This window comes from Francisella sp. Scap27, assembly GCF_013394105.1.
In the GTDB taxonomy this organism is placed as follows: domain Bacteria; phylum Pseudomonadota; class Gammaproteobacteria; order Francisellales; family Francisellaceae; genus Francisella; species Francisella adeliensis.
In genome coordinates, this window is record NZ_CP041326.1 from 576714 (window position 1) to 692056 (window position 115343).

Sequence of the window (115343 nt, forward strand, 5' to 3'; positions counted from 1 at the left end):
CATGAGCTTTAGCAGTTTCAGCTGCTTTTGTTCTATCTTTATACTCTAATAATTGCTGTATCCATGATGGGTTTTTCAATCCTAAACCAACCTTTAAAAGTGACCCAACTAAGTTTCTAATCATGTGATGTAAAAAAGCATTCCCAACAACTTCAAACACTATAAAGTTACCATAACGAACAAACTCAGCTTTTTGAATATTTCTAAATGGAGTATTTGCTTGGCACTGTGAAGACCTAAACGAACTAAAATCTTGCTCGCCGATCAGATGCTTGCAAGCTTGATTCATCTTTTCAATATCTAGTGAATTTCGTTCCCATAAGCTATGATTTGCAAATATTGGCGAACTAGTAGGAGCATTATATATAACATAATTATAAGTTCTATTAAGAGCTGAAAATCTTGCATGAAAATCTAGACTTACCTCTTTTAAAATATGCACCTTTATATCTTGTGGTAGTAAAGCATTTACACCCCTATGCCAAGCCTTTATATCCCTATTAGCAGCAGATGAGAAATTCATAACTTGAGAGGTTGCATGAACGCCAGTATCAGTACGGCCAGCACATATAACTTCAACGTGGTGATTTGCTACTTTTGATAAAGCTTTTTCTAGCTCTTCTTGAATACTTGGAGAATGGCTTTGTCTTTGCCAGCCACAATAATCTTTACCAAAATACTCAACTTGCAATAAATAATTCTTCATACCTTAAAAGAATCTAACCTCTATTAGTATTAAATATAATCTAACTTGACTTATCGTTAGTTGTAACAGATATCGTTTTACTATTTCTAAAATAAATTTTATCAAATATATAATTATATACAAAAGCATACACCAAATAGAAAACCACAAAACCAATATCTACAAGTAGCGCTGTTATAAAATCCATACTAAGCCAATATGCTATAAGTGGAATTGTAATTATAAGCAACCCAGCTTCAAACAGCAAAGCATGAAGAATTCGAAGTATGACACCCCTTGTTGATCTATGCCCATCAAATTTATCTTCTACAACATCAAACGCATAGTTATATACAAGATTCCAAACCATAGCTATCAATGAGACTACTACCGCCAAAAACCCGATATGAAATATACTTTCATTTAAAACAAACATCGCAAATGGTGTGAAAATTATCACACCAAAGACTTCAAATCCAATCATATGAACTATACGTGCAGCAAAGCTCATGTTTTTGTTATTATTCATTATTATTTCCTAATTTATACTCAACTATATAGCGTCTTCAGCAGGGGTATTCATATAGCCACCGCCATACATAAGCATATCACCACCCTGCATAAATGGACTATCTACAGCATGCCCTGTTTCTTCATAGTACTCACCTGGGGCAGTGTTTGGATTTGTTATAAATTGCTCAGTTGTCTGATGAAAATATTTATCTGACAAACCACCTGCACTATTTGGGTAGTAATACTCGTCATCATTATACCCATACATTCCTGATAGGCTACAACTTCCAGCAAAAAATATTACTAATATAGATAAAAATAGTTTCTTTATAGAAAACTTTAAGGTTTTTAAATTTTCCATTTTCAACAATAAACACCCTCTTTCCAGTGTTTTCTACAAACAGATACATACTTAGTATCTATCTCTTTAAGTGAGTCATCATCAACTACTATAGGGTTACCTTCTTTGACAGCTACACCATTTTGTACCATCATATTAAAACTAGCTTTTTTACCACAATGGCAGATAGTTTTTACCTCTTCAAGTGTATCTGCTATAGCCAATAATAACGCCGCAGTTTCAAATGGTTGTCCAAGATAGTTTGAACGCAACCCATAGCAAATAACAGGGATATTTAGATCATCAACTATATCTGATAATTGCCATATTTGTTTAGAAGTGAAAAAATGAATTTCATCTATCAGTATGCAATCTATAGCACCTTGCTTAAGCTGGCTTTTCACATAACTATAAATGTCATCTTCTGCAGTTAGAGAATAAGCATCTTGATCTATACCAATACGCGACTTGACCTTATTTGGTCCTGCTCGCTTATCTACAGCTGAAGTAAGTATAAGTGGTGTACGCCCTCTATCTTCGTAATTGTAAGCAACTTTAAGTAAGTCCAGAGTTTTACCCGCATCCATTGATGAATACCTAAAATATAATTTTGCCATAATAGTTATTTCCTACTGCCAACTGCCATACATTGGATTTGGCAATATAAAGTACTTACTACCAAACACATCAAATTGACTATCATCTGCAGTCTTCATTTTTTCTTGACTCATCGCAGGAAAATCTTGAATATTATCACCAAAATAAGCAATTATATCGTGGGCTGGAAGTTTATTGGTATAAATCATCCCATCAGAATACTTGCCTGTAATTACTGCTTTAAAGCGTGGGTTTTTATTGTTATAGCCTTTTTGAATTTTATTTGTAAAAAGTATCTGATCATAGTAAATGCCTTGCTCAGATAGATTCTCTTTTGTAGCTTTAATCAGCTTTTCATCATTACCTGTTCTATTTGTAACTAAACTTACAAAACCACCTTTTTTATGAACAAAGTTGGTAAGCATCTTAGCGCCTGGAACTGCTATAGACTTTTCCTCCTTTAAAGCTTTATCAAACTTATCAGAGTCATATTGATAATTCTTATAGTTATCGTATTCTAACCAAGAGTTATCTAATGTAGTTTCATCTACATCTAGAATCACACCCCATGTACCAGACTGTAGTTTTTCTTTCTTAATTTGCTTAGCAATTTTTATTTTAGCAAGATTATAAACCTCTAAGCTTATAGCCTTTCTTTCAACTGAATCATGGTACCACTTCACACCATCAATATTCTGTGAATCGCAACCTGTTGCAAAGCCTAAACTTACTATACTAAGTTGTCCTATAACTAATGCCAAAATAATTTTTTTGAATTTCATAATATTCCTTTTATAATTTTTTTCTAATGATATTCACACCATGGCGAATAGGTAAAACCAAACTCTCAACATCATCTCGTAGCTTAATATTTTTATTAAAATCATCAAGAGCTTTTGCACGTTTATCTTGAGGGTCTACAACCTCTCCACGCCATAAGATATCATCGACAACTATAATGCCACTATCACTAAGTTTCGGTAATAATATATCAAAATAACTTTGTGTTTGTTTTTTATCTGCATCAATAAATACTACATCTATATTATCAGGCAGTTTTGGTAAAGCTGTTATCGCATCTTCTACTATACACTCTATATTAGCGTATTTTTTCGTATAAAAATCTGCTAGCTCTTGCCCTGCTTGACTAGGTCTATCTATAGTTATCACTTTTGCATTTGGTGAAGCTTCAGCCATTGCTATAGCAGACATACCTGTATATGTACCGACATCTACGCATAGCTTCGCCTGATTAGTAAATACTAACATCTGTAAAAGCTTTGTAACTATCTTTTCTGAAAGCATTTGCGAACCATGTACGCTATCACGCGTTTTATTTGCAAGCTCTAAAAGTGTATCTGATAAATCACTAGTAGTTTCCAGGCAATAGTCCCATATTTTAGAATCTGTAAATTGATTTTGTTGCATTTTTTAAAAAATCATTAAATTAGCTATATATATTCTGCATTAGCGCGAAAGATATTGAAAGTGATTTTAAACTGTTTTTATGATAGAATTTCGGTGATTTTTTGTATGTATTTTAATAAAAAGGTTTCTAATGAAAGAAATAAAGCAAGATAAGAAAGTATTTATCAAAACAATGGGTTGTCAGATGAATGAGTATGATTCATCAAGAATGTATGAAATTCTAAACGAAAGTTACAACACATCAAAGACAGATGATTATAAAGAAGCAGATATTATAATTGTAAATACTTGCTCTATCCGTGAAAAAGCTCAAGAAAAAGTATTTCACCAGTTAGGTAGATGGAAAAAACTTAAAGATAAAAATGAAGATTTAATTATCGGTGTTGGTGGTTGTGTAGCATCTCAAGAAGGTAAAAACATTATCCGCAGAGCTCCATTTGTAGACTTAGTGTTTGGTCCGCAAACTATCCATAGATTACCCGAGCTTATCAAACAAAAAGCTGAAACTCAAAAATCTCAAGTAGATATATCTTTTCCTGAGATAGAAAAATTTGATTACCTACCAGAGCCAAAAGCTGAAGGCGCTAAAGCATTTGTATCAATTATGGAAGGTTGCGATAAATACTGCTCATATTGTGTAGTACCTTATACCCGTGGTCCTGAAGTAAATAGACCTTTTGAAGATGTATTAGCAGAATGTGCAGTATTAGCAGAACAAGGTGTGCGTGAGATCACTCTACTTGGGCAAAATGTAAATCACTACATGGGTCCAATGGAAAACGGTCAAATAGCTGACCTAGCTTTACTAATCCATTTTATAGCTGAAATTGATGGTGTTGACAGAATCAGATTCCAAACTTCACATCCAGTTGAGTTTTCTCAAAACCTAATAGATGCTTATGGTAGCGTACCAGAGCTTGCAAACCATTTACACCTACCTGTACAGCATGGTTCAGATCGTATTCTTACAAATATGAAAAGAAACCATACTATACTTGAGTTTAAGCAAAAAATTAGAAAGCTAAAAGCTCTTCGTCCAAATATTACGATATCATCTGATTTTATCGTTGGTTTCCCCGGTGAGACAGAAGAAGACTTTCAAAAACTTATGAATCTTGTCAAAGATATACAGTTTGATAACTCATTTAGCTTCATCTACAGTAAACGTCCAGGTACTCCAGCTGCAGATTTACCAGACGATACTCCTATGGAAGTTAAAAAAGAACGTCTAGCTAGACTACAAGCACTACTAAAAAGCAATGCTCAAATCATTTCAAGACAAATGGTTGGTAGCGTACAAAATATACTTGTAGAAAGTAAATCTAAAAAGTCAGATAACGTCTTAGCTGGTAGAACAGAAAACAACAGAATTGTAAACTTTATCGGTGATGAATCATTGATTGGCAAGTTCATAGATATTAAGATAATAGAAGCACACCCTAATTCTCTAAAAGGAGAGCTGATCTAACCATATGAATAGAACCAAGTTTACATTAGAACCTTACGACAACGACTCTCTTGGCATTCTTTGTGGTAATTTAGATGAAAATATCCGCGCAATAGAAAATTACTTCAATGTTGAGATTAAGCACCGTGCTGATGAATTTGAAATAGAGAGTAACTCTAGTGCAAATAACACCCAAGCCCGCAGGTTTGTGAAATCTTGTTATGCTGAGATTATCGGCGGGAGCTCTCACCTTGACTTAGAAGAGATCTCAACCATTTTAAATGCAACAGCAAAAGAACAAACAAAAGAAGCTCCTCGCCCTCAAACATCTTCAGAAAGTGAGGTTCAACTTCGTAGTAAAAAACTTAGAGCTCGTACGCCAAATCAGGCAGAATATCTTAGTAACATCAAAAACAACTTTGTAACTTTTGGTGTCGGCCCTGCTGGTACTGGTAAGACATATCTTGCGATTGCTTGTGCTGTAGCTGCTTATGAGCGTGGCGAAGTGCGTAGAATTGTACTTGTCCGTCCTGCTGTAGAAGCTGGTGAGAAACTAGGCTTTTTACCTGGAGATCTTACACAAAAGATTGATCCATATTTACGCCCAATGTACGATGCTTTGTTTGACTTCATGGGTGTTGAAAAAGTTACAAAACTTATAGAAAAACAAGCTATAGAAATTGCACCTCTAGCTTATATGCGTGGTCGAACAATTAATGACTCATTTATAGTACTTGATGAAAGCCAAAACACTACTAAAGAACAGATGAAAATGTTTTTAACAAGAATTGGTTTCAATACAACCGCCGTTATAACAGGTGATGTAACTCAAGTTGATTTACCCAAAAATGTAACATCTGGCATGAAAAATGCTCTAGAAATACTTTCAAATGTTGATGGAATTGGAATTAATTACTTAAAATCAGTAGATATTGTCCGTCATGAAATAGTTCAAAAAATTGTAAATGCTTATGATAAACATGAGAATACTAAGTAATGGCTGATTTAGACCTAAACATCATCAATGATAATGAGTACTCTATACCCTCTACAAATAAACTTCTAAAATGTTTTGAGCTAGTAACAAACCATAACAATATAAAGGTTGCTAGCGTAAATGTAAATATTGTCTCAAATGATGAAATTCAACAAATAAATAATGATTTTCGTAATAAAGATAAACCAACAAATATTATCTCTTTTGAGTTTGAGAAACCTGAAGGGCTTCCTGATGAAATAGCTGATGATTTTTTAGGTGATATAGTTATCGCTCCAGACGTTTTAAAAAAAGAAGCTTTAGAGCAAAATAAATCCCTTGATAATCATTGGTGCCATATATTTATACATGGATTGCTACATCTGTTAGGTTTTGACCATATAGAAGATAAACAAGCTGAAGAGATGGAAAGCTTAGAGATAAAGCTTTTAGCGAAATTAAATATAGCCAACCCTTATAACTACTAAAAAATAATAAAGAGAACAAAATGTCGAGCGATAATGACTTAATAAAAAAAGAAAAAAGTTCATTTATGAAAAAATTTATATCAAGTATTTTCAATATAAAAGATGAAAATGATCTTATTGATATAATCGAAAAAGCCACTGACAATGAGGTCATAGATAAATCGTCTCAAAGCATGATTCTTGGAGCTATGAAAATATCATCTCTTGACGTGGGTGATATTATGATTACTCATACGAAAATGGTTTCTATTAACATGTCGATGTCAGTCAGAGAAATGCTTGAGAAAACTATTGGTTCAACTCATACTCGTATACCTGTTTATTGTGAAAATAAAACAGAAGTTCTAGGGATTTTACACTCAAAAGACCTGTTAAAGTTAATTTTTGACATAGAAATACTTGGCGCTGTAGAGAAACAACTTCAAACTAAAAATATTCAAAATATTCTTCGCCCTGCAATATTTATCCCTGAAACTAAAAAACTTAACTCAATGCTTAAAGATTTTAAAAATAGTCAAAACCACCTAGCAATGGTAGTCGATGAATACGGTGCAATTTCTGGTTTAATAACTATAGAAGATATTTTAGAAGAAATTGTCGGTGATATAGAAGATGAGTTTGATACTATTGATGAAAATATTTCTAAAATAGCAGATGATAAGTTTTTAGTTGATGCTACAACAGCTATTGAAGATTTTAATGAGTATTTTAATACATCCATAAACGATGAGAATGATTTTGATACTATTGCTGGAATGATTATTCAAACACTTGAGTATCTCCCTGCAAAAGGAGATAGCATCGTTGTAGATGGCTTTAAATTTACTGTTCACGAGGCAGATAATCGCAAAATCATAAATGTACTAGTTGAGAAATTTAAAAAATAATGAAAAACAAACTACTTAAATCAATCTTTATAATTTTAAGTGGTGCTGTCTTAACACTCGCTTTTGCACCATTTCGTATTGATATACTTGCTATAGTTGGACTATGTATATTTTTTTATTTACTTAATAACACTACAAGCCTAAAGCAAGCTTTTTTCAACTCGTTGCTTTTTGGCATAGGCTTCTTTGGCACTAGTATTTCTTGGGTTTATGTTTCTATACACTTATTTACAGAATCAATAGCCGCAGGTACAGCAGCAGCTATAGCATTAGTCATACTCCTAAGTTTTTTACATATTATTCCTTTTGCAGTTTGTAGTTACTTACTAACAAAAAGCTCAAAGAACTATATCAAACTTATTGTATACCCTGCTCTTTGGACACTTTTTGAAATTGTAAAAGCAAACCTGCTTTGGGGTGGCTTTCCATGGGTTTCTATTGGGTATTCACAAACAGAATCTCCATTAATATGGTTTGCAAATATTGGTGGCGTTTACCTTGTAAGTTATGTAGTGGCTTTTATCTCATGTTTGATAGTATTTTATATGCTACCAATCATACAAGACAAAAAACTAAAGAAACCTCTAATTGCAATTTTCATAATTGGGTTACTATACTTATCAGGAACTATAATTTCTAGTGTACAACCTGATTACAAGACAAATAAAGAGCAGAAGGTAACTCTTGTGCAAGGAGATTTTGGTCAAGGTTTCAAATGGGAGCGAGATAATTTCATAAAAATGAAAGCATACTACAAGAAAATCGCTGAGCAACATCAAAACTCTCTGATTATTCTTTCTGAAAATGCTGTAACTTCTTTTCGCCAATATCAAGTTCCGTACTTTAATGAGCTTACAGATATAAATATCGAAAACAATAATGCTATGCTAGTTGGTTCATTAAATCTTCAAAAGGTTAGTGATAGTACTTCACACATTTATAATAGCTCTATAATTGTCGGTAATGGTCACGGAGTATACAACAAACATCACCTAGTACCATTTGGTGAATATTTCCCAATCAAATTCTTTGGCTATGTAGACAGTGCAGGTCTTAGTAATTTTAATCAAGGAAAATACATACAACCATTAATGGATGCTTTTGGTACCCCTTTAGCAAACTTCATGTGCTATGAGACAGCTTACCCTGAGCAGATCCGTGACCAATTACAAGGTGCCGGCTATATCTCAATTATAAGTGATGATTCTTGGTTCGGTGACTCTATTGCTCGTTATCAGCAGTTACAAATATCAGAGGTACGAGCGATAGAAAACTCTAAATTTGTACTGTCCACAACAAGTAACGGCATTACAGCGATTATTGCTCCTGATGGTACTATCACTCATCAGATACCTAAAGATATTCGTGCTAATCTTGAAGGTAGTATATATATAAACCATTTTACTACTATATGGACAATATTAGGAATGAGCTTAATATATCTACTTATAATCGGCTCTATCGGCTTAACTGTAATAATAAAAACAGTTGAAAGAAAATCTTAATCTTTTTTATTAACTGCTACATTTGTAAGATATACACCTAAAAACACTACACCACCAAAAAGCAAGGCTAGCATCGAGATTGTTTCCCCACAGAAAATAAAACCGATTAAAATGACTAAAAATGGCAACATATTTTGGAAAACTGCAGTCTTATAAACACCTATCTCTTCTAATGCACCTAAATACCATACATAAGCGATAACAGTAGCGAAAACTGAGATATAAAGTATGCTAGCCCAAAATGTAAAATCAGTATGATCTATTTGCGAAAAATCAGATTTAAATCCACATATCACACCAAACATTAGCATTCCTACTATAGCTCCATAAGTATTTATAGTGATCATCTGAACACCTTCTCGAACACAACACTTACCAAGAATAGCATATGATGCAAAACAACAAACGGCTAATATACTAAGAACTTCTCCAAAATTTATCTCAATACCATTAAGACATTGAGAAACATCTCCACCTGCTGAAAACATCACAACACCTACAGTCCCAAGCAATGCTACTAAAATCCCTGCTTTAGCCTGACTATTTATATATAGTTTAAACACTATACAAGATGCTACTGTAATCAGACAAGGTGAGAAAGCATATATAATTGCAACGATATTCCCAGAAATAAGTTTTTCAGCCCATAAAAATGTAAGGTTGTACAAAAACACACCAAAGAAACCTACAGCTATAACATATAACCATTGCTTTATATTTAGTTTAGGGAAAAAAGTTTTAGTATAGTGATAATGCACCAATAAAAATATAATGGATGCAAAAAGATAGCGGAAGAAGCCAACTAAGTAAAGATCCACATAACCTAATGGAATAGGAGCTATGTGATATAGACTAGCCCAAAAAGTAAGAGCAAGCATTATTTTGCTATAGCCCTTAATTAGATTTTTATTCATGTTATTATACGTGTTATTTATTTTGTATCAGATACTCTACTATATCTGGGTTCAATAGTGTAGAAATATCACCAAAATTATCATAATCAGAAGCAGCGATTTTTCTTAAAATTCTACGCATAATTTTACCTGAACGAGTTTTTGGCAGCTCTGGAGTAAACTGTATAACTTCAGGTGATGCTACTGGACCTATTTCTTGTCGTATGTATTTAGTTAAACTTTTTCTAATTTCAGCAAAATCCTCTTCTGAACACTTACTACTATCTTTTAGTATACAGTAAACATATATTGCTTCGCCTTTAATTTCGTGAGGCATACCTACAACAGCACTTTCTGCTACCTGCGGATGAGTGTTTAATGCAGATTCTATCTCAGCTGTTGCCATTCTATGACCAGAGACATTAATTACATCATCCATGCGACCTTCTATCCAGATGTAACCATCTTCATCACGTCTAGCTGCATCTCCTGAAAAATAAAATCCCTTAAAGCTACTAAAGTAAGTCTGTAAATACCTATCATGGTCACCATAAATAGTTCTGGCCATTCCCGGAGTAGCTCGCCTAATACATAAAGCTCCCTTTCCAATACCTTCTATTTCGTTACCATCAGTATCAAGTAAAGCTACATCAACACCAAAAAATGGCTTTGATGCTGACCCTGCTTTTAATTTATGAGCCCCAGGTAAAGGAGCTATCATATGGCCACCAGTCTCTGTTTGCCACCAAGTATCAACTAATGGTGCTTGATTATTACCACCTTTCTCGACGAACCAATTCCATGCCTCAGGATTTATTGGCTCACCTACAGAACCTAATACTCTAAGTGATTTTCGTGTTGTATTTTCAAGATACTGATCACCAACCTTCAATAGTGATCTAACAAGTGTTGGTGCAGTATAAAGTATGCTAACATTATGCTGATCTACTTCTTGCCATAGTCTTGAAGCATCTGGATAAGTTGGAACACCTTCAAATATAACAGATGTAGCACCATTGGCTAAAGGGCCATAAACCACATAAGTATGTCCTGTTATCCAACCAATATCTGCTGTACACCAATACACATCATGATCTTTATAGTCAAATACAAGCTTATGAGTCATGCTCGCATATACCAAATATCCACCACTAGTATGAACTAGCCCTTTAGGTGCACCTGTTGAACCCGATGTATAAAGCATAAATAATGGTGTTTCAGCCTTAAAAGACTTTGGCTCATGCTCATTAGAAACCTTTTTAAGCTCTTCTGCATAGCAAATATCTTTTTCAGCATTCCATGTAATATTCTCTGTCTCAGTATTTTGTACAACTAGTACTTTTCTGATTCCATCAACTTCCGATACTACTTTATCAACACCAGCTTTCATTGGAATTCTCTTACCAGATCTTACAGCTTCATCTACTGTTATAATAAAGTCACTTTTTGCATTAATAACTCTTTGCTTTAATGATTCTGCTGAAAAACCACCAAACACTACCGAATGTATTGCACCAATTCTTGCACAAGCTAGCATAGCGTAAATCGACTCTGGCACAAGTGGCATATATATAGTAACAACATCACCCTTTTTAACACCATTTGCTTCAAGAATATTCGCCATTTCACAAACACGATGATATAGCTCACGATATGTTATTTTACGAGATTTTTTAGGGTTATCTGCTTGCCAGATAAAAGCCACTTGGTTAGCTCTTTCAGGTAAATGTCTATCTACACAGTTATAACAAACATTTAGCTCACCATCTTCAAACCATTTTATATCGACCTTATCAAAACTGCTATTGCAAGCTTTTGTAAATGGCTTATCCCAATGCATACGATTAGCTTGCTTTGTCCAGAAATGCTCCGGATTTTCAAGAGATTCTTTATAAAGCTTCTCATAAAGATCATTATCTATATATGATTTTTCAATAAATTCTTTTGATACCTGAAATTTTGAATATGACATGTTTATTACTACAAAATAATTTGCACATGATTTCATAGTAGCATATTTATTTTGCTAACTGAAGTTAGTAATGTTAAGGATACTTATATTTTTTTCTTTAGATTTCATAGATGATTTAACCTATTTGCATTAGTGCAATAAGGCTATTGATTTGATGCAAATGTATTTACTTAAAATATAGGCTACCTATTTTCGAGGTAATCTTTAAATTTATCGCCTAATTCTTTATGTTGTAATGCAATTTCATAGTTTGCAATTAAGAAACCAAGCTTATCACCACAATCATAACGAGTGCCTTTAAAATCATGTGCTATAATTTTTTCTTCAAGATCAACAAGCTTAGCAATCGCATCCGTTAATTGTATCTCTCCACCAGCACCTTCTGATGTAGATTCAAGACACTTAAAAATCTTATTTGGCAATAAATAACGTCCAACTACAGCTGTAGTTGAAGGGGCTTTTTCTGGAGCTGGTTTTTCAACTATTGCTTTAATTATATTTTCATCATTTTTAGCAACTATACCATATGAGTCTGTTTTATTTTTAGCTACTTGTTGAGTCGCAATACAACCTCTTATATCTGTACCCTCAACAGTTTTTACCATCTGTTTTAAAGCACCAGTACCACAATTATGATTATAAATAAGATCATCAGGCAATATAACTGCAAAATCTTCTATGCCTACTAATGGTTTTGCACATAGCACTGCATGCCCCAAACCTAAGGCTTCAGGTTGACGAACAAAAAAGAAGCTAATATCTTTAGGAACAATATTTTTAACCATCTCTAATAATTCATATTTTTGCTTTTTTTCTAATGAATATTCTAACTCAAAGTTTCTATCGAAATGATCTTCTAATGACTTTTTATTTGAGCTTGTTACAAATATAAGTTCTTTACATCCTGCCTCAATAGCTTCTTCTACTGCGTACTGAATAAGAGGCTTATCTACTACTGTAAGCATTTCTTTAGGACACGACTTAGTTGCAGGTAAAAACCTAGTACCCCAACCTGCTACTGGAAATACTGCTTTTCTTATTTTCAATATTTTACTCCTTTATAATGGGCAATAAAGATTTACACTAATATTAAACCCTTTAAATTCAAAATTATCAATAATTTGTGAATACTTCTTAAGATCATTTGATCTCTTAACAAAAAGATCGATATTAATGACATCATCAAAATAATAAATTGACATATTTTTTTCTAAAATAAGGCTTTCTTCTAAACCATATTCTTCAAAAAATTCTGCTATAGCAGCATAAATTTCTTTTCTTGATGGTTCAAAATTCTCTAGTTTAATAACTCCATCTTCATGATCTGTAACATCAATATGTACTGTTATATCTTTAATATTCTCAATGTTGTGATAAATATTACTCTTAACAATTTCTGCAAAATAATGCCCCTCTGAAGCTGTACTATATTTATCTACTATTACATGAACATCAAGCATGATTTTGCCTGCCATTTTTCTAGTTCTCAGATAATGAAAATCTTCAACACCTTCAGTATTAGCTATTATTTCTCGGATTTTAGCGTTTGTTTCTTCATCAACACCCTCATCAATAAGTTCAGAAACGGCTGAATATCCCCATTTCACACCCATCTTCACAATCATATAACACACGATAAACGCAGCTAAAGCATCCATCCAAGCGTAGCCATATAATGCACCAGCAAGACCAACTAATACAACAACAGATGACCACATATCTGAACGGCTATGCCATGCATTTGCTCTGAGCATGTCTGAGTCAATTTTATTTGCAGCTCTCATTGTATACTGGTAAATAAACTCGTTTCCAAATACAGAAAATATTGCGGCATATACTGTAAACTTATCTGGTGTAGTGTATCCACCATCAATAAGAACAGACAATGAGTGATAAACTATCATAAAACCTGCAGCTATAAGTAGTGCAGATATAACTAATGTTGCTATCGTTTCAATTCTTTCATGTCCATAAGGATGATTTTCATCCTCTCCAATACTTGCATATTTAGCTGCAAATAGAACCATCACATCACTTATAAGATCTGATAGTGAATGTACGCCATCAGCAAATAATGCTGGTGATCTACCAACTATCCCTATTAACATCTTCACAAATGCTAATAATGCATTTATAAACATTCCAACTATTGTAACTTTTTTCGTAATTTTATATCTATCTTCTGACATGATTTAATTATATTCTCTTGAGTGTTTGTAAATATTTTTTTAGCTTTATTTGTGTTTTTTTTAGTCTTTAGTCATTACAGCTTTAAATAGTATAACATGAGCTACTATAGAAAAAACTATAGTTCCAACCCACCATAGCAAAGGACTAGTCAAACCATGAACTGTAACAAAATATGCAGCATATATTGAAATCAAAAATTGTAGTGTTGCCATCACCAAACCAGGATTCCAACTTTTGCGTTTAACACCTTCTGCTATATGTGTCAGGCAATTCATTATACTAAATATTATGATTAGCAAACCAAAACCTATATTTATAAAACTTAACGCTCCAAATATAGCAAATGCTAGCCATACCATCAAAATATTTATCCAGAAAATTTTCATATCAGTAAGCTTTTCTTTCCCTATAGGAAGATCCATAACTTTTTGATTCATAAAGTCTTTAAACCCACCTGGGATATAATGCTCTTCTGTCTGATGAAATAAGTATAATGGAATATTCAACAAAGCCCAAAAATGAGGATCAGTCAAAGAAAAATTTATAAATAAAAGAGTTATAAAAACTATTCCTGCCCACGGAGTTATTTTTGCCCAATTTTGATTTTTTGCTAAGAAATTAATCATATGAAATCACTGTTCTACAATTTTGGATAAATAATACATTGAAAGGTATATTTAGGCTATATATTTTTAGAGCTTAATAGAGTTTAAATATAAAAAAAATAAAAATAACTATTTACAAATACATTTAAAGAAATATAATACATGAATGAAAATACATAAATAAAAATGTATGTATTAAACCTAAATTATAGAGAGAATTATTATGTCTACCAAAAAACAAACTAACTGGACATTTTTAACAAATCATTCTCATATTCTCTATCTCATTAATAGTAATCCCAAAATTACTATTAGAGATATGGCTATCAAGGTTGGAATCACTGAAAGAGCTGTCCTAAATATTCTAGGTGACCTAACTGAGACTGCCTATCTAAAAGTTACCAAAGAAGGTAGAAATAATTGCTACAGCATAAATAAAGATAAAAACCTTCGTCATCCTATAGAAGAGCATTGCACAATTAAAGATTTTTTTGATGCTATTGGTGAATTATAATTATTTACGAGAAGTCTTTTAACGATACTGTCAATTACAAAAACTATCAATAATAAATACCTAATTTTGCTGAGAAGATACTCTTAAAAGAGTAACTATTATAAAACCTATCTTTTTTCCACTTCAATTTTTGTGATTTTTCTAAACCCTTGTGGTAGAAGAACTCCTCCACCAGAGGCTTTATCAGTTGAGTAAGTATCAATATTTTTATTATCAATACGAATAAATCTTTTGCCTGCTTTTAGGATTACTTCAGTGTTTTGCGGATCAAAGAATTTGATAAACTTAAGTTTATCTTTTTTATCTAATTTAATAATTGACTTACCTTTTCCTCTTTTCATAATAGCAAAACTAGCAAAATCACGAATTACCGCTCGACCCTGAGAACTTAGAAGAAGTACTTTTAGAGAACTATCAAATGGCTCAAATTCACTAACCTCATTAGCATCAAAAATGTTTTTCCCTGTCACTTTATTTACTATCAGATCATTAGCTGGGATAACAAAACCTTTACCCTCAGTACTTGCTAGTAAGAAATACTCAGCAGAATTTACAAATGATACACCTATAATCTCATCATCTTTATCCAATGGAATATAAGTAGTAATATGCTCTCCATAACCACGAGCTGAAGGTAATTTATCTATAAACATAGAGTATGATTTACCTAGCTTAGAGAAAAATACAACCCTAACATTACTGTTGCCTGATGCAGCTAAATAATGACTGTCTTCGGGCTTATAGTTTAAACCTGTTGGATCAATATTTTCACCTTTAGCACATCTCAACCAACCAGCCTTAGAAAGTAATACTGTAACTTTTTCATTAGGTATGAGATCTTTTTCTTCCAGAGCTTGAGCCTTTTCAACAGCAATTATCTTAGAGCGTCGTTCATCACCAAAGTCTTTTAAAATCTGCTTAAACTCTTTTTTCATTAGATTTTTGAATTTAACTTCACTATTTAAATAACCCTCTAAAAGTTGTTTTTCTTTCTCGAGTTCTTGTTGTTCTTTTCTTATTTCAAATTCTTCAATTTTAGCTAACTTTCTCAAACGAATATTTAAAATTGCTTCTGCTTGAATTTCAGATAATGAAAATCTAGTTTGTAATTCGGCACTAGCATCGTCATAATTACGGATTATCTCAATAACTTCATCAATATTTAAAAATGCTATAAGTAAACCTTCTAGGATATGAAGCCTAGCTAGAACCTTATCTAAGCTAGTTTGTAATCTTCTACGTAATGTAAGTTTACGATACTCAAGCCATTCTTGTAGAATAGCTAATAAGTTTTTAACTCTAGGACGATTATCAAGTCCTATCATATTCATATTTACACGAAAACTTTTTTCTAAATCAGTGGTTGCAAGCAAATGCCCCATTAATTTAGCGATATTTTTCTTAGTAGTGCCCGAATAAAGTACAATTTTTATAGGATCTTTATCGTCAGATTCATCTTGAATGTTTTTTATCCAACTAATTTTTTGAGCCTTTAATTGGTTTGCTATCTGCTCCATCACATTTGCACTAGCTACTTGGTGAGGAAGTTTTGAGATAACAACATTTCCATCATTATCAAAATCATAAACTGCTTGTTGCTTTATAGAGCCTGCACCAGCTTTATAAACTTCAGCAATTTCCTCTTTAGAGGAGATGATATTTGCACCACCAGGATAATCTGGAGCTGAAACTATCTCTAAAATTTCATCGATATCTGATTTTGGTTTAGAAAGTAAATGCAAACACGCATTTATAATTTCTGTGATATTATGCGGCGGAATATATGTAGACATTCCTACAGCGATTCCCATTGCACCATTAAGTAAAATATTTGGTACTTGGGCAGGTAACAACTCTGGTTCGTCCATTGTACCATCAAAGTTTTTCTTCCAGTTTACTGTGCCTTTTTTAAGCTCTTCTAAAAGCAAGGTTGCATACTTAGACAAACGCGACTCCGTATAACGCATTGCTGCAAAAGACTTAGGATCATCAACAGAACCCCAGTTACCTTGCCCATCTATAAATGGATAACGGTACGAGAACCCTTGGGCCATAAGCACCATTGCTTCATAACAAGCACTATCACCATGTGGGTGATATTTACCAAGTACATCACCCACTGTACGAGCTGATTTTTTGTACTTAGACAAGTGACTTAAACCAATCTCACTCATTGCGTAAATTATACGCCTTTGTACAGGCTTTAAACCATCTGAGATATGAGGTAGAGCTCTATCTAAGATCACATACATTGAATAATTCAGATACGCTTTCTCAGAAAATTCACCAACTGTTTGCTGATTTTCTAAACTTGAAAATAAATCCATTGATTATTTTACGAAATTTTATATATAGTTGCTGTAGATTATATATTAAGTATAGTTTCGATGCTATGAAATTTGAAACGGTGATTAGCATACCTTCTTACATAAAAGATATAATCATTGTTCTGCTTCTAGAAAAAGTTATACTTTCATTTTATTCAGCTAGCTTAACTCGCACTCTATTATTGCCAATAGTTTGGTTATTTAACTTCTTAATTGCAAACTTTGCATTTTCTGGCTTAACCATATCTACAAAACCAAAACCTTTAGATTCTTTACTAATTGAATCCATGACTAAATCACAAGATTCAACATCTCCAAAAGTACTAAATAATTTATTTAATTCTTCTTCTGTCGTTTTACGATCTAAATTACGTATCAGTATTTTCATATATATCCATTGGTTAAATATTCGTTTTATGAGATATAAGTATACTAAGTATTCTGTAACAAAAGTAATTACTTTTAATTAAAGAAACAAATCGTAATTCTGTCTTCAAAGTAAAAAATTATAAATCTACCAATAGAATTTATTTTTCACTCTAAAGAAAAGTCTTCAGGCCAAATAAAATAACCCCCATAGCGATTTTTCTTGGCTTCAGCTCCTATTTTAAGGCCTTTATCTGTTAAAGTTTGAACTTCATCCTCAGTAGTTATGTATCCTAACAAAACCATCTTATCTAAAAATTCTGGGGTTTTAAGCTTAAGCTTACTTGCTAACTTAGAAGATGTAATTTTAGCTGTCTCATTATCTTCTTCGGCTAAGTTTGAACTAACGACGACATCTTCTTGTTTGGGTTTCTCAATTTTCTGTAATGAAATTCTAACTTCATCACTAATCCTAATAATTCTTTGAGCCTCTTCGTATGTTTCACGATACATATCAGCATCATCTTCTCGTGATATATGTACACCCATTTCATTATTATTAACTTGACTAAATTCATATAGGTTTAAACTAGTAATTATGCAAGAACTTTCATTCATATAACATTTTGCATGTAAATTTTTACAAAAGCTCGTTCTGATAAATGTAAGTTCATTTAACCAGCTTATTTCAGCAGGCTGTAATTCACTTTTACCATATACTATGCGTACATCAATCTTTAACCTATTCTTATCTTCAAGCAACTCTTTAATACGATCATTTAATTCAAGTATGGGCTTATCAAAATAAGACGATCTGATGCGCCTTTTATTAATTCTTCTAAATAGTAATTAGTCGCACTTGTGTTTAAAAATTTTGCCATAAATATGTGTTTCCTATAAGAACAAGTCTATTATAAACAGTATTATTTAAGAAATTATAATAAACAATTAAAGGTATATCAAATAGAAGAATAATTTTTTACTCGGCAGAATTCTTGTTTTGATGATAGACAATAGTTTCAAGCTCTTTAGAAAATACAAATTTATTTCTCTTTAAAAAGTCTAAAGTCTTAGATATATCACTAAACTCAGATAATGCCCATGCCTGAATATTGTAATCATAGACAGCCTTTGCCTTTAAGTAGCGACTTTTACCAGACCTACACTCCTGAGTAAGAAAATCTGTAGCTGGAAATTTGATTATAATCTGACCATTTTTATCATAAACAGCTAGCTTACCATAGCTTTTTAGAGATAGTATCTGATCTTTAACTCCTTTAAAGTCTTCCCAATCAAGTAAAGCTTTCTCAGCATTTTCAATTTCGCGATATTTTGAAGCACTCTTGTTATAGTTTTGTTTAAGAGTGTAAGAATCTTCTTTTAAAGAATTATATTTCTCTAGTAGTTCTTTATAGCGTTTATTTAAAGTAAGCTGTGAAATTTCAAGACTAGCATTTTTATTAGAAACTTCAGATTCTATTTGGCGCAGTTTTTGAGTCTGCTTACTAACCTCACAAGCTATAAAGTCAGTTAATCTATTTCTTAAGCTTACAACAAGCTCTTTTTTATCAATACCAAAATCAGTAAATGACTGTTCGAGCAAGGTTAGCAATTTATCTCGTTTTGGGACTGTTTCAACAACCTGCTCATTTTTAGCAAGATCATAAGCTTTAAATCTTGATTCCTTATATACAGTAACTTTCTCAATCAAATCAATCATCGAAATATTACTACCAATAAGTTTACGAATCTTACTGACAGTTATTTCTTCATTTTGTAATCTTAATAAATCACATTTCTCATTGACCTGTTGTTGAGTTACAAGTTCAGCCATACTACTTTTCTTCTTCTCTTAGAGTTAGTACTTCATAGCCATCTTTAGTAACAAGAATTGTGTGCTCCCATTGAGCAGATAAAGATCTATCTTTTGTAACAGCTGTCCAGCCATCTTTTAAAATAGAAACTTTTCTTTTACCAATATTTATCATCGGCTCAATTGTAAAAGTCATGCCCTCTTTCATCTGGGGACCTGTGCCTGCTTTGCCATGGTGCATAACTTGTGGAGCCTCATGAAATTTTGCTCCAATACCATGACCACAAAACTCATCAACTATAGAGTAACCAAATTTCTTAGCATACTTTTCAATAACAGCGCCAATATCGCCAAACCTAGCTCCAGGCTTTACAACTTCGATACCCTTCCACATACACTCATAAGTAACTTCCACAAGCTTTTTAGCCATAAGTGTCGGCTCACCAATCATAAATGTTTTGCTAGAGTCGCCATGATAGCCATCTTTTTTCACTGTAACATCTATATTTACTATGTCACCTTTTTTAAGTTTTTTGTCAGCAGGAATACCATGGCAAACCACATGGTTTATAGAAGTACAAACAGCCTTTGGAAATGCTCTAGGGTCAGAACTATCGTAACTTGGATAAAAAAGTGGTGCTGGATATGCTTGTTGCTCATTAACGATATAATCATGGCACATTTTATCAAGAGCTTCAGTAGTTACACCTTCTTTTACATATGGTGTTATCATTTCAAGAACTTCTGCAGCAAGCTTCCCAGCTATACGCATTTTTTCTATTTCTTCAGGTGTTTTTATCGTTATATCACTCATTAAACTGCTTTTTATTCTTTTGAATTTAAGATATATATTATAAACCATAGTCCTACTGATATATACTCAAATAATGATAAAATTACCTATTCGCTAGATAAATAAGCATATAAAATGTCGATCAAACAAGCTCAAAAAACAGTTGCTGAACTTTTTAAAGATATACCTCACCCTCGCCTAGCAAGCTATATAGCTCTTACTGAAGAAGTTGGTGAACTTGCTAATGAAATAATGAAAAAAGAAATATATGAAGAAACTAACCATAATGAAAATATAAAAGCTGAGATGACTGATGTATTAGTATGTTTGCTAGAATTAGCAAATCTTTATAATGTTGATTTAGATCAAGAGTTAGATAAAAAGATAACTTCTCTAACTCCACGAGTAAAAGAATGGCAAAGTATCAAAAATTTACTAAAGGCTAAAAGAGATAAACTAGATTAATAGTCTAATATCTAAGGCTAATTTATAATCTTTATATTGATAGCTTATCAACATTAAAGTAAACTCTAGTTTTTATATTATTATATTTCTAGTTCACCTCAAATGAAAAAGCTCTTTTTACTTCCTATTTTGGTTATTATATTATTCTGTGTGGCTTTTTCTGACAAACTTATCGTACTAGGTATATTTTCACTTGTACTGTTTAGCTTTCTAGCTTATATGTTTGTTACTTCAGATAAAAACTCAACAACCAATAACAAACTAACAATAATATATGTACTTTTCAGCTTTGTACTAACTAGCTTCTCACTTTGGAAAGTTTTAAATAGTAGCTACTCGTACCATCCACTTATCACAACATTTATATTAAGCATTGTATTACCAAGTTTCTTTTTATTATGGTACAGAGTTATCATAGCCATACATTGCTTTTTTGATAGCCTTATTAGTAAAAATAAAAACATAGATGATTCTACTGATGGTAATTTGGATTTAAGTTGCTCGATTGTAATAAGTACACGAAATGAACCTTTCGATGTATGTAAGATGACTTTTGATTCAGCACATGAGATAGATTATCCAAGACATCTAAAGGAAATCATAGTTGTAGATAATAGTGACTTATCTTTTAAAGATTTTGATAAATGGCAAGACTATGTCAACTCTCATGCAGACTTTTATAATGGAAAATGTAAGTTTATACATAGAGATGGTACTGAAGGCTTTAAGCCAAGAAACTTAGATTTAGCTACAAAGCATATTAGTAATGACTATGTGCTATTTTTAGATGCAGACTCCACTGTTCCAAAAGAAATCTTACATGTTGGTTTAAAAGAGTTTAAGAAAAATGAAAAACTTGGTTTTCTTAGTTTCTTAATAGAAAGTACAAACTATGGTGTGAACTTAATAACAAAAATATCTAGTATTTTTCAAAACACTATTCGTTATTTTAATGAATTTGTTGGTAAAAATGGTTATTGCAACTATCAAGGGCATAACGGTATTTGGAGTAAGAAAGCTCTTCAAGCAATTTCAAAATGGGAAGAATATCACAAATCTCAAGTAATGGTTACCGAAGACATTGCTGCTAGTTTTCGTTGTTATGCAGCTGGATTTATCAGTAAACCGATATTTTTAAAAACTGGTGAATGGGTTCCAACATCACTTAAAGAATTTGAAAAAATGTGGCTTAGATGGTCTTTCGGAGGTATGCAGATTATGAACAAATACCTCTATAAAATCATAAGCTCACCTAAATTATGCTTTCGAGTTAAGCTAGATATGATGTATCTTTTATTTAAAGTTGTTATATCTATAATGCCTTTATTTGCATTATTACTAGTCATCTTTCCAAAAAATAACTTAGGCTTTGTTTGTATCGTTAACTTATCGCTTTTACCTCTTATAATTCTAAGTATATGGTACTACATCTATGGCGACATTAAAGGAAGTATACTAAGTAAAATTGGGCAAATTTATGCAGCAATGTTTATGCTATCATCATTTGTTTTTTGGTGCTGTATAAAGGCTGAGGTTAATTATTATCTCAACCTAAAACAGGGCTGGAAACCAACGAGTAAAACTTTTGATAAACCAGATAGCTGGTTAGTCGTTTTATACAATAATCAAGGTAAGATACTATTTTCTTTAATAGGTATTATATCTGCGGTGTTATCGATGTTTAGATACTATGATAGCCCTGACTTTTGGCTATACTTTTGGTGTATGGTGCCAAGTATGTCATTGTTTATAAATACTATACTATGTGTATTAATACTGGGAAGAAATAAATCTCAAGCCTAAATATAGCCTGGCAATAACTGATAGACTCTAAAAAATGTAGTTTTTCCTAAATAATTTCAAAGACTGTTGGCTTAATCCTTATTGTGTGATAAAAGAAGATGCTTGAGCGAATTCGAAGTCTCAGTTTTCTTTGGATTGTAACAAACATTTCGACTGTCTCAATGATCTTTTGGTATCAAATCAACAGTCTTTTCATATAGTTCAAACTGCCTTGATGAGATAAGTATACATATCTATATTAGGGGCAATATAGTTCTTACACTTAACTAAAACTAGGTAATAATTTAAACTCTGTTGCAAACTGCAAAAATATCATCAATACACCAGCTAAAATTATAAATGATAAATATAGCTTACTAACTAAAGTGTTTGTTCCCTTATCATTACGAACCTTCCACGCCATCATCGCAGGTAAACTAATAAGTAGTACTGCTACAAATATACTTGCATACCCTAAAGCCATCACAAAGCCATGAGGATAGTAAACAGCAAAAATAAATGGTGGCAAATAAGTAATTATAAATACTAATATCTTAGAGCTATGATTTGGTTTATTTAACTTATATGTATCTTGATTGAAATTAAATAACGCAAGTGTCACACCTAAAAATGATGTTGTAACAGCTATTGATGTAAATGTAGTTGCAAAAGTATCTACAGCCAATAAATTATACGAGCTATGATAAGCCTCAACTAATGCTGTAATATCATTACCATGATTTACTATATAATGAAAGCTACCATTGCTCTGTGAATGTAGGGGAATAGTCCCTAAAGTGATAACCTCCCATATAATATACACAATAAATGGCACTACAAAGCCACCAAGTATAATAGCCGTATGCAGATCTTTTTTGTTAGATTTTAAATATGATCGCATACTAGGTAAAACAGTATGATAACCAAAAGATGTTATCAATAATGGTAATGTTATCCATACAAAGTTGATATCTGTAGTCTCTGTCATTATTAGTACTTTCTGCACATATGGAGATATACACATGACTAAAGCTATAAAAGCTAAAAATTTAAATGCAATAAAAATTTTATTCAAACAGTCAACGGCAAAAGCCCCTTTATAGACAAAACTACCAAGTATAAGTATAAATATAATACTGTTAAGCCATAAAGGCATTGATATATCTATATTAGATAATAAAGATTTTAGTAGTGATGAACCTTGAGAAGTATATGCTGCTGTAAGAGCATACATTAGCAATAAAAAACTAAGCCAAGCTATAATCTGACCAAATCTACCAAGAGTTTCTCGAGCCATAGTACTAAAATTTGAACCATCAGGCATTTCTAAATTAACCTCAGCGATCAAGTAACCTGTTGCCATCATCAAAAGAGCGATTACCAATAATACTACCGATGATAATACAAACCCCAAAGATGCTGTAATTAATGGAATAACAAGCATACCCGCTCCAACACAGGTCCCTGCTATAATTAGTGCTGCACCAATTCTTCTTGTGAATGAAGCTCTTTCGATCATAAAACTTTTTTCCAAAAGTATTTTTAAAAAAATAATGTAATCAATGATTATATTGCATATTCAATGCTAATTAAAACAATTTCACATAATTACTGACCTTACTCTCGATCGCTAAAATACAAGAACTCTAAATAAGGCTAAGACATTTAGTTGATGTTTGATTCTCATATCAGTATATTTAATTAGTAGTGATAAATATAAAAACATAAAAATAACGCATGAAAAAACTTTCTACATGGTCAATAATTTTCATCTCAACTGGTGGCATGATCGGGAGTGGCTGGCTCTTTGCACCATACTATGGCTATCAAACTGCTGGTGTAGGCGTTATATTTTCATGGCTTATAACAGCGTTATTAACTTTCTTTGTCGCGTTATGTTTTGCTGAGGTTGCATCAATGCTTCCTATAGTTTCTGGAGCAATGAGGTTTCTAAAGATAACTCATTCACGCTCTTTAGGGTTCTTATTTGTAGTATTAGGGTGGGTAAGTTATTTAGTATACCTACCATTGGAAGCTCAATCTGTAGTGCAATACTTAGGTTTTTGGTTTCCTAGTCTAGTTGATGATAGCAGTAGCACTGGAGTATTACTTTCATATTTTGGTGTTAGTATCGCATTTTTTATTATGGTTGGAATTACTATTTTAAATACTTACCAACTAAAAAATGTTGCTAAAGTAAACAATGTTGTGAGTGTTTGGAAAATCTTTTTACCTATAGCTATAGCCCTTGGTATGCTAACATTTTATGGATCATTTGATAACTTCACACACAACACTTCTTCTACAAGTATAAGTTTTGAAACAATACTTTTAGCTATAACCGGCTCAGGGTTAGCATTTGCATTTTCAGGGTTTCAAAATGGTTTAGTTGTTGCAAACTCTGCAAAGAATCCCAAACTAGCTATTCCACTATCCTTATTTGCTCCGGTTGTAGTTGGCTTAACAATGTATTTATCACTCTCTTTGTTATTTATGTTTTGCTTACCAGCAAGTGCTGATCATTTAGCTGTAAATGTCGCTCCACTGTTAGGGTTATTGAGTTTGTTTGGATTACACTTTATCTATACAGTCTTATTTATAGATGCAATTGTAGCACCACTAGGTACTTCAAATGTATATGCAGCAGTAACAGGCCGTGTCTTACAAGCATTTGGCTTAGAGTTTTTTAAGACATCTATACTTACAAAGCTTAACAAACATGCTGTACCGATCTATTGTGTATGGATCAATTTCTTTATTGGTTTAATATTTCTACTTCAATTTCCAACATGGTCACAGCTAGTATCTTTCTTATCTTCTTTAGTTTTATTTAGCTGCTTGTCTGGTCCGGTTGTACTAATTATTTTTAGAGATAAATTCCCTCAAATGGATAGAAAGTTTAAATTACCATTTCATAAGTTTTTTGGGTATTTAGGTTTTATTTCATGTAGTTATTTTGTGTATTGGTCTGGTACTGATAATCTTAAATATTTATCGATTTTAGTAGTTATCATTATAGCGTTCTATTGGTTTGTATTTGAGCGCAATAATTTCATTAAGATTTTTAAACAAGTGTGGTTTGTCTGCGGCTATATCATCACTTTATGGTTTATCTCTTTTATTCATGAATTAGGATGTATTGCTTTCCCATACGATAACTTGTTAGTCGCAATTATGGGCATACTTTTTTTAAGAATATTTATATCCCATCAAGCTCCCATAGAAATTATAGATAGTAATTTAAAGCTAACTATTGATGAGATAAATAAACTTGAAAGTTGCTAAAACTATATGAATAATCAACTAATATGTTTAAAATGTCTTATATAAGATAAAATAATATAATAAGTAATCATGAAAATTTTTAATCAAACTATCATCGTTCTATTTGTAAGTCTTTTTACAATAGGTTTTGTTAGTGCTGCAGAGATAGATACAAATAATAACATATCCACTAATCCTAGTGATCAATCAAGACATCATCTGTTAGATAAAGATAAAAAGTCTCGAAAAAAAGTAGCTCCCTTCAGAGAAGAAAGACTTGATAGCAGGCATGATAGAAGATCTAAACTACATAACCAACTTGAAGGAAATAATTAGTTCCCAGATTATTAATATAATAAAAAACAATCTATTTAAAATAAAGGAATATATAATGCCAAAATTAAAACCTCAAATAGATACATCTCCATCGGTGTACGCTAAATTTGCTACAATGGCAAATGAACATAATGCTGTTAACTTTACTCAAGGAGCTCCTGATTTTGATACACCTGAGTGGCTTATTGATAGAGCTAATTTTTATATGAAAAATGGCAAAAACCAATACTCGCCTATTGCTGGAACTCCTGCCTTACGTAAAGCTATGATTCATAAAACTAAACTGTGCTATGGAGTTGATATTGAGGTTGATAATATAGCTATCACTGCTGGTGCTCAAGAAGGTCTTTTTACTACTATTTCAAGCTATATCGGAAAAGATGATGAAGTGATTATGTTTGATCCAATTTTTGACACTTATGCTGGTGTTACAAATTTTAATCAAGGAAAATGTGTAAGACTGAGCTTATTGCCAAACGGTAAAATAGATACTCAAGCTATTGCAAATGCTATTACTAATAAAACAAAAATAATAATCCTAAACTCTCCACACAACCCAATGGGAACTGTTATATCAAAAGAAGAATTTAAAGAGATTGCTAATATCATTAAAGATAAAGACATTTTAGTACTTTCTGACGAGGTGTATGAGCATATTTATGCTGGAGATAGCTTTACTAGTGCTATAGAAATTCCTGAGCTATGGGATAAGCTTATAGTGCTACAATCATTAGGCAAAACTTATAACCTAACAGGATGGCGTCTTGGTGTTGCTATTGCTCCAAGTAAAATTATTAAAGAAATATTGTCTATTAAGCAATTCTCTACATTTTCAGCTGTCCACCCAACACAGTTAGCTTTAGCTGAGGGTATAGTTGAGCATCCAGAGTACTATCAAAACCTACATAAACTTTATAAAAAACAAAATCAGTTACTTTCTGAAGGCCTAAAAAACTCAAGATTTAAAGTACTTGAGTGGCAAGGCTCACCCTTTCAAGTATTAGACTATAGCAACATAAGTAATGAAGACGATCATAAGTTTGCAACTAATCTTATCAAAGAGCATGGTGTTGGTTTAATCCCTATATCTACTCTATTTGAAAAACCTAAAAATGGTTTATTAAGATTATGCTTTGCTAAGAAAGATAAAGATATTATAGAAGGGACAAAGAAATTATCTTTGATTTAGTTATCCTGATATACAAAAATTTTAAAGAGTTTTATTTAAACCTTTTTGAATATATTGCTATAAACATTGTTATTAGGAGAAGAAATTACTTTTTCAAGCATTGGCATAAATTCTTCTATCGTCATATTCTTATAATCTAAATCAAATGATGGGCAGTCATATTTTTTACAAAATTGATCAGTATAATCATAATACGGACTATCTACATACTTATCTCTAGCGTTTTCATCTAAACCAATCTTACCCCAGAAATAATATCCTTGAAATACACCGTGATGCTCTATCATAAAGTAGTTTTTTTCTAATATATATGGTTGCAATAATTTAGCAGCAAGTTCACCGTGATTATACGGTGCCAGAGTATCCCCAATATCGTGCAGTAAAGCACAAACAACATACTCATCATCCATACCATCACGGAAAGCTCTTGTGGCAGTCTGCAAGCAATGGTCATACCTATCTATAGGAAATCCTGCAAAATCACCTTTTAACAGGTCTAAGTGAGACACAATATGCTCAATAACTTTACTTGCTGCTTTTTTTTGTTCTAGGGCAATATTCTCTAACTCTTCAGATTCTGCATTTTTTAGATTTGTAAATGACATAATAGTACCCCTTTTATTGATTAAAATAGTGACTACAAAACTATACTTTAGCTTATGCAAAACCCAGTGTCAAGTAACAAAAAATAAACTCTCCCGCCAATTATCAAAGTGAATTGAACCTAAAATTTCATCAAATATAGACTATGACTGATTTTTAACCACATGATCATTTGCAAGGTGCTTAGACCCACGAATATTTGCTTTTATTATATCAATTAAAGCCGAAGATCTTATTGTATCGCCTTGTTTACCGTACTTAATTGAGATTCTTGTCGTGTCATCTGATGTTTTTGCCATCACAACTTCAACAAAATCTGAAGGATTATTTTCACTAATAGCACCTACTACTGCCTTACTATCAGTCTTCTCATTTATTCTTAAATCATAAGCACTATTATTTGCATCATAAGTTTGCCCCTTATTTATGGCCTCTATAGTAGCAGAATACACTTCCTCAAATTTCTCATGTAAGGTAACCATCAAAAATCCACCTTTATACTCCGTACCATTATTATTTCCAAACATAGCACAGCCTGACACGAGGATTAATATAGCTGACAAAATTAATATATTAGTTTTTAATCTTAATGTTTTCATTGTTTATATAATTGTAAGCATTTAATAACTTTGATTATCTTATTAGATTATTTATTTGTCAAACAATTTTGAGGACTATTGCCTAGTTACACTATATATAGAATAACCCTTCATTTTTTACAAAAAAAAATGTTAAAATTCAGACAGTATAAAATATATAGGTAGACATTAATGAACACTTTAAAAACAGCCATCATCCAAACAGATATCATCTGGAGTAACAAAGAAGCTAACTATAAGAATTTTGAAAATAAAATAAAAGATATTAGTGATGAAACTGACTTGATTGTACTACCTGAAATGTTTAATACTGGCTTTATAATGAACCCAACAAAAGATGCTAGCAATGAGGCTGATGTTATAGACTGGATGAAAACTCAAGTTAAAGATAAAAATTGTGCTATAACGGGAAGTGCTGCAACTTTTACCGATAGTAAAGTAGTAAACCGTCTATATTTTGTCACATCTAATGGTGAAGTACATACTTATGATAAAAACCATCTTTTTCTCCATGCTGGAGAAGGTAAGAAGTATCGTGGTGGTAATGATAGAAAAATTATTTCCTATAAGGGCTTTAAAATACTTTTGACAGTTTGTTTTGATCTTCGTTTCCCTGTGTTTAATTGTAATGCTAATGAGTACGACATACTTCTAAATGTCGCTTGTTGGCCTGAGTCTCGCCGTGAGCATTGGATGGCATTACTAAAAGCTCGTGCAATTGAAAATCAAGTATATGTGATAGCATGTAATAGAGTCGGTAACGATCCTAATTTCAGCTATTCTGGAGATAGTATGATTATAGACTATAATGGTGATGTGTTAACACACCAAGAATTTATTGAAACTATACTGTATGCTGATCTAAATAAAAATACTCAAATAGAGCATCGTGAGAAATTTAACTTCTTAAAATCGCAAGATAAGTTTACTCTGCACCTCGAATAATCTTCGATAGCTTCTGCAACATTGCATTTATAAATTTAAAGCCTTCTTCTGTTCCCATACTAAAATCAATCTCTACATATTCTTTTATAATAATTTGATAAGGATTTTCTAAGCATTCGATAAGCTCAGCAATCGCAACTTGAAGCACTGCAAGATCAACGTGGTTAGTAAACTCTATTCCATCTCTTGAGTTATCAACAATGTATTGATTTATTTGTTCTTCATTTGTCTCAACAGCATCTATCAGCCTATTAAAGAAGTTCCAATCAGTTTGATGCCTTTCAGCATTATCTGCATAAAATTGTACTTTTAATTCTGAATAAGTGTTGCCTGCTACTTTTTTTTGATACAAAGCTTGCACTGCATAAAGTCTTGCATTATTTCTAGCTTTAGCGGTAGTTTTCATTGATTGCCTTTAGTGTTTTTTTTAGATGATTTGGTATATCATTATTTACAATCTCCTATTATACCTAACAATTTTAAAATATGCATAAATGGTGGCAAGAAATTAACTTAAAAGATATGTCTAGTGAGCAATGGGAATCTATTTGTGATAGATGTGGTCTTTGTTGTCTTAATAAACTCCAAGATGACGAGTCTGATGAAGTTTTCTATACAACGGTTAGTTGTAAGCTTTTAGACACTGGTAAATGTCAATGTAGCTCATACGCTAAAAGAAAACAAATTGTGCCTGACTGCATAAACCTAACTTACAAACAACTAAAAAACCATGCTCATAAATGGCTTCCAAATAGTTGTAGCTATAAGCTTCTATATGATGGTAATGATTTACCAAGTTGGCATCATCTAAACAACGATGGTTCAACTGAGCAAATGCACGCACAGAAAAAATCAGCTAAGCACTTTGCAATATCTGAATACGAACTTGGCGAAGATGACTATTTAGAAGATTTTATTATTAAGTTAGATTAATCTCATCGAGAAATATAAAGTGATTTTTTTATTTGTTATAGTCTTTTTGAAATAGTAACGCTATATATAAAACAATAGTAATAGCAAAGAATAAAGTTATTACAAGAGTACTATTAAACATTCCGTTATCATTTAGTATCCCAAAAATATAAACAAAAGTCATGTATGCAAATAAACTCCAAGAAGACATTATCGCAAGTTTTGCTTTTCCAAGATTAAACCCATAAAAGTTAAATAGATAAAGAACAAAGAAAATTACATGTAATAATAATCCCCACAACAAAGCTTTTTCTCCAGCTTCAACCAGTAGATATGTCAAAACTATAAACATAATAAAGCTTAAAATAGAACCTCCCGGCATTTTGAAAAGTCTTTTTTCTTGATCTTGTTTTGTCATTCTAAGCTTTGCAAATGCTACAGGAATAGCTACACATGAGATTATCTGAAATACAGTTACGATAATCATTATTTCTTGCCAATTCTTAAACGACATCGGAATTGCACAGGCTACTATTAAAGAAAATATTAATGCTCTTCTTGGGTTATTATTTTTTGTTACTTTTGCAAAATATTTTGGTACTTGATTGTCTTTTGCCATACCATTAAACATTCTCGCACCTGAACCAAGATACAAGATACCAGCACCAGAAGGACTCACAGCAGCATCTGCATATAAAATCATAGCCCAAACATTTATATTTAGTAAGATTAATAGCTGAGCTAATGGCGAGGTGAAATTCATATTCTCCCAGCCTTTACTAATAATATCAGTAGGTAATGCTCCAATAAATGCTGCCTGAAGTAAAAGGTATATACTCAAACTTATTACAACAGATAGTACTAGAGCGATTGGGATATTTCTTTGTGGATTTTTTATCTCACTACCAAATGTCGCTATCATACCAAAGCCATAAAAAGCATAGAAGATACCGCATACAACTACAGCACCTACAATTCTGTTAGCTCCCATCGGTGCAAAACCATAGTCTGTAAAGTTGCTAGGATTAAATGCTACATACATCAAAATCAAAGCTGTTGTTATTGGGATGATAACTTTAAAGCAAGTAATAATATTGTTGATTCTTGCAAGAGCTTTAATCCCCCAAAAGTTCACAAAACCATATATTACCATCAGTACAAACATTGCACCTAAACCGTATGCTGTAAGCTCATGACTTGAATAAAAGATATGCTCTATATTTGGAAAAGTTGCACTTAAGTATTGCACTGTTGCTGAAGCTTCAGATGGAATTATGATAACCAACCCTAGCCAGTTTGAAATTGCAATCACATAACCGAAATCTCTATTTCTATGACTTATTGTCAATAGTCTTGAAAAAAGAGCAGTTTCTTTGTACATTGTCGCAATTTCTGCAAGTAATAAAGCGAGTATAAGAGCTAAAGTAGCACCTATTATCCAAGAGATAAATGCTGAAGGCCCTGTATATTGAGCTGCGTAATATGCTGCAAAAAGCCAGCCACTTCCGATCATACAACCAAGACCAATACCTACAGCGGTAAATAGACTTGGTTGTTTATTGAGATTTGATAAATCTGCTGCCATTGTTTTAAACTCCAAATAAATTTTAATTAATTTAATACAGTCTACGATGCAATAAATAAACATCGTAAATACTCTTATGATTTCTTGATTCTAAAAAGATTAAACTTTATGAATACTTCTTAAAAGTTTAACATTATCAACTAAACTTTTAATTAACTTATGCACATCTTCATCTGTAGTAAAACATCCAAAAGATATACGTAAAGTACTAGCTGCCTGCTTTGCATCTAATCCTAAAGCAGTCAAAACATGAGAGGGTTTATCAGCTGCAGCTGTACATGCTGAGCTCATTGATAAAGCAAATTCGGGCATTAGCGTAAACAAGATATCACCCGCTACACCCTCAATAGTTACACTTAGTATCCCAACATAACTTTCATCTAAAGGTGTATTTATGATTACATTATCAAGATTTCTAAGATTTTTAATTACAGTTTCTCTATAGCTTTCTATTTTTGCTAAATCTGTTTTTTGTTCTAACAATTCTACAGCTTTTGCAAAGGCTGCTATCTGCTGAGTTGAAAGCGTACCAGAACGCATAGCATTTTGATGACCTCCGCCATGAATCTGCTCTGCTAGCTCTATCCCTTCACGCACATACAAGGCACCAACACCTTTAGGACCGTAACACTTGTGTGCAGACATAGATAATAAGTCGATATTCATCTTCTCAACATCAACCTCTACTTTACCTATACCTTGAGCAGCATCAACATGAAAAACTATATCATGTTCTCTTGTAATTCTACCAATCTGCTCTATAGGGTTTGCTGTACCAACTTCATTATTGACAGCCATAACTGACACCATAATAGTATCTTCTGTTATAAAGCTTTTTAATTGCTCAATATCCATCCTACCATGCTCATCCACATCAAGATAACTTACGGATATATTCTCATCTTTTGCAGAAAGATACTTACACACATCCAAAACAGCTTTATGCTCAATAGATGTCGTAATAATATGCTTTTTAGTTCTATCACTTGCCTCAATTAAACCTTTGATAGCAAGGTTATTTGACTCTGTTGCTCCTGATGTCCAAATGATATTACCATTTTTAGCATTTATAAAATCGCTAATATTTTTTTCAGAATCTACGATTTTTAGCTTAGCAACTCTACCTGGATAATGTGTAGAGGCTGGATTTGCAAAATATGTATCTATCTCCATATACTTACGCATTTCATCAACCACTTCAGAATATACCGGAGTAGTTGCAGCATAATTAAAAAAGGCAATTTTATCAGTATCAAAATACTCTAGCTTCTTAGGTATAACCGTTTTATAACCATTTTCTCGCCAAGAACTAATACCACCCTCTAAACAATTTGCTTTTTCAAATAAGTTCACAAAAAAATTATGTGTTTTACCAGACCTATTAGCAGTTTCACAATAAATAATTACAGAATTATAGTGCCTGTACTTATCAAAATTTATTAGAAGTTCACTAATATGAATAGCTCCCGGGATCATATCTATTAAATATTCATGATAACTACGAATATCTACAACTAAACCTCTATTTTTAAGAGTCTTCTTCAAAGACTCATGACTTATCATTGCCATATTTTACTTTATCCTTATGAAAATTAATAAATATCCAAGGTCTATAATTTACTCTTTTCTGAAGTAATACCAATTTGTATTAAGATTGATATAAAACAGGCTAACCTTAATGAGTTAGTGTATTTTTTAGTGTTTTTCTAAGTGAAAAAACAGTAAATTAAAAAAATGACCTTTATGATAAAAATACTATAAGAAAATAGATAAAGCTATATTTTATTTTTAAAAAAAATATAAAAATTTAGTTTACGAAATAAATAGTAATTCCCAGAACTACTAACATAATAGAAAATATTAATTGAAGGATTTTGTCATTTAATTTGGATTTTAGTTTGTTGGCTACAAACATTCCTATCATTCCACCAACAATAAATAGACTAGCCACATACCAGCTCATACTTGCATCATCATAGTGGGAAATAAAGCCTGATATTGAAACTACAAATATCACTAATAGCGAAGTGCTTATAGCTTTTTTAATCGGCATTGCAGTTATGAAAATAAGTGCTGGTACAATCAAGAAACCACCACCTACACCAAAGAAACCTGTTAGAGTACCAACGATAGCTCCACCAATGAGTAAAGATACTATGTATTTGATGTTTACACTGTCACTCTTAGATTCTTGAGAGTTTGGCACAAACCTTGATTTGATTAGACTCCAAACACCAATTATTACCATCAGCATAGAGAAGCTAGTCATAAGAGTTTCATCTGCTATTGATTGCGATACATAAGTACCAATAGGTGCAAATATAACACCTGTGACAATCATAACAGCCGCTGCTAAAAAGTTTATATCAAGATTTTTGTAGTTCATTGCTATACCAAAGATAGCTGTAAATCCGACTACTAGTAAAGATATTGTTACCGCACTATGAAAATCTAAACCCACACCATAAGTCAAAAGAGGCACAGCTAATATAGAACCACCTCCCCCTGTTAAGCCAAGAGCGATTCCACAGATTAGTCCGAATATTATAAGTGTCATTACTTGACAAGACCACATTTCAGATTAGCTGGTACGGCTACATCCATATACTTAGGATGTGGAAGATTTAAACCTGCCATAAGTTCAGCATACTCTTGAGCATTTTTTACCTGAAGTCTTGGGTTAAATCTTTTTTCTTCACCAATAGTACTTGTTGTAGCACCATTATAATCATGTCCTGGTAATACAATAGTATCCTCTGGTAACTTAAATAATTTATTTGTAATACTATCGTACTGAGCAAATGAATCACCATGCTGAAAATCTGTCCTACCTGTTCCTCTTATAAAAAGAGTATCTCCTGTGAAAAGCTTATCATCTAAGATAAAGCTATAAGAATCATCTGTATGACCTGGAGTATAGATAGCCTTTAGCTTCATACCATCAAAATCTACTGTTTCATCTTCTTTAATTTTTACAGAAACACATTCAGCTTTCGTATGAGCACCCATAATTGAATTACAATCAGTATCATTTCTTAGCTGACCAATTGCTGTGATGTGATCTGCATGTACATGAGTATCTATAGCAGCTATTAGCTTTATATCAAGCTCATTTAACAATTTATGATACTTTGCTATTTGAGTATCTACAGGGTCGATAATAATAGCCTCACGCCCTACGCCAGATGCTAAAATGTAAGTATATGTCCAAGTATCTTGATCGAATAATTGTCTTAAAATCATAATTTTCTCCTGTTGGATTATTGCTTATTTTCTTTTGTTGTATGGTAAAAACTCTAAGAATATTGCTAAGCCACAAGTTCCTGACAAGCCTGCAAATAAGAGTCCTGCACCAAAGAATCCACTCAATATTGCAAAATACTGAGATACTGTAAATGATAATATAACACCTAAAAGTACCATAAAGCCAACGATAATTTGTACCTGACGCATAATTGGTAACGGTTCTTTTAAATTTTTTTGAGTTGGCTGCTTATGCTGTTTCCAAGCTGAAATACCACCTTCAAGTAGATAAACGGTTTTAGCATTTAATCCTGCAACTTTACTCGCTGCTTGATTTGTTCTATTACCAGACTGACAATGTAGCACTACAACCTCATCAGCTTTTATATCTGCATCATAAATATCATCAACTAAAATATTTTCTGCACAATCTATGCATTCCCTATTATGTTCTTGAGAACTCCTAATATCGATCAACTTAACTTTTTCTTTTTTTTGTAGGTCAAGAAACTCTTTTACTGAAATATTTTTTACATTATGCATTTTTATTCTCCTTTAGTTTTCTCTAATTTAGTTTTTTCTAATATTATTTACAAATTTTTTATCCGCAATATATACTATATAAGGCTTCTAATATTTTCTTCACGGCAGGATCTTTTAAGCTATAAAAAACCGTTTGTGCTTCTTTTCTAGTCTGTACGAGACCTTCTTTACGCAATACAGATAAATGCTGTGAAAATGCTGATTGACTAAGATCAGAATACTCTGCAAGCTGACTAACAGTCATCTCTTCTCTTAAAAGCAAACACAGTATCAATAATCTTGACTCATGAGATATTGCTTTTAATAATGTTGATGCTTTACTAGCATTGTCTTTCATCTGCATCAGATCCATTTTAACGACCATTAAATCCTTCAATATAATTATATTAGCAAAAACTAATTTAGAGATCAATAATATAGGCTGCTTAATTATAGAAATACAAGAAGTCACAAAACGAAAAGAAGAGAACTTTGTATATAATAGACTATCAATTTAATACACGCTGTCGTTTTACGAAGCTGGGAATCTATCAAATAGTATGAGGATGATTAGGATTAGTAACGTTTTTTGATTTGCTTTGTAATAAACGATTAAATTAACTGTATTTTATATAGAAAAGAGAGAAAACTATGAATTTTTTAAATATTTTCAGACGAACCCTCTTCTAGAGCCAACTCAACAAGCTCAGTTTTTAGCTCTTTCTTAGGCTTGATATTAGAAACCACTTTAAGTTTTTCAACTTGACCGATTAGATTTCCATTACCTGATTTTAGTTTGCTAAAAGCGTTATCATAAGATTTGCTAGCATCACCTAAAGATTTACCAACTTTTTCTAAGTCATCAACAAAGCCCACAAACTTCTTATACAACTCTTCTGCTCTGCTATATATAACTGTTATGCTTTTGGCTTGTTTTTCATACTTCCAAGTATTTTCAATAACTTTTAATGCAAGCAGTAGTGTTGTTGGGCTAACTAATATTATTTTCTTTTGGAAAGCATACTCGTAGAGATTTTTATCTAGGTTGGGGACATTTTTACTCAATGCTAAAGTTAAGGCATTTTCAATCGGTACAAATATAAATATAAAATCTAATGAGTTCACACCTTCTAGCTTCTCATATTCCTTAAGAGATAATCCATCTATATGGTTCTTTAAAGCGTTAATATGCTCATTTGTATGCTTGGTTTTTTCAACTTCAGTATCAGCACCTATAAAGTTATCGTAAGCTATAAGTGAAGTTTTAGCATCTACTATAATATCGCGATTTTCAGGTAGTTTGATAATCACATCAGGCCTAAATTTTGTATTTTCATCAGCCTTTAGTGTAAATTCTCTAAGATATTCTTCACCCTTTCTAAGTCCTGAGCTTTCTAGTACTTTTTCAAGCACCATTTCTCCCCAGTTACCTTGCTGTTTTTTATCACCTTTGAGAGCTGTTGTAAGATTATGAGCTTCCTCAGACATTTTCTGGTTAAGCTCTTTTAGATTTTGTAGTTCATGTTTTAGCTCTACTCTTCCAGCAGTATCTTTTTCATATATAGTATCGACTCTACTTCTAAAATCTTTTAACTGTTCACGCACAGGATTAAGAACATTGCTTAGACTTTCTTGATTTTTTTGATTGAGCTTTTGGCTATTGTCTTCAAATATTTTATTAGCAAGATTTTCAAATTCTGCCTTTAATTTAGCTTCACTGTTTTGTAATAACTCAAACTTATCTTGCATTGCGATATTTTGCTCTTTAAGTTGAGTTGCTAGTGTTGAGTTTTCAGACTTATAATTTTTTATCTCTTCAATAAGATTGTCAACTTTACCTCTTGCTATAGATAACTCTTGTTTTAACTCATCTATGCGTTGAGTTTTATCTTCTTTTAAATCTATATTTTTTTGTTTTTCTTGCTCAAACAAAGCATTAAATGTCGCCTCTTTAGTGCGTAATTGCATAAGCTCATTTTGAGTTGAATTTTTATATTCATCAGATGATTTTGCTATATCTTGAACTTGTTTTGCCTTCTTTGATAATAACATAAAAAATATTACTATCATTATTGCAATTGCTAAAACCAAAGCTAAAACTATTATCATTTATCTATCCTTTAAATTTTTTATAATGATTGGCTGTATAAGTGGCTACTATAGTCCCAAGCAATGCGCCAGCAATTAGATCACTTGCAAAATGAAAGTACTGTAACAACTGAGCTGAAATAACCAAAAATGCTAATATAGCATATATCAACCTATATTTAGGAAATAAAATCCACAAAGCAACAATGAATGAAAAAATAAATGTTGCATGCCCAGAAGGAAATGACGCATAGTTACCATCAAACTTAAACCAGTTAAATCCATAAGCGTTATCATGAATTAAAGATAAATTATTATTCTTAAATGTGGCTGCCCAATACCTACCGAAAATACCTTTCAATATTTCTTTGATAAACTGTCCAATCACAACTGCATTAGCTACTAATACAAACTTTGCATCAAAATCTGAAATATTTTTTGATAGCAATTTTCCAAAATAATAAATATAAAAACCAAATATTAGAAAATTAATCAAATCAACTAAATAATCAGAGAAAACATATAATATAGAGTACTGTCTTAAATCATGCCCATAAACAAACCAAACCACTTGTCGATCAACAAAAAAATAGCATATTACTATAAAAACCAGGCTTACTAAGCTTAATAATATTAAATTTTTATTTTTCATAACTCTCCTAATGAAAACATTCCCAAATCTCTTGGGCTAACTTTTTACTTATACCTTTAACCTTAGCAATCTCATCAACCGAAGCTTGTGAAAGTTGCTGCCAACCACCAAAATACATTATAAGTGCTTTGCGTCTCTTAGGTCCAACACCTTCTATCTCTTCTAAAATAGATGATTGCCTATTTGAGCCCACTTTTTTGCGCTGTCCTTTTATCGCATGATCATGTGCTGAATCTCGTACTTGGCGTAATAGTAAAAAACCTGGGTTATGCTCATCTAAAGTATACTCAGTATCATCAAAACCTTTATAGATTTTCTCTTTACCACTTATACGCTCAACCCCTTTACCTAGGCTTACAAGCTGAATTCGCTCTTTAGCTCCTAACTGCTTAAGTACAGCTTCTGCTTGATGGATCTGCCCTTTTCCACCGTCTATTATCATTACATCCGGCAAATTATCTGCCTCTAATCCAGAGCTAACTCGGCGTGATACAGCTTGTGCAATAGCTGCATAGTCATCACCAGCTTTTACATCTTTTATATTATATCTACGATGAGATTTTCTATCTTCTCCTTCATCTGTATATACTACACACGATGCTATAGTTGCCTCACCTTGAAAATGTGAGATATCAAAACATTCTATACGCTTAATGTCCTTACCAAGATGCAAAAACTCTCGTAAAGAATCTAAGCGTTTTTGATATTGTGATTTTGAGCTTGTGTAAATATTTAGTTTTTGGCAAGCATTCACCTCAGCTAGTTTAAGCCATTTAAGATTATCGGCTGCTGGGGTTAGTATCCAGTTTACAGCATGACCTATTCGTTTTGAGATACTCTGCATCAGATCTGTAATTTCAGCAAAATCTACTTTAGAAAGTATAATGTTTTTTGGCCAAATATTGCGAATCTCATCACCTAAATAAAAATGCGACAAAAAGGCATGCATAATACTAGTTTTATCTTGGCCTTTTGCATCTATACTCCAATGTTTATCTGCAACGACATCACCATTTTGAATCTGTAACAAAGCTATACTTGCATAATTATCCTGTAGATGAATAGCAATTACATCAAATGTTTTATCAGCCTGAATATCAACGATCTGTTGTTGCTGTAACTTACGCAAAACTACTAGTTGATCTCGATAAACTTGAGCTTTCTCATACTCCATATTTTCTGAAGCATTGTGCATTTTACTAGATATATCTTCCAACACACTACTGAACTTACCCGCTAAAAATTTCTTTAAAACTACTATCTGCTCATTATACTGCTCTTGTGAAACTAAGCCAACACACGGAGCAAGACAGCGTTTTATCTGATACTGCAAACATGGTCGTATTCTTGAATTATAATAAGAGTTTTCACATTGCCTAATCGGAAATATTTTTTGAATAATATTTAGCGTAAATTTCACAGATGAAATAGACACAAAAGGCCCAAAGCATTGTCCTTTTTTATAGGCTGATTTTCCTCTATAAAATGCAACGCGTGGAAACTTATCATGAGAAATCACCAAATATGGGTAACTTTTATCATCTTTAAATAAAATATTGTACTTAGGGCGATGTTGCTTAATTAGATTATTCTCTAAAAGATATGCTTCATAATCACTTGGAGTGATAGTTATCTCTATTTTCACAACTTGTGATGCCATTAGTAAAGTTTTACTATCTTTTGCACCTTTTGAGAAGTAACTATTTACACGATTCTTGAGGTTTTTTGCTTTACCTACATAAATTATCTCTCCAGTACCATCAATCATCCGATAAACACCAGAATGAGTGGTTAGATTTGCTAAAAAACTCTTTAAATCAAAATCTTTGGACTGATTGACAATCATAGCTAAGAAAAAATCTTTTTTAATACTTATAAATATACAAAAATGATAACATAGATATAAGTTGATTTATCCTAGGTATTTTTTATATGTATGAAATAAAGACTTTCATTAACGATAAAATATGGATTATTGAATACCCCGTTAAATACTCAGGAATAAATTTTTACTCTCGGACTACAATTATTAAACTAGATGATAATAGTTTAGCTATTCATTCTCCATGTAAGATAGATGATAAACTCAAGGCAGAAATTTTAAAACTTGGCAGTATAAGCTATATTATCGCACCGGGTAATTTTCATCATCTATATGTTGAATCTGCTCAAGTAGCTTTTACAAATGCAAAGACATATATTGCAAAAGGAATAATCAAAAAAAACCCCAATATAAAATACGATGGAATTCTAACTGACGCTCCTATACTATCGGAATTTGAGCAACAGCCTGTTTTAGGATCTAGAATTATGAATGAAGTAGCTTTTTTCCATAAAGAAACTAAAACCTTAATTCTTGTTGATTTAATCGAAAATATTGGAAAAAATACCGAAGGAACAGGCATTGGTATAAAAATATGGTGGATAATTCTAAGAATGTGGAACAAACCAAAAACTGCTCCAGAGTATCAATTTGGTTGGAAGGATAAGCCCTTAGCAGCAAAAAGTTTACAAGCAATTTTAAATTGGGATTTTGATAAAATCATTCTAGCTCATGGTGACCTAATAACATCAAATGCTAAAGAAATAGCCACAAAGGCTTGGTATAAACCTTTAAAATATTCTTAACAACCCTAAAGTAACCAAAAGTCAGTTTTTATATAATAAAGTAAAACCTTCCATACAAAATATCGATAAAAATGTTAGTATAAGGTAAATAGATACTACATATTGCAAAATGCTTATATCAACACAATCTGCTTTAAACAATGCTATTGCAGATATTTCTCAAAATACTCATATCGCTGTAGATACAGAATTCTACTGGATGCGTACTTACTACCCAGAACTTTGTCTAATACAGATAGCAACTACAAACGATATTTACCTTATTGATACACTTATTAATGAGCTTGATTTTAGTGGCTTAAATATTATTTTTGAAAATAATAATATCCAAAAAATAATCCACTCAGCACCTAATGATGTACCAATCATAAAAAGATTTTTGAACTGTGAAATAAACAATATCTTTGACACACAACTTGCAGCAACTTTCTTAGGGTTTCAAAATCAACTATCGCTTAAAAACTTACTTCAAGAAATGCTAGATATTGAGATGGAGAAAGAATCACAATTTTCTGACTGGCGTAAAAGACCATTATCTACTAAACAGATAAACTATGCTAAAAAAGATGTTGAGTTCCTTATTACATTACAAAAAACACTTGAGCAAAAGCTAAATGAGATTGGCTATAAATATTTTTTTGAAGAAGAACTTATAGAAATAACACAAATAGGCTTCAATAACCTTGAAGTTATCCACACAAAAGTTGGTAACTTACAAAAGTTTAGCACCTCAACTCAAGAAAATATCTTAAAGATTGCTGTATGGCGTGAAAATTTAGCTCAGCAAAAAGATCTTCCGGTCAGATTTTTATTTGACAATAAAGTCTTATACGATTTAGCACACCTAAACCCTCGTACTCTTGATGACTTTGAAACTAGTAATTATCAAAAACTTAAGGCTTGGTTAAAAACTGGTGTTATTAGTGCTCTAAAGACGAAGACTTCATATAAACATCTTACTTTAGATAAAAAATATACTTCAAAAGTTGATAATGAAACTATTGATAAAATTATTGAATGCTTCAATACTATTCTTGATAGTTATAAGTTTGATAACTCTTCGGTAGCATCTAAAAAAGATATTCGCTCACTTACTTACAACCTAAAACTTGAAAACTCAAATATAAACAACAAACTACTTAAAGGTTGGCGTTATGAAGTAGTTGGTAAAAAGTTAAAAGAGTATATACTAGAGACTATAAAATAACTCTATTCTAAATATTTCTACAGCATGAATTATATAACTCGAGAATCTAAACTTTTTCCAATTATCTTAGCTCTGTTTGCAGCTTTACCTCCTCTTGCAATAAACACTTACGCACCGGCTATTTCACTTATCGCTAAAGACTTTGGTGTAGCTAATAGCGCAGTTTTGACAACATTTGCCACCTACTTTGTTGGCTTTTCATTTGGGATGCTATTTTGGGGAGCTATATCGGATAAATATGGTCGTAAAAAAGTAATTATAGTTGGTAGCTTGATATATATCTTAAGTACTGTGCTTTGCTCTATGAGTTTTAATTTTCAGATGCTGGAAATTCTTAGATTAATCCAAGGCTTAGCTGATTCTGTTGGAGCTGTAATATCTTTTTCAATAGCTAGAGATTGCTATAAAGGCGCTAAGCTAACTAGTATGCTTGCTACTATTATTATTATATTGCTTATCGCTCCAATGGTTGCTCCTATAATCGGTTCTGTTTTAGTTTCATTAACACATACTTGGCAAAGTACTTTTCATTTTCTAACAGCTTATGGAGTACTTATGATTATGGCTGCTTTTTTGATTGAGGAAACCCTTGAGCAAAAAGACCGACAAGAAGACTTACGCAAGGTGATACCCAGCTACTTTCACCACTTCAAAAACCCTGGGTTTATGCTAGGTACAGTTGCATCATGTACACTATTTACACCACTATTTATATATATATCATCATCAGCCTTGATATACCTTGATGAGTATAAAACTAGTATAACTCTGTATTGTGTGTACTATGCTATAACTTGTATGGCAGCGATTTTTGCGAACTTATATATCAAGAAATATTCTGAAAGTATTCAAAAACTGCATAATATATATTATACGGTTTCAGCTGTAGCTATAAGCAGTATTGTTTTAGTAATATTTAACTTCTTTCATATTGATAATGCTCTTATATACACTACTGCAATGTTTGTACTGTGTGGTTCTGTAGCCTTTAGTTCAACTATTGTTTACTCTTTTTCTTTAAATCAAGTCAATGATAATTTTGGAACTGCAAATGCTATTTCAAACTTTTCTAAAAACATGGTAGCAGCTCTTGGTAGTTTTATTGTGAGTTTTTATCATGGTAGAAACTTAATTATCGCATCTCCTATAGTACAAACAATCTTTACTATAATTACGATAGCAGTCTTAATAATCATATACAAAATGAAAATTGAAAATACTGAAAGCAAATAGTTAAAACTTTTATATATAAAATCTAATGTTCTGATTTTTTATAAATCAAACCTAAATATGTGGCAATATTGTTAAGCTCATCTATCTTATCACAGCCACCTGTATAGCTAGCACAACTACCTTCATCTCTTATATAGAGTCTATTATTGTCATTACAATTGCCAGCAATAATACAGTCTAACCCATCTGGCATAGCATATATCTGACCACTATCATCACGTAAAATTTGTGCTTTAGAATCATTCTCGGGGATATTGTTTACCAATACAGAGGTGCTATAATCAAAATCATCAACATAGATATTTGTATCTGTAACTATAAATAATGCTCCAAATTTCGGAATAAGTTTCTGTATAGTTCCTGAAACAGGTTCACTTATAATAGCTGTAGCATTTAATGAACTATTTACATTTTTAGATTCATCACTGTCTGATGTTGTACCATGAGTGTATACATGTGTATAATAATTGCTCTTATCGTAATAAATAAGATAACTTTGCAACTCATTTTTTCTAACCAGTATAGGTTCCGCTTGAACTAGAGCGCTACCATTATTGCCTAAATCCCCTAAAGATGTTATACCAGCAGACCCATGAGTGTTAAATTGAATAACCTTTGTAACACCATCATCTTGGAAAAATACTAAAGGCCTTTCATCTGTTGTCTCAACAGCAGCTGGTATTTTGGCACTATAAACATTTGTACCTATATTATGAGTAGTTCCATATATAACTAGATTAAATGTTCCTGAACCCGCTGTTCTTTCTTGTTTACGAACAACTACAAGTTTAGGTGTTGCTGTAATGCTGTTGTCTAGATCATCATTATCAGCGTCATGAATCCATTTTGTTAAAATCACACTACCACTAGGTATACTACTCCCACTTGGTAAACTTGCAACTTGACTCCAGTTATTAAGATCTGTTTGTGCCTGACCGGAATTATCCACTAAGTTTCTAAGAGTAGTTGATGATGTATATACTTTATTTGTATCATAAGTTGCTAATAATAAATTCCAGAGACCATCTTTTAGATTCCAACCTATACTAAATTTATAATCATCTTCTGATAGATCACCTGGTACACCGACTGTAGAACTAGTATTCATAGCAACTATATCAAGATTATCTCCATCTTTACTTATACTCCCTATATAACCTCTTTCATTATCGAGAATCATACTACTACCGCTACTTAATTTATATATAGCAGCATCTCCTGTAATTCCATCAACATTTACAAATGGTACATTTATAGGCTTTACACTTTCATCATAACTAGTATATGTATCTGCTGGAAGACTGTTAAATATAAGCTCTTTAGTATATTCTGTAACCCCATTATTGATAAAGTTATGAGTAGACCTATAACTCATAAGATAAGGATCTGCTTGGTATAAAGCGCCATTAGTATGTTCAAACTGAAATCCTGGAGCAATAAAATCCACAACTGTGCTAAATGTAAAATCACCGACTGTTTCTTGGATATCGCTATTGATATCGTTTGTAGCAAACATATCATTTAAATAGCCCTCATCAACATTCACATTAATTTCATCATCTACTAGTGATTCTATTGTCAGCATGCTAACTCTATAATTATATGCTAGAGCAGACATTATAACCATCAGAACAAATGAAAATAATAAAGCTGTAAATAAAGCTGAGCCTTTTTGTTTGGAAAATTTCATTTTCATATTACAAAACCACTATCTTACTAAATGATTGTCCACCAACTTCAAAAGAAACTTTTACAGCTGAAGTAAGGGAGCTATTAAGATCAGTATCTGATGTTATGTCATTCCAAGTAATCACATTACCACTTACAGTTGAGTACTGAACCTGAAAATCACTCACTCCTCTAACTAGCTCATAAGAAATTCCTCGAGCTGAAGATGATTTTATGAACACATATAGAGCAAAAATATCATTACCTTCATCATCTTGTTCGCCAGTATCTCTAACGTACATTATTTGAAAATTATACTTGCCAGCATAATCTCCTTTATAGTATATAGCGTTTTGTGGGCTCGTATCTAATGTGATAATACCACTACCAGAGTTTATTGAGACTATCTTAACTAAATTTGCATCATCTTTATTTGACAATAATAGATAATCATCTGCTTCAAGACCCGTGGTTGACTCTAACTCTAAAGAGGTTTCTAAACTATTATTTGCAATAAGACTTGTATGACTATCTTCTTTTCTTATCATTATATAGTCTGTATCAGACTGAAAACATTCGCCCGTACAATCATTCTCCAATGCTTCTGATATATGATCTGATGTTGCTATCGGAAGCGCTCCTACTCTTACTGCCGAACCACTTGGTAAGAAGAAGCTATCTAAAGAATCTCCTGTACGATCTTGGTATTGCTGGCTAGCGGAGCCAAATTTAGATGCAAATCCTGCACTAGTAACAAAGTCTTGTAATAACCTTTTTGCAGCTAATTGTTTAACTTCAAGACTAGTTCTTTCCTTTAATGAATCATACTGATCTCTAGCGTTAATATATATAGAGATAGCCATTGAAAGCACAATTATAATAATTGTTGTTGATATTAAGAGTTCAACTAATGTTAAACCTTTAATAAAATTTAAACTTTTGCTACTTTTCATAAAAAAATTATGACAACACCTTATTTATTTTTATTCTTGTTTTTATTGCCATTTCCATTGCCATTGCTGTTGCCGTTATTACCATTTTCATCATCGACATCACCAGATGGGTCAACTTCACCATTAGGGCCTCCATTTCCTTGACCTGGATTTGATGAGTCAACGCCATCAGCATTATTACCATGACCATTATTGCTGTTGCCATTGCCATTGCCATTGCCATTGCCATTGCTGTTGCTGTTGCCATTGCCATTGCTGTTGCTGTTGCTGTTGCTGTTGCTGTTGCTGTCGTTATTATCGTTGTCATTGTTACTATTCTCATCATCAACATCACCAGATGGATCAACTTCACCATTAGGACCTCCATTTCCTTGACCTGGATTTGATGAGTCAACGCCATCAGCATTATTACCATGACCATTATTGCCATTGCCATTGCCATTGCCATTGCCATTATCGTTATCGTTATCGTTATCGTTGTTTCCATCTTCTTCAACAGTGTTTGTCTCAAAAGCTCTTTTTGTTACACTTATATCAAAGTCACTATTCGTTGCACTAAACTCAACAATATTATTAGCATCTGTTTGCTTTGCAAATGTCATACCATTATTCGTAGTACTATCAAAAACTCCTGATATAACATATTCATTAATTCTGTTATCAAGCTCATCAGCCATTTCTACTTTCTTTTCAGTCAAGACAGAACCAGTTAAAACATTTCCTATAGCATAAAATACAGCAAATAATAAAAATATAACTAACATCACTGCTATCATAACCTCTAACAATGTAAACCCTTTATTTTTTTTCATAGCTATCAATCCCTCTCAAAAACCTTCTTATTGGTTGTTATATCATAATTAGAATCAGTCGCTGTAAACTTATACAAGTTATAGTCAACACCTGTAGCACTACCAGTTTCGCCCCCAGACTGGTTACCTTCTGTTGAAGAGTTGCCATTACCATTATTGCCTTCATTTGTAATATCTGTTTGAATATAGGTTCTACCACTAGAGCCACTATCATCAAAACTATGTGAAATAATGTATTCACTTACCTTATCATCTAATAAATCTACTAAATCCACTTTGTTTGTCATCAAAACTCCTTTTGATGAGCTGGTCCCTAGTAGCATTAACCCTGCATAAGACACAAAAAGAAGCACAACGATAGAGAACATCACTTCTACTATACTTACTCCTGTCATCTTTTTTTGCTTCATTTAGACGATAATCCTAAAACACCAATATAGCTATATATTAACATAATCTGAGATATAATTCTGAAAACAGGAAGGCTAAATATAAAGCAAATAAATAAAAAAATTATCAGTAACTGAATCAATCATTACTTTCATAAATTAACCCTAATATATTTGAAAGGCTATTAAGTTCTGCTACGGCATCACAGTCAAACCCTGTACAACCACTACTTATATAGATACGATTATTACTATTACAATTATCATCAATCATACACTCTAGTCCATCTGGCATTATATAAATACCACCTGAACCATCTCTTAATACCTGGTAGTTTTTATCACTAGCTATCGACAATCTACTTAAAGTTTGAGCATTATCATCCAAATTTGTCACATAACAATAATTATCTGTAAAAATAAACAATGCCCCAAACCTAACTATAACCTTACGAATATCTCCTCCTGCATAGCTGGCTAAAGGAGTTATAGCAAGTACAGGATTATTTGCTGGACTATATACATATCTGTATAAATGGTCTGTGTCATACAAGATCAAATATAAATCCGTTGAGCTTTTTCTCACCAAAAGCGGCTCAAACTCACCTGCATATTGTAGCTGAGTGTTAGTTGAACCTGTACCGTCTCCAAAACGATAGTTACCATCTCGATTAAAATCTAGTAGATTTTTATTTTCAATAACTAATGGAGGTGCTGAGCCGAGGTTTGCATCCCAGTCAGGAGACACTATAAAAACAGAGCCTGAGCTAAAATCAGTGTCTGAAGTAAAGGTGTCAAATAAACTTGCTTCATAGCTATTATTTCCACTATTATAGGCAGGACTATAAGCATCTAACTCATGATCTCCTGACCTATCTATCTTCCTTAAAATTAAAGGCTTAGGCACAGCTTGGGAGTTATCGTGATACCATTTAGTAAGAATTATACTACCACTTGCTATAGTACTACCACTAGGTATACCTGTTATCAATTCAAAATTACCAAGATCAGTAGTTGCTTGACCACCATGATTCAAAAGATTATCTAATGTGGTTGATGAAGTATATACTTTGTCGGTATTGTAAACTGCCAAAAAAAAGCTTCTCAATCCATCTACAATATCCCAACCAGCTGAAAACTTATAATCTGTATTAATGTCATTAGGTACAGCGAGACTTCCTGTATTACCAGATACATTATAATCGAGATTAGTACCATCTTTCATAAGATAGCCAATATATCCGATCTGTGACTCATTTATTTCACCATTATCTAGCTTATGAGTTGCATCTTGTGAAGATAATGCCGATCTATTTAAGTAAGGAACATTTATAGGGTAAATATCTTCTTCATATTGAGTATAAAAATTATTGTACTCAACTTCATTAATGATCATATTAACTGTGCGTTGTAACACAGTTTCATAAAAAAAGTTATGCTCTAGCTCATAGCTTGTAAAAAATGGCTCACCCTCATACAGCTTAGCACTAGAGTTAGATAAAAAAGGAAACTCTACTCGAGTGGGGGTGGTTACAAACCTAGCATCATCGATATTTTCATCTATAGTTTGAGTATAATCTTGCTCAAATAAATTGTCATGAATATAACCCTCATCAATTTGAGTATTTATATTTTGATTAGCAAGACTATTTATAGATAATGTTCCTGTTCTGAAGTTATATGCTAGACTCGAAATAACTATCATTATAACAAATGCAAATATCAGCGAAGTCAATAAAGCTGAGCCTCTATTTTTAACTGATAATTGCTTCATTTAAATACCTCGCTTTAGAGTATTATTATTTTGTTGTAACTTACTCCATCTATTTCAAATGAAATTTCTAAAGCCCTATATGTATTTTTATCGATATTTAAGTCTCCTACAACTTGATTCCAAGTTTCTCCATCTAATGAAGCTGAAACCTTCAAGTTTTCAACACCTCTTACAAGCTCGTACAAGTCATCATTTACACCATCACCAGATGCATCATCACCTTTGATATAAACATATAGTCCAAAGATCGCATTGCCTTGTAAATCTACTTCGCCTGTGTCCTTTATGTAAAATATATCTAAACTATAATCACCTACATAATCACCTGTATAATAAGGAAATCCTCCATAAGAAGAATCAAGCGTAACTGTACTAGACCCGGAGTTTATCGTTAAAGCTTTAACCAGATTAATAGCCCCAGCATTACATAATAATAAGTGATCATTAGCACTAATACTATCAACTGAATCTAGCTCTAGTGTCGTATTACTTGTATCGTTAATTAAATGATGGTGTGCTACATCATGTTTTATGAGTATATAATCACTACCAGCCTGAAAGCACTCAGAATCACAGTTTGATTCAAGTGAAATTGGAAGCGTAGAGCCCGAACTTAATGGTAAATTTCCAACTTGAATATCTGTTGAGCCTAGAAAAAAACTCTCTAACCCTTCACCTGTAGCATCACTTTGTGTTTGAAAAGAAGTACCAAAATTACATGCAAAACCTGAGTTTCTAATTGAGTTAGATATTATGTTCTTAACTATTAGTTGACTAACTTCCTGGTCTAATTTATTTCTATTATCTTCAAATTGTCTTTTTATAGTGCTGTATATATTTATAGCTATAGAAAATGCAAGTATCGCTATCAGTGACGCAACCATCAACTCCACAAGAGAAAATCCATTGTTTTTATTTTTATTAAAACAATACATTTAGTGATTTTTCCTAAACACCCTTATAAACACAGTAATTTATTATATCATAGACTACCGATAGACATTAAGCTTAGTAATTAAATTTAGTTAATCTAAAAATTACACCAACTAGGCAATAAATCACTATCAAAATTATATGGTGTACACTTCCATGTAACACCTGTAGTAGGATCGATATCTGCATTTGTCATTGGACCAACAATCACATACGGCCCATAAGAATCAAACGGTGGATCATCCATTGGCATAGTAATATTCAACTGTGTATTGCCAAGGTTCAACATCACCATTGTAGTAGATGAATGTTTCATTGTACTGTGAGATAAATACTGATCTCTAGCTGCATTAATATCATCAAGTATTTCAGCCTGATCTATCACTGTTGCTCCAGCATCTATATACAATTTATTAACTGCTTTCATATATGGGCCAAGCTCGGTAGTCATAGCCAAAGCAGCTGGTCCTAATGGTGAAAGAGTCCTTTTAAGTACACTAAGACCTGATGAAACATTGTATGCTTTAAAAACCTCTGTAGAACCAATAGTTTCTCTTGAAAATGTTATATCACCACTAGCACTTTCATCAAAATTACCTGTAAGCATGTAGTCATTTACATGAAAATCAAGAGCATTTATCAATTGTGTTTTTTTTTCAGTAAGCACAGTACCACCAAGTATATTACCTAGCGTATAAAATGCAGCAAAAAATAAAAATAATAATATACTAATAGCTATCAGCGATTCTATTATTGAGATACCTTTTATTCTTTTTAATACCATAACTTGCAATCCTAAAGTGCTATTAACACTATTAAACATTCTACCACAAGTGAAGATATAAAGAGTAATTATAGCTATTGAAATTTAATCTTCTTTAACTTTAACCCAACTTTGCATTGTGTTTATAAGCTCGGCGAAAAGATCTGCCATCAGCAACAAGTCAGTTTCATGTCCGCCATTATCATCTTTATTAAGATCGTTTATACCTTCCAAAAACTTTACAGACTTAAACTGTAGCTTTGTATTTGCCGTCATTGCTACTTGTTCATTCCAAATAATTGCAAGTTCCGTAATGTAACCACCACTTTCAATGAATGATTTGATATTATCCGTAAGCATAGTACTACCTTGACATGAAATATTTGCCACACTATCACCTATCGCACTAGTAAGCTTGCACCTTTCAGCTATTTCAACTTCTAGCGGATTTGTACCATCAACTAGCCATTCTGTAAGAATATCTGTTTCTTCTTTGATTACAGGATCAAATCTTGCTTCACATCTTTGTAGTAGATCAACAATCTCTAAAATTTGCTTTTCAGATACGCTATCCACCACTAGATAATTATTTACTAAATCTAAATAACCATAAGTTTTCTTAAACTTACTAAAAGCCATAGGAAGTAGTCTCTGCTCCATATCTTCCTTTATCTCAGCTTTTTCTTTTTTGCTAACATATCTAGTTAGTTCCAGCTCTTCGATATGTTCTTCTGCTTGTTGTTTTACAACTTGAGCAGGTAAAATCTTTTCTTCACTGAGTAGACAAAACGCTGCTAAATGATTAAATTTAAAGAGAGCATTTTCACTATCTTTAACAAAAGGGTTTACAAAGCCACGCGTTGATTTCTGCGACTTACTACACGGTATAAATGCTAACTTATTCATAGACTCTTCAAAAATATCTATATCTATATCTGTGATTTTGAAAGCTGTTAGGTTTTTAAAAAACATTGTTTAAATTCTTCTAAAATAATTAAAGTAGTAAAATAATAAAGCATCTAAGTAAAAAGTAATACTACAAATACAGAAAAAAACTTCTATTTTTTTACACAATTGGAAATAGTATAATGTTTATGTTAATCATTAATCTAAATATTTCAAGGATACTTATATGTCTCAAATAGTTGTCTGTGCTATGTATAAATTCGTTACGCTAGAAGATTTTGAAGATATGCGTCAGCCTATATTAAACACTATGATTCAAAACAAAGTCAAAGGTACTTTGCTTATAGCCAATGAAGGGATAAACGGTACTGTTGCAGGTACTCAAGAAGGTATAACTGCTTTACTTAACTATCTAAAATCTGACCCAAGACTAGCTGATATCGACTATAAAGAATCCTATCATGATGATATGCCATTTTACCGCTCAAAAGTGAAGTTAAAAAAAGAAATAGTAACTTTAGGTGTAGAAGACATCGATCCAAATAAAGTATGTGGCAAACATGTAAAACCTAAAGATTGGAATGAACTAATATCTGATCCAGATGTACTTTTAGTTGATACCCGTAATGAGTATGAAATTGAGATTGGTACATTTAAAAATGCGGTAAACCCCCATACAGATAATTTTCGTGAATTCCCAGAATATGTTGATGAAAACCTAGATCCTAAAAAACAAAAGAAAGTTGCGATGTTTTGTACTGGTGGCATTAGATGTGAGAAATCTACAGCATTAATGCTAGAAAAAGGCTTTGAAGAAGTTTATCACCTCGAAGGTGGAATCTTAAAATACTTAGAAGAAGTACCAAAAGAAGAAACTATGTGGGAAGGTGAATGCTTTGTATTTGACTCTCGTGTAGCTGTAAATCACGATCTTGAAAAAGGTAATTACGACCAGTGTTTTGCTTGTCGTATGCCGATAACAGAAGAGGACAAATCTCGCCCCGAATATGTTAAAGGAATGAGTTGTCATCATTGTCATGGTAAGATAACAGATGAGCAGAGAGCTAGATTTGCTGAACGTGAAAAGCAATCTCAACTGGCTGCTGAAAGAGGTTTTTCTCATGTTGGTGATGAAGCAAAACAACTTGCAGAATTAAATAAACTACAAAAACAAAAAATAAAAGAAGAAGCTAGAGAAAAAGCATTAGCGAAGTAGTTTGAATAAATTATAAAGGTCTCTATTTATCGTGGTCTATATTTAATCTAAAGATTAATCATTATGGTAATCACACATTGCGGCAAGCTGTTAAAGATTAAAATAAAGAGACTAACTATTTAGATATATTCCATCAGGTTTGATGACTATTTTCTTTTGCCTGAATAATCCACCAATAGCTTTTTTAAAGTTTGCTTTACTCAAGCCAAAAACTCTTTTTATCTCGACAGGGTCTGATTTATCATGAAATGGTGCAAAACCATCATTCTTTCGTAAATAATCTTCTATCTTTTGAGCATTTTTATCTAAACTTTTGTATGCCTCCAATTGTAAGGTTAAGTCTATCTTACCATCATTACGGATAGCTTTAATGTATCCTGTTATAGACTGCCCAAAGCTTAGCCTTTGAAAGACTTCATTATTATAAAGTACACCCCAGTGAGTATTATTTACAATTGCTTTATAGCCTATATCTGTAGTCCCACCAATGATTAGATTAACCTCTTGTCCTACTTTAAAATCTCCATCATCAAAGTCTGATATAAACTTATTTATTTTAGAAGATGCTGTAAGTCTACCATTTAGTTTATCAAGATATATTTTTACAAGATATGATTTACCATTCTCAAAAGGTCTATGTTGCTCTGCTAACGGTACAAGCAAATCTTTATCTAAACCCCAATCTAAAAACGCACCGATGCCAATTATAGATTTTACTGGTAGAAAAGCTATCTCGCCAACAGCTGGCACTTTTTTTGTAGTTGCCATAAGTTCAGATTTAGAGTTTTCATACAAAAGTACGCTTATTTCATCACCAATTTTTAAACTGGTTTTATCTTCTTCCGAAAGCTCTTTTTTAACTAAAGTTGCTATACCTAAATTCTTCGCATCTAAATGAATTATAAACTCACTTACATCCACTACCTGCAAGTTATAATAACTTCCTATTGTAATCAAAATAATTAACCTTTCTTATAAAATTTAATACCCAATAATTTTACCACAGTTAACTTCAATCAAGTAATCAAGCCACAGCTTTTATAAACTGAGTCCAAATAAATCTGTAAGGAAATATTTACATACAGCTTTTTAGTCGTGTACTATTTTAATAACCTAACCAGTAATTTAATATTTTCATGAAAAAAATAATTAAAACTCTAATCTTTTGTAGCTTAGCTGTTACAGTGATAAATGCAAATGCTAGTCCCAATACTACTTTACTCTCAGATACAAATACAACTCGTTTAACCCTACCCAAAAATGTAGTTGGCTTCTCAACACCTCAAGGACAAGAACTTCTAAAAACATCACCAGAGAAATATTCACAACAATACTGGAAGCTTGCTGAGTACTTTACAACAGAAAACGGAATAAGCTTTTGTGGGCCAGCTGCAGATGTTATGGTTCTTAATGCTCTAGGTCTCGAGCCAGCACTCGCTCCTGCTCATAGAGAGTTTACTATTTTTGACCAAACCAATATTTTTTACAACAAAGATCTAATTAAAGATAGTATTACTCCTGCTAGAATTTATATGCATGGGTTACCATTAGATGAAACAGCTGAAATTATCAATAAACAGGAAACAATAGGCGCAAAAGCCGAAGCTAAAGTTTATCATGCAAACAAGTTTAAAGATGAAGCTCAACTCAAAAACACTCTACTAAGCAGTATGAAGGATGGCAAATATATAATCATTAACTACAATCGAGCTGATATGGGTGCCTCTGGTGGGGGACATTTTTCTCCTTTAGCTGCCTATAATCCTAAAGCCGATATGTGGTTACTTATGGATGTTGCTAGGTATAAATATGAACCAGCTTGGATTAAAACTTCGGACCTATACAAAGCCATACAAGCTAAAGATTCAGAATCACTAAAACCTCGTGGAATTATTGTAGTTTCTAAGGTTGATGGTTAATTGAGCCTTTAAGGTTTCCAATCTAACTGTGTAAATTTCACTCAATATCGCTGCATCTTTATCTGTTAACTTATATGTACTCATTTTCATATCCCCTTTTTATTTATTACTTAATTTTGATTCTAGTATTTTTTTAACTGGCTGATAGTATTTTGTCTCCTTTATAAAAGACATATTACTTCTATTTGAATTTGTTATATTAACAAACTCAAATATATTTGAATTTGTTATAGATATGTATTTGTAATATTTTTGCGGAGAAATGTTTATGTTAAATGAATCGTTTAATGAAAAATAAAAATTGAACCTACTATCATTTAAATGCTCTTTTGAAAAATTGATTTTACCTACCAACCCACCTTTTTTTTGCATTTCTTGACTAGTTAAGTCGGTCATGTATATATAAATACCATTTATCTTATGACTAGTTGTCAAATTACGTAAATACTTATCAAGCTCATAACCAAACTTCATTGCTTTAGCTATATTTTGAGCATTTTTAGGCTGTTCGTAGATGTTTATAGAAACTGTATCAATTTGTATTTTATTTTTATATTTAGCTAACCAATCTTTTGCGCTAAGTTCCCAATTATTATCTTGATTAAATATTTCATAACTATCATTATCAATATACCCCCATCTTTTACTAGGAGGCATATTCTCAAAAGTGTTATATCCTATTTTTATACTAAAATCTATTTTAGATAAATCATAATAATCAGATATAAAATTAGTCTCTATATACTTCTTTACTTTAGGCATTAATATATTTTCACCACAAGTATCGCTATTTATATTAAACTTACCTGCTACATTTGATACTGTAGGATTTTCATTGGCAAAACCAGTATCTATTACTTTTACAAAAAACACTCTACATTCATATAATTTTTTGCTTGTAAACCAACCTGTACTCTTATAAGCTCCTAAAATAATGGACAATCCATTATCATAAATTTCTTCTACTTTGAAATCTTCATTATACTTTTTATCTGCATAGTTCTTTGCCATGTCTTGGAATTGACCTGTATAACTCCATACAAAGCTATATCCAGCTTGTATTAGTATTGTAGATACAATTATGCTTAGTAATAGTTTTTTCATTTTCTGAACCTAAATTGAGTAAAAAATAAGATACCTAGATTTATCTTAAGATTTGAAAGCTACAAATACAATAAATAATTTGAGTTATGTAAAATTTAACTTATTAAGTTGGTATAGTTATGTACTACAAGGAATATTTTTAGAAATTTATTTGATAGTTTTAATACTAAGCACATTTATTCTCAATATTTATTTTTATATAGGTTCCCATATTAATAAGGATTCGAATTTGATCAACTCATCCAAACATATCCTTCAACGCAGATAGACTTTGTTTTGAACTCTCTTTACGAGCTTCAGGGTTTTCTTTTGCACCACCAACCCAATGTAAGTCTGTATCTGGTAGCTCTTCGATAAACCTACTTGATTGGGTTTTGATCTTTTCACCAAATTTATTGCGATACTTAGTAAGTGTGATTGTGAGATTTTCTTTTGCTCTTGTAATGGCTACATAGGCAAGCCTTCGCTCATCCTCGATAGAGTCTTCTTCTATACTTTGCTGATGTGGTAAGATGCCCTCTTCCATACCCATTATATAAACTTTTTTATACTCTAATCCTTTAGATGCATGCATTGTGATTATTTGCACCTGGTTATCATTTTTATCTTCGCTGTCACGATCAAGTATATCTATAAGTAGCATTTTATTTAACACACTAGATAATGAATCTAAAGCATTATAAGACTCATCTTCAAGTTGATTTGTTATCCATTTAACTAGCTCAATCACGTTTGCATACTTAAACTCTGCTTGCTTTTCAGATGAGCTAGAATCTATCAACCAAAGTTTATAAGATATTTGCTCAATAAAATCACCTAATATCTTCTTTAGTTCGTTTATAGATATACTTGCGATTATCTCTTGTTGTATTGCTATTATTAGTTCTTTAAAACTGTTCAACCTAGACTTTGTTGAATCACGCAAATCTATCTCATCAAGATGGTATAACGAATTAAAAAAACTACAATGATGCTTGCTAGTGTATTCACCTAATTTATGAATAGTTGCACTACCTATCTCTCGCTTTGGTATATTTACAACTCGCAAAAATGCTCTATCATCATCAGGATTCACTATCAATCTCATATACGAGATCATATCTTTTATTTCAGTCTTTGAGAAAAATGAAGTTCCACCATTTACAACATAAGGTATCTTATGCATTTGCATATATCTTTCGAGTAAAAACGCCTGATAATTACTACGAATCAAAATCGCATAGTCATTATTTTTAGTATTAGTTTTTATCTTATCAAAAAATATATCACTAGCTATAAACTGTGCTTCATCTTCATCATTTAGTAGACTTATAATCTTTATCTGATCGCCATATCCCTTTGCTGACCACAGTTTTTTCTCAAATATATGACTGTTATTTTCTATAAGTTTATTTGCAACATTCAAAATCCTACCAGTCGAACGATAATTCTGCTCAAGCTTAATAACTTTTAAGCTATTAAAATCTTCTTGTAAATGGCGTAAGTTTTCTGGTCGTGAACCACGCCAAGCATAGATTGACTGATCATCATCACCCACTACTGTAAATTTGTTTTTCCCCATCGTTAGATACTTTAACAGCTGATATTGTGACTCATTTGTATCTTGATACTCATCTATCAATATATATCTAAACTTATCTGACCAAAGTTTTTGGATATTTTCATTATTTTTAAAAAGTTGCATCGGCTGAAATATCAAATCATCAAAATCAAATGCATTATATGATTTCAAATACTTTTGGTATTCCTCATATACAAACTGTGCTTTAGTATCTAAATCATTTTTTATATCTACTTGATCAGGATTTAGTAAAGATGATTTCCAGTAAGATATTTTCGATTGAATAAATTTAGTATCTTGCTTAGGCATCTGAAACCCTTCATAAGCAATATCCGCGATCAAAGTAAGTGAGTCGTTACCATCAAAAAGTGTAAAGTTTTTCTTATAACCTAGTTCAAGAAAATGCTTTTTCAAAATAGTTAAACCAAGCGAATGAAATGTCGATATAGTCAAACCTTTTGATCTATCTTTATCTAATCTAGATTTAACTCGCTCTTGCATTTCTTTAGCAGCTTTATTTGTAAATGTAACAGCTAATATACTTTTTGCCGGGTATAACAACTCTTCGATAAGATAAGATATTTTCTCAATAATAACACTGGTTTTACCACTTCCAGCCCCTGCTAGCACAAGCAATGGCGAACCAATGTATCTTACAGCATTTTGCTGCTCAGGATTTAGTCTGTCTAGCATTTAGTGATAATCTCACCAGACTCTAGCTTGTATTCGGTATCTACTGCTTCTTTATGAAAAACCACAAGCATATAACATTTATCATCAACAAATACCCTATTTACAACTACAGCTAGAGGCTTACCATCTGCATTTTTCAAATCCTGAGTCTGAATATCGCTACTAGAGCTTACTACTGCCAGCTCTTTTTTAAGCTTTGCTTTGTAGTGCATTCTAGCTATAACTTCTTGTCCCATATAGCAACCTTTTGTGTAGCACACTACATTTTCAAGATTATCTAGCTCAAGTTCTGCTGGTAGAAATTTCTCAAAATTATCAGCGTTTATAAATGCTAGCTTATTGATTATATTTCTCTTTTGAATCTCTTCAAAGCTTATATTTGATTGATCACTATCTTTGACTATATCATGATTTAAAAAACCTTCTTTACGATACATCAAACTATAATCAGTATTTACCTCAAAACTAACTTTTGAAAACATACCATACTTTTTAAGCCAAGAGATCAGACCTTCAACCACACCCTCATCAACAGATAAAAGCAAAGTATTATCATCAATAAACTTCACAAAACATAATGATATTATACGACCTTTTAAATTAGCAAACGCTGTAAAAAGAATATCTTTATTTTCGGTTAAAAGGTTTAAATCAGCGGTAGTTAAGCCTTGTAGAAATTTTTTAGTATCTATACCACTTACTTGTAATATTTGAATATTTTTATATTGATAATTAGTCATAGAGAAACCTTATAAAGTGTTTATAGATGGATATTTTTAGATAGTAGATTTTAGTATATTTATGAGTATCTTGCAAAGTTATTAATACTGCGATGGGTTACCAATCCCTCGAGGTCCTGTATTTTGAATACCTCCTTGAGCTCCATCAAGTTGCATTTGACGACTCATTCTTTGTTCTTCATCTGTTGGCATACTAAGATTTCTTTGGATATTTGGTGCAGGCTGAGAAAGGTTAGCTAAATTTGGATTCTCATCTTCGTCATCATCTGAGTCTTTAGAATTATCTTTAGTTCTATTTTTATTAAATATATTATCATTTGCAGGAGCTTTTTGTTCTTTAAATGAGTTTAATTTTTTTTCTTGCTCACCAATGTCTATTCTACTTTCTGATGAGTTTGAAACTCGAGTTTTATCATCAACTTCATAGTCTCTTTCATCTAAAGCGAAGCCACCCACCGCAAAAGATAAAGTAATCGCTGGCGCTAATATTAATTTCTTCATTCTTCTCTCCTATAAATAACCTTTTATAATCTGTTCTAATTCAACTGTATCTTTGGTAAAAGAGTTTATGCCTTCTGCTAGCTTATGATTTGCCATAATATTTTGATTCATGCTTAATCTAAATCTCTCTTCATTAAGAGATTCCTGCTTTAAATGTACATCACATGAATCATAAAGTTTAGTATCTAATGAACCATTCATATTTGCCATTTCTTCTAATAAAGCTGGAGAAATTGTAAGAGCATCGCAGCCTGCCAAAGCTAGTACTTGCCCAGCATTCCTAAAGCTTGCTCCCATAACTATAGTTTTAAAGTTATGACTTTTATAAAAACTATAAATTTCTTTAACAGATTTAACACCCTCATCATCTTCTACAGCAGGGAAACTTACAAGCTTTTGCTGTTGCATCTGCCAATCTGTAATTCTACCAACAAATGGTGATATTAAAAAAACACCAACTTCAGCACATGCCTGAGCTTGGGACTTATCAAAAATTAAAGTCAAATTACAGTTTACACCTTCTTTTTGTAAAACTTCAGCAGCTTTGATACCTTCCCAAGTAGCCGCAACCTTAATTAAGACTCTATCTTTAGATATGCCTTTGCTCGCGTAAGAAGACACTATTTCCTTTGCATAGTTAATCGTCTCAGATGTGCTAAAAGACATCCTAGCATCAACTTCACTTGAAACTTTACCATCAATTACTTCAAGAATTTTCTGACCAAATGTGACCAATATTTCTATTACACATTTAGTAACTAATTCTTCATTAGTTAGCTCAGAGTTCGATCGTTTTACACTCTCAATTACATCTTTAACTAATTGCGTATATCGCTCATCTTTGACAGCTTTTAATATAAGGCTAGGGTTCGTTGTTGCATCCACTGGCTTATACTGTTTTATAAGTTCAAAATCACCAGTATCGGCAACGACCATAGAAACTTGCTTTAGTTGCTCTAAAATTGTTTTATTCATTATTTAGAAATAGTTATTTTACATAGAATAAGTATACAAACTCTAGCTTAAATATAGAAACTTATTTGATTTAAATAGTTATTTTTTTGAAGTAATTACTTATATTTATCACTTAACATCGCAAAAGTTGTTCTAACCGCCATCATCTCACCACCTTTAGGCTTACCAGCAGTTGAAGAAACATTCCAACCCATAAGGTCGAAATGCACCCATTTTGGTGCTTTTTTAAGTCCTACAAAATACTCTAAAAATAGCGCTGCTTTAGTCGCTCCCGCAAATGGAGATAAATCACAGTGTGAAATATCTGCAAAATCAGTTTTTAGTGCTTTTCTATAACAATCAGATAATGGTAATCTCCAAACCTTATCTTGTGTACATTGGCTATATTTATAAAGCTCATTAGCAGTTTCATCATCATTACAGAATAACGCTGATATTTCAGGGCCAACTGCTACTCTAGCAGCTCCTGTTAGCGTAGTAAAATCTATCAGATAATCTGGGTTTGTTTTTGCTTCTTCATGTAATGGTTCCGCAAGTATTAGCCTACCTTCAGCATCTGTGTTTGTTACCTGTACTGTTGTACCATTTTTCATCGTGATAATATCACTAGGTCTATATGATTTTGCATCTATTGCATTTTCTACAGTTGGAATAACTAGACTTAAATTTACTGGTAACTTATGTTTCATAATCATATATGCTAGGCCTATAGCATTTGCTGCTCCGCCCATATCTTTAATCATTAGCATCATACCAGCACCAGGCTTGATATTTAATCCACCTGTATCAAATGCAACACCTTTACCAACTACAGATATCTTAGGGTGTTTTTTATCCCCCCAATTTAGACGAACTAATCTCGGTGGACGATGACTACCTTTACCAACAGTATAGACTCCCATATAATCATTTTCCACAAGCTCTTGACCAACAAGCTCACTACATTGTGCATCAAACTTTATAGCAAGATCTTTTATGACCTTAGCAAGATCTTCAGGTCCCATATCTTCTGCTGTAGTGGTTATCATATCTCTAACTAAGAATGTCGCTTCAACCTCTGGTAAGATCAATTTATATTCTTTAGGTAAATAAAGTTTTACCTGCTTAGATTTAGGTTTTGAACGATACTTATCAAAACTATAGCTGCCTAAAGCAAAAGCTATGTAGTATAACTTTAAATCTTCAATCTCAGATTTTTGTATATGGTAATTTCCAGCTTCAAGAGTATTTGCTAGATCAGCGATACTATACATATCATTATCAATAAGGTAAACAACTCTTTCAAGCTCACCTGTCTTTTCACTAGGGACTTTAAAAAGTTTATTATTTTCGCCAAAATCTATAGTCTTCGCAAGGTTTTGTACAAAATCATTTTGTTTTTTTAGCCATTGAGAGCAATTTTCATTCAAAACTAACTCTATAGCTATCGAGTCAGCATGTTTATCACTAGAAAAGCACTTTAATTCAGTTTCAAGAAAATACATTTTAATTAATAATTTTTATTAAGTAGTGAATAAATTATAACAAATTTCTAAGCTGTAGTTCTCAAATATTTGGTAATGCAGAATACACATAAAAAAACACCTCTATGACTGTTTAACTTAATACTTTCAGCCACTTTTGCAAAAGAGATAACCTATAAAATATTACAAAGACTAGTGCCAGGTATAAAGATGATAGTGTTTAATGAAAATCTTTTATAGATCAACTTTTTGATTAAATAATACCCAGTTATTAACATCTTTAACAGTCTTAGTAGTCAGTATTCCTGCTGTTTTATAAAGACTTAAAAACCCTAAAATATAATCAAATTCAGCATTGTTTAAGTTTATAAGAAATTGATAGTATTGATTCAGTAGTATAAAGTACTGTGTAATTGTAGTAGTACCTTGAAGATATTTTTCTTCATATTTTTCATATGCAATTTTAGCTGCTGCCACTGACTTTCTTAGCTCTGTAATCTGCTTCTTCTTAAGCTCCACAAATCTGTACGCATACATTGCATCATTTTGTGCTACCCTTCCTGTTTGAATCATATCAAACTCGGAAGACTGATAATCATAAGCAGCTTTTTTAAGCTCTGCATAGTCAGTTCCACCAGATAGGAAATTCCACTCAATATTAAGACCAAAGTAAAATGCATTTACAGTACCTTTAGCTGGTAAAAACTGATCAAAAACAGGGTTTCCTAGAGTACTCACCTGATTTATACCTGGTGAATATTTCAACTCAAAATTGATCTTTGGCATAAATGGACTTGTAGCTGATTGATAATCATAATACTTACTTTCTTTAAAATGTGCAGAACCTAAATACGATGGATTACTTCTTAAAGTAAGCTGTTCCCAACCTTCTTCATCATTAGGAGATGGATCTTTTAATTCAAAGTTATTATCATATAAAATCACATCATCATTATTGTTTGTGAATTTTTTTAATTCTGCTCTTGCTACTTTTTCTTCTCTTTTAGCTGCAGCATAGTCAGCTTGCGCAATATAGTAGTTAGCTCGAGCTGTTTCATAGTCAGCTGTATCAGCAACACCTGCGTTAAACTTATTTTCTAACTCATTATCACTTCTTCTGTTAGCTTTTAGGTTGTATGAATTATACTCAACATTTTTAATCGCTTTAACTAGATTAAAATATGCAAAACTTACATCATATAAAAACTGCTGGTAATTTGTACGATAATCTTGTTGTCCAAACTGAGCTGTTTCTTGGGCAGATTGAAGGTCTTTATATGCACCATAATCATATAGAGGTTGTGTTAATGATACTAAACCATTACCTGAACCAAAAGATCCACCGGCTATATCCCCACCAGCACTATCTACGCCATCAATAATATCTACATGCGAAATTTCTGCACCTACATCAACTCTAGGTAATAATCGACCTAACTGTACCGCAGGATCCATCTGCCTAGATTCAAGCTGGAAACCGATATATTTATACTGCGGTGAATTACTTGTTGCCTTAGCTATAGTTTGATCGAAGTCAGCTATAGCAGTAGATCCATAGCAACTAAAAGAGCTAATAACACCAACAATCAAAAATAGCTTACGACTTAAAAAATTCAAAACTCTACTCTTAGCTTATTTTACTGATAACAAATTGCTCTGTTATACCTAAAGCATTCTCAATATCAGTAGAATTATTACCACCACCTTGAGCCATATCTGGTCGGCCTCCGCCTTTACCATCTATGTGAGAACTTAACTCTTTAGCTATATCACCAGCTTTAATTGTAGCTATTATAGACTTACTTACGCCAATTACAAACTGTACTTTACCTGCAACTATAGTACTTAGTACTACGACCACTTTCTCTTTCTTAGATTTATAGTCGTCTACCTTATCTCGTAACGTCTTAACATCAACGCCTTCTATGTTAGCTATAACAACAGTTACGCCATTATTTTCAACTTCTTTTATCGCAGTACTTGAACCAGATAATAAATCTTTTTTAAGCTTAGTAATTTGTTTTTCTTGAGACTTTAATTGTTCTTGCAATGATGCAAGCTTATCAAATAAATTGTTATCACTAGCTTTTAGCTTATCTTTAACAGCAAAAATTGTTTTTTCAGAGTTTTGAATGTTTATGATCGCTTTTTCAGCTGTCACCGCCTCTATTCTCCTAATACCAGATGCTACACCACCCTCAGATACAATTTTAAAAAGACCTATATCGCCTGTACGATACACATGTGTACCACCACAAAACTCTACTGAAAAATCTCCCATAGATATTACACGAACTATATCACCATACTTCTCACCAAAAAGAGCTTCCGCTCCCATCGTTTTTGCTTTTTCTTGAGTGGTTTCAATCGTCATCACATCAAAGTTCGCTCTAACTTGAGCATTTACTAATTCTTCAACTTTTCTCAAATCTTGCAAAGAAATACTACCTTCATGAGTAAAGTCAAACCTTAATCTATTAGCATCCACTAACGAACCTTTTTGCTCAACATGCTCTCCTAAAACCACTTTTAAAGCCTTATGAAGCAAATGAGTTGCACTGTGATTTGCAGCTGTTGCTAGTCTTGTATCTGTGTTAACTGTAGCCGTTAACTCATCATTGATATTTACTAACCCTTTAGAAAGTTTGCCTATATGTAGTATTGCCTCACCAGATTTTTGCACATCCTCAACAACAAATTCAAAGCCAACTCCCTCAAATACACCTTTATCTCCAGCCTGCCCACCAGATTCTGCATAAAAGGGTGATTGGTTTAAAACTATTACTGCTTGTTCATTATTCTCAAGTCTTACCATAGAATTACCATTTTGATATATCTCAAGAACCTTCGCATCCTCAATCAAAGAGGAATATCCTTTAAATATAGACTTTACATTAGAGTTAATACTATCGTTATAATCAACACCAAATTTACCTGCATCTTTCGAACGTTGCTTTTGCTCAGTCATAAGCTTGTCAAATTCCACTTGATCTATCTCAAGGTTTCTTTCTCGTGCCATATCTGCAGTCAAATCTATAGGAAAACCATAAGTATCATATAACTTAAATGCCACTTCACCACTTATCACACCACTTTTGAGATCTTTAATTTCAGCTTCAAATACCTTTATACCATTCTCAACTGTTTTAGAAAATAGTTCTTCTTCTTTTATTAAAGTTTTCTCAATTAAATTTCTTTTTTCTACTAGCTCTGGATATGCTTCACCCATTTGATTGATTAATTCATCAACAAGCTTATAAAAAAATACTTCTTTAGCTCCCAGCTTATTACCGTGCCTAACTGCTCTACGGATAATTCTACGAAGTACATAGCCCCTACCTTCATTTGATGGCAATACGCCATCTGCAATCAAAAATGCGCATGATCTAATATGATCTGCAACTACTTTTAAAGATGCTGAATCTTTATCATTAGCATTAGTCACTTCATAGGCTTTTTTGATTAATGCTTGAAATAGATCAATCTCATAGTTTGTATGTACTTCTTGTAAGATTGCGGCAATTCTTTCCAAACCCATACCCGTATCTACTGATGGTTTTGGTAAATTTGTAGTAGTTCCATCTGCATGGCGATTATATTGCATAAAAACTATATTCCAAATTTCAATATACCTGTCGCCATCCTCTTCAGGTGTCCCAGGCAAACCACCCTCTATTTCTTTGCCATGATCATAAAAAATCTCAGTACAAGGTCCACAAGGTCCAGTATCTCCCATTGACCAAAAGTTATCTGCACTATCAATACGGATAATTCTTTCTTTAGCTAGACCTATATGATTATGCCAAACATCAAAAGCCTCATCATCGGTAGCATAAATAGTCACCCAAAGCTTATCCTCTGGAAGCCTTATTTCTTTAGTTAAAAACTCCCACGCAAAACTTATCGCTTCTTTCTTAAAATAATCACCAAAACTAAAATTACCTAACATCTCAAAAAAAGTATGGTGCCTGGCAGTATAACCAACATTGTCTAAATCATTATGTTTACCACCAGCTCGTAAACATTTCTGTACAGAAACTGCTTTTGAAAAGTCTCTCTTTTCATTACCTAAAAACACATCTTTAAACTGCACCATTCCTGCATTTGTGAAAAGTAGGGTATCATCACCAAATGGTATTAAAGGCGAGCTTAATTGATGGCTATGACCTTGTGAAGTAAAATAATTAATAAATTTATTACGCAACTCTTTAGTTGTAATCATGACTTACCTTAAATATAAAAAATCAAGTTTAATGAAATTAACATCAAATAAAAAACATTCTATTATAAACCATTTTAACAAATAAAATAAACCTACTAATTATATTTGAGTTCATTTAGTATATAATTGAGGCAATCATTATATGATCACATTAGTTTATGAAGAAAAAAATCACGATTCTTATTGTAATTTTTGCAATAATCTTTCTTACTATATTTGCATATTACCAGGTTTCAAAAAGTAAAAATGAAGTTAAGACTGAAAAAAAACCAGTTGAAAAAGTAAAAATAAATGAGCCTAACAACTATTGCTATATAACATACCAAGTTTCTACTGATAATGGTAAAAGCTGGCACAAAGCGATTTTAAATAAAGGAATAAAACCTTTAAGCAAGGCTGAATGTTGGAAACGGTATATAAACAAATTAAAAAACTTTCCAACTCAAGCTACTAAAGATGGCAAATGGGAAAGTAAAAACATAAAAAACAAAATCCTCGCAAACCCAGCCATGAAATTTTCAGATAAGCCTTTTGAGCAAATCTCTAAAGAAAAGAAACCTAAAAATACCAAAGATACAGATAAACCAACAACGACTAAATAGCCTCTAGAGTACTATTTCACTTCAAGCTTACTGTGATAATTTTTAAACATTTTATTTTCTATATCTGAAAATTTCAATGTCTTTATATTTGAGATATAACCTTCACATTCAACTAGATTACCTTCATATAAAAACCTCAAACTATTTTTACATTTCAAATCTTTTGGATAACTATTAGTTTTAACCTTATACCATGATGATACTCTACTTATATCATCAGCTGAGACTATAAATAAATGTTTTTTAACTCGCGTAATTGCCACATAAAAAAGTCTTCTTTCCTCTTCAATAGTTTCTTCATCTACTTTTGTGTTTTTTTCGCCAAAAAAACCGCCCTCTGTAGCATCATGTACAACTACATAATCCCACTCAAGGCCTTTTGCTCTATGCATTGACATTATCTGAATTTGACCTTCATCTATATAAGAATCTTTTAACGACTTACTATACAAATCATAAAGCAGGTCAATAAATTCATTGATACTCGATTTTCTGCTTTTTGCAAAACTTTCTATACCTTCAATAATTTGTAACTTAGATTTGCTTGAATATGTATCGCTAGAAGACTTCGCGACTGCTTTTTCTAATCCTGCTATATCTATAATATACTCTATAGCTTTATCCGCTTTTTTAAGTCTCGTATTGTTAAAAATAGCTCTCCAATGATGGGCAATAGCTAAAATATTTTTCTCTTTAAAAGACTTATCTGCTTTAGCAGCTAAATCTACTAAAATCTGATGTGCATTAGAAACATCATTAGCAATATCTGTAGCAACTTTCTGTTTAACATCTTTTTTAAGATAAAGAGATGGGTAATCTAGCATCGATTTTATAAACTCAACCCTTTGTTCAAAAGAATGTTTCGTAAAACCATAGCCCTTATTAATGAGCATTAAATACCCATATACCGCTTTAAAAAGTCCTTCACTAAAGATATTTTTATCAGCAACCACACTATATGATAAATCATTGTATAAACAGCTAAGCTCGAAAACTGTTGTTGAATTATATTTCCTAACTAATATAACTATATCTTTTGCTTTTACTCCAGAATCAATAAGGGCTTTTAGCTTTAATACAGCCTTATTTGTACTATCTAAGATACTTACATCTGTTGCTCTTTTGATTTTAGGATATGTCACACAAAGATTATCGTAACGATTCTTATTGTTTGTAATAATGTTATTTGCCATTAATGAGATTAAATCACCATAACGAAATGTGTACGATAACTGATATTGTTTTGTATTTTTAAAATCCTTCTTAAAACCTTCCAACATATAGTATGGAGTTGAACCACGCCACTGGTATATAGTTTGATCGACATCTCCAACAACCATCGCATAAGTATTTTCACCAACTAAACAACGCAAAAAATGTTGCTGAACCTGATTAATATCTTGGTATTCATCAACTATAATATGCGAGTAAATATTATTAGCCTTAGCAACTGTAGAGCTATCTTTATCAAAAAACTTAGCTGGAAGATAAATCATATCATCATAAGTTATTGCCTTTTGATTCTCACACTCTTTATTAAAAGCTTCAAAAACCTTATCCAGTAATTTTTTATCTTTACTATTTATAGCAAGAATTTTTTTATTTGAAAGGCTTAGGTCAGATTTTAAAAGAGATATATATTCTTTAAAAGTTTCAACTCTTTCAGTATCAATATCTTTGACTATCTTCAGCTCTTTTTGATAGCTTTTAAGCAGCCTTTGAACGATAGCTTCAACCTCATATTCGCGCAGAATCTTATCAAACTTAACAAAACCCGCTTTTGCAAATGCTTGTAAAAAACTATTACCTAAAGAATGCATTGTACGGACATTTATAGCTTTAGCTTTTAAAGGTGAAATAACTTTAGCAAGCCTTTCTGCAAAATCAACCTGAGCAGATTTATTGTACATAAGTACTAAAATTTTATGTGGCGAGATATTTTGACTTAATAAATACTCAATTCGAGCTATTAGAGTTTGTGTTTTACCACTTCCAGCCACAGCTGACACTATTGCATGAGCTTTAATATCATGCTCAATTATTTTTTTCTGCTCAGCGGTATATTTCATTAGGAATTAAAACTTATATCACTCTATAGTTTCTTTAATCACACCTTTAGTCTTTTTTGAAAAGAATCTCGAGAATATAAACACTAAAGTCAAAACTGATTCTTTAGCAATAAGGCCTATAACTTTAGCGATGTTTAATAAAGTAATTCCCATAAACTTAAAATAAGCTAATACACTAATAGTTCCTTTTTTATCCTTAATCAACTTAAATGGTGCAAATATCAGCATTAAAAAACTTATTATAACTATATATGCAAATAATGCTCCTAGCGTTTGCTCATACCATGACGCAAACTTATAGAACCAATATGCTCCAAAAATACCGACAATTAAAATCACTAAAAATAAAAATAAATTCTTTTTTTTCATAACTGCTTTCCATATAAAAAACCACTTACTATAATAATATCATTATTTTATACCCATACCACCTGAAAGTTATGGAGATACCGTAAAATATTTATCTTTCATAAAGCCACTAAAACCATATAATCTGTATTTCCAAATAATTTGATAATAAGTTATGCTATAATCTTAGATTCAAAACTATTATTAAAAAAATACAAGTTAGAAAAGTTATGACTACAGATCAAAGATTAGAGTTTATTGTTGACAAAATAGACGACTTAAAAGCAATTGACATACAAACAATAGATGTTGAACATCTGACAAATATGATGGATAAAATTGTAATATGTACAGCTTCATCTTCTACTCACGCAAAAGCTATAGCTAAAAACCTTGAATTGGAACTTAAAGCAAATAAAATATCTATTTTAGGTATCGAGGGTGGTAATAAAGCTGATTGGGTTTTAGTAGATATTGGCGATGTTGTAGCTCATATTATGCTTGAAGAAACAAGAGAGCTTTATGCACTTGAAAAGCTTTGGGACATCAAACGCGAAGACTCTAATAACTAATTCTCAAATCTTTTATGCAGATAAAGCTTTCATTAGAGCAATGGCAAAAAATCCAAGATTACGCTACTAATGAACTAGGTATATCATCAATATCTAAAGCTGATTGTGACCTTTCCGAATACATCCCTTACTATGATAAATGGATAGAAAACAACTATCATGCCGACCTAGGCTATATGACAAAGCATGGTAGCAAAAGGTTTGTACCAGATGAGCTTGTACCAGGCACAAACAGCGTTATTGTAACTACACTTAACTATTCAAATCGTCCTATCTCAACAAAAAATGAAGTTAAAAGACTTCGTTCAGAGTCAAATATTGCTGATATTTCAATTTATGCTCATGGTCGTGATTACCACAAAGTCATGAAGAAAAAACTTCAAAAGCTTGGTGAATATATCAACGACATTATAGATACTCATGAATTTAGAGTATTTACAGATAGTGCTCCAGTTTTAGAAAAACCATTAGCTGAAAAGGCAGGGCTTGGTTGGATGGGTAAAAATTCAATGCTAATGAACAAATCTCAAGGCTCATTTTTCTTCATAGGCGTCATATATAGTAACTTAGACTTATCTCATTTACCGAATAATCCCAAACATCTTGATGCTTGTGGGAAATGCCAAGCCTGCATTAAACTATGTCCGACTAATGCAATAACGCCTGGCAAAATGATAGATTCTCGTAGATGTATTTCTTATCTCACTATAGAAAATAAAGGCACTATAGCCCAAGAATTTAGAGATGCTATCGGCACTAGAATTTATGGCTGTGATGATTGTCAGCTTGTTTGCCCATTCAATAACTCTGCACCTCAAACGAAAGAAAAAGATTTCCAACTCCGCGAATTTCTAGTAAATCGACCATTACTAGAGCTTTACAGTTGGGACTCTAATGATTTTGATAAAAACACCCAAGGTTCGGCTATCAGAAGAATAGGCTATAATGCCTGGGTTAGAAATATTAGTATTGCTATAGGAAATTCACCCTATTCGCTAAACAATATTTTAGCTCTAGAAAACAAAAAACTTGAATTTAAAGATAACGACCTCATATTAGAACACATAGACTGGGCAGTTAACAAACAAAAAAATAGCCAATAAACATTGTGCTTTACCTATATAGTTTGTAGAATGACAAAGGATAATACTTTCAAATCAAAAGGAGAATAAAATGAAATTCACTAAAACTCTACTTGTAGCTCCATTAATAGCTGGTGCTTTAATTACTAGTTCTTTTGCAGCAGCAGACAGCAATGATGATGTTAGCTACTCTGTTGGTTATGAAATGGGTAGTAATCTAAAAGCTCAATTGGCGCAAGGCAATGTTGAAACTGATAATGCTGAATTAATTTCAGGCCTTAAAGATGGTATAGCTGATAAGAAAGCTAAACTTAATGAAAAACAGATGCAAACAGCTATGATGGATTTCCAAAAACAAGCAATGGCTGCTCAACAAAAAGCTCAAGCATAATTAAGGAGTAACAATGACTAAGAAAAAATTACTTAAAGCTCTAACAATAGCTGGGGTTGCTACTACTCTAGTAGCTTGTTCTGGTAACAGCTCTGATTCTAAAGATACTACAGATACTGCAAATGCAACACCTAGCTCTTCAGTTGTAGACACTGCTGCAGCTAAAGTTGCTGATGCAACAACAGCCGACTCTGCTGACACTTCAAATGTAAAAGCTAATGCTAGCTACACTATTGGCTACGGTATGGGCAAAGGTATCTCCCAAGATCCCAACCTAAAAGAATTTGGTTTAAATAGCGATAAAATAGTAACTGGTTTTGAAAATGCTATTAATTCTAAAGATCCTGCTATAGACCAAGCAGACATAGATAAAAACATGGATCAACTTCGTGAAAAAATGACAACTAAAATGAACGAAGAAAAAGTATCTAGCTTCCTAAAAGTAAAAGATAAAATTTACAACTCTGATTTAACTCCTAAATCAGAAGCTACAAACCCTGAAGTAATAGTCTATGGCTTCTTTGATTACCAGTGTATGTATTGCTCAAAAGTAGCTCCTGAAATTGATAAAGCTATGGCTGATCACTTAAAAACTCAGTTTGTATTTGTAGAGTTCCCAATATTTGGTGAAAGAGCACCTGCATCAGAATATGCTGCTGAAGTTGGTACAGCTATTTACAAGCTTTATGGTTCAGATGCTTATATTCAGTACCATGACGGTATATTTGATACAGGTGAAGATGAAGGTAAGCTTAAAAATGAAACTGTTGATAAGGTAGCATTAAAATCTATATCTAAAGTAAAAGGTGCTAGCCTAGATAAAATCAAAGCTGCTATAAAAGATAATAAAATACCAGAGCACCTAAAAGAAACTTTAACTATGGGCTTTAAAGATCTTGGCATTCAAGGTACTCCTTATTTGGTAGTGACTCCTGCTAAAGATGCTAATGCTAGCAATACTACTGTAATTGGTGGATACGCAGACTATAAAACCATCGAAAATGCTATAGTAAAAGCTAAAACAGCTGATGCTAAAAACTAATTTCTCTTAACTTTCCTAAAAATCACCCATCTAAAAACATATAATTTTTAAAATATTAATTTTTATACGCTTTTCTTTAGATACTCATAAAGCTTACATCTTAACTTTTACTATGTAGAATCTTGGTTTGAGTATGAAAATGCTAGAATTTATCTTATATTTTAAGTATATTGTTGATAATAACGAAAGTAATATTAATCCCAATACAAAAATGAGATTAGTATAAATATAAAATAACTAGTAGAACTAACTAGCAGGAGATTATCGTGAAAAAAATATATAACATGTTTATGAGGATTATTTTTAGTCCTTCAACACCAGCTCAACTGATACTTGTGTCATTATTAGGCTTCATATTTGGATTTATCCCTGGTTTTGGATACTCACCCTTTTTATTTGTAGGTGTGATACTTCTAGTACTTCTATTAAGAGTAAACATTGGGTTATTTGTAATACTCGCTTTTATTGCCAAACTACTTTCATACCCCTTAGAAGTTGTTAGTTTCAATGCTGGTAGATTTTTAGTAGATGGCTTTACCCAACCTATTTTTAAAGCCGCAGTAAATACACCAGTATTAGCATATGCTGGGTTTGAGTACTACCTAGTTACAGGTGCTCTTTTTGTTGCTATAGTTCTAGGGTTAATATTTGGATTTATAATAGCCAAAATATATAAAAAGTTTATTTCTAAACTTGCTAATGTACAGGCAGGTAGTGAACTTTATCAGAAAATGACTAACAAGCTTAGTGTTAAAATCGCATCTAAAATAATCTTTGGGAAAAACATCTCAAAAGTTGACTGGCAAAAAATTCAATCAAGAAAGTTTCGCCAGCCAATAAGAATATGGGGGCTTGCACTAGTCATTCTAGCTGTTGTTGGTTTAGCTTTTGCTCCAAGTATACTAGAAACTGCTATGGTCTCTAATATAATAAAGCAACAACTAACCAAAGCTAACGGTGCTACTGTAGACTATGATTCTTTAAAGCTTGATTTAGGAGATGCTAAACTACAAATAAATGGTCTTGGTGCAGCTGATCCAAAAAATCTAGATAAAGATAGATTCTACGCCTCAAATATAAGTGCTAGTTTAGATATTTCTGGCTTACTAGTTAAACAAATAGCTCTAAAAGATGTAGTTGTTGATGGAGTCAGCCTAGATAAGCAAAGAGCATCAAAAGGAGAGCTATACTCTAACCCTGAACAAGCAAATATTGTTGATTCAAAAGATAATACTCAAACAGCTGATGAGTTTATGAAATATGCTGGAGACAAATTCCAGCAAGTAAATATTAATGACATCAATAAAGAAGCAACAAAAACGGCTGATACCGCTAAGAGTATTAAGCAAGCTGTTGAGGTATTAGCTAAGTTTAGACCTGCTTCTAGTGAAGATACATCTGATGAAAAGCAAAAGGCTGTAGTTAAGCAAGAAGCTGAAGTTTATGGCTATGCTGATGTTAAAAATGATACTTTACGTGATAAAGCCCCTGAATTCACTATATATAACATGGATATTAAAAACTACGTGAACGATGGTGTTACTTATGAAGCTAAAGTCATGAACTTATCTACAGCTCCTGAAATTTTAGCAAAACCTACAAGTATAGATGTAAAGTCTGTAAGTAATAATGATTTAGATGTAAAAGTTGTAATATCTAATCAACCCAAAGTTGATAATACAGTATCGTTTGATTTTAAAAATCTTGCAGGTGATGCTCTTAAAGGTCTTACAGTCAAGGGAGCTGGCATAAATGCTGATAGCTTAGATGTTTCAGGTAATGGTAAATGGCATTTTGCAGGTGTAAATAATGTTGGGTTCAATATTCCACTGAATTTAAATCTAAATAATGTTGCTATAAGTTTTGGCAAAGTTAAGCAAAAACTATCGACCCTTTCACTAAAAGCGATACTATCAGGTGATTTAAATAATGTTGGTTTTGCAATTGATGCTTCATCTGTAACTCAACTGTTTAGTACTGATAATATAAAAAATACAGCTAGTCAATTGATTGACCAATCTGGGCTCAATAGTCAAGCTAAAGAAGCACTTAATAAAGCTACTCAAGGTAAATCATTAAACTCTGAGGATGTGAAAAATACTGTCAATCAACTCGTTGATAATAGTAATTTAGATAACCACACAAAAGAGTTACTTAACAACGCTACAGTAAATGGTAAGTCTCTTAAAGAGATGAATACGAAAGATGTAAAAGATCTTGCTTCTAAATTTGGTGTTAGTTTCTAACAATTCATATAAAACAAATACTCCTTCTAAGAAAACATATAACTTACTTACCATATCGAAGCATCAGCTTTCTTGAGCTTGTAACAAACATTTCAATAAGCTCAACCAACTTTTGCCACTAAATCAGTAACCTTTTGTTTCATGGAAATCTGGCTATATCTGAAGAGTGATAAACTTTTAAAGTTATAAAATCTATAATATATGAAAAATGGAAAATATTGATTCAGAATTAAACTTAAAGACTTATTGTTCTCTAATTAGCTCACCATCTACAAGCCTGTAGATTTTATTCATTCTAGCGGCAAGATTTTCATCATGTGTTACGATTACAAAGCTAGTACCAAAATCTTCACTTAGATGCTGCATTAATTCAAATATACTATTTGAGCGTTTGCTATCAAGATTCCCCGTAGGCTCATCTGCAAGTATACAACCAGGGTTAGTAACTAATGCTCTAGCTATAGCAACTCGCTGTCTTTCTCCACCAGAAAGCTCTGCTGGCTTATGGTTAGCTCTATGCTCAAGCCCAACTTTTTCAAGTATTTTTATTGCCATTTCTATAGAGTCTTTCTTAGAGTACTTTTTAGTAATAGCAAGTGGTATCATTATATTTTCAATAGCAGTAAATTCAGGTAATAAATGATGTAACTGATATATAAACCCTAAGTGCTTATTACGCATTTTTGCACGCTTATTTACAGATTGATTATCAAATCTCTCCCCAGCTAGATGTACCTCACCTGAGCTACATTTATCTAGCCCTCCAAGTACATTTAGTAGCGTAGTTTTACCTGAGCCTGACAAACCAATTATTGCAACTTTTTCACCTTTTAATATATCTATATTTATATCTTTTAGAATCTCAATATCTGTTTTAAATTCGGTATATTTTTTAGAGACATTTTTACAACTTAGAACTATATTACTCATATCTTAAAGCCTCCACAGGTTGTACTTTTGAAGCACTCCAAGCAGGATAAAGTGTTGCCAAAAAGCTTAAAATCATTGATACAATTGTTACTTTAACCACATCACTCCACATTAACTGTGATGGAATATAGTCAATCATATATACACTTGCACTTATCATCTGATGACCTGATAAATTCTGTATGAAATTAACAATCTCTGTGGCATAGGTAGAAAGCACTATTCCAAGAAGTACACCGATTATAGTACCTATAAGACCTATTATAAATCCTTGATAAATAAATACCGTAATAATCTGTCTTGATGACATCCCCATAGTACGTAAAATAGCTATATCACTGCGTTTATCTGTTACAACCATCACTAGTGACGATAAAAGATTAAACACTGCTACAGTGATGATTAAAAGCAATATGAAGAACATCATTGTTTTTTCCATTTTCAGAGCATCAAAGAATGATTTATTTTCATCAGTCCAGTCTCTTGCAAAATAGTACGATGGTATAGCTCCATCATTTAGTTTATTTTTAATTATTGGAGCATCATAAACATTTGGTGTACTAAGCTGTAGCGAAGAAATACTATTACCCATTTCAAAGACTTTTTGAGCTTTCCTGATATTTATCATCGCATAATAAGCATCATACTGATAACTAACAGAAAATATCCCTGTGACTTTAAATTGCTTAATTCTAGGGATCATACCTGCTGGAGTTAGATTAATCTTCGGCACAATAAGAGTCACTTTGTCACCAATAGTTACTCCTAAGCTGTCGGCTAACGCACTCCCAAGTACTATATTGTAGCCATCTCCATCATCTAGTGATGATAGATTCCCTTGGACTATATGATCTGCTATTGGTAATACTTTGGTTTGGTACTTTGGCTCTATACCCTGCACTTGCACAAACGCAGTTGTACTAGCTCCCCTATTAGCACTTAATAACCCTTGAGACTCAATAAGTGGTGCTGCATTTTTTGCTTTAGGCACTTTAGATTCTATAGTTTTTGCGATATGTTGCCAATGCTCTAACTTACCACCCATCTGATAAACTTTTACAGGAGGAACCATCATTAAAATACGGCTTTTAATCTGATTATCAAACCCATTCATCACTGACATGACAGTTATTAATACAGCTACACCCAATGAAATACCTAAAAATGATATTGCAGAGATAATAGATATAAATCTGTTACGCTTTTTTGCTCGAATATATCTAAGACCTATAAATAAAGGAAGACTTCTAAACATTTAATTTTTCAGCTAGTAAAACTGTAGTATAGGATAGCATATTATGCAAAGAAAACCATTGACCTAAGCTCAAAACACTTGCAAACTAACAATGTTCTAAACTTTCTACAATATAAAATAAAAATGACTATACAGCGCAAAGCCATAATTGCTTTATTTATAATGACAGTTTTTTGGGGAGTTACTTTTCCTCTTATCAAAATATCTCTTGAGTATATTTCACCAGGACTATTTGTAACTATACGATTGCTACTATCTTGCTTGTTATTTTTGCCTATTATTCTCAAATCAAAGTTTATAGATAAACTATACATCATCAAAGTTGCAGCAATTTTTGGCTCTCTAGAAGGAATGAGCTTTTTCTTTCAAACACATAGTTTGTATACTATATCATCAAGTGAATCAGCCTTTCTAACAGCACTAAGTGTAGTGATGATTCCCTTTATTGGTAGTGTTTTTAAGCTTGATAGACTTACTATTTATGGCGTAATTGCATCAGTTATATCTTTATTCGGCATATATATATTATCTGGAGCTAGTTTTAAATACTTTACAATTGGTTATTTTTGGGCAATTATGTGTGCGTTAGCATATGCTTGCTCGGTTGTATATTTAAGTTATGAAACTAGAAAAACTACTAAAACAGATACATTTAAAGATTTACGCCCATTAATATTTTTACAAATAGCATTTGGAATACCACTACCTTTAATGGCTGATATTTCAGTAATACATGTTACATTTAGCTATACTCTTGTTATAGCTCTGCTATTTTGCTCAATCTCGACTATTGTTTGTTATTCGCTACAAAGCACCTACCAAAAATATCTAAGTATGTCTCAAGTTGCTGTTATATTCTCATTTGAACCTATATTTGCAACAGTTTTTGGTAGAGTTTTAAATAATGAAACTATATATACATCAACCATAATTGGTGGGGCCTTGATTCTAACTAGTTACTTTATAATTGAGATTGGAAACAAGAAAAGAGTTGGAGAGTAAGTTAAAAAAATAAACTATAAAACCTCATAAACAACAGTTGGTGTATCAAAGCGAATTGTTTCACTTAGACTATTAGATACAACAGCAAATTTTTTATTATCTCTAACAAATACTTTAGCATCTGTACCACCATAAGTATCGTATGTTTCAACCACCTCACAACTGTCATTAAACTTATATATTACTGATTTAAGCTTTGCAACAGGCTCTTGCCTTGTACCACTGATAAAATTTGTTCTAAATAGATATGTATTGCCATTATCTTGATAAGCATAAAAACTTCTCGCTGCTACACCATCAAGACTTTGAACTTTGGTAAATACACCATTATCCCACTTATATATTGAGCTATCATGTAGTAAGTTTGCAAATGCTAAATAATGAGATCCTTCATGGATAAAATGACAAAAATCTCGCCCACCACCTTGTGCATCAATTTCTTGAAATAATTCAAACTTTGTTCCATCCCACTGGAGTATTTTAGATGCTTCTAGGTTATCCGCTAGTGCTAGAAAGAACTTATCCTCTATAGAAAAAAAACAAGTTTCATACCCCCATGAAACAGGTATGTTTTGAAAAAGTTCAAAGCTAGAGCCATTCCATCTAAATATCTGTGTGTAACATTGCTTTTCAATATTTACACCAGGCTCTTTTACACCTTGAGAATATATAAGATAATGCTGAGAATCTATCTCAAAAAAATCACAACTCTTTGCAGCAAAAGTATCAAAAGCTTGAAAGTATACAAAAGCTCCATCAATCCACTCATACACTTTTGAATCAATATCCATGGTAAAATTAGGATTTGCTCCACCTCGAATAGAAGCTACCGCGAGAAAGTGTCTATCTGCTATAGTATAAAAGCTTGTATGCTCATTTCCTGGGGATGAAATCTTCTGATACTCAACAAACTTATTATCTTGCCATTTATAAATCAAAACATAAGTTTCACTATTGCCTCCATTCATATTCGGTGTATCGCTACTAATATCTTCAGATAGTTGAGGGATTGCTAAATATTGTTCGCCTTTTATCTCAAAAAGCTCGACACCTCTTGCCCCACTTGATGGGATATTTTGATATGATTTTAACTTCATCTTAAATCCTTATTTTGGAGCATTTATAGGATAAGTATTTATGCCATCAGGAAAACCATTTGTTAACCCTGGTAAATCCATTTCATCAAATTGCCATTTTTTAGCTACAGCCTCACCAGCTAGCCAAAAACCGACAGTATTTGACAACATTTGTTTAGGGCTTGTTATAGAAAATTTTAGCCTCTGTACAAAATGTTCAATTTGATTTGCATTAGTAAATCCATAATCACCAGGTAACGGTTCTCTATATGGTATTTTAATATCATCGACATGAGAAAATGCAGCCTGTGAAATAAATGGTCTAGCATAAATACCACCCCAAACTCTATTTGATAAATTTTCAAAATCTTTTTCTGGTAAACTATCAGCACCTAAACTATCAGGCAAACCTGCATACGGAAGTATAAGTATACGCTTTGAATTTAGTATATCTCCAGCTATTGATTCGATAACAGGAACTAACCAGTTTGAACCTGCCGTTAGACCTGACCCATAGTTTGTACCAGCTAAATTATGTAAAATGATTTTAGCATTTTGCCAATCTATATCTTCATTAGATAGTGCTTGATAAAGCTCGTAAACACTCATTAAACCAACACACGCAAAAGTGCCGATCATTACTGTATCAAAAGATATTGGATATTCTTCACTAGAAACATTTAAAAAATTCTCAATAACATCTTCACTAGAAAAGTTTTGCTTATTCTCTTTAACAGCAATTAAATAGTTCGCAGCTAATGAACAACCATAGTCGACCATGTTTTTAACCAAGTCTTCTTTACCTTCCAAGGCAGGTATTGATAACTGATTTAACCAATGACTATCACCTTCTACTCTATTTAGCTCTCGCACTTCTACCAAATGCTCTATCATCGGATCAAGATGCTTTTCCCATGAGTCATCACCTATTGATTTTAAAGCACCTAAATAAGCAATTGCCGGACCAACATGAGAAAGACTCGTTAGTTCATAAAAACCAGAATTTGGAGCTGCTCGATAAGATGCTGATGCAACTAGCTTATGCTCTTTTTCACCACTATACACATATATACCAACAGAATCTGCTACCACTAAAGGACCAGGCTTTACTGAAGTCTCTTTTGCTACAGCTTTTCCTAAATCTTGAGCTATCGCAGTTCTATCTTGCGGGTAATCTGGCTTTGTGTAACCTGTAAAGTCATAATACAAATCATAAAATGCTTTTGGTGTAGTATATTCTGCCATTAATATTCCTTTGTGAATTTTGGTATGTTTATAGAAGTTGAAGGATCTATAAACTGCTCTATAGTCTGATTTACTAATTTAGATTGTGTAGCAAATACAAAGTGACCTACCCCATTAATCTCATAGTATTGTGAGTTAGCTATATTTTGCCTTAAATACAAACCAACATCTGTCGGAACCTCTTCACCTAGTATACCATTTATAATTAAAGTCGGAGTTGTTATATCAGATAGTAACTTTCTATCATCATCAAGAGCAATATTATTAAAAAATGCTAAAATAGTTTCTTTTTTTGCCTTAGCTAACATTTCATCAAACCAACTCTTCATTTTATCTAGTTCATCGCTATGCTGTTCTTTAATTGCTGGTGTATATAACACATCAGACAATTCTTCATTAGAAGTCGTTTCCTCTATCTTTTTAGTAAAACTCTTTAATGTTTCAGCACTAAATCCCCACTGCCAATCACTCTGTTTTTTAAAACATGGCGAAGCATTAATCACAATCAATTTACTAATCAGCTGACCATACTGAGCTGCAAACTTTAGTGCCACATGACCACCAGATGCAAAGCCGACTAGTATCGGTTTATCTAAATTCAATGACTCTATAGATTGTTTGATATCAGCCATATAAAGGTCTGTAATGGAATCAAAATTATCAGGTAATGCACTAGAATTACCATAACCTCTCAAATCAATTGCGACATTATGGTAATTACTCTTGAAATACTCAAACTGTGCAAACCAGCTATTTGAGTTTAATGGTAAACCGTGAATCCATAACATAGCTGGCCCACTACCACATTCTTGATAATATAAATGCCCATTTTTCAGCTTAATGCTTTTCATAGTTAATATTACACACCTAATGCCATGTTTGCTATTTTACGATTTATAATAGAGTTTTTATTTGCCACAGTTAAACCAATCTTTGCAAGCTGGTATTTAAATACATTTTCTGAGCCAATAAACCTTCTAACTTTTTCACTCTGCTTAATTATTGCAGAACCTTCTGGGTGTCTCACTGATGTATATTTATCTTGGGTATTATTAGTTAACATTTCTGCAAGACAAGCCGAGTCTGCTATACCTAAGTTCATCCCTCTACCACCTACAGGTGAATGACAATGAGCACTATCTCCAGCCAAGAATACTCTACCTTTCTGATAAGTGGTTGCCTGCCTTACTGAGATAGAAAACTGTCCTTCTCTAAATGTCTCATCAACACTAACTTCAAATGGTAATGCTTTTAATGCATTTTCTGTATTTGATATAACTCTGTAACGGTTTTTTGCAATAGGAGCAACTACAGCCAAAGTGCTTTTATTTACTCTATAAACACTAAAAGTATTAGTCGCTTGCCAGTTTTTGATAACAACATCAGCTATTGACCAAGTTTTTTCTAGCTCATAACCAATATAGTCAATCTCTAGCTGTTCTCTTACAGAGCTTTTTATACCATCTGCTCCTATAACATAGTCATAATCCTTAATAGCTCCATCTTTAAACTTGACTACAACCTTATCTAGATTGTCAGATAAACTTTCAAATTCGGTATCAAAAAAAACTCTTACTCCAATTTTTTCTAATGTTTCACGCAATATCTCTTCGGTTTCATTTTGTGGCAAAGCAAGTACAAATGGGTAAGTAGATGTAGCGGCTGATAAATCAATTTTTGCATATTCGTGTTCATCAAAATTTATACTTACATCTGAAAGTTTTACGCCATATTTGATGAGCTCACTAGTTACTCCACTAGCTTCAAATAGGTGAAGACTGTTAGGCATTATTCCAACAGCTTTTGATAAGTTTGATGGCTGTGCATGCTTCTCAATTATTTCAACATCATGCCCTTTTCTTGCTAACTCTATTGCTGCTGTTAAACCGGTTGGTCCTGCTCCTACGATTAAAATTCTCATATCAGTTACACCCTATATAATATACCTATAAAATAATCATAACATCACTACTTAGTTTAGAGTTATATTTTTGTAATACTACAACACAATTCTAATTAACTAAGACTGTTATTTTAATCTTATCATCTAAGTTAACAAGGTAGTTGAGTAGAGTTGGAATCTCGGTTTTCTCTGGGTTGCAACAGACATTTTGACAGGTGTTACTGAACTTACTGAAGTTTACAATGATACTTCAGTATATTTAAAGAATAATTATAGAATGAATGATAAATACCAAGTCGCTGATAGCAATAGTTTTCTAGGTTCTAGGATCAAAATCCATAGCTTCTTTCATTTTTTGATAAAACTCTTTTTTCTCATCAGTATCTGCTAATGGTAGTTTTACATCATACACAACATAAAAATCAGCACCACCAAGACCCTTACCTTTTATACGCATTTTACGCCCAGATTGACTACCTTCTGGTACTTTCATTTTCTTTTTACCAAAAGGAGTATCTATCTCAAGTGTAGTTCCTAATGCTGCTTCCCAAGGAGCTATGGCTATATGCTCATATACATCATTGTTATCTACTTTATAGTTTTTGTGACTTACAACTTCAATTTTTATATAAAGATCGCCAGCTGGAGCATTCTGACCAACTCCAGCACTACCTTTACCCTTCAATCGTAACTTTTTACCATTACCTATAGCTTGTGGAATATTTACATCAACACTCTTATGTTGCATGCTCGGTATACCATTTACTCCTGCTTCTTGGAAACTGTAAGATACTGACCTTTTACCTCCAGCAATAGCTTCTTCAACATTCAATTTTAGTGAAATAGTTATATCTTCACCCTTACGAGCTCTAGGTTGGCCCTGACTGAAACCTCTACCACCAGCAGATGCTCCACCGCCACCAAAAAGGTCACCAAAAATATCTCCGATATCTTCAAAGTTAAAACTTTGTGAACCTCCCCCACCTTGAGAGAAGCCTCCAAAACCGCCGCCTTGACCTCCGCCGAAGCCTCCTTGTTGGACTTTATCCCAATTCTCACCATAGCTATCATATAAAGGTCTTTTTTCTTTATCACCTAATACATCATAAGCTGTTTGGATTTCTTTAAACTTATCTTCTGCACCAGCATCTTTATTTACATCTGGGTGATACTTCTTAGCTAAACGCCTATATGCTTTTTTTAAATCTGCATCTGAAGCATCTCTACTTACTCCAAGTAGTGAATAATAATCTGCCATTAATTTCTCCTAATCAATATAATCAAAGTATCCTAAAGCTATAAAATATACTAGCTTTACAACAATTTGATCTCATACCAAGGTTTATTATAGTTGGTATTATTTATCTTAAACATTATCTAACTAGATTTTAATATGGTGATTATATAAATAAATACAAGGAATTTATTGAGCAATATATACAATTTTCAGAAAAGTATAAGTGAAAAGTATAAATAAAAAAATTGAAAAAGGTCTGACGATTACCTACTTTCACCTAGCGAATGCTAAACTATCATCGGCGTAAGTCCGTTTCACTTCTGAGTTCGGAATGGGATCAGGTGGTGCCAAACTGCTATTATCGTCAGTGGTGTATATAATACGCTTGTTTATATGAATGTCAAGAAACAATTCCAGATTGATCGAATAAATATAATGAGATTGGTCTTAGATATCTTGCGATAATGCTATAAGCTTTTTAGCCTGAAGTAGCTGGTACTCATCCGTTTCATCTTTTAAGTTTAGATTTAAGTGCCCCACTTTACGCCCTTTTCTTCCTTCTTTATTATAACTGTGTATTTTAACGCAATCTAAGGCAGCTAGATCTTTTGTACTTGGCATATTACCAATGCAATTTAGCATAATAGTTTTCCTACTATCTGTTGCACCTAATATCAGTCCAGCTATAGCTCTTACATGGTTTTCAAACTGTGAAGTTGTTGCACCATCAATACTCCAATGTCCACTATTGTGTACTCGAGGAGCTATCTCATTAACAACTAACTCATCATCCTTTACGAAAAATTCTATTGCAAGCGTACCAATATAACCGAGTTCTTTAACTAAAGTTTTTGCAACTTTTTGAGCTTTCTCTTCAAGAGCTTTATTTTCAAAAGGAGCAACTGATTCAACTAAGATTCCTTGCTGATGGATGTTTCTTGCTAATGGATAAAACACCACATTACCCTTAACATCCGCACTACAAACTTGAGAAACTTCATAATCAAAATCAACAAAAGCTTCATAGATTAATCCATCTGGAGCACCTTTAAGAGCATCCCATGCCTTAGTAACATCTTCTTTTGATTTAATTACAAACTGGCCTTTGCCATCATAGCCGAATCTACGCGTTTTAATAATAGCAGGTAGACCATGTTGCTCAACAGCTTTTTCCAAGGCTTCAAGACTAACAACATTTACAAACTTCGCCGTAGCAATATCGTGGTCTTGCATAAATGATTTTTCTAATAAACGATCTTGAGAGACAGCTATAGCTTTAGCTGACGGATATACACTTACCTCATGATTTATCGCTTTGATAAGCTCATGAGATATATTTTCATTCTCAAATGTAATCACATCAAATTGCTTAGCCCAATTTACAACTGCATTTACATCTTCAAGAGATATATCTGTTACGCTTCTTACAACTTCTGTAGCACATTCATCAAGCTTACCCAGACAATGGAATTCTAAACCTAATGGAGTACCAGCTATACTTAACATTCTAGCAAGTTGTCCAGCTCCAACAATTCCTATTCTCATATTATTATTGCTCCCTGGGATTTGGATTATCTAATACTGTTTGAGTTTGATTTACTCTAAATTTAGCTAATGCTTTAGCTACTTCACTATCTGTATGCTGAAGTATACTACCGGCAAAAAGTGCTGAGTTTTTAGCTCCTGCAATACCTATTGCAAATGTAGCTACTGGTATACCCGCCGGCATTTGTACTATAGACAGCAAGCTGTCATTACCACTAAGAACACTCGATTTTACTGGTACGCCTAGTACTGGTAAATCAGTCTTTGCAGCAACCATACCAGGTAAATGAGCAGCGCCACCTGCTCCAGCAATTATGACTTTTATACCTCTAGCTTTTGCAGTTTCTGCATACTCAAACATTTTATCAGGAGTACGGTGAGCAGATACAACCTCGCATTCATAGCCTATACCTAATTGTTCTAAAATATCACAGCACTCTTTCATAGTACTCCAATCAGATTTAGAGCCCATTATTACACCAACTACTATACTCATACTTTACTCCAATCTCTTATAACCTTAACCCAGGCCTTGCTTTCTAAAGCCTGCACTCTTTCCTTTAAGCTCTCAGCAGTATCATTATCCATAACATCACACTCAAGCTGTAAAATAATATCTCCACCATCTACCTTTTCACTAACTTGGTGAATAGTACATCCAGATTTTTTATCTTTAGCATCAATAACAGATTGATGCACTGCTAAATCCATAAGCCCAGCATGTTTTGGTAAAAGTGACGGATGAATATTTAAAATCCTACCATCAAAAGCATCTATAAACTCACCACTCAAAATCCTCATAAAACCTATTAATAATACAATATCTGGATTATGCTTCGTTATTTCTTGAATAAGCTCTAAGTCATAATCTTCACGAGTTTTATCTTTAGCACTAATAAATTTATTTAAGATCTTATGCTCATTTGCTCTCTCAAGAATATAAGCATTTTTACGATTAGAGATAACTAGCTCTATACTAGCATCTAGCTGAGAATCTGCAATAGCATCAATAATAGCCTGCATATTAGTACCACGAGTTGAGCCTAATACTACAAGTTTTAATTTTGACATTACTAACCTATTTCCTGATACTTACTACCACGCAAAAAGTTCATATATTTAACTCGTTCATTTATTAGCTCTTTTGTGCCAATATCTCTACGATGAAACATTTTTCCGTAAATATTTTTTACACCATTTTCAGCTTTTTGCTCTGCTTGTAAAATAGTATCACCCATTCCAAGTACTGCAATTGCTCTTGATCCTGTACCTATCAAACTGCCATCTTTAAAATCAACCGCACCTAAGAATAACTCAATATTTTCAGGGCATTGCGAAATATCTATTTTAAAGTTTTTAACTGAATTATTTGGATAACCAAGTGGTACTAAGTACTTACAAACAGTAGCTTGTTTTTTAAATCTAGCTTTGATTTTATCAAGTGAACCATTCGTTACTGCTTTTGCAATCTCAACAAAATCAGTTTCTAATAAGCTTAACAAATTCATTGCTTCTGGATCACCAAACCTGGCATTGTACTCAACAACTTTAGTATCAAATTTTGTAGCCATAAAGCCACCATAAAGTACACCCTGATAAGGTGTTCCAAACTTATCTTTCAAAGCATGAGCAACTTTTTCATTTATTTCTTTCGCTCTTTCGACATCGCTGTCAGACAGAAATGGTAAACTATGGTTAGCATCAGAATAGGTTCCCATTCCACCAGTATTTGGTCCCATGTCTTGTTCATGTGCACGTTTATGATCTTGCACCGCTGGCATATGTATAAAATTTTCACCATCTGTTAATGAAATCAGCGAAAACTCTTGCCCTACTAGCTTTTCTTCGATAACAAACTCTTTACCTGCATCAACTAAAGATTGGCAATGCTTAATAGCTTCACTCATAGAATGTAAATGATCACCCCATACAAGCACTCCCTTACCACCGCAAAGTCCATCAGCTTTTATCACGAATTGCTTTTCGTACTTTTTAAGAGTCTCTTCCACACCATCCATAGTTGTGAAAGTTTTAAAAAATGGATTTGCATTAATACCGTAATCATGGATCAACTGTCTTGTAAAACCTTTTGATGTTTCAAGCTGAGCATGATCTTTTGTAGGACCTACTACTGCTATACCCTCTTTTTTTAGCGCATCTGCTACACCAACCTCAAGAGGTGCTTCTGGACCAACTATCGCAAGCGTTATATTTTTATCATTCGCATATTCACATATTGCTTTAGCATCACAAACATCGGCAATATGATAGCCATCGGCAATCTTATCAATACCAGGATTTGTTGCCCCACTTAGACAATAAAGTTTATTATCAAGCGAGCTCCTTTTAACAGCTTTAGCAATAGCATGTTCTCTACTACCTGAACCAATTAAAAGAATATTCATATTTTGCTCCATTTTTAAATACTGACTAATATTTTTTACTATGCGCTGATTTATATCTTCTTTTTCTACCGGTGGGTTAAATTTTTCACCAGTTATCATCTCGTAAAGAGTTATATATTTTTGTGATAGCTCTACTACTAGCTCTTCAGGAGCTTGAGGTAAAACCTCATCATTATATGGGTCACAGTTTTTAGCAAACCATAATCTAAAAAATTCTTTATCTATATTTTCAGGCTCTTCACCATTTGCAAATCTTTCTTCATAACTATCTGCCAACCAAAATCTTGAACTATCTGGAGTATGTATCTCATCTATTAAAATAATCTCACCAGTTTGTTCATCAATACCAAATTCATACTTGGTATCAGCTAATATTAAACCATTCTCAGCAGCCTTTTCTTGCCCAAATGCAAAAAGCTCTAACGCCTTTTGTGATGCAAAATTCCATTGCTCTTGAGTTAACCAACCTTCTTTGACAATATCTCCCACAGATATAGGTCTATCATGATCTAACTCTTTTGTTGTTGGCGTAAGAATGTTTTTAGGTAATTTTTGATTTTTCTTTAACTCTTCAGCAAGTAAGTTACCACAATAATCGCGACTACCTTTTTCATAATGCGTCCAAAGTGAAGTACTTGTTGATCCTGTAATATATCCACGCACAACAAATTCTATTGGTAATACTTTGGCTTTCCTAGCGATAACCACATTTTTATCTGGAGAAGCTATAAAATGATTTTTAACGATATGAGAAGTATTTTTAAACCACCATACCGAAGACTGTGCTAGAACTTCACCTTTAAAGGGAATAAACCCAAGCGATCTATCAAAAGCTGACTGTCTATCTGTAGAGATCAAGATACTTTTATCACCAACAAAATACATATCACGGACCTTGCCGATATATTTATCTTTGATGTCAAGATTTGTAGTTTTTAATACATTTTTGATGTTATTTTGAATGATTTGTTTGTCAATCATTAGAGCATTTCCACCTTACCTGAAGTTGTAATAGTTCCAATCTTAGAAAGCTTAGTATTTGTATGTTTTTTAGCTAACTCTTGCATCTTAGCGTACTGCTCTTGGCTTGCAATAACTGTCATACCAATACCCATATTAAACGAGCGATACATCTCAAACTCGCTAATATCACCTATCTGTTGCATCACTTTAAATACCGCAGGAGTCTCAAAGCTATTTTTGTCTATTTTAGCTCCTAATCCTTGTGGTAGTACTCTAGGAATATTTTCAATAAATCCACCACCAGTGATATGAGCAATACCTTTAATATCGACGCCATTATCTAAAAAGTCATGAATAATATTTGTATAATTAATATGTGGCTCAAGTAGTACATCACCAATAGTTTTACCATTAAATTCAGGATAAGTGTCAGTGTGACTTTTACCAGCCACATCAAAGAAAAGCTTGCGTGCAAATGAATATCCATTTGTATGAAGGCCAGATGAACTAAGCCCAAACACTACGTCACCCTCTTTGATATTTTCTCCATTGATAACTTTATTCTTATCAACTACACCCGTAATCACACCAACCATATCTATCTCACCAGCTTGGTATACCCCTGGCATTTCAGCAGTTTCACCACCGACAAGAGACACCCCTGATTCAGCACAAGCTTTACTCATGCCTTTTACAAGCTCTTCCATAATATCTGCATCAAGCTTATCATGAGCAACATAGTCTAAAAATGTAATCGGCTTAGCACCCATAACCACAATGTCATTCGTAGCAGCAGAAAAAAGATCATAACCTAAATTCTCAAACTTACCACACATTACAGCAACTTTTGTCTTAGTACCTACACCATCTATAGATTGGACTAAAACGGGTTCTTCATAATTATTGATAATATCTTTTAAAGAGTAAAGAGAACCAAAGCTTCCCAAACCTGTAAGCACATCCTTTGTAAATGTTTTTTTGACATGATTTTTCATTCTATCAACAGCTTCATTTCCAGCTTCGATATTCACTCCAGCATCTTCGTATTTTAAGCTCGCCATTTTACTTCCTTATAGCATTATTCTTAAATTATTCAAGCTAATGAATATTCCATAACTTGCTAGTGAAACTGCAAACTATAGTTCATTAAAAAGCTTATAAATTACCACGCTATTATTATAGCATAGCCAACATAATGTTTAATAGATTGATAACACATACTAAGTATTTTAATAAAATACTATCCCTTAATTAGAGAAACACAGTATTCATTAAGGCTTTGAGCCTTCTCTTCTGAAAATGATTCTGTATAGCATCTTAACTCTGGAGCATTACCAGAAGGTCTTAGATGAATAACATCTTGATTTGCCAAGGTTACTCTAACGCCATCTGTAGTATCTATACTTTCCACACTGCTTTTACCTTCAAAATATTCTGAGATAATATTGTCCAACAAATCAGACTCTCCTACTAAAATTGCTTTCAATATCTCTTGACTATCTTCTGTTGCAAAATCATCAATTTTACTACTAGCAGTATATCTAGCGGGTAATTCTGCTAAAAGCCCAGAGACAGTACAGTTTGCCTCAACCGACATTAGAATAACTGCTAAAATTGGTAACACTGCATCTCTAGTTGGTAGAGCTGTCATTTTATTACCATTTACAGAGGTAATATCGTTTGCTGTTAAGAAACCACCATTAGCCTCATATCCAGCAACATTATTAGCTTTATCTTCTAATAGTGAGTTCATTGCCTCAATCACAAACGGTGAACCAATCTTTGTTCTTTCAATATTTTTGAAATGCTCAATTTTTTCAGCTACTGTATTACTACTAACAGGAGTCGCAATAGAATCTATACCCATGTGTTTAGCAACTAAAACGCCAACTATATCACCTTTAAGCCAATTACCAAACTCATCACTGACTAATGGTCTATCACCATCACCATCAGTAGAAACTATGCTATCAATGCTCTTATATTCTTCTGCCCATTTTTTTGCTAATTTAATATCTTCAGCACGAATCGCCTCTGTATCAACGGAAACAAATTTCGGTGAAAAACCTAGCAAAATCACCTTTGCACCAAGCCCTTCTAAAATCTCTTTCAATAATCCTCTTGCAACCGATGAATGCTCATATAAACCAATAGTTTTACCTTTCAAAGAGTCTGTCCCAAAAAAGTTTATAAATCTTTGGACATATTGAGTATGTGCCGATGCTTCAATGCTCGGTAGTTTTTGAGCTTCTAAAAATGTTCCATCTTTATCAAAAAAACCATCATCAATTGTTATTTCTTGACTAACAATCATTTTTTCATCTTCTTTGAGAACCTCACCATAAGGAGTATTAAACTTAATACCATTCCTATCTTCTGGGATGTGACTACCTGTAACCATTACAGATGGAATCTGATTAGATATGCCGTATAACATAACAGCTGGTGAAGATATTTCTCCACAATACACAGGCTCATAACCACTATCTAATACAGCTTTTATAACAGCTTTTGTAATTCTTGGGCTACTACTACGCAAATCATTTGCTATTGCAACTTTAGAGCCTTTTTGAATCTTATATTTTTGTTCCAAAAACTGAATAAATGCCTTAGTATATAACCAGCATATTTCGTCAGTCATTTTTACGACTAAGCCTCTTACTCCACTAGTACCAAATTTAACACCACTAGATACGATAACATCATTTACAGTTGCTTTTCTCATGTAACTCTCCTGATTTAATTTTATAATTCAAGCTATCTATTTAAGCTTTATTTGAAAAAGACTCATTAGGCGTCCTTTTATTATTTCAAATATTTTTGTTGGATATTTTCTAAATATATTTAAATAACTGACACTTATACCATTAACACTAAGTGCTTTTATAGTTTCTATATTGATTGTTTTTTTACTATCAAAATTACTTGTACTAACTCCACCAACAGTCATTTTAATTATGCACTTATTTATATAAAAGTATGATAATTGTTTAACAAGCAAAAGCCTCACAAACATTTCATAATCTGCCGCAATCTTAAAATCCAACCTATAATTACCATACTCTTGATAAACCTCTTTTTTAACATATAGCGTCGGATGAGGTGGCATGATCCCACATTTTAATTTTTTTGGGGTAAACCTCTTTGCACTATAGTATCGCAATATATTATTCTGATTACCTGCTGAAACATATGCTAAATCTGCAAATACCAAGTCTGGAGATTTTTCATCAAAAGCTTTAACTATATGGCTAACAACTTCACTATCGACATAATAATCATCACTATTTAATATCCCGACAATATCACCTGTAGCGACTTTTATGCCTTTATTCATAGCATCATAAATGCCTTGATCAGGCTCACTAATAACTTTAGCTATTTTATCTTGGTATTTATTTACTATCTCTAACGTATTATCACCACTTTTACCATCGACTATTATATATTCAATATCACTATGTGTTTGCGAAATAACTGACTTTATAGTATTTTCAATTGTTGCTTGTGAATTATAGCAAACTGTAATTATAGATACTTTCAACCTACACTCTCCAAAATATCTCTATAGATTTCAATCTGCTTGGCTATAATATAATCATTTTCATAAAGCTTGGCTGTCTTCATAGCGTTTACTGATAGTTTGTCATAATCATTATAATTATACGACTTTTTTATAATATCTTGTAAGTTATTATCCGTAACTAAAAATCCATTTTCTTGGTTTTTAATAAAATCTTTTCTAGTACCCACATCAAATCCTATAACAGGAACTCCATAACTCATAGCCTCTATGATAGTCAGTCCAAATGATTCATATAATAATGACGGTTGGATAAGGTATTTTGATTTTGATATATAAGACAAAGTATCTTGCCTTGAGCATTTGCCCTTAAAAATGATATTCTCAGCGTTATATTTAGTTTTCAACTCAGTTGTTATATCACCATCTCCAACAATAGTTAAGACATACTCGTTGCTAAGCTCGCTCAAAGCATCTAGCAAAGCATATATTCCTTTTGATTCCTCGAGCCTGCCTACATAAATATATCCATGCTTTGGTATATCTACAACATTTTCAGAAATTTTCATACCATTAGGTTTAAGCTTAATTTTATTCTCGTCGACACCTAATGACTTAACTTTTTCTCGTTGAAAATTAGTCAAAACAAAGAAGTAATCAATGTTCTTAAACGCCCCCATTAACTTGTAAAATGAAAAAGCTAATTGAGCAAGTAGACTTTGTATAGATGACTTCCTGTAACACTTATTTAAAACTCCAGCACTCGGAAGAGTTTTTTTAACACACAGCTCACAAACACCATGGCCATCTCGATAGAGTATCCCAGATATACACCATAATCTATAATTATGTAGCGTATGTATAGCCGTTGCACCTGCTTGCTTTGCAGCCTTAAAAACACTGGGGGTCAATAGTGGGAAAAAATTATGTACATGAACAATATCTATACCATTCTCTTTAACAATTTTCTTAACATTTCTAAAATGTTTTAACGAAAACCATATCCCATACAATAATTTTACTTTACTGATATCATCATTAGAAACTTCGTAAGACAGTACACAATCCTTACCAAGAGTTTTTTGTAGTGATTCTAATTCGTTTTGAAAGACTATATCTTCACCACCGACATTATTTGACTGATATCTATTATGTATAATGAGTATTTTCATAAGTATGCGTTTACCTGCTTACAGTCTTTAGCTTCTATAGAAAACTCAGACACTCCATTTAAAAGCCTTTGATATACCTTAGCATCAATACCTGAAATAATCTCTTGTAATTGCTGACTATTATTTGGATCAATCAAATAACCATTTACCTGATTATTAACTACCTCGCTAGCACCACATTTCTCACTAACAATTATTGGCATACCAAAATATAAAGCTTCCTCAACAACCAAACCCCAAGGTTCTATTTTACTTGGCAATATAAACACATCATGATTTAAAAATTCTTCTCTTAATTGAGAGTTTGCAATAGAGCCCTTAAAAGAGATATTTTTACCTGCAACACCTTCAAGATAATCTCTCTGCTCACCTTCTCCGACGATAGTTAAGCTACAATCACTCAATTCACTAAATATAGATATTAGTTGCTCTAAATTTTTAATTTCAGAAAGTCTACCAACATATAAAAACTTACGATTATATTGCCTATTTTGCTTATCAAAAGTAGGTTTATTGATAATACCAACACCTTCAGTAATTACAGAATAACCTTTAAAAGCTAATTCATTCAACAGAGATATGTGCAAACTTCCCGAAGCAAAAACTTTTGAGATTCGAGATAAAAATATTTTTTTAATAAAACCTGAAACCCCATTGGTTTTACTCTCATAAACTGTAGATTCTAAAACCATACAATTTTTTGATTTACTATTAGTAAACACTGTATACCAAAATTCTGGTAAGTCCCACCCACCAACTATTACATTTTTATATTTTGAAGACTTAAAAATAGATCTTAACTTCTTAATGCTTTTAAAAGCTTGCCTATCTTGAAAATTACCATCATGAAGTACTTTATAGTCAAAGTTACAGTTTTCTAAAGAAGTAAAATCGGCAGATCTTTTCTCGCAAGTATCTGTAGCAATAAAGGTGACTAAAATATTTAATTTTTTAGCAAGCTCATTGTATAAGTTAACTTTATAAAACACTGGTATATGAGTAATGATAATATAGTCATACATAACTTTTAATGCCCTCTACAAAATTTACGGACTTTAACTAAAACAGATACAATATAACTCTTGATTATCGGACCATATGGCAAGTTATACGACTTATTTATAAGAAATTTTTCTTTTAAGATTTTATTTAAACTTTGAGATGAAATACCTTCAAGGTCATATTTAGATATAGTTATATCTAAGTATTTTGCTTGCTTATCATTATAAAAATACTGCATAGTGAAATCTTGATCTCCACATATTTTATAAGTTAGATTATATCGAATTGCCTCACTTAATCTATAAAATGTTGATTGATGGCAGAGCATCATACCCAAAGCCATACTCTTAAGATCCAAACCTTGTTTGTATTTAAGTATTTTATGCCCGATATCAGTATTGCCGTAAACAATTCCTACACTTTCAGGAAAACTATTTTCAAAAACATTTTGTAGCACTTGATTAGAATAGAAACTATCGCCTGCATTCATAAAATTTAACCAACGACCACTAGCCAACTCTATACCTTTATTCATGGCATCATAAATACCATTATCAGGCTCACTAACCCACTTAGATATAGAGGATTCATATTTTCTTATAATATCTGTAGTACCATCAGTAGAACCACCATCAACAACTATATATTCAAAATTCTTAAACGATTGGTTAATAATACTTTTTATGGTTTCTTCGAGAAACTCTACACCATTATAAACTACTGTTATTATAGTTATTAAAGGAATACTAGAATTCGATTTGTTTTCACTAACAGATGGGCTAATAGACAAGACATTCTCCTATTTGTGTATAAGAATTACTAAGCTTTCTTGCCTCTTTTTTCCTTTAATTTAACGCCTATGTGCCTAAATATTCTCACATATTCATTATATCTTCTAATCACATGATCAGATGTATAATTAACATAAAACTTATACATAATAATATATGCAAAATCTAATACATTCTTTCGAACTTTAGGAGCTCCAACAATATCATAGAACTCTTCCATATAACCGCCAAGATCATGGCTCTTATTATCTTCATGAGTTCTAAAGCCTGATATCGTACTATTACAAATATGTAAATTAGCATGCTTAGCGAACTGATGCCACATAAAGAAATCACCTGCCATTTTATACTCGGCAAATTTCTTTAAGTCCATTTTATCTTGCAAAGATTTAGTCCAAAAAGTCGATTCTTGCTGAATTGATGGCAAACTAGTACCATGTATTCCTTTTAAAATTCTTTTTCTTGATGGCATCAGTGGCAACATTGTATTTTCAATAATTCCCTCTTTGTTATACCATACATTTTTAGCATTTATCCATTGAGCTTTATCACCGAACTTTTTCATCTCAGCAACAATTGTTTTAAATGCACTTGGCAGATAAAAATCATCAGAATTTATATATGCAACTATATTTCCAGTAGCTTTTGACAAACCTTTTGCTAGAGCATCATACATACCATTATCGGGCTCAGATATAAATCTCATTTCAAGGCTATTACAGAATATATCAAGCTCACCTTTTTCATGCTTTTGAATATATTTATTTACTATGTCACAAGTACTATCTTTTGAAGCTCCATCAACGAGTATATACTCCAAATCAAAGTCACCTCGCTGAGATAAAACACTCAACATAGTTTGCTCTATATACTTTTCTGAATTATATGATGGTGTTATTATTGATATTTTCATTTTTTTCTCTTTTTATTAGAAACAAAACAGAGTATTAAAGCTTCTTAACTTTAATAATATTCTCTTTACCTATGACGCCAACATCAAATTTAAATTTATTATCAGATGTTTTTAAAGAATCATCATAACGCTCATCACTTATATCTATAAAATTAACGTCAATAGAGTATTGGCCATTAAATATATTACATTTAAACTGATTGGTAATACTATACCTTTCTAAAGAATTTATATTTCTTATTATGTTATCTTCTGAATAAGGATTAAAAATTGATATCTTTCTACCAGTAATATCCATAACAGAAAAATCGACCTTAACCTCCTCATAGCTATTTTTAAAGACCACATCTACTTCAATAGTATATTCTGATCCAGTCTCTAAAAAGCTTGCATTCCCACCACCTGCATCATTCCAAACACAAATATTATTAATCAACACATCATTTTCTTCAACATTGTGATCTTTATCAGATGGAATATTCTCACAATTCATCTGATCAACACTTCCATTTAATACTTTAATTTCCTTTATTACACTTTCTTTATCAGAACTAAATAATGCCCTTTGATAGTAATATGCAACCTCCTTTGGTTCCCCATCAAGAAGTATTTGTCTTTCATGTAAGAAAATTGCTCTATTACAAAACTCTATCATTAAGGGAACGTTATGTGACACAAAAATAACTGTGGTTCCACCCTTCAATAACTCTCTAATTTTAATAAAACATTTATTCTGAAAAATAGCATCTCCAACAGCTAATACTTCATCAACTATTAATATTTCTGGTTTTACCGCAGTAGCTATGCCAAATGCCAACCTAGCTGTCATACCACTACTATAAGTCTTAACTGGCTGATTAATGTAATCTCCAATCTCTGCGAAGTTAATAATTTTTTCAACAGTTTGTTCTCTCTCTACCCCTTTCACCTTATTCAAATCTAAACTAAAACTAATGTTTTGCAAACCTGTCAACTCGGGGTTTATGCTACCTCCAAGCTCCAACATAGCATTTATATGACCATTAACATGAACTTTTCCTGATGATGGCGTCACGACTCCAGCAATCATTTTTAATAAAGTCGATTTACCAGCACCATTTAAACCAAAAATACCAAGCACTTCACCTTTTTTAATCTCTAGAGATACATCTTCTACAGCACAAAAATTTTTATAATACTTTTTACGAAACGGATTAAATGCCTCTTTTACTCTATCTCTAGCTCTTTCATAAATTTTATAATACTTTGAAACACCTTCTAAGCTTATTACTACATTTTTTTCCATTTAAATAACATCTCCAAAATGAGGGGTTAATCTCTTAAATATTAAAGCACCAATAAAAAGTATAAAAATCATCATCAACAAAAATATTACTGTTTGTGTTGGCTGTTGCCAAAACCATACACCATCGATAAATGTATTACGAAACCCTTGTATAATATAAGCCATCGGATTAAAGTCAAGGATAAATCTAAACCTTTCAGGAACAGCTTCTGGGCTCCAAAATACTGGCGTAAACCAAAAACCAAACTGAGTAATAAGTCCAACAACTTCAGAAGTATCTTTAACAAAAACTCTCAAAGCAGATGCCAACCAACCCAAACCTAATAGTAGTGTTACACTACAGAAAAGATAGTAAGGTAACTGCAACCAATATAAACTCGGAAAGTGCCCATTTAAAATAAAAACAAACATTAGTATAAATATCAGTACCAAATGTATTATAAAACATGAGAACACACTTATTAGAGGCAATATATTTATACTAAACGATACTTTTTTCACCAAAAATTCATTAGCAACAATAGCTTCACAACTCTTTGTAAAAGCTTCTGAAAAGAAAAACCATGGAATCATACCTGTTAAAAGAAATAATATCATGGAAGAACTGCCTCCAGAACCTCCAGGCCTAATACCATAAGTAAAAACAACCCATATTACTAGAATAAATGTAATTGGCCTTATAACTGCCCAAACAATACCCAGGTACGAACCAAGAAACTCTTCTTTGAAGTCATTATATGATAAAATAGCTATAAGTTTACTATTATTCTTTAAATGCTCAAGAAACCGATAGAACTCTTTTAAATACTTCATATTAGATTCAATACCTTACTGATATGTAAACACACTAAGAATTATAGCAAAGTTTCAAATAATAAGACAAGTAATTTACATAGACATCTTTGTCTTATTTAAACCCTCTTTTCAACAGTATATTCAAATTTTTATCAATTAGGCTCTCATTAATAATTTTTTTATTTTTGTAGTAGCTTCCCGACATTTAAGCATGGTTGTTTTTTTGGATCAATACTTTAATAGGTTTCCATATTTCTTTAGATATAGTGATCCAATTAATGCCGAACCATACTGATTTAAGTGTGCATTGTTTAGACCATCCATTTCTTGACTATCCATATAAACAACACTATTATCAACAGTGTTTGAACAATACCCATTAGCACAAACAATTTTTTTAGGATCTATTATTTCTAAACCCTGATATTTCTTCTGTAATGATCTTATATATTTAAGCTCAATATTTTGTGACTTTTCTACTGCACTTAATGATCTGCCACATGCTTGTGTCGCTGTAAATATTGTGTTTACACGAGTCATGCCACATGTTGGTCTAATGCCTTTTAACGATGGCCAGTCTAACAGGATGATCGGTTTTACATTTCTTTTCTTTAAAATTTTTATAACATTATCCATAAAATATAGTGATTTGTTATTTTTTAGATATTCATTATGAGTAGTGTAAGAATTCCACCAGCCTACGAGTATAAAATATTTAGGACGAGCTTCGTCTATTATAGCATTTATAATACCATCTATTTTTTTAGCTTGAATCATATTGTATACAACAATAACTTGAGTGCCTCCAACAGCTAATGTGCTAAGCTTTAGATTTTTAGTCCACTCATCAATCATTGATGCAGCGACTTCAGCATGAGAGTCTCCAAACACTACCACATCATAATTCTTATTGATTAGACCTTTAAGCTCTTCATCATTTTTATAACCATTTTCAGCCCAAATACTTTTATATTCATATAAGTTGTTTAGATTTTTTTGCCAGTTTAGATACTGGTAAACTAGAGAGCCATCCTGCCTTTGCGTAACAGCCTTAAAACCGCCAACAGTTTCATTAAACCCAAAATTGTTTATATATTTACTAGATAGTGCAAAACAACATGCAAATATTATTGGTACAACCCATAGTGCTAAAAATATTTTAAATAACCGAGCTTTGATACCGTACCTAAATGGTTTTTCGACAAGAAAGTAAGATATTATTGCAAGTATAATAAATAATATAAAAGCAAATAATTTTACAACATATGTCTTTTCAATACCGAGATAGTTTAGATAAGCAATTATTGGCCAGTGCCATAAGTATAAAGAATATGATATTAACCCAATAGCGACTAATGGTTTTATTGAGAAAAATTCATGTACAATGGAGTTTTTATTGCAATTTAAACCTACAAACATAAATAATGTAGCTCCCAAACATGCCATTACAGCACCAATACTTGGGTATTGAGATTTTAGGAATAATATTGGGTAGAGCATTAAAACTAATGATACTACCCCGAGTATGTTGGCTATCACCCGATTCAGAAAAAAACTTTTCTTAGTTACTACAATAGCTAGAATACAGCCAAACAATAATTCAAAGGCTCTTGTAATAGGGAAATAATAGTATGCGGGATTATCTTTATAAAAAAAATAAACAATAGAAATTATAAACAATATAGAGCTTGATATTAATAATCTGCGATACTTAGTTATAAAACTTTGATTCTTCCAGCCAATAGTTATATTAAATGCAAACATTAGACTAAGCGGCCATATTAGGTAAAATTGCTCCTCACCCCCCCCCAGAGACTATGTATGCAATAGAGGGATCAAAGATGAGTCTGTACTAAAGTACCCAAAAGATAGAAATTTAAAAAAGTATAGGTTAGATACTGATGCTATTGTAGCTACCAAAGATTTTGAATACTGTCTAAGATCTGCAGGCAATAATATTAACCATGCAAGAATTCTTTTCATTCTGCGAACATAGAAGTTTATAATAGAGAATGTCTCTTGATTTAACTCTCTTACAATAATAGAGGTTATAAGATATCTAGATATAACAAAGAATATATCACCTCCTAAAAAACCAGATTTAACCCAACTAAAATTCAGATGAAAAAATACTACTGATAAAACGGCTAAAGCTCTTAGACCATCGATATCTTTTCGATATTTTATATTGCTCATAAATTTTATAGATATTTATATAGGTATTGAAATTTAATGATAACCTATTTTTTTCTAAAGACTATTTACGAATAAGCTTAACGAGCTTATATGCACCGATTACTTTCAAGAATTTAATAACTAGTGATTTAAAGCTATTGTCGTTCACCTGTTTTTCCAGAAAACTTATATACTCACTACACTCTTTTATCATAGCATTATCTTCTCTTTTAATTCGAGCAAAACTTTCTATAACCGTCTTATGATCCTTCTCTGAAAGTTCTTTCAAAACATCTGATAAAAAAGATTCTGAGCTACCTTTTATACTTTCACTAAAAGTATTTGCAAACGAGTAAAGAAATTTCTCTTTATATCCGTCACCAAAAATGTAGCTAAAGTCGACACAACCATGTAAAAACATAACTAGCTGAGCTTCTTGATCAGCTCCGCTCCATATCCCACCATCATTCATCCTATAAACAGACATTGTTTTATCAATATATCTTATAGGACCAAATTTTGAAAACACTAATAACATATAAACATCATTACGCTTTACAGATGAATATTTACTCAAATAATCATTGATTTGACATTTATTTTTTGAGTCATATCTGAAAACTAAAGATGTAGTGTGTAAATAAGCAGAATCTATAAAATCCTCAAAAACATAACTGTCTTTTTTATTAGCCGAACTCACAAACAGTTTATCCGTCAACTCTCCATTGACTAAAAATTTCGTATTATGACCACAACCCATATATTCTGAGTTTTGCTCCAAAAAATCTATTTGTTGTTGCAGCTTATTTATATCTGTCCAATAATCATCCCCTTCACAAAGAGCTACATATTTACCTTTAACCTCTGGAAGAATAAAGTCTCTAATAGGTAAAGCACCTTTTGAATATTGATTTTCTTTTTGATAAATTAACCTAATGATATTAGGGTATTGCTTTGCATAACTATTTAAAATTTCTGTAGTTTTATCTGTTGAGCAATCATCACTTATAATTATCTCAAATGGGAAGTTCGTTTCTTGAGACAAAAAACCATTTAAAGCATCCTCTATATATTTCTCTTGATTATATGCTGTACAGCAGATGCTCACTAACATATCTTTGCTTTGCCATTGCCCAATAATTTCTTGTTCTGTTCTCATACACATAAAGCCTTTATTTTTTCTTTCAGCTTATTTTCTAAGTAATATTTACCAAATTCTATATCTACCTTATGGTCTGATATAAATTTTTTCATAACTTCTAAATTTAAAGTATATTCATCAGTTTTTTTAATTAAATCAAAATTAGCTTTTTTATCTAGAAGCTTTTCAAACATCTGAACTATTTCACTTATTGCATATCTATGTGTGTTTGCAATATCGATAGTACTGCACCCTGCACCATACTCTAAATATGAAGTAACTAGCTTAACAACATCATTAATTTCTATTACATATCTGTACGCATTATCATAAACACTAAAATGCTTATTATCCTCTATCGCACCATATATATAATTGATGAGCGTCCCATGAGGTATAAGCTTTCCAAAAAGCTGTGGTATTCTAAAAATATAGTATTTATTTGAAAGTTGACGCACACAATCTTCCATCTTAGCCTTGTGTAGATAGTATTCATTTTTAGGGTAATCATTTGACGACAATGCACAGCTACTGAAATAAACAATTTTTTTATCTGTATTATTTTTCAAGGTCGCTAATAAGAGATCTTTTTCTCTTTTAAATTGAAAGGGATCAATACAGTTAGAGTTTGATACACCGCTAGCAAATATAACTACTTTATTATCATTATTATAACTAAAAAACGCCTTAGCTAGTTGACCATTACCAACTACCATGATGTTCCATTTTTATATACTGTTACATAATTATAGCCATTTTTTTCAACTAACGCAGGTGTTATTCTCTCTAATGCATGCATATAGCTGCCATCATAAGGAAGGGGTTCTTCTTGGATTACTATATCTTTATCCAATGAAAACATATCTTTGATAGCATCAACTCTAGCCCAAAACATATTGCCCAAAGGAAACAAAGGAGTCTCATCAATTTCAGATACTCCTAAAAGCTTACACAATTCATCAAGATACGGCTTATTATCACCCAAATCCATAAAGTGTCGATCCTCAGCAAAAACCAAACCTACTTTTTCGTTACTAAACAGATTTAGTACAGAACTTGCTACACCTTTGGTACCGACGAGATTATCCAATAAGTATTTTCTCCATCTATCTCCTAGACTATTTGCAACACCTACAGATTTTTTACTATGAAAATGTCCTATAAGATCATAGTTACCACCTAATATTGAGTCTTTAAGACCAAATATCATTGGGGCAACATCACGCCCAATATTTTCAACAGCAATAACTTCTATATTATTAGCACCACTGTCTTTAAATAACTCTTTTATACTCAAGGTATCTTCGTTATCCACAGTAGTAACATACAAATCATAACCAGCAGGTAGGTTTTTGAAATAATCATTAAACTCTTGAGCAAGATCAACATAATATAGATGAAGATGTATAGCAACTTTCCCTTCAAACTGACTATCATTATTAGTCGGAGTTATATGGCATTCATGTGTAGCATGTATATCTTTTTTTAGAGCTTCATAAAGAGGTACCTTATCATAAGAGTTATTTTCTAATACCCATTTGCAAGTTGAAAAACCAGCTGAAGGGTTCGGTGTTAACCTATATAAACCTTTACGCTGACTCAAAACATAATGATAAGGTGACTGAACATAACAAAACTCATAGTTATCTTCTAACTCTGAAAGCTTAATATATTCACGATCAAAATATTTTGAACTTTCAACATCACCTAAAATTTGCAAGTTTTCAATATTATATTTCTCGCACACCTCTACTTGCTCGATTATAAAATCTATATATTTATCAAAATCGAGATGCTTCTTGACTATTGCTGAATTAAGATTGTTGGTCTTAGCTGGTTTTTTCAAATATTCAGCAATTTCAAAACCTAATTGATGAGTATCTAAATAATCAACAATGATCGCTTCAGCATTATGCTTTTCTAAAAACTCAACTGATCCCGACGCTCTATCAAAGCAAGCTATAGGAACATCAGCCTCAAGAGCATCAACCACAACATTTGGAAAAGGATCCATTCTTGATGTCAAACAAAAAACATCTGCTATTGATAAGATGCCATCTAAGTTTTGTTGATGCCCTAAGAATACAAAATCATCCTCTAACCCTAAGGTTTTCACTTCTCTCTTTAATAAAAACGAAAATGAACAATCATAATCTTTAAGTCCATCGCCAACCCATACAAACTTACATTTACCATCATAGTAATTTTTTATATATCTCGAAAGATATATAAATAAATCCACCCCTTTTCTTATATGAACAGAACCTGCAGCAACTATTATTTTATAATCACCTTTATTAGAGAGACCTATCTTTTTTAATATTTGCTCAACAGTGTCTGGGCTTCCGTAAGTATTTGGAATAAATGACAGCTTACCTTGAGGCTGTACTACAATATTAGATGGTTCATTAAAGATCATCGCAGCTTTAGCTAATTGATCCATTATAGATTCTTTAATAATATTTGCAGGAACTATAACTCTATCTGCTTCAATTATTGTATCTAGCATTATCTTTGCAGACTCTACATACCCTGCAAACTCATGAATTAATGACAGAGTTGGTAACCTTAATTTACTAGCACTACTTAAAACCGAATAAGTCGTCACAGAATTACCAATAACTGCTTTTATAGATAAGTCATTACTTATTTCTTTCAAAATATTATGTGAAGTAGTTTTAGTGCTTTCACCTAACTCTTCAACAAGTAAGAAACAATCTTCTATAAACACATCATGGATATCAGATTTATCCATAACATAATTAATCACATTATACTTTTTATTCAGTAATCTTGCTATATTAAGCCCTAATAATGGTGCTCCAGTAGCCGATGATTGATGAGAAACTAATATTATAGTTTCTTTATTTTCATCAAACTCTTTTAAGCCAGCTATAAAACCTTGCCGAATTATTTCAGACTCACTTCTAGGTCTCATTTTACGATATATCTTACTAATAATTTCTCTTCTAGCACTTCCGATGGGAAACAATGATGCTAATTTCGTTTTACTCATTTACACTTCCTATCTGTAAATCTATTTTCACAATCTTCTTTATTCTTTTTTAAGTTAATCAACACAATATTCTACCTTAAAGAATATAAGTAAATAAAAAATGATTACCCTCACCTCAGAATAATTTTACTAGCAAATAACTTAATGGCTTTCATCATCATTCGAAACGGTCTCATTAACTTCCAACCCAAGGAATCATATATTTCATTAATTTCTGTTTTATAACTTTCCAAATCAGATTCATACACTAAAATCATTGAATTATACTTCTCTAATTGCACATTTAAACTATTTATTTCATGTGAAAGTTTTTTAATCTCATAAACAGCATCTTCAGGGAACAGTTTAAATAATTCAATCAATACATCACAATACAACTCATTTTTAATGAATAATTTTAACAATGCATGAAATCCAAGCTCTTTCTTTGCATAGATCAACTGTGTATTTAATGTTTCAACCGTTGCTTTAAGCATCTTTTCACTCTGATGCGAGGTGTTTGTGTTATGCCATCGATAAGCTGCTAAAGGCCTATCAATAAACTTATATTTACCATACCTTGATAAGTATAAATGTAAACCTAAATCCTCAAGTTGACAGTTCGTGGGATACCCTCCCATAAGATCAACTAAAATATTTTTTCTAATCATATAACCATTAGGAATATAATTACCACTAAGAAAACTTTCATATTTACCGAAATCATTAGAGGAAAAATCTACATCTTTTCTAAGCTGTCTAAGATAACTACCAAATGTTTTATAAGAGGCTTTTAACCTATCATATATTATTTTTTCATCACTTGTCCAATAACCAACAACCCCCCTGTTATCAACAATTTCATTATCACCAACAGCGAGTACATAATCATCATTTTCAGCTAGAAATGATACTAACACTTCGATATTATTTGGTTTTAAAATATCATCTGATGCTATAATATTTATAAACTCACCAGTAACATACTCTAAACCTATATTTAAAGTCTTGACAACCCCTTCATTTATTTTTTTATCTATAAATACAATGTTTTCAAATCTATAAGTAATTTCTGGGATTAGTGAATTTATACTCTGTAGTGTTGAGTCTTTAGACCCATCATCTACTATTATTAACTCAATTTTTTTATGAGTTTGATTAACTACCGAGTTTACACAGTCTAATATGTACTTTTCATGATTATACGATGGTATAATAACTGAAACCAATATATCATCGATATTCATTAATAACCTCTACTATTCTGGTAATATCATTCTCAGACAAATGCTGACCTATAGGCAAGCTTAAAACTTGCTTATGAATTTGCTCTGAAATAGGGTGATCTTGTTTGGATAATTCTCCATAAGCAGCTTGATTATGTGGTGCTATAGGGTAGTGAATAACAGTTTCAATACCATTTTTCAATAGATATCTCTGCAACTTATCACGATCTTCTGTTTTAATAACAAACACATGCCAAACATGGTTATCTTGCTTTCTAACCATTGGAAGTATTATTTTTTCATTTTTAATATTAGTTTGATAATGATTCGCGATACCTCTTCTAGCTTGAATATCATCTGGTAAATACGCGAGCTTTACTCTTAACATAGCTGCCTGAATTTCATCTAAACGGCTATTAGTCCCTTTATATAGATTTTTATATTTTTCATGACTACCATAATTTGCTAAAGCTCTAATAGTACCTGCTAAATCTTTATTGTTAGTGGTAACTGCTCCACCATCACCCAGAGCTCCTAAATTTTTACCAGGATAAAAACTAAATCCACTAGCATCACCAAGATTACCCGACCTCTTATCAGCAAAAAATGCCCCATGAGACTGGGCTGAGTCCTCTATAATCTTTAAACCATGTAATTTAGCTATAGTATTTACCATATTCATTTGACAAGTCTGGCCATACAAGTGTACAGGCATAATAGCTACTGTTTTATCAGTAATAGCAACCTCTATTTTAGAAGCATCTAACAAATAATCTTCTGGACTTGGTTCAACTAGTATCGGAACTAGATCATTAGCAGATATAGCTAATATACTAGCTATATATGTATTGGCTGGCACTATTATTTCATCACCAGTTTTAAATATGCCTAACTCTTTATATGCTCGTATAATAAGTATTAAAGCATCTAAGCCGTTTGCGACACCAACACAATATTTAGTACCACAATACTTTGCAAACTCTTGTTCAAAAGCTTCACATTCTTTTCCACGAATATACCACCCACTGTCTATAACTCTAGAACAAGCTTCTTTTAATTCTTTCTCATAGATACCATTTACTTTTTGTAAGTCTAAGAATTTAATCATTTGCAACACTCTCCTATGGCATGAATAGTTCGGCAGTACCATCAATAACAATTTTATTCTTCACAGTACATACCGTATTAAAAAAAACTCTTTTTCTCACAACATCTATATCTTTGACTGTTACTATAGCCGTAACGGTATCACCCAAATATACAGGTCTCTTAAAATTTAAGTTTTGCCCAACATAAACACATCCTTCCCCAGGTAGCTGAGTGCCAAAAAGAGATGAAAAAAAACTAGAACTTAAAAGTCCGTGAGCAATTCTTTTTTTATACCTAGAATTTTCTGCATATACCTCATCCATATGAACAGGATTTCTATCACCTGAAATACCCGCAAACTGTTTAACGTCTGTATCAGTTATAGTTTGTGAATATGATGCACTCATCCCCACTGATATCTCATCTATTTTATATAGCTTTTTCATTAAGCCTCCCTCCATGATTCAATAATATCTAAAGGATACCCTCTGTTAAAATGATTTATCCAAGGGTAAGCTGGCTTTCTACTGCCATCTTTTAATTTTATTTTTGATGCTGGGCAGATTTTTTTTGCTGGATTACCGCTATACAGCATCCCTTCTTCTGTTCTAATACCCAATAATGAGTTAGCCCCAATTAAACAGCCTTTAGCAATCTTAACGCCTGGTAAAATAACACTCATGGTTGAGATAACAGCAAAATCATCAACGGTTACACCAAGCAGTGTATTGCTTGGTGGGTGTGGATCATTTGTCAAAACAACATATGGAAATATCCAAATAAAACTACCTATTATAGATTTTTGCCCAATATGAACATTACTATGAAGTCTAACATAATCGCCTATTTGACAGTGTCCTTGAATATCTGAAAGTGTTCCTATCTGAAGGTTCTTCCCAGCTATAGTTTTTTCTCTAACGGTAACATTATGTCCCGTAGTTAAATTTTCTCCAAACTTAGACCCTTCATAGAAAATACTTTTAGAACGAATATGAGAATTGGGACCAATACTTAACATATCTCCATCGGACAATCCATTGCTAACACCTATTTCACAATTAGACTCTACAATAGTGTTATCAGATATTTCAACATTATCATAAATAATGCTAAAAGGGCCTATTGTAACATTTTTCCCTAGCTTTGCTTTTTCAGAAACTATAGCCGTTCTATGTATTAAATCAACCATTCTTAATTTCCCTCAAATAACCATCATAACATCTAATATAGTCACTCTCATCATAATATTCACTAGCTAACACCATTAACACACAATCATTAGAGAAATCAAACATTTCTCGCCACACTAATCCTGATATTAACAAGCCTTTATCAGGACTATCAAGCAATATATTCTCTCTAGATTTACCATCATCCACAAGAATTTTACAACTACCTGATACGCATACCAAAACTTGCTCTAGACTCGTGTGAGCATGAAAGCCTCTTCTTACATCAGACTTTGTATCAAAAATGTAATATACTCTTTTAACCTCAAAAGGAATATTCTTATTTTCTTCTAATGATACAAGAGAACCTCTTTGATCCCCGTAAACTTTAAATTTCAGTAACTTTGTCATCCAACTACCTTTTGGTGAGATTATATAGCACAGATTAAATACTATAATATTGATAATATAATGAATTACACCCTTCTCATAATCCTATTATAAAACTTACGCAATACTAACTTTATATGCATATACAAAGTTATTGACCTCTCATAGTCTAAAGACTCCTCTAACACTTTTATATAATTATTACATTCTTTAATAGTATTTGTATATTCATTTATATCAGTTTGCATGTCACTAATGGAGTCAAATAAAACTCTCAACATTTTCTCTACGTTATCAGTACTAAGATTTTCCACTAATAACTCTGAAAGCTTATCTACGCTCATATCATTACGCTTAATAGACTTCAAAATTATTCCATAAAAGTTCTGTTGATATTTATCAGCAAAAACATCTATAGCCTTGACACATAGCAACACATTAGCAAGCTCCTTATATTCTTTGCTTTTTGCACTCCACATTCCTTGACTATGAATCCTATACACAGACATCATTTCATTAATATATTTTATCGGACCAAAACTAGAAAACACCATTGAAAAATACCAATCACCACAAGCATGTTTAAAGTATTCATCAACTTGTTGTTTATATTTACCTTCATATCTATACACACAAGAGCTAGTATGGAAATAACACTCCGCCTTTGAGTAGTTCTCAAAAGTAAACACATCCTTTCCATAGGTGTTATGTGGAATTACCTCTGATGTTTCCTCAAACTCTTTAACTAGCTTAGTTGCATGAACACAGCCCATGAAGTTTGGGTTTTCCTCGAGAAAATCCACTTGCTTTTGCAGTTTCAAGGGATCTATCCAATAATCATCCCCCTCACATGTTGCGATATATTTGCCCTTTGATATTGGCATCATAATATCAACAAAAGGTGTTATTCCTTTATCATTTTGATTTTCTACTTGAAATATTGGTTTTATAATATTTGGATATTTCTCTTGATATTCAGAAATTATTTTGACCGTATCATCTGTAGAACAATCGTCATTTATAAGTACCTCAAAGGGAAAATCAGTTTCTTGCATTAAAAAACTATCAATTGATTGCCTAATATACTTCTCATGATTATAGGTAGCACAATACACACTTAGCAAAGGCTTATCACTACCCCACTCTTTTATGATCTCACACTCTGTCCTCATACCACAATATCCTTTCTCAATATTTAAACCAAAATTCACTTATCATCACATTATTTGTTTTCCACTTACTTATAATTTTGAACTCCTCCCTTTTATTTCTATTCATGGAAGCTCTCCTGCTCTAAAGCTGCTTTATCAACTTTACCATTAGCATTTCTAGGGAGTTTATTTTTTATAACTACAATATTAGGAATCATATAGCTGGGTAAAATGCTAAAAAGTTCATTCTTTATCTGAGACTCTGAAATGCTTTTTTGTGTCGATATAAAAGCAATAATTTTCCCATAGCTCACTCGCTCTCTGATATATAAGGCTGCTGACTGATTAACATAATCTAAACTATTTAAAGCAGACTCAATTTCTTCTAGTTCAATTCTATATCCCATATGCTTTATCTGATTATCGACACGTCCAGCAAACCACAATAATCCTCCTTTTTCATAAACTATATCACCAGTTTTATAAACAGTGTCTTTATATGTTGCTATTAAAGGATTTTGTACAAAGCTTTGCTCTGTTCTTTCTATATCATTGTAATATCCAGTAGCAACATTTGGTCCTAATAAACAAAGCTCCCCTTTTTCACCTCTACTGGTAATTTGCATATTTTCATCAACTATTAAATATTCAAAATTTGAATTAATTATGCCAAGTGGTGCTAAAGTATTCATATCTTCAAAATCTTTTTCTGTTATATCATGGGAAGAGCATATACAAGTTCCTTCTGTTGGACCATATACATTTATAATCCTGGCATGATCTCTATAAAGATTATAGAGCTTTTTCAGCTCTCCTTTGGGAAAACCTTCTCCACCAAACGTAAATACTCGTATACTCTTAAAACTATTTTCGTTTAAAACTCTCATTGTAAGTAGATAAACTAGCAATGAAGGTACGCTAAACCATATAGTACACTCATTTGCATCAATGAACTTAACAAGTTCAAGAGGTTTTTGAGTTAATTCCTTTTTTATTGGTACCAAACAAGCACCACCATATATAGCCGTATAAAAATCAAAAACTGAATTATCAAAATACATGGGACTAAGTTGAGCAAATCTATCTTTACTTGAAACACTATATCTTTTTATACTCCATTGCAAAAAGCTTAAGATATTACTATGAGAGATCGCAACTCCTTTTGGATTACCTGTACTTCCTGAAGTGAACATTATATACGCAATAGTATTTCCCGTAACTTTTGATGAAATATCAATGTTTTCACCACCGAAACCATTAAAAAGACTTCCATCACTAAGATCAGTAACATGCACATTCATATCATCAGCAATATTTTGTATTAATATTGAAGGAGGATGATCACTTACAAGTAATCGAGGCGAACAAGTCGTTAATATCTTTTCTAGTCTAAGGGGAGGAGTTTCTTCATCTATATTAGTATAAGCTGCACCTATTTTGAGACATGCCAGCATGCTTGCATATCCTTCAATTTCTTTTGTATTGAAAATTCCTACCACATCATGAGGCTTTACTCCTAAAGATAGGAAATAGTTGGCAATCCTGTTAGATAAACTATTTAACTCGTTATAACTTAGTTTTTCCCTTTCATAAATCAGTACAGTTTCTTCACTATTTTCATACACTATATCGTAAAAATAATCTGCCAAATTAAAATAAGCCATTACTCCTCCAAAACCGCATAGCCAAAGCCACTCTGCCCAAAACCATTTCCATTATAAAACATATACGTTCCATATGGCGTTTCTACAACATGAGGGTATGCCATCATTTTACTATCCCAACCTTCCTCACTTACATTAATACCGGCCCTCTCATCATCTCTATTCCAATTTTCAAGATCTTTAGACCATGCATAACCAATTCTATAAGCATCACTACCGTTTCTAAAATCTTCAACCCCTCTATAACAGAACCACATATGATAAATACCATTCTTATAAATGACCGATGGTCTGTGAGTTGCTTCAAAATGATTTTCGGATGTTGGAATAATTTGCTTACTATCTCTACACCAAGTTATTCCATCTTTTGAGGTAGCAGTTTTAATCACATAAAGTTCTTCATATTTATTGTTTTTCTTTATCCAACCTATACCTGATGCATAAAAAGCATGTAACATATTTTTAGCTTTCATTGCATAAAAACCTGTTGCTGAGTATAATTCAATCGGAGTCCTATCAAAAACAGGTCCTTCGAAAACTTTTTCAAATGTTTCTCCACTATCATAGCTTTCTGCTAAACCTGTCCAATTACTATAAGGGATTGACTCTCTTCTACTCCACCCTCCAATATACATACAAACTTTATCATCATACTTTACTATTGATTGTGGCATAACACCATGCTCATCATACATTCCATCATTACCAAGTTCAAAAACTGGCTTATCATGTATATATAATATCTTTTTTGGATCTTTTATGTCTAAATCCATGTAAGCTGTCATACTTACCCCCTGCTTTGGACGAGTAGCAAAATACACTCTTAGTCTGTCTTCTAAAACAAGTACTGTTGGAATTTGAGCATGGCTCTTAATAAAATCATTCCGTATATCATCTGCTTTAAATATTAAGCCTCTTTTTGTCCATTTCATACATATACCTAAATATTTATATTATAAAAATCATACTCAAACACCCTCTTAAATTCAGTTTTATTTGCTAAATTTACAGAAGCATGATTATTCGAATAACAATCCCATACAGGAATAACATTATTACTTACACATTTATCAACAAAACATTTAACTAATCTTGTAGCTAATCCTTTTCCTCGAACTTTTTCATTAACAAAAATATCGATCTCTGCATAGCCGTGCGAAATAGCAGCGGCATAGCAAATACCCATATTATATTCATCAACAATACCAAGACTATTCTTCTTAAATTCTAAACAAGTGCTCCAATAGCGACTACCAAGCTCTAAATCAAAAAAGTCACACTTTCTGAAATCTTTACTTTGAACATCAAAAAAATCAACTTGATAATTACAACTCTTATCAATATCAAGAGGATGGGTATACTTTATTCTAGTACACCTATCATTAAAGAAACAACTACTTCCCTTGAACTTCTCATTAGGATCATATAGTCTAAGCTTTGGTACTAGGCCTTTAAGCTTTTCACTGATTTCATCTACCAACTCAGCATAATCACAATATTCCCCTAGAATATAACAAAACCCAAACTTATGCACTATAATAAAAGTCGATTCTTTTTGAAAAACATAACCATCTTGTTTATTATCAACAACAGACAAAATGATGGGGAAATATATAATAAAATTATCAAATTTACTACAAATTTTAATATATTCAGACTTCTCTAGTAATTTCATTTTCTTTAAAATACCAACCCACCATCTATTTGTAAAGTTTTACCATTCATATAGTCACTTTGTATTACAAATTTTACTGCATCAGCGATATCTTCTGCTTTCCCTAGTCTTCTTATCGGCGTCTCTTTTTTTACATGATCTAACACTTCTTGTGTCACAGCATCATTAGTTGATTCAGTATTCATAAACCCTGGAGCAACTGCAACGCATCGGATACCAAAACTACCAAGCTCTTTTGCCCAGACAACAGTCATGGATTCCAAGCCAGCTTTTGCAGCGCTATATGCACTTTGCCCTGCATTACCTCTAGCACTAATAGAGCTAATATTTATAATTACACCCTTTGTTCTTGTCATAATCATCTGTTCCGCCACATATGAGCCTAAAACAAAAGGCGCTGTCAGATTTATGTCTATGACTTTCTGCCACATTGCTACACTATGTTTTTTTTCTTTTGATGTTATATTAATAAGCGGTTCGCTGTATAAAATACCTGCATTATTTACTAAAATATCTATCTTCGAAAACTGTTCTTTTACTTTTTGTATAGCATTTAATATTTGATTTTCCTTTGTTATATCACAAGGTATTTTAAACAAATTCTTATCTTCATTTAAACCTTCAAGAGCATCCTTATTTATATCAAGCACACAAACTATTGTATCATTAGATAGGAGCATTTCCACTATTGCCTTACCAAGACCACTTGCACCACCTGTAACAATAGCAACTTTATTCGCTAATTCCATATTACACCAACTTTTCACTAACTATTTTTTTTATAGTTCCTACATCTCTCATGTTCATAATATCATCTATTGTTAACTGAATACTCAATTCTTGCTCAATAGAAGTTACAAGATCCATATGAGTCAAAGAATCCCATACATGCACATCACTCATAGTTAATTCATCTTTCACTTCATCCTCTTTCAGCCTAAAAACTTGGCATAAAATTTTCTCTAACTCTTTCATATATTAAACTCCTGTAAATTGTAAAAACATCTGACTATCAAGCCTAAATTTCTCACCTTCTCTTGAAATAAAAACATCTTTAGGGATCGTATTTTTTGTAACTAAAGTGTTCGCACCAATGAAATTTTCACGCTCAATCACTGTATTGTGACCTATAGTAGCGTTAACACCCAAGAAGCACTTAGATTTTATGATAGCATCACCCGAAATAACAACTCCAGAGGTTATCCAACTTGTATCTTCAATCACAGAACCATGAGCAATAACAGCATTACTCCACACAAGATTACTACTTCCTATTTTCACATATGGTTGAATTGTCACATGATCTAAGATTATATTATTCTCTCCTATCTCTACATTGTCATGCATTTCTACTGACGGATGGATATAGTTTATAAAACCATACCCCTTCTCCTTTGCTTCTTGGTATTTTTTCTCTCTTATATCATTCATTTGCACATAGCCAACAGCTATGAGCATCTTATGATCATCAGGGCCATACTGGTTTTGAATATCCTCAAACTCAATTAAAGGCACTCCCTCGATGGTGTCTGTATTTTTATATTTTTTTTCAACTGCAAATGCTACCACATCAAACTTTTTTTTCACAAATTGATAAATTACTTTTGCTATTTTCCCATTACCATATATTACAAGCTTCATATATATTAGCTCCTTAAATTAAAATACAATTATTGAGTATTTCTTTAACACTTCCAACACTATTAAACATTAAAACATCTATAATTGAAAGATGTGGATGGAACTCTTCACCAAACTGCTGATACTTTATAATGCTAGGCTCTATAAAGTTCAACCTTATCTTTTTATCAGAAAAACTTTTTTTGTCATAAAGCTGCCTACCTCCTACTGGATTTATATAAATATCAGCGCCCAGGATTTCACAGATTTGCAATATCTTATCTTGACCTCTAAGACTGTTATCTTTTTGAAGCTCACTAGACTTTATGAACTTAGTATTTATACCAATATAGTTAGATACGCTTTTGATTAAATTTTCTAAAAACAATGATAAATTATTTTCTTCAGTGATTACAACACCCTCTAACATATCATAAACATGATGAAAATGTGGTGCTTTAGAATATGCTTGCTTGACTGTCTTCAGCAAGTTTTGTCTATTATCTCCTAAAGAAATTTCATTAATTAGCTTATTCTGACTAGCCCCTAAAAGTCCTAAAGTAATTCTATATGACTTATTGTTAAGCAAAATATTATTTCTATTTATATAACCTTTTTTAATAAAATTAACATCATCATATATCACAAAAACATCTACGGCATTGATGAGTTGCCAATAACCTATATAAGGAAAAAAGTAAGGTTGCATTATTGCAACTTTCATAAAGCCTCCTTCACAGTTGATATTATATGCTCTTGATCATTTTTCTCAAGCCCATGATAAATAGGCAAACACATTATCCTTTTTGATATATCTCTAGATATTGGCATATACTGCTTAGGCTCAATATAACTAAGAGTATCTAAAGAAGGATAGAAGTATCTCCTAGGAAAAATATTTTGCTTATTTAAAGCCTCTTGTACCCTAAGTAAGTCAACCTCTGACTTAAACAATATAGGAAAATAACTATAGTTTTCAGTTGCATTTAAATTAAACTCTTGGAATCCAACTAAGTCATATAATTCTGACTTATACCTTTCGGCGATATCTTTTCTAGAAGCATGAATAATGCTAATATCATCCAAAACACATAACCCCATAGCCGCCTCAAACTCATTCATCTTTGCATTAGTTCCTAAATGAGGTATTTCCTCAGCATTTTTAATGCCAAAATTTATCAAAAACCTTGCTTTCTCAGCTATTTCATCACTATTAGTAATAAGAGCACCTCCTTCAATAGTATGAAAAAGTTTAGTAGCATGAAAACTTAAGGTTGATATATCACCAAAGTTTAGCACGCTTGCACTCTTATATTTAACATCAAAAGCATGTGCTGCATCATATATTACCTTCAATCCATATTCTTTAGCGATCCTATCTATTACATTGACATTACAAGGATTACCAAATACTTGCGTAGCAACTATTGCCGATGTGTTTGGAGTTATTTGATCCACTATTTTATTTTC

Annotated in this window: 111 protein-coding genes, 1 rRNA gene and 1 pseudogene (2 of these 113 cut by a window edge); 25 read left to right on the plus strand and 88 right to left on the minus strand. The window is 32.3% G+C overall.

Going from position 1 to position 115343, the window contains the following annotated elements; all coding sequences use genetic code 11:
* The 6 genes in view from truA to FLM55_RS02805 are tightly spaced (at most 42 nt apart) and all read right to left on the minus strand, a layout consistent with a single transcriptional unit that may run on beyond the window.
* On the minus strand, nucleotides 1-706 hold the 5' portion of the coding sequence (gene truA / locus FLM55_RS02780; protein ID WP_178947910.1) for a tRNA pseudouridine(38-40) synthase TruA. It extends 71 nt beyond the left edge of the window; the window shows 706 of its 777 coding nt (coding positions 1-706); its start codon is at nucleotides 704-706; its stop codon lies off the left edge, out of view.
* 40 nt (nucleotides 707-746) lie between these two features.
* A complete protein-coding gene (locus FLM55_RS02785; RefSeq protein ID WP_178949047.1) occupies nucleotides 747-1196 on the minus strand; it encodes a PACE efflux transporter in 450 nt (149 codons plus the stop codon).
* A 42-nt stretch (nucleotides 1197-1238) separates the two neighbouring features.
* Nucleotides 1239-1559 carry a hypothetical protein gene (locus tag FLM55_RS02790; RefSeq protein ID WP_178947911.1) on the minus strand — a complete coding sequence of 107 codons (321 nt, stop codon included), beginning with the start codon at nucleotides 1557-1559 and terminating at the stop codon, nucleotides 1239-1241.
* Nucleotides 1560-1561: 2 nt separating this feature from the next.
* Complete coding sequence (locus FLM55_RS02795) at nucleotides 1562-2155, minus strand: thymidine kinase (RefSeq protein ID WP_178947912.1); 594 nt, start codon at nucleotides 2153-2155, stop codon at nucleotides 1562-1564.
* 12 nt (nucleotides 2156-2167) lie between these two features.
* Entirely contained in the window at nucleotides 2168-2917 is a 750-nt protein-coding gene (locus FLM55_RS02800; RefSeq protein ID WP_178947913.1) for an HAD family acid phosphatase, read from the minus strand.
* Nucleotides 2918-2927: 10 nt separating this feature from the next.
* Nucleotides 2928-3563: an O-methyltransferase gene (locus FLM55_RS02805; protein WP_178947914.1), complete on the minus strand. Its 636-nt coding sequence runs from the start codon at nucleotides 3561-3563 to the stop codon at nucleotides 2928-2930.
* Between the two features lie 139 nt (nucleotides 3564-3702).
* Between FLM55_RS02805 and miaB the strand changes: the two genes are divergently transcribed.
* From miaB to lnt, 5 genes are read left to right on the plus strand one after another with little or no spacing between them, the layout of a single operon-like run.
* The gene (miaB, locus tag FLM55_RS02810; RefSeq protein ID WP_178949048.1) at nucleotides 3703-5031 is read left to right on the plus strand and encodes a tRNA (N6-isopentenyl adenosine(37)-C2)-methylthiotransferase MiaB; all 1329 of its coding nucleotides are present in this window, start codon (nucleotides 3703-3705) and stop codon (nucleotides 5029-5031) included.
* Nucleotides 5032-5035: 4 nt separating this feature from the next.
* Entirely contained in the window at nucleotides 5036-6007 is a 972-nt protein-coding gene (locus tag FLM55_RS02815) for a PhoH family protein (protein WP_178947915.1), read from the plus strand.
* Complete coding sequence (gene ybeY, locus FLM55_RS02820; protein ID WP_178947916.1) at nucleotides 6007-6474, plus strand: rRNA maturation RNase YbeY; 468 nt, start codon at nucleotides 6007-6009, stop codon at nucleotides 6472-6474. The genes FLM55_RS02815 and ybeY overlap by 1 nt, the downstream gene beginning before the upstream one ends.
* Before the next feature lie 20 nt (nucleotides 6475-6494).
* Entirely contained in the window at nucleotides 6495-7361 is an 867-nt protein-coding gene (locus tag FLM55_RS02825) for an HlyC/CorC family transporter (RefSeq protein ID WP_178947917.1), read from the plus strand.
* A complete protein-coding gene (gene lnt / locus FLM55_RS02830; protein ID WP_178947918.1) occupies nucleotides 7361-8866 on the plus strand; it encodes an apolipoprotein N-acyltransferase in 1506 nt (501 codons plus the stop codon). The genes FLM55_RS02825 and lnt overlap by 1 nt, the downstream gene beginning before the upstream one ends.
* Here the strand turns inward: lnt and FLM55_RS02835 are convergent.
* From FLM55_RS02835 to FLM55_RS02855, 5 genes are all read right to left on the minus strand, one after another.
* A complete protein-coding gene (locus tag FLM55_RS02835; RefSeq protein ID WP_178947919.1) occupies nucleotides 8863-9780 on the minus strand; it encodes a DMT family transporter in 918 nt (305 codons plus the stop codon). The genes lnt and FLM55_RS02835 overlap by 4 nt on opposite strands.
* Nucleotides 9781-9793: 13 nt before the next feature.
* Nucleotides 9794-11731, minus strand: coding sequence for an acetate--CoA ligase (gene acs / locus FLM55_RS02840; RefSeq protein WP_112870879.1), 1938 nt, complete (start codon nucleotides 11729-11731; stop codon nucleotides 9794-9796).
* A gap of 182 nt (nucleotides 11732-11913) precedes the next feature.
* Nucleotides 11914-12777, minus strand: a complete 864-nt coding sequence (gene galU, locus FLM55_RS02845; protein WP_112869652.1) for a UTP--glucose-1-phosphate uridylyltransferase GalU — start codon at nucleotides 12775-12777, stop codon at nucleotides 11914-11916.
* A 12-nt stretch (nucleotides 12778-12789) separates the two neighbouring features.
* Nucleotides 12790-13920, minus strand: coding sequence for a cation diffusion facilitator family transporter (locus FLM55_RS02850; protein ID WP_178947920.1), 1131 nt, complete (start codon nucleotides 13918-13920; stop codon nucleotides 12790-12792).
* 60 nt (nucleotides 13921-13980) lie between these two features.
* The gene (locus FLM55_RS02855; protein ID WP_178947921.1) at nucleotides 13981-14547 is read right to left on the minus strand and encodes an HXXEE domain-containing protein; all 567 of its coding nucleotides are present in this window, start codon (nucleotides 14545-14547) and stop codon (nucleotides 13981-13983) included.
* Nucleotides 14548-14749: 202 nt separating this feature from the next.
* On the opposite strand from FLM55_RS02855, the gene FLM55_RS02860 reads away from it, so the two are divergent.
* Nucleotides 14750-15040, plus strand: a complete 291-nt coding sequence (locus FLM55_RS02860; protein WP_178947922.1) for a winged helix-turn-helix domain-containing protein — start codon at nucleotides 14750-14752, stop codon at nucleotides 15038-15040.
* A 107-nt stretch (nucleotides 15041-15147) separates the two neighbouring features.
* Here FLM55_RS02860 and parC read toward each other — a convergent pair whose 3' ends face one another.
* The 5 genes and pseudogenes from parC to map form a co-directional block, all read right to left on the minus strand.
* Nucleotides 15148-17367 carry a DNA topoisomerase IV subunit A gene (gene parC, locus FLM55_RS02865; RefSeq protein WP_178947923.1) on the minus strand — a complete coding sequence of 740 codons (2220 nt, stop codon included), beginning with the start codon at nucleotides 17365-17367 and terminating at the stop codon, nucleotides 15148-15150.
* A gap of 151 nt (nucleotides 17368-17518) precedes the next feature.
* A complete protein-coding gene (locus FLM55_RS02870; protein WP_178947924.1) occupies nucleotides 17519-17755 on the minus strand; it encodes an RNA-binding protein in 237 nt (78 codons plus the stop codon).
* A gap of 146 nt (nucleotides 17756-17901) precedes the next feature.
* Nucleotides 17902-18614 (minus strand): annotated as a pseudogene (locus tag FLM55_RS02875) (phospholipase D family protein).
* A gap of 98 nt (nucleotides 18615-18712) precedes the next feature.
* The gene (locus FLM55_RS02880; RefSeq protein WP_178947925.1) at nucleotides 18713-19567 is read right to left on the minus strand and encodes a hypothetical protein; all 855 of its coding nucleotides are present in this window, start codon (nucleotides 19565-19567) and stop codon (nucleotides 18713-18715) included.
* A 1-nt stretch (nucleotide 19568) separates the two neighbouring features.
* Nucleotides 19569-20360 (minus strand): type I methionyl aminopeptidase, encoded by a 792-nt coding sequence (gene map / locus FLM55_RS02885; protein WP_178947926.1) that lies wholly within the window; start codon nucleotides 20358-20360, stop codon nucleotides 19569-19571.
* Nucleotides 20361-20474: 114 nt separating this feature from the next.
* Between map and FLM55_RS02890 the strand changes: the two genes are divergently transcribed.
* Together FLM55_RS02890 and FLM55_RS02895 are read left to right on the plus strand one after the other, a co-directional pair.
* Nucleotides 20475-20804, plus strand: a complete 330-nt coding sequence (locus FLM55_RS02890; RefSeq protein WP_178947927.1) for a MazG nucleotide pyrophosphohydrolase domain-containing protein — start codon at nucleotides 20475-20477, stop codon at nucleotides 20802-20804.
* 102 nt (nucleotides 20805-20906) lie between these two features.
* The gene (locus FLM55_RS02895; RefSeq protein ID WP_178947928.1) at nucleotides 20907-22607 is read left to right on the plus strand and encodes a glycosyltransferase family 2 protein; all 1701 of its coding nucleotides are present in this window, start codon (nucleotides 20907-20909) and stop codon (nucleotides 22605-22607) included.
* Between the two features lie 262 nt (nucleotides 22608-22869).
* On the opposite strand, the gene FLM55_RS02900 is transcribed toward FLM55_RS02895, so the two are convergent.
* Entirely contained in the window at nucleotides 22870-24105 is a 1236-nt protein-coding gene (locus tag FLM55_RS02900; protein WP_178947929.1) for an amino acid permease, read from the minus strand.
* Nucleotides 24106-24323: 218 nt separating this feature from the next.
* Here FLM55_RS02900 and FLM55_RS02905 point away from each other — a divergent pair, with 218 nt between their 5' ends.
* The 3 genes from FLM55_RS02905 to FLM55_RS02915 all read left to right on the plus strand — a co-directional run bounded on the left by FLM55_RS02905 (nucleotide 24324) and on the right by FLM55_RS02915 (nucleotide 27375).
* Nucleotides 24324-25871: an APC family permease gene (locus tag FLM55_RS02905; RefSeq protein ID WP_178947930.1), complete on the plus strand. Its 1548-nt coding sequence runs from the start codon at nucleotides 24324-24326 to the stop codon at nucleotides 25869-25871.
* A gap of 69 nt (nucleotides 25872-25940) precedes the next feature.
* The gene (locus FLM55_RS02910; protein WP_178947931.1) at nucleotides 25941-26186 is read left to right on the plus strand and encodes a hypothetical protein; all 246 of its coding nucleotides are present in this window, start codon (nucleotides 25941-25943) and stop codon (nucleotides 26184-26186) included.
* Between the two features lie 55 nt (nucleotides 26187-26241).
* Entirely contained in the window at nucleotides 26242-27375 is a 1134-nt protein-coding gene (locus tag FLM55_RS02915) for an aminotransferase class I/II-fold pyridoxal phosphate-dependent enzyme (RefSeq protein WP_178947932.1), read from the plus strand.
* Between the two features lie 35 nt (nucleotides 27376-27410).
* On the opposite strand, the gene FLM55_RS02920 is transcribed toward FLM55_RS02915, so the two are convergent.
* Both FLM55_RS02920 and FLM55_RS02925 read right to left on the minus strand, forming a co-directional pair.
* The gene (locus FLM55_RS02920; protein WP_178947933.1) at nucleotides 27411-27980 is read right to left on the minus strand and encodes an HD domain-containing protein; all 570 of its coding nucleotides are present in this window, start codon (nucleotides 27978-27980) and stop codon (nucleotides 27411-27413) included.
* Nucleotides 27981-28121: 141 nt separating this feature from the next.
* The gene (locus FLM55_RS02925) at nucleotides 28122-28577 is read right to left on the minus strand and encodes a DUF3568 family protein (protein ID WP_178947934.1); all 456 of its coding nucleotides are present in this window, start codon (nucleotides 28575-28577) and stop codon (nucleotides 28122-28124) included.
* A 171-nt stretch (nucleotides 28578-28748) separates the two neighbouring features.
* On the opposite strand from FLM55_RS02925, the gene FLM55_RS02930 reads away from it, so the two are divergent.
* Nucleotides 28749-29522, plus strand: coding sequence for an amidohydrolase (locus FLM55_RS02930; RefSeq protein ID WP_178947935.1), 774 nt, complete (start codon nucleotides 28749-28751; stop codon nucleotides 29520-29522).
* Here FLM55_RS02930 and nusB read toward each other — a convergent pair.
* Complete coding sequence (nusB, locus tag FLM55_RS02935) at nucleotides 29503-29928, minus strand: transcription antitermination factor NusB (RefSeq protein WP_178947936.1); 426 nt, start codon at nucleotides 29926-29928, stop codon at nucleotides 29503-29505. The genes FLM55_RS02930 and nusB overlap by 20 nt on opposite strands.
* A gap of 80 nt (nucleotides 29929-30008) precedes the next feature.
* Here nusB and FLM55_RS02940 point away from each other — a divergent pair, with 80 nt between their 5' ends.
* A complete protein-coding gene (locus FLM55_RS02940; RefSeq protein WP_178947937.1) occupies nucleotides 30009-30455 on the plus strand; it encodes a YcgN family cysteine cluster protein in 447 nt (148 codons plus the stop codon).
* 28 nt (nucleotides 30456-30483) lie between these two features.
* On the opposite strand, the gene FLM55_RS02945 is transcribed toward FLM55_RS02940, so the two are convergent.
* From FLM55_RS02945 to uvrC, 9 genes are all read right to left on the minus strand, one after another.
* On the minus strand, nucleotides 30484-32019 hold the full coding sequence (locus FLM55_RS02945) for an APC family permease (protein WP_178947938.1): 1536 nt from the start codon (nucleotides 32017-32019) through the stop codon (nucleotides 30484-30486).
* 99 nt (nucleotides 32020-32118) lie between these two features.
* Entirely contained in the window at nucleotides 32119-33588 is a 1470-nt protein-coding gene (locus tag FLM55_RS02950) for an aminotransferase class V-fold PLP-dependent enzyme (RefSeq protein WP_178947939.1), read from the minus strand.
* Nucleotides 33589-33826: 238 nt separating this feature from the next.
* Nucleotides 33827-34576 (minus strand): sulfite exporter TauE/SafE family protein, encoded by a 750-nt coding sequence (locus FLM55_RS02955; RefSeq protein WP_178949049.1) that lies wholly within the window; start codon nucleotides 34574-34576, stop codon nucleotides 33827-33829.
* A complete protein-coding gene (locus tag FLM55_RS02960; RefSeq protein ID WP_178947940.1) occupies nucleotides 34576-35262 on the minus strand; it encodes an MBL fold metallo-hydrolase in 687 nt (228 codons plus the stop codon). The genes FLM55_RS02955 and FLM55_RS02960 overlap by 1 nt, the downstream gene beginning before the upstream one ends.
* A 24-nt stretch (nucleotides 35263-35286) precedes the next feature.
* A complete protein-coding gene (locus tag FLM55_RS02965; RefSeq protein ID WP_178947941.1) occupies nucleotides 35287-35805 on the minus strand; it encodes a rhodanese family protein in 519 nt (172 codons plus the stop codon).
* A gap of 58 nt (nucleotides 35806-35863) precedes the next feature.
* Entirely contained in the window at nucleotides 35864-36157 is a 294-nt protein-coding gene (locus tag FLM55_RS02970; RefSeq protein ID WP_178949050.1) for a helix-turn-helix transcriptional regulator, read from the minus strand.
* Nucleotides 36158-36444: 287 nt separating this feature from the next.
* Nucleotides 36445-37893, minus strand: coding sequence for a DNA recombination protein RmuC (rmuC, locus tag FLM55_RS02975; protein ID WP_178947942.1), 1449 nt, complete (start codon nucleotides 37891-37893; stop codon nucleotides 36445-36447).
* Between the two features lie 4 nt (nucleotides 37894-37897).
* The gene (locus tag FLM55_RS02980) at nucleotides 37898-38524 is read right to left on the minus strand and encodes a phosphatase PAP2 family protein (protein ID WP_178947943.1); all 627 of its coding nucleotides are present in this window, start codon (nucleotides 38522-38524) and stop codon (nucleotides 37898-37900) included.
* Nucleotides 38525-38531: 7 nt separating this feature from the next.
* A complete protein-coding gene (gene uvrC / locus FLM55_RS02985; RefSeq protein WP_178947944.1) occupies nucleotides 38532-40370 on the minus strand; it encodes an excinuclease ABC subunit UvrC in 1839 nt (612 codons plus the stop codon).
* 86 nt (nucleotides 40371-40456) lie between these two features.
* Between uvrC and FLM55_RS02990 the strand changes: the two genes are divergently transcribed.
* The 3 genes from FLM55_RS02990 to FLM55_RS03000 all read left to right on the plus strand — a co-directional run bounded on the left by FLM55_RS02990 (nucleotide 40457) and on the right by FLM55_RS03000 (nucleotide 43592).
* On the plus strand, nucleotides 40457-41152 hold the full coding sequence (locus FLM55_RS02990; RefSeq protein ID WP_178947945.1) for a hypothetical protein: 696 nt from the start codon (nucleotides 40457-40459) through the stop codon (nucleotides 41150-41152).
* 109 nt (nucleotides 41153-41261) lie between these two features.
* The gene (locus FLM55_RS02995) at nucleotides 41262-42359 is read left to right on the plus strand and encodes a ribonuclease D (protein WP_178947946.1); all 1098 of its coding nucleotides are present in this window, start codon (nucleotides 41262-41264) and stop codon (nucleotides 42357-42359) included.
* Between the two features lie 24 nt (nucleotides 42360-42383).
* The gene (locus FLM55_RS03000; RefSeq protein WP_178947947.1) at nucleotides 42384-43592 is read left to right on the plus strand and encodes a multidrug effflux MFS transporter; all 1209 of its coding nucleotides are present in this window, start codon (nucleotides 42384-42386) and stop codon (nucleotides 43590-43592) included.
* Between the two features lie 22 nt (nucleotides 43593-43614).
* Here the strand turns inward: FLM55_RS03000 and FLM55_RS03005 are convergent, their stop codons facing one another.
* The 8 genes from FLM55_RS03005 to rdgC form a co-directional block, all read right to left on the minus strand.
* Nucleotides 43615-45282 carry a hypothetical protein gene (locus tag FLM55_RS03005; RefSeq protein WP_178947948.1) on the minus strand — a complete coding sequence of 556 codons (1668 nt, stop codon included), beginning with the start codon at nucleotides 45280-45282 and terminating at the stop codon, nucleotides 43615-43617.
* Nucleotides 45283-45289: 7 nt separating this feature from the next.
* Nucleotides 45290-46213 (minus strand): photosystem I protein M (PsaM), encoded by a 924-nt coding sequence (locus FLM55_RS03010; RefSeq protein WP_178947949.1) that lies wholly within the window; start codon nucleotides 46211-46213, stop codon nucleotides 45290-45292.
* A 20-nt stretch (nucleotides 46214-46233) separates the two neighbouring features.
* Nucleotides 46234-47025 carry a type II secretion system protein gene (locus FLM55_RS03015; protein ID WP_178947950.1) on the minus strand — a complete coding sequence of 264 codons (792 nt, stop codon included), beginning with the start codon at nucleotides 47023-47025 and terminating at the stop codon, nucleotides 46234-46236.
* Nucleotides 47026-47030: 5 nt separating this feature from the next.
* Complete coding sequence (locus tag FLM55_RS03020) at nucleotides 47031-47435, minus strand: hypothetical protein (RefSeq protein WP_178947951.1); 405 nt, start codon at nucleotides 47433-47435, stop codon at nucleotides 47031-47033.
* A 118-nt stretch (nucleotides 47436-47553) separates the two neighbouring features.
* Nucleotides 47554-49188, minus strand: coding sequence for a hypothetical protein (locus tag FLM55_RS03025; RefSeq protein ID WP_178947952.1), 1635 nt, complete (start codon nucleotides 49186-49188; stop codon nucleotides 47554-47556).
* A gap of 14 nt (nucleotides 49189-49202) precedes the next feature.
* A complete protein-coding gene (locus FLM55_RS03030; protein ID WP_178947953.1) occupies nucleotides 49203-50123 on the minus strand; it encodes a PilW family protein in 921 nt (306 codons plus the stop codon).
* Between the two features lie 95 nt (nucleotides 50124-50218).
* Nucleotides 50219-50905 carry a type II secretion system protein gene (locus tag FLM55_RS09470; protein WP_256868908.1) on the minus strand — a complete coding sequence of 229 codons (687 nt, stop codon included), beginning with the start codon at nucleotides 50903-50905 and terminating at the stop codon, nucleotides 50219-50221.
* Between the two features lie 84 nt (nucleotides 50906-50989).
* Entirely contained in the window at nucleotides 50990-51856 is an 867-nt protein-coding gene (rdgC, locus tag FLM55_RS03040) for a recombination-associated protein RdgC (RefSeq protein ID WP_178947954.1), read from the minus strand.
* 160 nt (nucleotides 51857-52016) lie between these two features.
* Here rdgC and FLM55_RS03045 point away from each other — a divergent pair, with 160 nt between their 5' ends.
* Nucleotides 52017-53006, plus strand: coding sequence for a rhodanese-related sulfurtransferase (locus tag FLM55_RS03045; RefSeq protein ID WP_178947955.1), 990 nt, complete (start codon nucleotides 52017-52019; stop codon nucleotides 53004-53006).
* A 111-nt stretch (nucleotides 53007-53117) separates the two neighbouring features.
* On the opposite strand, the gene FLM55_RS03050 is transcribed toward FLM55_RS03045, so the two are convergent.
* Complete coding sequence (locus FLM55_RS03050) at nucleotides 53118-53963, minus strand: S1 RNA-binding domain-containing protein (RefSeq protein ID WP_178947956.1); 846 nt, start codon at nucleotides 53961-53963, stop codon at nucleotides 53118-53120.
* A gap of 179 nt (nucleotides 53964-54142) precedes the next feature.
* On the opposite strand from FLM55_RS03050, the gene FLM55_RS03055 reads away from it, so the two are divergent.
* The gene (locus FLM55_RS03055) at nucleotides 54143-54925 is read left to right on the plus strand and encodes a phytochelatin synthase family protein (RefSeq protein WP_178947957.1); all 783 of its coding nucleotides are present in this window, start codon (nucleotides 54143-54145) and stop codon (nucleotides 54923-54925) included.
* Nucleotides 54926-55024: 99 nt separating this feature from the next.
* Here the strand turns inward: FLM55_RS03055 and FLM55_RS03060 are convergent, their stop codons facing one another.
* From FLM55_RS03060 to alaS, 8 genes are all read right to left on the minus strand, one after another.
* Nucleotides 55025-56029, minus strand: coding sequence for a hypothetical protein (locus tag FLM55_RS03060; RefSeq protein WP_178947958.1), 1005 nt, complete (start codon nucleotides 56027-56029; stop codon nucleotides 55025-55027).
* Nucleotides 56030-56267: 238 nt separating this feature from the next.
* Complete coding sequence (locus FLM55_RS03065; RefSeq protein ID WP_178947959.1) at nucleotides 56268-58283, minus strand: UvrD-helicase domain-containing protein; 2016 nt, start codon at nucleotides 58281-58283, stop codon at nucleotides 56268-56270.
* Nucleotides 58277-59023, minus strand: coding sequence for a folate-binding protein YgfZ (locus FLM55_RS03070; protein WP_178947960.1), 747 nt, complete (start codon nucleotides 59021-59023; stop codon nucleotides 58277-58279). Before FLM55_RS03070 ends, FLM55_RS03065 begins: the two co-directional genes overlap by 7 nt.
* Before the next feature lie 81 nt (nucleotides 59024-59104).
* Nucleotides 59105-59524 (minus strand): hypothetical protein, encoded by a 420-nt coding sequence (locus FLM55_RS03075; protein WP_178947434.1) that lies wholly within the window; start codon nucleotides 59522-59524, stop codon nucleotides 59105-59107.
* Between the two features lie 9 nt (nucleotides 59525-59533).
* Nucleotides 59534-60499 (minus strand): transaldolase, encoded by a 966-nt coding sequence (locus FLM55_RS03080; protein WP_178947961.1) that lies wholly within the window; start codon nucleotides 60497-60499, stop codon nucleotides 59534-59536.
* A gap of 95 nt (nucleotides 60500-60594) precedes the next feature.
* Nucleotides 60595-61983 carry a M17 family metallopeptidase gene (locus tag FLM55_RS03085; RefSeq protein WP_178947962.1) on the minus strand — a complete coding sequence of 463 codons (1389 nt, stop codon included), beginning with the start codon at nucleotides 61981-61983 and terminating at the stop codon, nucleotides 60595-60597.
* Between the two features lie 213 nt (nucleotides 61984-62196).
* Nucleotides 62197-63504, minus strand: coding sequence for a TolC family protein (locus FLM55_RS03090; RefSeq protein WP_373193970.1), 1308 nt, complete (start codon nucleotides 63502-63504; stop codon nucleotides 62197-62199).
* 85 nt (nucleotides 63505-63589) lie between these two features.
* On the minus strand, nucleotides 63590-66184 hold the full coding sequence (gene alaS / locus FLM55_RS03095) for an alanine--tRNA ligase (protein WP_178947964.1): 2595 nt from the start codon (nucleotides 66182-66184) through the stop codon (nucleotides 63590-63592).
* A gap of 158 nt (nucleotides 66185-66342) precedes the next feature.
* Between alaS and FLM55_RS03100 the strand changes: the two genes are divergently transcribed.
* Nucleotides 66343-66786 (plus strand): hypothetical protein, encoded by a 444-nt coding sequence (locus tag FLM55_RS03100; protein WP_234393401.1) that lies wholly within the window; start codon nucleotides 66343-66345, stop codon nucleotides 66784-66786.
* A gap of 11 nt (nucleotides 66787-66797) precedes the next feature.
* Here the strand turns inward: FLM55_RS03100 and FLM55_RS03105 are convergent, their stop codons facing one another.
* Complete coding sequence (locus FLM55_RS03105; RefSeq protein ID WP_178947965.1) at nucleotides 66798-68855, minus strand: ATP-dependent helicase; 2058 nt, start codon at nucleotides 68853-68855, stop codon at nucleotides 66798-66800.
* A gap of 18 nt (nucleotides 68856-68873) precedes the next feature.
* Nucleotides 68874-69224: a hypothetical protein gene (locus FLM55_RS03110; RefSeq protein WP_178947966.1), complete on the minus strand. Its 351-nt coding sequence runs from the start codon at nucleotides 69222-69224 to the stop codon at nucleotides 68874-68876.
* A 209-nt stretch (nucleotides 69225-69433) separates the two neighbouring features.
* Here FLM55_RS03110 and rsfS point away from each other — a divergent pair, with 209 nt between their 5' ends.
* The 5 genes from rsfS (at nucleotide 69434) to FLM55_RS03135 (ending at nucleotide 74536) form a co-directional block, all read left to right on the plus strand.
* Nucleotides 69434-69775 (plus strand): ribosome silencing factor, encoded by a 342-nt coding sequence (gene rsfS / locus FLM55_RS03115; protein ID WP_112869599.1) that lies wholly within the window; start codon nucleotides 69434-69436, stop codon nucleotides 69773-69775.
* A gap of 14 nt (nucleotides 69776-69789) precedes the next feature.
* Nucleotides 69790-70878: a tRNA epoxyqueuosine(34) reductase QueG gene (queG, locus tag FLM55_RS03120; protein WP_178947967.1), complete on the plus strand. Its 1089-nt coding sequence runs from the start codon at nucleotides 69790-69792 to the stop codon at nucleotides 70876-70878.
* A 70-nt stretch (nucleotides 70879-70948) separates the two neighbouring features.
* Nucleotides 70949-71248 carry an FKBP-type peptidyl-prolyl cis-trans isomerase N-terminal domain-containing protein gene (locus FLM55_RS03125; protein ID WP_112869597.1) on the plus strand — a complete coding sequence of 100 codons (300 nt, stop codon included), beginning with the start codon at nucleotides 70949-70951 and terminating at the stop codon, nucleotides 71246-71248.
* A 13-nt stretch (nucleotides 71249-71261) separates the two neighbouring features.
* The gene (locus FLM55_RS03130; protein ID WP_178947968.1) at nucleotides 71262-72290 is read left to right on the plus strand and encodes a thioredoxin domain-containing protein; all 1029 of its coding nucleotides are present in this window, start codon (nucleotides 71262-71264) and stop codon (nucleotides 72288-72290) included.
* Between the two features lie 263 nt (nucleotides 72291-72553).
* On the plus strand, nucleotides 72554-74536 hold the full coding sequence (locus tag FLM55_RS03135; protein ID WP_373193971.1) for a TIGR03546 family protein: 1983 nt from the start codon (nucleotides 72554-72556) through the stop codon (nucleotides 74534-74536).
* 243 nt (nucleotides 74537-74779) lie between these two features.
* Here the strand turns inward: FLM55_RS03135 and lolD are convergent, their stop codons facing one another.
* Together lolD and FLM55_RS03145 are read right to left on the minus strand one after the other, a co-directional pair.
* Nucleotides 74780-75466 (minus strand): lipoprotein-releasing ABC transporter ATP-binding protein LolD, encoded by a 687-nt coding sequence (lolD, locus tag FLM55_RS03140; protein WP_112869594.1) that lies wholly within the window; start codon nucleotides 75464-75466, stop codon nucleotides 74780-74782.
* Complete coding sequence (locus FLM55_RS03145) at nucleotides 75459-76721, minus strand: lipoprotein-releasing ABC transporter permease subunit (RefSeq protein WP_178947969.1); 1263 nt, start codon at nucleotides 76719-76721, stop codon at nucleotides 75459-75461. The genes lolD and FLM55_RS03145 overlap by 8 nt, the downstream gene beginning before the upstream one ends.
* A gap of 123 nt (nucleotides 76722-76844) precedes the next feature.
* On the opposite strand from FLM55_RS03145, the gene FLM55_RS03150 reads away from it, so the two are divergent.
* The gene (locus FLM55_RS03150; protein ID WP_178947970.1) at nucleotides 76845-77723 is read left to right on the plus strand and encodes a DMT family transporter; all 879 of its coding nucleotides are present in this window, start codon (nucleotides 76845-76847) and stop codon (nucleotides 77721-77723) included.
* A 14-nt stretch (nucleotides 77724-77737) separates the two neighbouring features.
* On the opposite strand, the gene FLM55_RS03155 is transcribed toward FLM55_RS03150, so the two are convergent.
* From FLM55_RS03155 to FLM55_RS03340, 38 genes are all read right to left on the minus strand, one after another.
* Nucleotides 77738-78820, minus strand: a complete 1083-nt coding sequence (locus tag FLM55_RS03155; RefSeq protein WP_178947971.1) for a hypothetical protein — start codon at nucleotides 78818-78820, stop codon at nucleotides 77738-77740.
* 9 nt (nucleotides 78821-78829) lie between these two features.
* Nucleotides 78830-80044: a DUF5624 domain-containing protein gene (locus FLM55_RS03160; RefSeq protein ID WP_178947972.1), complete on the minus strand. Its 1215-nt coding sequence runs from the start codon at nucleotides 80042-80044 to the stop codon at nucleotides 78830-78832.
* Nucleotides 80044-80895, minus strand: coding sequence for an alpha/beta fold hydrolase (locus FLM55_RS03165; RefSeq protein ID WP_178947973.1), 852 nt, complete (start codon nucleotides 80893-80895; stop codon nucleotides 80044-80046). Before FLM55_RS03165 ends, FLM55_RS03160 begins: the two co-directional genes overlap by 1 nt.
* Nucleotides 80896-80903: 8 nt before the next feature.
* Nucleotides 80904-81965: an NAD(P)/FAD-dependent oxidoreductase gene (locus FLM55_RS03170; protein WP_178947974.1), complete on the minus strand. Its 1062-nt coding sequence runs from the start codon at nucleotides 81963-81965 to the stop codon at nucleotides 80904-80906.
* 298 nt (nucleotides 81966-82263) lie between these two features.
* Entirely contained in the window at nucleotides 82264-83205 is a 942-nt protein-coding gene (locus tag FLM55_RS03175; RefSeq protein ID WP_178947975.1) for a DnaJ C-terminal domain-containing protein, read from the minus strand.
* A gap of 233 nt (nucleotides 83206-83438) precedes the next feature.
* Nucleotides 83439-83553, minus strand: a 5S ribosomal RNA gene (gene rrf, locus FLM55_RS03180).
* A gap of 78 nt (nucleotides 83554-83631) precedes the next feature.
* Nucleotides 83632-84729 (minus strand): 5-(carboxyamino)imidazole ribonucleotide synthase, encoded by a 1098-nt coding sequence (locus FLM55_RS03185; RefSeq protein ID WP_178947976.1) that lies wholly within the window; start codon nucleotides 84727-84729, stop codon nucleotides 83632-83634.
* 4 nt (nucleotides 84730-84733) lie between these two features.
* Nucleotides 84734-85225, minus strand: coding sequence for a 5-(carboxyamino)imidazole ribonucleotide mutase (gene purE, locus FLM55_RS03190; RefSeq protein ID WP_178947977.1), 492 nt, complete (start codon nucleotides 85223-85225; stop codon nucleotides 84734-84736).
* A complete protein-coding gene (gene purN / locus FLM55_RS03195; protein WP_178947978.1) occupies nucleotides 85222-85800 on the minus strand; it encodes a phosphoribosylglycinamide formyltransferase in 579 nt (192 codons plus the stop codon). Before purN ends, purE begins: the two co-directional genes overlap by 4 nt.
* Nucleotides 85801-85802: 2 nt before the next feature.
* Nucleotides 85803-88115: a phosphoribosylamine--glycine ligase gene (gene purD, locus FLM55_RS03200; protein WP_178947979.1), complete on the minus strand. Its 2313-nt coding sequence runs from the start codon at nucleotides 88113-88115 to the stop codon at nucleotides 85803-85805.
* Nucleotides 88115-89158, minus strand: a complete 1044-nt coding sequence (purM, locus tag FLM55_RS03205; protein WP_178947980.1) for a phosphoribosylformylglycinamidine cyclo-ligase — start codon at nucleotides 89156-89158, stop codon at nucleotides 88115-88117. Before purM ends, purD begins: the two co-directional genes overlap by 1 nt.
* Before the next feature lie 179 nt (nucleotides 89159-89337).
* Nucleotides 89338-90822, minus strand: coding sequence for a phosphomannomutase (locus tag FLM55_RS03210; protein WP_178947981.1), 1485 nt, complete (start codon nucleotides 90820-90822; stop codon nucleotides 89338-89340).
* A gap of 36 nt (nucleotides 90823-90858) precedes the next feature.
* Complete coding sequence (locus tag FLM55_RS03215; protein ID WP_178947982.1) at nucleotides 90859-91641, minus strand: glycosyltransferase family 2 protein; 783 nt, start codon at nucleotides 91639-91641, stop codon at nucleotides 90859-90861.
* Nucleotides 91638-92792, minus strand: a complete 1155-nt coding sequence (locus FLM55_RS03220) for a glycosyltransferase family 4 protein (RefSeq protein ID WP_178947983.1) — start codon at nucleotides 92790-92792, stop codon at nucleotides 91638-91640. The genes FLM55_RS03215 and FLM55_RS03220 overlap by 4 nt, the downstream gene beginning before the upstream one ends.
* Nucleotides 92789-93814, minus strand: a complete 1026-nt coding sequence (locus FLM55_RS03225) for a glycosyltransferase (RefSeq protein ID WP_178947984.1) — start codon at nucleotides 93812-93814, stop codon at nucleotides 92789-92791. Before FLM55_RS03225 ends, FLM55_RS03220 begins: the two co-directional genes overlap by 4 nt.
* Before the next feature lie 5 nt (nucleotides 93815-93819).
* Nucleotides 93820-94584: a glycosyltransferase family 2 protein gene (locus FLM55_RS03230; RefSeq protein WP_256868910.1), complete on the minus strand. Its 765-nt coding sequence runs from the start codon at nucleotides 94582-94584 to the stop codon at nucleotides 93820-93822.
* A 29-nt stretch (nucleotides 94585-94613) separates the two neighbouring features.
* Entirely contained in the window at nucleotides 94614-95498 is an 885-nt protein-coding gene (locus FLM55_RS03235; RefSeq protein WP_178947985.1) for a glycosyltransferase, read from the minus strand.
* A 34-nt stretch (nucleotides 95499-95532) separates the two neighbouring features.
* Complete coding sequence (locus FLM55_RS03240) at nucleotides 95533-96783, minus strand: ABC transporter ATP-binding protein (protein ID WP_178947987.1); 1251 nt, start codon at nucleotides 96781-96783, stop codon at nucleotides 95533-95535.
* Complete coding sequence (locus tag FLM55_RS03245; RefSeq protein ID WP_178947988.1) at nucleotides 96784-97596, minus strand: ABC transporter permease; 813 nt, start codon at nucleotides 97594-97596, stop codon at nucleotides 96784-96786. It abuts the gene before it with no gap.
* A 210-nt stretch (nucleotides 97597-97806) separates the two neighbouring features.
* Entirely contained in the window at nucleotides 97807-99342 is a 1536-nt protein-coding gene (locus FLM55_RS03250) for an acyltransferase family protein (RefSeq protein ID WP_178947990.1), read from the minus strand.
* 51 nt (nucleotides 99343-99393) lie between these two features.
* Nucleotides 99394-99774, minus strand: coding sequence for an acyltransferase (locus FLM55_RS03255; RefSeq protein ID WP_178947991.1), 381 nt, complete (start codon nucleotides 99772-99774; stop codon nucleotides 99394-99396).
* A gap of 61 nt (nucleotides 99775-99835) precedes the next feature.
* Entirely contained in the window at nucleotides 99836-100912 is a 1077-nt protein-coding gene (locus tag FLM55_RS03260; RefSeq protein ID WP_256868911.1) for a glycosyltransferase, read from the minus strand.
* Nucleotides 100909-101610, minus strand: a complete 702-nt coding sequence (locus FLM55_RS03265; RefSeq protein WP_178947993.1) for an NAD(P)-dependent oxidoreductase — start codon at nucleotides 101608-101610, stop codon at nucleotides 100909-100911. Before FLM55_RS03265 ends, FLM55_RS03260 begins: the two co-directional genes overlap by 4 nt.
* Nucleotides 101604-103910, minus strand: coding sequence for a rhamnan synthesis F family protein (locus FLM55_RS03270; RefSeq protein WP_178947995.1), 2307 nt, complete (start codon nucleotides 103908-103910; stop codon nucleotides 101604-101606). The genes FLM55_RS03265 and FLM55_RS03270 overlap by 7 nt, the downstream gene beginning before the upstream one ends.
* 110 nt (nucleotides 103911-104020) lie before the next feature.
* On the minus strand, nucleotides 104021-105136 hold the full coding sequence (locus FLM55_RS03275) for a glycosyltransferase family 2 protein (RefSeq protein ID WP_178947996.1): 1116 nt from the start codon (nucleotides 105134-105136) through the stop codon (nucleotides 104021-104023).
* Nucleotides 105123-106223: a DegT/DnrJ/EryC1/StrS aminotransferase family protein gene (locus FLM55_RS03280; RefSeq protein ID WP_178947997.1), complete on the minus strand. Its 1101-nt coding sequence runs from the start codon at nucleotides 106221-106223 to the stop codon at nucleotides 105123-105125. Before FLM55_RS03280 ends, FLM55_RS03275 begins: the two co-directional genes overlap by 14 nt.
* Nucleotides 106224-106236: 13 nt before the next feature.
* The gene (locus FLM55_RS03285) at nucleotides 106237-106650 is read right to left on the minus strand and encodes a MaoC family dehydratase (protein ID WP_178947998.1); all 414 of its coding nucleotides are present in this window, start codon (nucleotides 106648-106650) and stop codon (nucleotides 106237-106239) included.
* Entirely contained in the window at nucleotides 106650-107393 is a 744-nt protein-coding gene (locus FLM55_RS03290) for an N-acetyltransferase (RefSeq protein WP_178947999.1), read from the minus strand. The genes FLM55_RS03285 and FLM55_RS03290 overlap by 1 nt, the downstream gene beginning before the upstream one ends.
* Complete coding sequence (locus FLM55_RS03295) at nucleotides 107386-107784, minus strand: FdtA/QdtA family cupin domain-containing protein (RefSeq protein ID WP_178948001.1); 399 nt, start codon at nucleotides 107782-107784, stop codon at nucleotides 107386-107388. The genes FLM55_RS03290 and FLM55_RS03295 overlap by 8 nt, the downstream gene beginning before the upstream one ends.
* 65 nt (nucleotides 107785-107849) lie before the next feature.
* On the minus strand, nucleotides 107850-108974 hold the full coding sequence (locus FLM55_RS03300; RefSeq protein ID WP_178948003.1) for a glycosyltransferase: 1125 nt from the start codon (nucleotides 108972-108974) through the stop codon (nucleotides 107850-107852).
* A 59-nt stretch (nucleotides 108975-109033) separates the two neighbouring features.
* The gene (locus FLM55_RS03305; RefSeq protein ID WP_178948004.1) at nucleotides 109034-110578 is read right to left on the minus strand and encodes an amino acid adenylation domain-containing protein; all 1545 of its coding nucleotides are present in this window, start codon (nucleotides 110576-110578) and stop codon (nucleotides 109034-109036) included.
* Entirely contained in the window at nucleotides 110578-111510 is a 933-nt protein-coding gene (locus FLM55_RS03310; protein WP_178948005.1) for a hypothetical protein, read from the minus strand. Before FLM55_RS03310 ends, FLM55_RS03305 begins: the two co-directional genes overlap by 1 nt.
* 8 nt (nucleotides 111511-111518) lie before the next feature.
* A complete protein-coding gene (locus FLM55_RS03315) occupies nucleotides 111519-112253 on the minus strand; it encodes a GNAT family N-acetyltransferase (protein ID WP_178948006.1) in 735 nt (244 codons plus the stop codon).
* A 5-nt stretch (nucleotides 112254-112258) separates the two neighbouring features.
* Nucleotides 112259-113002 (minus strand): SDR family oxidoreductase, encoded by a 744-nt coding sequence (locus FLM55_RS03320; protein WP_178948008.1) that lies wholly within the window; start codon nucleotides 113000-113002, stop codon nucleotides 112259-112261.
* 1 nt (nucleotide 113003) lies between these two features.
* Nucleotides 113004-113228: an acyl carrier protein gene (locus tag FLM55_RS03325; RefSeq protein ID WP_178948009.1), complete on the minus strand. Its 225-nt coding sequence runs from the start codon at nucleotides 113226-113228 to the stop codon at nucleotides 113004-113006.
* A gap of 3 nt (nucleotides 113229-113231) precedes the next feature.
* Nucleotides 113232-113894, minus strand: a complete 663-nt coding sequence (locus tag FLM55_RS03330; protein WP_178948010.1) for an acetyltransferase — start codon at nucleotides 113892-113894, stop codon at nucleotides 113232-113234.
* 13 nt (nucleotides 113895-113907) lie between these two features.
* Nucleotides 113908-114597: a WbqC family protein gene (locus tag FLM55_RS03335; protein WP_178948012.1), complete on the minus strand. Its 690-nt coding sequence runs from the start codon at nucleotides 114595-114597 to the stop codon at nucleotides 113908-113910.
* A protein-coding gene (locus tag FLM55_RS03340; protein ID WP_178948013.1) for a DegT/DnrJ/EryC1/StrS aminotransferase family protein crosses the window boundary here: on the minus strand, nucleotides 114594-115343 show its 3' portion. Its footprint extends 324 nt past the window's final position; only the last 750 of its 1074 coding nucleotides appear in the window; the start codon falls outside the window, past its right edge; the stop codon is at nucleotides 114594-114596. The genes FLM55_RS03335 and FLM55_RS03340 overlap by 4 nt, the downstream gene beginning before the upstream one ends.

Coding starts and splice junctions, on each gene's coding strand:
- FLM55_RS02785 (WP_178949047.1), bottom strand. CDS start 1,196: ATGAGCTTTGCTGCACGTATAGTTCATATGATTGGATTTGAAGTCTTT.
- FLM55_RS02790 (WP_178947911.1), bottom strand. CDS start 1,559: ATGGAAAATTTAAAAACCTTAAAGTTTTCTATAAAGAAACTATTTTTA.
- FLM55_RS02795 (WP_178947912.1), bottom strand. CDS start 2,155: ATGGCAAAATTATATTTTAGGTATTCATCAATGGATGCGGGTAAAACT.
- FLM55_RS02800 (WP_178947913.1), bottom strand. CDS start 2,917: ATGAAATTCAAAAAAATTATTTTGGCATTAGTTATAGGACAACTTAGT.
- FLM55_RS02805 (WP_178947914.1), bottom strand. CDS start 3,563: ATGCAACAAAATCAATTTACAGATTCTAAAATATGGGACTATTGCCTG.
- FLM55_RS02815 (WP_178947915.1), top strand. CDS start 5,036: ATGAATAGAACCAAGTTTACATTAGAACCTTACGACAACGACTCTCTT.
- ybeY (WP_178947916.1), top strand. CDS start 6,007: ATGGCTGATTTAGACCTAAACATCATCAATGATAATGAGTACTCTATA.
- FLM55_RS02825 (WP_178947917.1), top strand. CDS start 6,495: ATGTCGAGCGATAATGACTTAATAAAAAAAGAAAAAAGTTCATTTATG.
- lnt (WP_178947918.1), top strand. CDS start 7,361: ATGAAAAACAAACTACTTAAATCAATCTTTATAATTTTAAGTGGTGCT.
- FLM55_RS02835 (WP_178947919.1), bottom strand. CDS start 9,780: ATGAATAAAAATCTAATTAAGGGCTATAGCAAAATAATGCTTGCTCTT.
- acs (WP_112870879.1), bottom strand. CDS start 11,731: ATGTCATATTCAAAATTTCAGGTATCAAAAGAATTTATTGAAAAATCA.
- FLM55_RS02850 (WP_178947920.1), bottom strand. CDS start 13,920: ATGTCAGAAGATAGATATAAAATTACGAAAAAAGTTACAATAGTTGGA.
- FLM55_RS02855 (WP_178947921.1), bottom strand. CDS start 14,547: ATGATTAATTTCTTAGCAAAAAATCAAAATTGGGCAAAAATAACTCCG.
- FLM55_RS02860 (WP_178947922.1), top strand. CDS start 14,750: ATGTCTACCAAAAAACAAACTAACTGGACATTTTTAACAAATCATTCT.
- parC (WP_178947923.1), bottom strand. CDS start 17,367: ATGGATTTATTTTCAAGTTTAGAAAATCAGCAAACAGTTGGTGAATTT.
- FLM55_RS02870 (WP_178947924.1), bottom strand. CDS start 17,755: ATGAAAATACTGATACGTAATTTAGATCGTAAAACGACAGAAGAAGAA.
- FLM55_RS02880 (WP_178947925.1), bottom strand. CDS start 19,567: ATGGCTGAACTTGTAACTCAACAACAGGTCAATGAGAAATGTGATTTA.
- map (WP_178947926.1), bottom strand. CDS start 20,360: ATGAGTGATATAACGATAAAAACACCTGAAGAAATAGAAAAAATGCGT.
- FLM55_RS02890 (WP_178947927.1), top strand. CDS start 20,475: ATGTCGATCAAACAAGCTCAAAAAACAGTTGCTGAACTTTTTAAAGAT.
- FLM55_RS02895 (WP_178947928.1), top strand. CDS start 20,907: ATGAAAAAGCTCTTTTTACTTCCTATTTTGGTTATTATATTATTCTGT.
- FLM55_RS02900 (WP_178947929.1), bottom strand. CDS start 24,105: ATGATCGAAAGAGCTTCATTCACAAGAAGAATTGGTGCAGCACTAATT.
- FLM55_RS02905 (WP_178947930.1), top strand. CDS start 24,324: ATGAAAAAACTTTCTACATGGTCAATAATTTTCATCTCAACTGGTGGC.
- FLM55_RS02910 (WP_178947931.1), top strand. CDS start 25,941: ATGAAAATTTTTAATCAAACTATCATCGTTCTATTTGTAAGTCTTTTT.
- FLM55_RS02915 (WP_178947932.1), top strand. CDS start 26,242: ATGCCAAAATTAAAACCTCAAATAGATACATCTCCATCGGTGTACGCT.
- FLM55_RS02920 (WP_178947933.1), bottom strand. CDS start 27,980: ATGTCATTTACAAATCTAAAAAATGCAGAATCTGAAGAGTTAGAGAAT.
- FLM55_RS02925 (WP_178947934.1), bottom strand. CDS start 28,577: ATGAAAACATTAAGATTAAAAACTAATATATTAATTTTGTCAGCTATA.
- FLM55_RS02930 (WP_178947935.1), top strand. CDS start 28,749: ATGAACACTTTAAAAACAGCCATCATCCAAACAGATATCATCTGGAGT.
- nusB (WP_178947936.1), bottom strand. CDS start 29,928: ATGAAAACTACCGCTAAAGCTAGAAATAATGCAAGACTTTATGCAGTG.
- FLM55_RS02940 (WP_178947937.1), top strand. CDS start 30,009: ATGCATAAATGGTGGCAAGAAATTAACTTAAAAGATATGTCTAGTGAG.
- FLM55_RS02945 (WP_178947938.1), bottom strand. CDS start 32,019: ATGGCAGCAGATTTATCAAATCTCAATAAACAACCAAGTCTATTTACC.
- FLM55_RS02950 (WP_178947939.1), bottom strand. CDS start 33,588: ATGGCAATGATAAGTCATGAGTCTTTGAAGAAGACTCTTAAAAATAGA.
- FLM55_RS02955 (WP_178949049.1), bottom strand. CDS start 34,576: ATGACACTTATAATATTCGGACTAATCTGTGGAATCGCTCTTGGCTTA.
- FLM55_RS02960 (WP_178947940.1), bottom strand. CDS start 35,262: ATGATTTTAAGACAATTATTCGATCAAGATACTTGGACATATACTTAC.
- FLM55_RS02965 (WP_178947941.1), bottom strand. CDS start 35,805: ATGCATAATGTAAAAAATATTTCAGTAAAAGAGTTTCTTGACCTACAA.
- FLM55_RS02970 (WP_178949050.1), bottom strand. CDS start 36,157: ATGGATCTGATGCAGATGAAAGACAATGCTAGTAAAGCATCAACATTA.
- rmuC (WP_178947942.1), bottom strand. CDS start 37,893: ATGATAATAGTTTTAGCTTTGGTTTTAGCAATTGCAATAATGATAGTA.
- FLM55_RS02980 (WP_178947943.1), bottom strand. CDS start 38,524: ATGAAAAATAAAAATTTAATATTATTAAGCTTAGTAAGCCTGGTTTTT.
- uvrC (WP_178947944.1), bottom strand. CDS start 40,370: ATGATTGTCAATCAGTCCAAAGATTTTGATTTAAAGAGTTTTTTAGCA.
- FLM55_RS02990 (WP_178947945.1), top strand. CDS start 40,457: ATGTATGAAATAAAGACTTTCATTAACGATAAAATATGGATTATTGAA.
- FLM55_RS02995 (WP_178947946.1), top strand. CDS start 41,262: ATGCTTATATCAACACAATCTGCTTTAAACAATGCTATTGCAGATATT.
- FLM55_RS03000 (WP_178947947.1), top strand. CDS start 42,384: ATGAATTATATAACTCGAGAATCTAAACTTTTTCCAATTATCTTAGCT.
- FLM55_RS03005 (WP_178947948.1), bottom strand. CDS start 45,282: ATGAAATTTTCCAAACAAAAAGGCTCAGCTTTATTTACAGCTTTATTA.
- FLM55_RS03010 (WP_178947949.1), bottom strand. CDS start 46,213: ATGAAAAGTAGCAAAAGTTTAAATTTTATTAAAGGTTTAACATTAGTT.
- FLM55_RS03015 (WP_178947950.1), bottom strand. CDS start 47,025: ATGAAAAAAAATAAAGGGTTTACATTGTTAGAGGTTATGATAGCAGTG.
- FLM55_RS03020 (WP_178947951.1), bottom strand. CDS start 47,435: ATGAAGCAAAAAAAGATGACAGGAGTAAGTATAGTAGAAGTGATGTTC.
- FLM55_RS03025 (WP_178947952.1), bottom strand. CDS start 49,188: ATGAAGCAATTATCAGTTAAAAATAGAGGCTCAGCTTTATTGACTTCG.
- FLM55_RS03030 (WP_178947953.1), bottom strand. CDS start 50,123: ATGTATTGTTTTAATAAAAATAAAAACAATGGATTTTCTCTTGTGGAG.
- FLM55_RS09470 (WP_256868908.1), bottom strand. CDS start 50,905: ATGGTATTAAAAAGAATAAAAGGTATCTCAATAATAGAATCGCTGATA.
- rdgC (WP_178947954.1), bottom strand. CDS start 51,856: ATGTTTTTTAAAAACCTAACAGCTTTCAAAATCACAGATATAGATATA.
- FLM55_RS03045 (WP_178947955.1), top strand. CDS start 52,017: ATGTCTCAAATAGTTGTCTGTGCTATGTATAAATTCGTTACGCTAGAA.
- FLM55_RS03055 (WP_178947957.1), top strand. CDS start 54,143: ATGAAAAAAATAATTAAAACTCTAATCTTTTGTAGCTTAGCTGTTACA.
- FLM55_RS03060 (WP_178947958.1), bottom strand. CDS start 56,029: ATGAAAAAACTATTACTAAGCATAATTGTATCTACAATACTAATACAA.
- FLM55_RS03065 (WP_178947959.1), bottom strand. CDS start 58,283: ATGCTAGACAGACTAAATCCTGAGCAGCAAAATGCTGTAAGATACATT.
- FLM55_RS03070 (WP_178947960.1), bottom strand. CDS start 59,023: ATGACTAATTATCAATATAAAAATATTCAAATATTACAAGTAAGTGGT.
- FLM55_RS03075 (WP_178947434.1), bottom strand. CDS start 59,524: ATGAAGAAATTAATATTAGCGCCAGCGATTACTTTATCTTTTGCGGTG.
- FLM55_RS03080 (WP_178947961.1), bottom strand. CDS start 60,499: ATGAATAAAACAATTTTAGAGCAACTAAAGCAAGTTTCTATGGTCGTT.
- FLM55_RS03085 (WP_178947962.1), bottom strand. CDS start 61,983: ATGTATTTTCTTGAAACTGAATTAAAGTGCTTTTCTAGTGATAAACAT.
- alaS (WP_178947964.1), bottom strand. CDS start 66,184: ATGATTACAACTAAAGAGTTGCGTAATAAATTTATTAATTATTTTACT.
- FLM55_RS03100 (WP_234393401.1), top strand. CDS start 66,343: ATGAAGAAAAAAATCACGATTCTTATTGTAATTTTTGCAATAATCTTT.
- FLM55_RS03105 (WP_178947965.1), bottom strand. CDS start 68,855: ATGAAATATACCGCTGAGCAGAAAAAAATAATTGAGCATGATATTAAA.
- FLM55_RS03110 (WP_178947966.1), bottom strand. CDS start 69,224: ATGAAAAAAAAGAATTTATTTTTATTTTTAGTGATTTTAATTGTCGGT.
- rsfS (WP_112869599.1), top strand. CDS start 69,434: ATGACTACAGATCAAAGATTAGAGTTTATTGTTGACAAAATAGACGAC.
- queG (WP_178947967.1), top strand. CDS start 69,790: ATGCAGATAAAGCTTTCATTAGAGCAATGGCAAAAAATCCAAGATTAC.
- FLM55_RS03125 (WP_112869597.1), top strand. CDS start 70,949: ATGAAATTCACTAAAACTCTACTTGTAGCTCCATTAATAGCTGGTGCT.
- FLM55_RS03130 (WP_178947968.1), top strand. CDS start 71,262: ATGACTAAGAAAAAATTACTTAAAGCTCTAACAATAGCTGGGGTTGCT.
- lolD (WP_112869594.1), bottom strand. CDS start 75,466: ATGAGTAATATAGTTCTAAGTTGTAAAAATGTCTCTAAAAAATATACC.
- FLM55_RS03145 (WP_178947969.1), bottom strand. CDS start 76,721: ATGTTTAGAAGTCTTCCTTTATTTATAGGTCTTAGATATATTCGAGCA.
- FLM55_RS03150 (WP_178947970.1), top strand. CDS start 76,845: ATGACTATACAGCGCAAAGCCATAATTGCTTTATTTATAATGACAGTT.
- FLM55_RS03155 (WP_178947971.1), bottom strand. CDS start 78,820: ATGAAGTTAAAATCATATCAAAATATCCCATCAAGTGGGGCAAGAGGT.
- FLM55_RS03160 (WP_178947972.1), bottom strand. CDS start 80,044: ATGGCAGAATATACTACACCAAAAGCATTTTATGATTTGTATTATGAC.
- FLM55_RS03165 (WP_178947973.1), bottom strand. CDS start 80,895: ATGAAAAGCATTAAGCTGAAAAATGGGCATTTATATTATCAAGAATGT.
- FLM55_RS03170 (WP_178947974.1), bottom strand. CDS start 81,965: ATGAGAATTTTAATCGTAGGAGCAGGACCAACCGGTTTAACAGCAGCA.
- FLM55_RS03175 (WP_178947975.1), bottom strand. CDS start 83,205: ATGGCAGATTATTATTCACTACTTGGAGTAAGTAGAGATGCTTCAGAT.
- FLM55_RS03185 (WP_178947976.1), bottom strand. CDS start 84,729: ATGAGAATAGGAATTGTTGGAGCTGGACAACTTGCTAGAATGTTAAGT.
- purE (WP_178947977.1), bottom strand. CDS start 85,225: ATGAGTATAGTAGTTGGTGTAATAATGGGCTCTAAATCTGATTGGAGT.
- purN (WP_178947978.1), bottom strand. CDS start 85,800: ATGTCAAAATTAAAACTTGTAGTATTAGGCTCAACTCGTGGTACTAAT.
- purD (WP_178947979.1), bottom strand. CDS start 88,115: ATGATTGACAAACAAATCATTCAAAATAACATCAAAAATGTATTAAAA.
- purM (WP_178947980.1), bottom strand. CDS start 89,158: ATGGCGAGCTTAAAATACGAAGATGCTGGAGTGAATATCGAAGCTGGA.
- FLM55_RS03210 (WP_178947981.1), bottom strand. CDS start 90,822: ATGAGAAAAGCAACTGTAAATGATGTTATCGTATCTAGTGGTGTTAAA.
- FLM55_RS03220 (WP_178947983.1), bottom strand. CDS start 92,792: ATGAAAATACTCATTATACATAATAGATATCAGTCAAATAATGTCGGT.
- FLM55_RS03225 (WP_178947984.1), bottom strand. CDS start 93,814: ATGTATGACTATATTATCATTACTCATATACCAGTGTTTTATAAAGTT.
- FLM55_RS03235 (WP_178947985.1), bottom strand. CDS start 95,498: ATGAAAATATCAATAATAACACCATCATATAATTCAGAAAAGTATATA.
- FLM55_RS03240 (WP_178947987.1), bottom strand. CDS start 96,783: ATGGAAAAAAATGTAGTAATAAGCTTAGAAGGTGTTTCAAAGTATTAT.
- FLM55_RS03245 (WP_178947988.1), bottom strand. CDS start 97,596: ATGAAGTATTTAAAAGAGTTCTATCGGTTTCTTGAGCATTTAAAGAAT.
- FLM55_RS03250 (WP_178947990.1), bottom strand. CDS start 99,342: ATGTTTGCATTTAATATAACTATTGGCTGGAAGAATCAAAGTTTTATA.
- FLM55_RS03255 (WP_178947991.1), bottom strand. CDS start 99,774: ATGAGCAATATAAAATATCGAAAAGATATCGATGGTCTAAGAGCTTTA.
- FLM55_RS03260 (WP_256868911.1), bottom strand. CDS start 100,912: ATGAGAACAGAACAAGAAATTATTGGGCAATGGCAAAGCAAAGATATG.
- FLM55_RS03265 (WP_178947993.1), bottom strand. CDS start 101,610: ATGGTAGTTGGTAATGGTCAACTAGCTAAGGCGTTTTTTAGTTATAAT.
- FLM55_RS03270 (WP_178947995.1), bottom strand. CDS start 103,910: ATGAGTAAAACGAAATTAGCATCATTGTTTCCCATCGGAAGTGCTAGA.
- FLM55_RS03275 (WP_178947996.1), bottom strand. CDS start 105,136: ATGAATATCGATGATATATTGGTTTCAGTTATTATACCATCGTATAAT.
- FLM55_RS03280 (WP_178947997.1), bottom strand. CDS start 106,223: ATGATTAAATTCTTAGACTTACAAAAAGTAAATGGTATCTATGAGAAA.
- FLM55_RS03285 (WP_178947998.1), bottom strand. CDS start 106,650: ATGAAAAAGCTATATAAAATAGATGAGATATCAGTGGGGATGAGTGCA.
- FLM55_RS03290 (WP_178947999.1), bottom strand. CDS start 107,393: ATGGTTGATTTAATACATAGAACGGCTATAGTTTCTGAAAAAGCAAAG.
- FLM55_RS03295 (WP_178948001.1), bottom strand. CDS start 107,784: ATGACAAAGTTACTGAAATTTAAAGTTTACGGGGATCAAAGAGGTTCT.
- FLM55_RS03305 (WP_178948004.1), bottom strand. CDS start 110,578: ATGGCTTATTTTAATTTGGCAGATTATTTTTACGATATAGTGTATGAA.
- FLM55_RS03310 (WP_178948005.1), bottom strand. CDS start 111,510: ATGAAATGGACAAAAAGAGGCTTAATATTTAAAGCAGATGATATACGG.
- FLM55_RS03315 (WP_178948006.1), bottom strand. CDS start 112,253: ATGAAATTACTAGAGAAGTCTGAATATATTAAAATTTGTAGTAAATTT.
- FLM55_RS03320 (WP_178948008.1), bottom strand. CDS start 113,002: ATGGAATTAGCGAATAAAGTTGCTATTGTTACAGGTGGTGCAAGTGGT.
- FLM55_RS03325 (WP_178948009.1), bottom strand. CDS start 113,228: ATGAAAGAGTTAGAGAAAATTTTATGCCAAGTTTTTAGGCTGAAAGAG.
- FLM55_RS03330 (WP_178948010.1), bottom strand. CDS start 113,894: ATGAAGCTTGTAATATATGGTAATGGGAAAATAGCAAAAGTAATTTAT.
- FLM55_RS03335 (WP_178948012.1), bottom strand. CDS start 114,597: ATGAAAGTTGCAATAATGCAACCTTACTTTTTTCCTTATATAGGTTAT.